Source organism: Paraburkholderia rhizosphaerae (assembly GCF_004366595.1).
Lineage (GTDB): Bacteria > Pseudomonadota > Gammaproteobacteria > Burkholderiales > Burkholderiaceae > Paraburkholderia > Paraburkholderia rhizosphaerae.
In genome coordinates this window covers 114,675-230,017 of sequence record NZ_SORE01000003.1, presented here as the reverse complement: position 1 = coordinate 230,017, position 115,343 = coordinate 114,675, and the positions used below count along the sequence as shown (strand labels likewise).

Here is a 115,343-nt window from a genome sequence, read left to right as displayed (position 1 = left end):
CAGTCCCAGTGCGGCGATTGCGAAGACCTGGTGGCCAGCGACGGGAAGTCGGTGAAAATCGGCGAGCGGAATGAACGCAAGCGTGCCGATCGCCATATGGCACACCGCGATCACTTCAGGGCGCAGCGTCGTGGCAAGCGATTTGGTCAGCAGTGTCGTTGTCGCGTAAAGCGCGGCTGCCGCCAATGCGCTGCCGATACCCAACAGGTAAGCCGGCGACGGGTGCGCTGTGGCTGGCTGCGCAAGAATTACGACGCCGCAAAACGCAACGACTAGCCAGAACAGCGCAGCACGGGCGGGGCGTTCTTTGCGGATCAGCATGCCCGCCACCACCAGCAGAAAGGGCTGGACGTTATAGACGACCGTGGTGATGCCGATCGACGTCAGGCCGTAAGCGGTAAACAGAAAGTACCAGTTGAAGATCAGCGTCAGCGCACCGAGTGTGAGGTTCAGCAGTTGCCCGCAATCGATACGCAAGCCACGGAAAAACCCCTTGTGCCAGCAGTATGCGGCAAGGCCGAGCATGCCGATTGCGCAACGGAAGAACACCACATTGAATGGGTGTTGTCCGGAAAGCACCACGAAATAGCCTATGGTCCCGGCAATTACCATCGCGCCGAACATATATGCCTGACCCATACGCTCATCGGCCGCTGCTGTAGCGGCCGCGCGCTTCATACCATTCGCCGTCATTTCTGTTGAACCTCTGCTTCCACGTTGATCAGCATGACGTCCCGGTATGCAATGCCATGCGATGATCCGAGCGGCGTGACTGCATGCTTCCTGGTTTTGTCGACGATCAATGTATCGAAAGGCGCAACAAGCCTCAGCACGTTGGTCGGGTGGCCAGTCATGCCGGAGATCACACTGTCAGCGCCGATCGCGTTAGGCGTCAACCGGATCAGATGGATGAACACCAGAGGCTCGTCGTCGACATGCAGCCAGACCGGTGAGCTATATGACGCCCCACCCATCTCCGCCTTGTATCGGATGAAGTGAACGCTGATATTAAGCGTAGCCTTGCCGACTCTGTCGCAATATCGATCGATGAAGCTTGCATCCTCTTTTAGAACGTGCAGAAAAACGTCGTCATCGATCAACTCGTCGTCGATCGGCGGAAACACGCGAACGCGGCCGCCGTCAACTTCATTGGCCGAGTACGACTGGAAGTAGCTCTGGTTGTCGTTTTTCCGGATGCGGCGAGTCGCGCGGTCGTACACGATCTTGATCATGCCGCGGTCGCGCACGGTCGCGTAAGGGTCCGGCTTGACCTGATGGTCGAAGAAATCGACAAAGCGCGTGTGATCCTGCGCGCGCAGGCCATTCATGTAAGTCGCTCCGGATACGAACCGGAATCCGTCCACTATGTTCATGACGTCGTTTTCCCTTGCTTGTTTCTGGATGGAAGCTCGACTCAGTTGAGCCGGTAGCGAAGGCGTTCGGTTGCTTCTGGCGCCGGTGCGTCGCTAATTCGCTGCAGCACTTCGTGCAACGCGTGGTGGACGCCCCATATGTCTCGATACGTGCATGCGCCGTTTGCTAACTCTTTTTGCACATCGGCTTCACGCTGTTGGATCGCATTTGGCCAGCGTCGGTCGGCGCCGGAGCGATGGTGCCAATCGTGGGCGATCAGTGAGCCCTGTACGATCAACAGACGCGCCGGCAAATGAATGAGCAGGTGTTCGAGCGTCCAGGTGGTCCACGCGTACAGCGAGGCGGCGGCCGTCAACTGCGGCGATGGCAGCATGCGACCGCAAAACCGCGCGTGGCTGTTGTCGATATGCGAGTCGCGCACGCTCTGTCCGGCGACGCGCAGTACCCAGGCATGCTCTGTAATGAGGTGAAGCAGCGAGCAAATCTGATAGAGCGTCGTAAGTGGAAGGGCGATCGACACGGCGAAGACTGGCCAGCTCAAAGCGTTGGCAAGTGCGATCAATGCAGCAAACCACACGACCGTCATCGCGACGCGATAGGCCGGCGCCGAAAGCAGATTGCACTTGACCCGTCCCCACAGGAAGCGCACGTGAAAGAGCGGACTGATGCACTGCCAGGCCAGCCGCAGTTTCAGCGTCGCAACCGGCGTGCCGGGCGTCAAACCCAACGTGTAAATAGCGGCAAGATCCTGATCGTCCATCGTGGAGAAGGCTCTGCCGTGGTGCTCGTGCACGTGAAACTTCCGATACGAATCGAACGGCTGGACAATCAACACCGTCGACAGGATCTCGCACATGATCTGGTTCGCACGCCTCGAGCGAAACACAGCATGGTGAACGCCGTGATGAATGATCGTGGCGACGATATATCGGGCACCGGAAACGGTCGAAGTGATGGTGACGACCAGCCAGCCGATGTGCAGCGAGCAACTGAGCACAAGGACGGAACCGCACACGCCCGCGAGCAGCAAAGCCAGCGAGCAAACCACGGGTTCGAGCGTGCTGATCGAACGGGTCGACGTTACCCCTGCAAGTTCTTTACCGGTGAACCAGCTCCAGAAGCGCTGAAAAGGCAGGCGTCGATATGATTCGCGTGTGCATGCCGAAATATAAGAGTCGTGTTTAAGATTCATCGATATCAGATTCGAACATTCTTAAAGAATATGCGGCGCGAACGGGATGGGATGGGGCGCTAAGGCGTGGATGTTCACTCTCGAGAGTATTCGCATGCGTCTCGTTCGCCATGTAGACTCAAGGCCGAGACAGCCGCTGCACAAAAGCTGAGCGGGATTTCAGCGGATCTTGCGAGGTATACACACTGCATACCTGGTTAGGTTGACTGATTATTAAAGCGATGAAAGTGAAATTGAGACGAATGCAGAAGTACGTCGAGACGTCACCTTCTTCGTTCAATCTGGCGGGTACGGGAGCGGATTCGTACAGGCTGAGTTGATGCGACTGCAGCGGGTGGCGGCGCAAGCGCGCTTGGTTCCGGTGCGGCGTCGGATCGGAAATTGCCTGCGGGATTTCAGACGGCGCAGCTAACGTTTCGCACGCGCCGCGCTGCTATGTTGGGCTGACCGTGTAGCGGCAACGCGGGGGTGTCCCCATGCACGTATCGATGGAGCGCGCATAACCGGGCCTTCCTCGCGCGGACCGGAAAACGCAATTGCGAAAGCACGGCGAGATTACTGCCGAGCGGTACGCAGATTGTCAGGCATCGGCAGATTGAAATTCGTGCGGAACGGGTTGATATCGAGTCCGCCGCGCCGCGTATAGCGTGCGTAAATCGCGAGCTTTACAGGCTGGCACGCGTCCAGCAAATCGACGAACATCTTTTCGACGCACTGCTCGTGAAACCCGGTGTGCGTCCGGTAAGAAATGATGTAACGCAACAGCGACGCCTGATCGATTTGCGGCCCGACATAGTGAATCTGCACGCTGCCCCAATCGGGCTGGCCGGTGACCGGGCAATTCGACTTCAGCAGGTTCGAATAAAGCGTTTCTTCGACCGGTGCTTCGTCGAGCGCTGCCTTCAGCAGCGACGCGTCCGGTTGATAGACCTCAGTATCGAGATCGAGCCGGTCGAGCGACAGCCCGTCGAGCTCATCGAGCTTGAGCTTGCCGAATTCCGCCGGCCCGTACAGATGCAGCGAAACCGTTGCGCCACAGCACGCGGAAACATCGCGCCTGATCGTATCCCGCACGATGTCGGCTGAGTCGAACTTCGTTTGCGCGAACGAACCGAGATAAAGCTTGAACGACTTCGATTCGACGATATTCGGCGAATCCGCCGGCACATAAAACGTCGCGACCGCAATTTGCGGCTTGCCACGCGCATTGAGCCATGACAGTTCGTACGCGTTCCAGATATCGGTGCCGAAAAACGGCAGCCGCGCGCCGATGCCGATCTGCTCACGCGCATTGCTTCGCGCAATCGGAAAGAGCAACGATGCGTCGTACTGTTCGAGATACGCGGCGGGTTTGCCGAGCGGGGATTGGTCGGGTGTCATGATGCATTCACGATGCCGCTGACGACGTGCCCGGTCGCGGTCACGCCGCGGGCCCGGGCTGCTTCGCAGTGGCCAATTTGATCGTCGAAGAAGAAGTCGGGCTCGAATTCGCGCAAGAACGCGCCTTTTTCGAGGCCGCCGAGGAACATCGCTTCGTCGATTTCGATATTCCACGCCATCAGCGTACGGATCGCCCGCTCATGCGCGGGCGCCGAGCGCGCGGTGACGAGCGCGGTGCGGATCTGCATCGGCGCGGCGTCGTCCGCGAGTTTTTGCAGCCGGTGCAGTGCTTCGAGCAGCGGCTTGAGCGGGCCGTCGGCAAGCGGCAACGTGCGGTTGTCGGTCTCGTGACCGACGAACGCTTGCAGCCCATCCCGTTGAAACACGCGTTCTGCTTCGTCGGAGAACAGCACCGCGTCGCCGTCGAATGCGATGCGGATTTCGTTCGGATACTTGCTCGCCATGCGTGCCGACTCCGGCAGCACACGCGCGGCGGGAAACCCGGCCGCTAGCGCGTCGCGCACGTCGTCCTGGTTCGCGGACAGAAACAGCGACGCGTTTAGCGGATGCAGATAGCCGAACGGCGCGCGGCCGCGCGTGAACACGCCGCGCTCGATCGCGAGACCGTGCTCGCGCGCCGAACTGAACGCGCGCAAACCGCTGATCGGATCGCTGCGCGACAAAATCACCACTTCGACGCGCCGCGTGCCGGTGTTCAGCGCGAGCAGCTTGCGCATCAGCGGAAATGCGACGCCCGGCTTCGCGGGCACATCGAGACGTTCACGCTGCAACGCTTCATACGCGCGCAAGTCGCCATCTTCGTACACGCGGTTTTCTTCTTCGAAGTCGAACAGCGCGCGCGACGAGATCGCGACCACCAGTTTGTCTTCGAGCGTGAAGGCCATAGTGAAGTCGATTGCTTCGGGTTGCGTTGCCGCCACTTACGCGAGGAACAGCCGATAAACCGGGTTCGCGGATTCTTCCCAGTGCGGATAACCGAGCGTCGACAGAAAGCGCGCGAATTCGCTGTCTTCGCTCGCGGGCACCTGGATGCCGACGAGGATCGAACTGTAGTCCGCACCCTGATTCCGGTAGTGGAACAGGCTGATATTCCAGTTCGGCGCCATCGACGACAAAAACTTCATCAGCGCGCCCGGCCGCTCCGGAAACTCGAAGCGGAACAGACGCTCATGGTGAGCGAGCGGCGAGCGGCCGCCGACCATATAGCGGATGTGTTGCTTCGACAGTTCGTCGCCGGTCAGATCGACGGTCGCGAAACCATGCGCGTCGAGCGAAGCCGCGATGCGCGCGGACTCGTCGCGGCTCCTGATCTGCACGCCGACGAAGATATGCGCGGACTTCGCATCGGCGATCCGGTAATTGAACTCGGTGACGCTGCGCGTGCCGATCAGCTCGCAAAAGCGCTTGAAGCTGCCGCGCTCTTCCGGAATCGTGACTGCGAACACCGCTTCGCGCGCTTCACCGACTTCCGCACGTTCGGCAACGAAACGCATCCGGTCGAAGTTCATATTCGCGCCGGAGGTGACCGCGATCAGCGTCTGGTTCTCGATGCCTTCACGCTCCGCATATTGCTTCGCGCCCGCAACCGAAAGCGAGCCGGCCGGTTCGAGCACGCTGCGCGTGTCCTGGAACACGTCCTTGATGGCTGCGCACAATGCGTCGGTATCGACAGTCAGCACTTCATCGAGATACTTCTGACAGAGACGGAACGTCTCTTCACCGACCAGCTTCACTGCGGTGCCGTCCGAAAAGAGGCCGACTTCGTTCAGCGTCACGCGCTCGCCCGCGGCGATCGACTGCGCCATCGCGCAGGAGTCTTCGGTCTGCACGCCGATCACCTTGATCTCCGGGCGCACCTCTTTCACGTACGCAGCGATGCCGGCCGCGAGACCCCCGCCGCCGATCGGGACGAAGATCGCGTGAATCGGGCCTTGATGCTGGCTCAGCACTTCCATCGCGACCGTGCCCTGGCCGGCTATCACATACGGATCGTCGAACGGATGAACGAAGGTCAGCCCTTGCTCTTCCTGCACGCGCGTCGCATGCGCATAAGCGTCGCTATACGATTCGCCCGCCTGCACGACTTCGACGGTCGGACCGCCGTGCGCGCGCACCGCGTCGACTTTCACCTGCGGCGTCGTGACCGGCACGACGATGATTGCTTTCACGCCAAGGCGCGCCGCCGACAGCGCGACGCCTTGCGCGTGATTGCCCGCCGACGCGGTAATCACGCCGCGCGACAACGCCTCGGCCGGAATATGCGCCATCTTGTTGTAGGCGCCGCGGACCTTGAACGAGAACACCGGCTGGTTGTCTTCGCGCTTCAGGTAAACCGGATTACGCAGCCGGGCGGACAGGTTCCGCGCGAGCTCGAGCTCGGTCTCCCGGGCGACGTCATACACGCGCGCGGTCAGGATTTTCTTTAGATAGTCGTTGGAAGCCATGCGATTCACGGCGCAAAGCGCGGCGTAGGACGGTAAAAGGTCAATGATAGCGCCATCCGCGCACGCTCTGGCCCGTAGGCAATGCCGGAAGATTCGCGCAACGCACACGGCATGCGTACAGAAGGTGCACGTTTGGCATGCGCCGTCGTCTGCAAAGCCGACCGTTCGGTCGGCAAATCCAGCGCTCCGGCGGGCGTCTGACGTGCCGCAAATGCCCATGGCGTCGTCACGGAGGCGTCAACGCGCCCAAGGATGATGCGGTAGAATCGACTTTTGGAACAAGGATCGGAAGATGCACTGGCAGCCTCGGATCGCCCATCTGGTGCCCGTCCCGCGCGAGTCTCGGCCCGCGGCACAGCGGCACGCGCGGCATGCACGATCGTGTAGCGGTATCTGAGCCTGCGAAGCAGTCTGTGAAGCGGCCAGCGTGAGTGATTCCGCCGGCGCGCAAGTCGCGATAGAGCTTCGCTCAAGAGAAGAATTCCCAGCATTGCGCCCCACGCGCATCGTCAGCCGATGCCGTCGCCTAAAGAGACCCGCGACGGCAATCCGGGCCTGACTCACCGAGTCGTCCAACCATGAACGCACCTCAAGTATTCGATCCGCACGGCGCCGCCCACGCAGTGGCCGTCGATCCCGCCCCGCGCCTGCGCGAAATTCCCTATAACTACACGTCGTTTTCCGATCGCGAAATCGTCATCCGGTTGCTCGGCCACGACGCGTGGGCCGCGCTCGACGAATTGCGCAGCGAGCGCCGCACCGGCCGTTCGGCGCGGATGCTGTACGAGGTGCTCGGCGACATCTGGGTCGTGCGCCGCAACCCGTATCTGCAGGACGACCTGCTCGACAATCCGAAGCGTCGCAAGCTGCTGATCGAAGCGCTGCATCACCGCCTCGCGGAAATCGAAAAGCGCCGCCGCGCGGACCTCACCGAGCATCATGACGACGCCGGCGTCGATCGCGCCGCGCGTGTCGAGACGCTGGTCGCCGCGGCACGGCGCGCGGTCGAAGCGTTCGCGAACGAGTTCGAGCAAAGCGCCGATCTGCGCCGCCGCGCGCTGCGCGAACTGGGCCGCCGCACGCAGAAGGACAACATTCGTTTCGACGGGCTGTCGCGCGTATCGCATGTGACCGATGCGACCGACTGGCGCGTCGAGTATCCGTTTGTCGTGCTGACGCCGGATAGCGAAGACGAAATCGCGGGCCTCGTGAAAGCGTGCTTCGAGCTCGGGCTGACGGTGATCCCGCGTGGCGGCGGTACCGGCTACACCGGTGGCGCGGTGCCGCTGACGCCGTTTTCCGCGGTGATCAATACCGAGAAGCTCGAAAAGCTCGGCGCGGTCGAGTTGGCCGATCTGCCGGGCGTCGAGCGCAAGGTGCCGACCATTTACTCCGGCGCGGGCGTCGTCACGCGCCGCGTGACCGAAGCGGCCGAGCAGGCGGGCTACGTGTTCGCGGTCGACCCGACGTCGCTCGACGCATCGTGCATCGGCGGCAATATCGCGATGAACGCGGGCGGCAAGAAGGCGGTGCTATGGGGCACCGCGCTCGACAATCTCGCGTGGTGGCGGATGGTCGATCCGGAAGGCAACTGGCTCGAAGTCACGCGGCTCGATCACAACCTCGGCAAGATTCACGATATTCCGGTTGCGCGCTTCGAACTGAAGTGGTTCGACGGCGAATATGCGCCGGGCGAAAAGCTGCTGCGCACCGAGTTGCTCGACATCGAAGGGCGGCGCTTCCGGAAGGAAGGCCTCGGCAAGGACGTCACCGACAAATTCCTCGCCGGCCTGCCGGGCGTGCAGAAGGAAGGTTGCGATGGGCTCATCACGTCCGCGCGCTGGGTGCTGCACAAGATGCCCGCGCATACGCGCACCGTCTGCCTCGAGTTTTTCGGCCAGGCGCGCGAGGCGATTCCGAGCATCGTCGAGATCAAGGACTACCTGTTCGAAACGTCGCGTGAGGGCGGCGCGATTCTCGCGGGCCTCGAGCATCTGGACGAGCGCTATCTGCGCGCGGTCGGCTATGCGACGAAGAGCAAGCGCAATGCGTTTCCGAAGATGGTGCTGATCGGCGATATCGTCGGCGACGATGCGGACAAAGTCGCGGCCGCGACCTCCGAAGTCGTGCGGATGGCGAACGGCAAAAGCGGCGAAGGCTTCGTCGCGGTCAGCGCGGAGGCGCGCAAGCGCTTCTGGCTCGACCGCAGCCGGACCGCGGCGATCGCGAAGCACACCAACGCGTTCAAGATCAACGAAGACGTCGTGATTCCGTTGAACCGGATGGGCGAGTACACCGACGGCATCGAACGCATCAACATCGAGCTGTCGATCAAGAACAAGCTGCAACTGGTCGATGCGCTCGAAGCGTTCTTCAAGGCCGGCAAGCTTCCGCTCGGCAAGACCGATGACGCGAACGAGATTCCGAGCGCCGAACTGCTCGAAGATCGCGTGCAGCATGCGCTCGAGTTGCTGAATCAGGTGCGCGCGCGCTGGACCTTCCTGCGCGACAAGCTCGATCTGTCGCTGCGCGAAGCGCAGCACTATCTGGTCGGGCTCGGCTATGCACCGCTCGCGGAAAAATTCGCGGACCGGGTCGACGCACAGCCGGGCGTCACCGTGTTCGACGTCACGCAGGACCGCACGATACGCGTATCGTGGAAGCAGGAAATTCGCGCGGAATTGCGGCAGATTTTCAACGGCGGCGAGTTCAAGCCGATCCTCGACGAAGCGCAGGCCATTCACAAGCAGGTGCTGCGCGGCCGGGTGTTCGTCGCGCTGCACATGCACGCGGGCGACGGCAACGTTCATACGAACATCCCCGTCAACTCCGACAACTACGAGATGCTGCAGGACGCGCATACGGCGGTCGCGCGCATCATGAAGCTCGCGCGCTCGCTTGACGGCGTGATTTCCGGCGAGCACGGCATCGGTATCACGAAGCTCGAATTCCTCACCGACGACGAAATCGCCGAATTCCGCGCGTACAAGCAGCGCGTCGATCCGCGCGGACGCTTTAACGCCGGCAAGCTGCTCGAGGGCGCGGACCTGCGCAACGCGTACACGCCGAGCTTCGGCCTGATGGGTTACGAGTCGCTGATCATGCAGCAGTCCGATATTGGCGCGATCGCCGACTCGGTGAAGGACTGCCTGCGCTGCGGGAAATGCAAGCCGGTGTGCGCGACGCACGTGCCGCGCGCGAACCTGCTGTACAGCCCGCGCAACAAGATTCTCGCGACGTCGCTGCTGGTCGAAGCGTTCCTGTACGAGGAGCAGACGCGCCGCGGCGTGTCGATCAAGCATTGGGACGAGTTCAACGACGTCGCCGATCACTGCACGGTCTGTCACAAATGCGCGACGCCGTGTCCGGTGAAGATCGACTTCGGCGATGTGACGATGAACATGCGCAACCTGCTGCGCAAGATGGGCAAGAAGAAGTTCAACCCGGGCAATGCGGCGGGCATGTTCTTCCTGAACGCGACCAATCCACAGACCATCAATCTCGCGCGTACCGCGATGATGGGCGTCGGCTACAAGGCGCAACGGCTGGGCAACGACGTGCTGAAGAAGTTCGCGAAGAAGCAGACCGCGCATCCGCCAGCAACCACGGGCAAGCCGCCGGTTGTCGAGCAGGTCATTCACTTCATGAACAAGAAGATGCCGGGCAATCTGCCGAAGAAGACGGCGCGCGCGCTGCTCGACATCGAAGACAACAAGATCGTGCCGATCATCCGCAACCCGAAGGCGACCACCGTCGATTCGGAAGCGGTGTTCTACTTTCCGGGCTGCGGCTCCGAGCGCCTGTTCTCGCAGGTCGGCCTCGCGACGCAGGCGATGCTTTGGGAAGCGGGTGTGCAAACGGTATTGCCGCCTGGCTATCTGTGCTGTGGTTACCCGCAGCGCGGCTCGGGTCAGTACGACAAGGCCGAGCAGATCGTCACCGATAACCGCGTGCTGTTCCATCGCGTCGCGAACACGCTGAACTACCTGGACATCAAAACGGTCGTCGTGTCGTGCGGCACCTGCTACGACCAGCTCGCCGGTTACGAATTCGACAAGATCTTCCCGGGCTGCCGGATTATCGACATCCACGAATTCCTGCTGGAAAAGGGCATCAAGCTCGATGGCGTAAAGGGGACCCGCTACATGTATCACGACCCTTGCCATACGCCGATCAAGACGATCGACCCGGTCAAGCTCGTCAACCAGTTGATGGGCTCGGAGCACGACGGTTACAAGATCGAAAAGAACGACCGCTGCTGCGGTGAATCCGGCACGCTGGCGGTGACGCGTCCGGACGTGTCGACGCAAGTGCGTTTTCGCAAGGAAGAGGAAATCCGCAAGGGCGCGGCGAAGCTGCGCGGCATTGCGCTCGTCGCCGAGGCCGGCTCGAATGCGATCAATATGGCCAATGCAGCGGCCGGTGCTGCCGGCGCGGCGTCCGGCTCGGTGCTGAAGGCCGGCGACGGACCGCAACCCGGCGCGGCGGCGGCTGGCGCAAAGGCGGCAAATGGTGGCGCGACGGACGTGAAAATCCTGACCAGCTGCCCGTCATGTTTGCAAGGCCTGTCGCGCTACAACGAAGACGCGAACATCGAAGCGGACTATATCGTGGTGGAAATTGCACGCCACGTGCTCGGCGAGAACTGGATGGCCGACTACGTTCAGCGCGCGAATAATGGCGGAATCGAACGCGTGCTGGTCTAATGCACGCATGACGTTAGGCGCTCGAGGGCGACGATGGATTGTATTTTCTGCCGCGAAGACGGCGGCGATATCTTGTGGCAGGACGACACGCTGCGTGTCGTTCTTGCCGACGAACCGGATTACCCGGGGTTCTGCCGGGTAATCTGGACTCAGCACGTGGCCGAGTTTTCCGACCTGGCCGATGCGGAGCGCGACCGCGTAATGCGCACCGTGAATGCGGTCGAACGCGCGATGCGGCGCATTCTGAAACCGGTGAAGATCAACCTGGCGAGCCTTGGCAACCAGGTGCCGCACGTGCACTGGCATGTAATTCCGCGCTTTTCGAACGACGCGCACTTCCCGTTGCCGATCTGGGCGCCGCGTCAGCGGACCGTGTCGGAAGCGATGCTGTCGCAGCGTCGTGCGCAGGCCACGCTACTGCGCGACGCAGTGCGTGGCGAGATCGAACAGGCTCTCGCTTGAGGTGACCATGAGTGGACTGACTTCCGACACGCCGGTGCCGACCGGGGTTGTCGTGCACGCGGTGTCGCGTGTGCTGGAACTGCAATATGCAAATGGCGTGTCGTACCGGGTGGCGTTCGAGCTGCTGCGCGTGTACTCGCCTTCGGCCGAGGTGCGCGGCCACGGGCCCGGCCAGGAGACACTGCAAACGGGCAAGCGCGACGTGACCATCACCGCGCTCGAAGGCGTCGGCAACTATGCGATTCAGCCGACCTTCTCGGACGGCCATTCGACTGGCATCTATTCATGGGACCTGCTGTGGGATCTCGCGACTCGCCAGGACGAACTGTGGCGCGAGTATCTCGACTCTCTCGCGGCTGCAGGCGTCGACCGTGACGCGCCGATGGCCGCCGCGCAGGCGCCGCACGGGCACGGCCACTGCCACTGACGCGGGCTGGTACCATTCGCCCGCGCGCCGCTTCGATGCGGCGCAACAATCGTCAAAAAACGCGAAAGGACAAGCGCGATGAGCAAAACCCACTTCGGCTATCAGACGGTCGACGAACAGGACAAAGCGAAGAAGGTGGCGGGCGTATTCCACTCGGTCGCCTCGAACTATGACCTGATGAACGACCTGATGTCGGGCGGGCTGCATCGCGCTTGGAAGGCTTTCACGATCTCGCAGGCGAACGTGCGGACGGGCTTCAAGGTGCTCGACCTCGCGGGCGGCACCGGCGACCTGTCGAAGGCCTTCGCGAAGCAGGCCGGGCCCACCGGCGAGGTCTGGCATACCGACATCAACGAATCGATGTTGCGCGTGGGCCGCGACCGGCTGCTGGACAAGGGCGTGGTGACGCCTGCGCTGCTCTGCGACGCGGAGCAGATTCCGTTTCCGGACAATTACTTCGACGTGGTCACAGTGGCATTCGGCTTGCGCAACATGACGCACAAGGATGCCGCGTTGGCCGAAATGCGCCGTGTGCTGAAACCGGGCGGGCGCGTGCTCGTGCTCGAGTTCTCAAAAGTGTGGGACCCGCTGAAGAAGGCGTACGACGTCTATTCTTTCAAGGTGTTGCCGTGGCTTGGCGAGCGTTTCGCCAAAGACGCGGAGAGTTATCGCTACCTGGCCGAATCGATCCGGATGCACCCGGACCAGGAAACTTTAAAAACGATGATGGAACAAGCTGGCATCGACGGCGTCAAATATTACAATTTGTCAGCTGGCGTGGTAGCCTTGCATACCGGGACAAAGTATTAGCGTCCCTAACCTCTCGTTTCTTAAAGGAATTTGCAGAAATGTCCGATTCGAATCTGTTATCTCATCGTAAGGTTGTGGGGCCATGGGCGAGGAGAATCGGGCTGCTCGCGATGGTCGGTCTGCTCACCGTCGGCACGCTGGCTTCGCTTGATGCTGAAGCGCGACGCATGGGCGGCGGGCGCAGTTTCGGCCGGCAGTCGAACGAGTCGTCGATGATGCAGCGGCAAACCACGCCGCCGTCGCAGCCCACGCAGCCAGGCCAGGGCGCGCAGACGCAGCGCGCGCAGCCGGCGCCGGCTCCCGCGCCTGCAATGCAGCCTAACCGCTCGCGCTGGCTCGGTCCGATCGCGGGTCTCGCCGCCGGTCTCGGTATCGCGGCGCTGTTGTCGCACTTCGGGCTTGGCGAGGCGTTCGCAGGCGCAATGGCCAACTTCATCGTTATCGCGCTGATCGCGTTCGTTGCGATCTGGCTGATCCGCAAATTCTTCGGCCGCAAGCGCGACGCGAACGCGCCGGCGTACGCGGGCGGCTCGCCGACGCTCAACGCGGGTGGCACCGGCTACTCGCAGGAGCCGCGCTATACCGCGCCGCCTAGCGGTTCGTACCTCGAGCCGCAAGGCAATCCGTTGAACACGCCGCGTGTCGAGACTGCCGCGGCGCTGCCCGCGAACTTCGACTCGGAAGCGTTCCTGCGCAATGCGAAGGTGTATTTCGTGCGACTGCAGGCAGCATGGGATACCGGCAACATGGCCGACATCCGCGAGTTCACGACGCCCGAGATGTTCGCGGAGGTCAAGATCGATCTCGATTCGCGCGGTCAGGAGCGCAACCAGACGGACGTCGTGCAACTGAATGCGGAATTGCTCGGCATCGAAGACCGCGCCGACGAATACCTCGCGAGCGTGCGCTTTTCCGGGCTGATTCGCGAGACGGTTGGAGGCGCGGCCGAGCCTTTCGCCGAGATCTGGAATCTGTCGAAATCGACGAAGAGCGGCGAAGGCTGGTTGCTGGCCGGCATTCAGCAGGTTACGCATCACTGACTTCGCCGCCGCGGTGAACAGACCGCGGTGAGGAGTCAATAGCCCGTTCGGCAGAGGAGGCCGGAAAGAGAACGGACGCTACAATAGGAACCCGCGCAGGCAAGCCGCTTGCGCGGGTTTTTTCATTCCAACACCCGATGACTCTTGCCGCCAAGCCCTTTGCCGCTGCCGTCAACCATCTGCTCGCCCGCGAATCGTGGGCTCGCGAGCGCCTCGCTCCTTATGCCGGGAAGATTGCCCGGCTGTCGTGTTCTCCGGTCGTCATGATGCTGTTGGTGCAGCCGGAAGGCTATGTCGCCGCCGTCGACGAAAGCGCGGCGCCGCAGGTGGATGTCACGGTGTCGGTGCCCGCCGATGCGCTGCCGGTGTTTCTGCAAGGCGGCCAGGCGGCGGTGATGAAGCATGTAAAGATCGAAGGGGATGCGGAGTTCGCCACGTTGATCGCGAAGCTCGCCGAGCATCTGCGCTGGGAGCCGGAGGAAGATCTCGCGCGGTTTATCGGCGATGGGCCCGCATGGCGAATCGCGTCGTTTGCGCGCTCGGTCGGCGAGCATGCGCGCCGCACCGGGCGCAATCTGCTCGACTCGGTCGCCGAATATCTGCTCGATGAAAACCCGCAGCTCGTGCGCCGCGCCGCGCTAGACGGCTTCAACGCCGAACTCGCGCGCGCCCGCGATACGCTTGCGCGCGTCGAAAAGCGCATCGAGCGCGTCGAACAGAAGGTCGAAGCCCGCGGCAATGCTGCGCCGGGTGCCGCCGCCAACGCGCGCGGCACGCGCTAGTCACCGGGCTCAACCATGCGTTTTCTGCGCTTTCTCAAGATTTTCTTTACGGTCATCCGGTTCGGTCTCGACGAGATGATGCTGAGCCGCATCAACGATCGTCGCGTGCGCCTGTTACTGCGCATCACCACGATCGGGCGCAAGTTCGAGGACCCGCCCGGGTTGCGCTTGCGTCTTGCGCTCGAGAGTCTCGGGCCAATTTTCGTGAAGTTCGGCCAGGTGCTGTCGACGCGGCGCGACCTGCTGCGCCCCGACATCGCGATCGAGCTTGCGAAGCTGCAGGATCAGGTGCCGCCGTTCGACTCCGATGTCGCGATCTCGATCATCGAGAAGGCGCTGGGCGCGCCGGTCAGTGTGCTGTTCGACGATTTCGAGCGCGTGCCGGTCGCGAGCGCATCGATCGCGCAGGTGCACTTCGCGACGGTGAAGGCCGGTCAGCATGCGGGCAAGTCGGTCGCGGTGAAGGTGCTGCGCCCGAACATGCTTCCGGTGATCGACTCGGACCTCGCGCTGCTGCGCGATATCGCCGTATGGGCCGAACGGCTGTGGGCGGACGGCAAGCGGCTCAAACCGCGGGAGGTGGTCGGCGAGTTCGACAAGTATCTGCACGACGAGCTCGACCTGATGCGCGAAGCCGCGAACGGCAGCCAGCTGCGGCGCAACTTCGCCGGACTCGATCTGCTGCTCGTGCCCGAGATGTACTGGGAGTTCTGCACGCCGAACGTGCTCGTGATGGAGCGCATGGTGGGCGTGCCGATTAGCCAGGTGGAAACACTGCGCGCGGCTGGCGTCGATATTCCGAAGCTCGCGCGCGAAGGGGTCGAGATTTTCTTCACGCAGGTGTTTCGCGACGGCTTCTTTCACGCGGACATGCACCCGGGCAATATCCAGGTGAGTCTCGATCCGACGCATTTCGGACGCTATATCGCGCTCGACTTCGGGATCGTCGGCGCGCTGTCGGATTTCGACAAGAACTATCTCGCACAGAACTTTCTCGCGTTCTTCAAGCGCGATTACCACCGCGTCGCGACGCTGCACCTCGAGTCGGGCTGGGTGCCGCCGAACACGCGTGTCGAGGAACTGGAAAGCGCGATTCGCGCGGTGTGCGAGCCTTATTTCGATCGCGCGCTGAAAGACATCTCACTCGGCCAGGTGCTGATGCGGCTTTTCTCGACGTCGCGCCGCTTCAACGTTGAGATCCAGCCGCAGCTGGTGCTGCTGCAAAAGACGATGCTCAACGTCGAAGGCCTCGGCCGCTCGCTCGATCCTGAGCTGGACCTGTGGAAGACGGCGAAGCCTTACCTCGAACGCTGGATGAACGAGCAGATCGGCATGCGCGGCTGGTACGAGCGGCTGAAGATAGAAGCGCCACAGTGGAGCAAAACGTTGCCGCAATTGCCGCGGCTCGTGCACCAGGCGCTAGCGCTTCGGCACGACGCGCAGCGTGGCGTCAATGACGAAACGATCCGTCAGATTCTGCTCGAACAGAAGCGCACCAACCGGCTGCTGCAAGGCTTGTTGATGTTCGGCGTCGCGGTCGGCGTCGGCGCGGTGCTCGCGCGTGCGTGGATCGCATTCGCTTACGGCGGGTGAGTGGCTGGAGATGGCAATCGAGCGGCCTACAATCGATACAGGGCGGCAATCGAGCGGCGCACAGCGACAACCCGTTCACGCCGGCGCCGCAGTATTTCCTGAGGAAAGTCGATGACGAAACCTCAACAACCGCCGGTACCTCCCGGCTCCGGCCCGCAAAATCCAGCAGCGGCACCCGAATTTTCGACCCGCGATCCGAACGCCGCGGACTTCTGGGACGAGCGTTTCGCACAAGGCTTCACGCCTTGGGACCAGGCCGGCGTGCCGGCTGCATTCAAGACCTTCGCCGCGCGCCACGCGCCGATGCCGGTGCTGATTCCCGGCTGCGGCAGCGCGTGGGAAGCGCGCTGGCTTGCCGAACGCGGCTGGCCAGTGCGCGCGATCGATTTCGCGTCGCAAGCGGTTGAGCGTGCGCGAACGCAGATGGGGGCGCACGCGGCATTCGTGGAGCAGGCGGATTTCTTCGCTTATCAGCCGCCGACCACGCCTTGCTGGATCTATGAACGCGCGTTCCTGTGCGCGTTGCCGCCCGCGCGGCGCGACGCTTACGCAAAACAGGTCGCGTCGTTGCTTCGCGAAGGCGGATTGCTCGCCGGATTCTTTTTCATCGCGACCACCGGGAAAGGACCGCCGTTCGGCATCGATCGAGCGGAACTCGATGCGCTGCTCGCAGCCTCATTCGAACTGCTCGAAGACGAACCCGTCGCCGATTCGATCGACGTCTTCGCGGGCCGCGAGCGCTGGTTGACCTGGCGTCGACGCGCGCCATCGCACGCTTCGCGCACTTGATTCTCGCGCCCGCCGCCCTCAGCTAACGGGTTCGCCTTCCGGCGTTACCGCAAGCTACCCACGCGCTGACGTCAAAAACCGGCCTCGCGGTCCGGTTACCGGCGAACAATCTCCGTGCCCGCCGATACCCGATTTCCGGGAGTCGACACCGTTTGCGGCTATAATTCAAGGCTTTGCAAGCGCTTCCAAGATTTCTGTAGGGACAAAGGTCATGCCGATCTACTCATACCGTTGCGAGTCGTGCGGCTTCGGGAAAGACGTGCTTCAGAAGCTGAGCGACGCGCCGTTGACGCGCTGCCCGGAGTGCGGAGCCGAAACGTTCCGCAAGCAGGTCACCGCCGCGGGCTTTCAGCTGAAAGGCTCGGGCTGGTACGTTACCGATTTCCGCGGCGGCAACTCCAACGCGCCGAATGCGTCGAACGCATCCGGTAAGAACGGCAATGGCGACAGTAGCAGCGCAGGCGCATCGACCGAAGGCGGCACGTCCGCGCCGGCCGATAACGCGTCGTCGGGCAGCGCTGAAGCCAAGTCCTCTACACCGTCTACGCCGGCCCCCGCGCCGGCCTCATCGGGCGGCGCAAGCAACAGTTAGGCAGTACACAAGCGGTCGAGCCGCCCTTGTGGCGGCGGCCACGCCGCGCGAGGCAACGTCCGCGCGGATTTCTGGCGAAGCCAATGACGACGAAAAAGACGACGCTCAAATCGGTATTCCTGACCGGCCTGCTGGTGCTGGTGCCTCTTGCCATCACGCTGTGGGTGCTCGGCCTCATCATCGGCACGATGGATCAGACGCTGCTGTTGTTGCCGCGTGCGTGGCGCCCCGAAAATCTGTTCGGCTTCCGCCTGCCTGGTCTGGGCGCGGTGCTGACGCTTGCTTTCATCTTTATCGTCGGCTTGTTGACGCAGAACTTCATTGGGCAGAAGCTCGTCGGCTGGTGGGAGCTGATCGTCGCGCGCATTCCGATGGTCGGTCCGCTGTACACCAGCGTGAAGCAGGTGTCGGACACACTGTTCTCGTCGAGCGGCAACGCGTTTCGCAAGGCGCTGCTGATCGAATACCCGCGCCGCGGCGCATATACGATCGCGTTCCTGACCGGTACGCCCGGCGGCGACGTGCTCAATCACCTGAAGGAAGACTGCGTCAGCGTGTACGTGCCGACCACGCCGAACCCGACGTCCGGTTTCTTCCTGATGGTGCCGAAAAGCGACGTCGTCGAACTCGATATGTCGGTCGACGCGGCGCTCAAGTACATCGTCTCGATGGGCGTCGTCGCGCCGCCCGCGCCGCCGGTGGTGCCGGCGCGCCGCACACCCGTCGAGCCACCCATGTAATGCCGGTGCATGGCGCGACAGGCGCCGCGCACCGTTCACTCACGCAAAACGAAAGACAAACATCATGTCGATGAGATCTGAATACTGCGGTCTGGTGACCGAACACCTGCTCGGCCAAAGCGTGTCGTTGTGCGGCTGGGTGCAACGGCGCCGCGACCACGGCGGCGTCATCTTCATCGACCTGCGCGACCGTGAAGGCCTCGTTCAGGTCGTGTGTGACCCGGACCGCGCGGAGATGTTCAAGACCGCCGAAGGCGTGCGCAACGAGTTCTGCGTGCAGATCAAGGGCGTCGTGCGCAACCGTCCGGAAGGCACCGCCAATGCCGGGCTGAAGAGCGGCAAGATCGAAGTGCTGTGCCACGAGCTGACCGTGCTGAACGCGTCGGTCACGCCGCCGTTCCAGCTCGACGACGATAACCTCTCCGAAACCACGCGCCTTACGCACCGTGTGCTCGATCTGCGTCGTCCGCAGATGCAGCACAACCTGCGTTTGCGTTATCGCGTCGCGATGGAAGTGCGCAAGTACCTCGACGAGCAAGGCTTTATCGATATCGAAACGCCGATGCTCACGAAGAGTACGCCGGAAGGCGCGCGCGACTATCTGGTGCCGTCCCGCGTGAACGCAGGCCAGTTTTTCGCGCTGCCGCAGTCGCCACAGCTATTCAAGCAACTGCTGATGGTCGCGAACTTCGACCGCTACTACCAGATTACCAAGTGCTTCCGCGACGAAGACCTGCGCGCGGACCGTCAGCCGGAATTCACGCAGATCGACTGCGAGACGTCGTTCCTGCGCGAGCAGGAAATCCGCGATCTGTTCGAGGCGATGATCCGCCACGTGTTCAAGGAAACGATCGGCGTCGAGCTCGCCGCGCCGTTCCCGGTCATGCAGTACTCGGAAGCGATGCGCCGCTTCGGTTCGGACAAGCCGGACCTGCGCGTGAAGCTTGAGTTCACCGACCTTACCGACGCGGTGAAGGACGTCGACTTCAAGGTATTCAGCGCGCCGGCCAACACGAAAGATGGCCGCGTCGCGGCGCTGCGCGTGCCGAAGGGCGGCGAGTTGTCGCGCGGCGATATCGATAGCTATACCGAGTTCGTACGCATTTACGGCGCGAAGGGCCTCGCGTGGATCAAGGTCAACGAAGTCGCGAAGGGCCGTGACGGTCTGCAAAGCCCGATCGTCAAGAACCTGCACGACGCGGCGGTGGCGGCGATCATTGAGCGCACCGGTGCGCAGGACGGCGACATCATCTTCTTCGCGGCCGATCGCGCGAAAGTCGTCAACGACAGTCTCGGTGCACTGCGCCTGAAGATCGGCCACTCGGAGTTCGGCAAGGCGAATGGCCTCGTTCAGACCGGCTGGCAGCCGCTGTGGGTGATCGACTTCCCGATGTTCGAGTATGACGAGGAAGAGAACCGCTACGTCGCCGCACACCATCCGTTCACGAGCCCGAAGGATGAACATCTCGAGTACCTCGAAACGGATCCGGGCCGCTGCCTCGCAAAGGCCTACGACATGGTGCTGAATGGCTGGGAAATCGGTGGCGGCTCGGTGCGTATCTATCAGGAAGACGTACAAAGCAAGGTGTTCCGCGCATTGAAGATCAACGCGGAAGAAGCGCGTCTGAAGTTCGGCTTCCTGCTCGACGCGTTGCAGTACGGTGCGCCGCCGCACGGCGGTATCGCGTTCGGCCTCGACCGGATCGTCACGATGATGGCCGGCGCCGACTCGATTCGCGATGTGATCGCGTTCCCGAAGACGCAGCGCGCGCAAGACCTGTTGACGCAGGCGCCGAGCGAAGTCGACGAACGGCAGTTGCGCGAGCTGCATATCCGTCTGCGTCAGGCCGAGCAGAAGGCGCAATGAGGCTCATTGACCGCTGATTGGCCACTCAGTGGCCAACCAGTGACCACTCATTGACGGCTTGATGAGGTCGCAACGAACGCGGAACATCAGGCGGCGACCGTTCGCTGAACCGTTCCGCGAAGTGGCCGATGCCACGCACGAAAAAGGCGCTTGATAGCGCCTTTTTCGTTTTTTGCGTTACATTCGCGGTGAACCCCCACCGATCGACCTGCGTCGCCGACGCCTTCCGACAGACGACTCATGCCGAAACCGCCGAAGATTCCCGAATCCGTGCTTGTCGTGATTTACACGCCCGAGCTCGATGTGCTGTTGATCGAGCGAGCCGATCGGCCGGCGCTGTGGCAATCGGTGACCGGCGCGCGCAACTACCCGGACGAGCCGTTCGCGGAAACGGCGGCGCGCGAAGTGGCCGAGGAAACTGGCATCGCGGTTGGCACGGAAATGGTGCCGCGCGACGCGTTGATCGACTGGCATCACCACATCCAGTTCGAGATATTCCCCGAGTGGCGGCATCGCTATGCCGAAGGCGTGACGGTCAACACCGAACACTGGTTCAGCCTGCAAGTGCCGCGCCGCGTCGAAGTCACGCTCGCGCCGCGCGAGCACACCGCGCATCTGTGGCTGCCGTACGAAGAAGCGGCGGCGAAATGTTTTTCGTGGTCCAACCGCGACGCGATCCTGCAGTTGCCCGCGCGCGTGAGCACGCGCGACAAGGGGCGTCCCGCATGAGTGGCGGCCGCCGTCTAGCCAACTTCGGACAGAGGCTGATTGGCCGTCGCTACTGGTCGCGCTACCGCTTCAGGACCGGCAACGATGTGCGGCTCTTCAGTTCCGGCGACGCTTATTTCGCTGCGCTGATCGAGCGTATTGACGCGGCCACCCGCATCGTCACGCTGGAAACCTACATCTTTGCGGACGACGAAGCCGGTCATGACGTATCCGCCGCGTTGCTACGCGCTGTCGCGCGCGGCGTGCGCGTACGCGTGATTACCGACGGCATCGGCACCGCGCGCCTGCCGATGTTCGGCGACTGGCAGGCCGCGGGCATCGAACATCGGGTCTACAACCCGCATCTGTTTGGCCGCTTCGGTTTCTCCCGAACGCACCGCAAGCTCGCCGTCGTCGATGACACGTATGCGTACTGCGGCGGCATCAATATCGTCGACGACTACGACCACAACGGCACGCGGCTGCACTATCCGCGCTGGGATTTCGCGGTCGAGCTGCGCGGTCCGGTGGTCGCGGACGTGCGTGTCGCGTTCGATCTGCAGTGGCGCCGCATCCGTCTTGGACATCGCCCGAAGCCGACGCCCGAGACGGAAGCCACCGATGCGCAAGGTGTCACCGACGAGTTCGTGCGCGCGCGGCGCCGCGTGCGCAGCGGTGACGTTCGCGCGGCGGGCGAGCCGTCCGTCGCGTTCGTCGCGCGTGACAACATCGTCAACCGTCGCGCGATCGAAAAGGCGTACCTGACCGCGATCGGCCAGGCGCGCTCCGAGGTGCTGCTCGCGAACCCATACTTCATGCCGGGCCGCAAGTTGCGGCGTGCGTTGACATTGGCCGCGCGGCGCGGTGTCGACGTGCGGCTCGTGATCGGCAGGAAGGAGTTCCCGATACTCGACTACGCGGTGCCATTCCTGTACCGCTCATTGCTGCGCGCCGGCGTAAAGATCGCCGAGTATGAGAAGACGATGCTGCACGGCAAGGTCGCGGTGGTCGATTCCAACTGGGGCACAGTCGGGTCGTCGAACCTCGACGCGTTAAGCCTCGTGCTCAATAACGAAGCCAACGTCGTGCTCGTGCTGGATCGCGAGCTTGACCAGCTGCGCGGCGCAATTCTTGCCGCGTTTGCCGAGTCCCGAAGCATCGACGCGGCGCATTATGAGGCGCGCCCACTCTCCGAGCAATTCGTCAACTGGTTCATGTACCAGGGCTACCGCGCGCTGATGAAGCTGATCACCGTCGGCGGTTACGACTAGAAGACTGGAGCGCATGGCGCCGGCCGCTGCGTTCGGAATCCGATCGAAAGCCATGTACACGACAACCGACAATGCAGACAAATAACTCTAAAAAATTGGCATTGCGCCGAAGACGAATGACGCAAAATTGAAAACCTGGTTAGAAACCCGTTTCTAATAAAGTCCTTGTTTCGCGGACGGCCGCCAACAATAATAGTACGGCCGTTCGATTTTCGTTTCACTCCATCTGACGGTAAAAGCTATGCGAAAAGGCGAACAGACGCGGGCCGCAATTCTCGATGCAGCGCTGGACCTTGCAAGCCGTGATGGACTCGAAGGTCTGACGATCGGTTTGCTGGCCGAGCGCATGCAGATGAGCAAGAGTGGCGTGTTTGCGCACTTCGGATCGCGCGAGGACCTGCAGGTCGAAGTCGTGCGCGAATACCACCGTCGCTTCGAAGACGAGGTGTTCTTTCCGAGCTTGCGCGAACCGCGCGGCCTGCCGCGTTTGCGCTCGATGATCTCCCGCTGGATCGACAAACGCATCCAGGAAGTCACGACCGGCTGCATTTATATCAGCGGTGCGGTCGAGTACGACGACCGTCCGGATAACCCGGTGCGCGAACAGCTGGTCGCGAGCGTGACGATGTGGCGGGCGGCGCTTACACGCGCCATTTCGCAGGCGATCGACGAAGGACATCTGCGCCCGGATACCGATCCGCAGCTGATGTTGTTCGAACTGTATAGCTTCACACTGGGTCTGCATCATGACGCTCGGTTTCTGCATCTGCCCGATGCCGTGCGTCTGACGTGGGCTGCGCTGGAAAAGCTGATCGTTTCATACCAAAGCAGCGAGGGCGCGAACCGTTAGCGGTGCGCGTTGCGACATCGGCGGCGCTCTCGGGCCAACATTCTCGATTGGAGAGACACATGGGACAGTACGCCGCGCCGTTGCGCGACATGCAATTCGTGCTGCACGAGTTGCTGAATGTTGAGGCAGAGGCGAAACAGATGCCGAAGCACGCTGACCTCGACGCCGACACGATCAACCAGGTGCTCGAAGAGGCCGGCAAGTTCTGTTCTGAAGTGCTGTTTCCGCTGAACCATAGCGGCGACCAGGAAGGCTGCACGTACGACGGCGACGGCGTCGTGACCACGCCGAAAGGTTTCAGGCAAGCGTATCAACAGTATGTCGAAGCGGGCTGGCCCGCGCTCGCGTGCGATCCTTCGTATGGCGGACAGGGGCTACCGCAGTTCGTCAACAACGCGCTTTACGAAATGATGAACTCGGCAAATCAGGCGTGGGCGATGTACCCGGGCCTGTCGCACGGCGCGTACGAGTGCCTGCATGCGCATGGCACGCCCGAGTTGCAGCAGACGTATCTTCCGAAGCTCGTGTCCGGCGTGTGGACCGGCACGATGTGTCTGACCGAAGCGCATTGCGGCACTGACCTCGGGATTCTGCGGACGAAAGCCGAACCGAATGGCGATGGTTCGTATGCGATCACCGGCACCAAGATTTTCATTTCGAGCGGTGAACACGATCTTGCCGAAAACATCGTGCATCTGGTGCTCGCGCGGTTACCCGATGCGCCGTCCGGCACGAAAGGCATTTCCCTCTTCGTCGTGCCGAAGTTTCTGCCGAACGAAGCCGGCGAGCCGGGCCAGCGCAATACGGTGAAGTGCGGTTCGATCGAGCACAAGATGGGCATTCACGCGAATGCGACCTGCGTGATCAATCTCGACAACGCGAAAGGATGGCTGGTCGGCGAGCCGAACAAAGGGCTCAACGCGATGTTCGTGATGATGAACGCGGCACGTCTGGGCGTCGGCATGCAGAGCCTGGGTTTGACGGAAGTCGCGTACCAGAACGCGCTCGTGTACGCGAAAGACCGTCTGCAGATGCGCGCGCTGAGCGGCCCAAAAGCGCCTGAGAAGGCGGCCGATCCGATCATCGTCCACCCGGACGTGCGCCGCATGCTGCTCACGCAGAAGGCGTATGCGGAAGGCGCGCGCGCATTTTCATACTGGGCCGCGCTGCAGATCGACAAGGAGCTGTCGCATGGCGATGACGCGGTCCGCTCGGAATCCGCCGATCTCGTCGCACTGCTCACGCCGATCCTGAAAGCGTTCCTGTCCGACAACGCATTCGAAGGCACGAATCTCGCGCTGCAGGTATACGGCGGCCACGGCTTCATCGCCGAGTGGGGGATGGAGCAATACGTGCGCGATGCACGGATCAACATGATTTACGAAGGCACCAACGCGATCCAGTCGCTCGATCTGCTGGGCCGTAAGGTGCTGGGCGATATGGGCGCGAAGCTGAAGAAGTTCGGCAAGCTCGTCACCGATTTCATCGAAGAAGAGGGCGTAAAGCCCGAGATGCAGGAGTTCGTCAATCCGCTCGCGGATATCGGCGACAAGGTGCAGAAGCTGACGATGGAAATCGGCATGAAGGCGATGCAGAACCCGGACGAGGTCGGCGCGGCTGCGGTGCCGTATCTGCGCACGGTCGGGCATCTGGTGTTCTCGTACTTCTGGGCGCGCATGGCGCGCGTCGCGCTCGACAACGAAGCCTCCGGCGATCCTTTCTACAAGGCGAAACTCGCCACCGCACGCTTCTACTTCGCGAAACTCCTGCCTGAAACCGCGTCGACGATCCGCGCGGCGCGCGCGGGCGCCAAGACGCTGATGGAAATCGACGAAGCGCTGTTCTGACGAACAACCCGCGCGGGGGGCGCCGCGAATGTCTCGCACGGCCGCCCCGCGCAACATTGCATGACTCCCCGGAGAAACGACGTGAGCAATCTGATCATTCGCAAGGTGGCCGTGCTCGGCGCCGGCGTGATGGGCGCGCAGATCGCCGCGCACCTCGTCAACGCGAAGGTGCCGGTGCTGCTGTTCGACTTGCCGGCCAAGGAAGGTCCGAAGAACGGCATCGTATTGAAGGCGATCGACAACCTGAAGAAGCTATCGCCGGCGCCGTTCGGCGTGAAGGACGACGCGCAGTTTATCCAGCCCGCGAACTACGACGACGATATTGCGAAGCTCGCCGAATGCGACGTCGTGATCGAGGCGATCGCCGAGCGGATGGACTGGAAGCACGATCTGTACAAGAAGGTATCGCCGCATCTCGCGCCGCACGCGATCTTCGCGTCCAACACGTCGGGCCTGTCGATCACCGAATTGTCACAGGGCTTTGCCGACGAATTGAAATCGCGATTTTGCGGCGTGCACTTCTTCAATCCGCCGCGCTACATGCATCTGGTCGAACTGATTCCGACCGCGCACACGCGGCCCGAGATTCTCGACCAGCTCGAAACGTTCCTGACCAGCGTCGTCGGCAAAGGCGCGGTGCGCGCGAAAGACACGCCGAATTTCATCGCGAACCGCGTCGGCATCTTTTCGATTCTCGCGACGATCGCCGAGGCTGCGAAGTTCGGCCTGCGCTATGACGAAGTCGACGACTTGACCGGCAGCCGCCTTGGCCGCGCGAAGTCGGCGACGTTCCGCACCGCGGACGTGGTCGGCCTCGACACGATGGCGCACGTGATCAAAACGATGCAGGACAACCTCGCCGACGATCCGTTCTTCCCGGTCTACGAGACCCCCGCGGTGCTCGCGGAACTGGTGAAGAAGGGTGCGCTGGGCCAGAAGAGCGGCGCGGGGTTCTATCGCAAGGATGGCAAGGCGATCAAGGTGCTCGACCCGAAGGCGGGCGATTACGTCGAAGGCGGCGCAAAGGCCGACGAACTGGTCGGTCGCATCCTGAAGCGGCCACCGGCCGAGCGCCTGAAGCTGCTGCGTGAATCGGACCACAAGCAGGCGCAATTCCTGTGGGCGATTTTCCGCGACGTGTTCCACTACATCGCGGTGCATCTCGAATCGATTGCGGATAACGCGCGCGATCTCGACTTTGCAGTGCGCTGGGGTTTCGGCTGGAACGAAGGCCCGTTCGAAGCGTGGCAGACGGCCGGCTGGAAGCAGGTTGCCGAATGGGTGCGCGACGACATTGCCGCGGGCCGCGCGTTGTCGCATGCACCGCTGCCCGCGTGGGTGTTCGACGGCCCGGTCGCGGAACAAGGCGGCGTGCATACCGTAGAAGGTTCTTGGTCGCCCGCGGCGAAACGCTTTGTGCCGCGCTCATCGCTGCCGGTTTACGAAAAGCAGGTGTTTCGTGCGCCGCTCGCGGGCGAAGCCGCGAGCGACCCTAAAACCTACGGCAAAACGCTGCTCGAAACTGAAGGTCTGCGCGCATGGGTCGACGACCGCGCGGGCGAAAACGACGTCGTGATCGTGTCGTTCAAGAGCAAGATGAACACGATGGGCCCGGCGCTGCTCGACAGCCTCGCGCAGGCTATCGAACTCGCGGAGAAGGACTACAAGGGCATGGTGATCTGGCAGCCGACGTCGCTGAAGCTCGGCACGCCGGGCGGCCCGTTCTCCGCGGGCGCCAATCTCGAAGAAGCGCTGCCCGCGTTCATGAAGGGCGGTGCGAAGGGCATCGAGCCGTTCGTGCAGAAGTTCCAGCAGACGATGCTGCGCGTCAAATACGCAAACGTGCCGGTCGTGACGGCGGTGTCGGGTATCGCGCTTGGCGGCGGTTGCGAGCTGATGCTGCAAAGCGCGAAGCGCGTTGCGCACGTCGAAAGCTATATCGGTCTCGTCGAAGTCGGCGTCGGTCTGCTGCCGGCCGGCGGCGGCCTGAAAGAGGCCGCGCTGCGTGCGGCCGAAACCGCGAGCGTGGTCGGCGCAAGCGCGGGCGATCTGCTGAAGTTCCTGCAGAAGTCGTTCGAAAACGCGGCGAGCGCAAAGGTATCCGGCTCCGCGCTCGACGCACGCGCGATGGGTTACCTGAAGCCGACAGACACGATCGTATTCAACGTGTTCGAACTGCTCGACGTCGCGAAGAAAGAAGTGCGCGCATTGTCCGCGGCCGGCTATCGACCGCCACTGCGCGTCACGCAAGTGCCGGTCGCGGGCCGCTCGGCGATCTCGACGATCAAGGCGCAGCTCGTCAATCTGCGCGACGGCCGCTTTATCAGCGAGCACGACTACCTGATCGCAAGCCGCATCGCCGAAACGATCTGCGGCGGCGACGTCGAAGCGGGCAGCATGGTCGACGAGGAATGGCTGCTGACGCTCGAGCGCCGCGCGTTTATCGAACTGCTCGGCACGCAGAAGACGCAGGAACGGATCATGGGCATGCTGCAAACCGGCAAGCCGGTGCGCAACTGAGCGGCGGACCAAGGAGCAATCACATGAGCAACAAGCAATTGCAGGACGCATATATCGTCGCCGCCGCACGCACGCCGATCGGCAAGGCGCCGCGCGGCATGTTCAAAAACACGCGCCCCGACGAGCTGCTGGTGCACGCGATCCGCTCGGCGGTCGCGCAGGTGCCGGGGCTCGACACGAGCGTGATCGAAGATGCGATCGTCGGTTGTGCGATTCCGGAAGCCGAGCAGGGGCTGAACGTCGCGCGCATGGGCGCGCTGCTGTCGGGCTTGCCGAACACGGTCGGCGGTGTGACGGTCAACCGCTTCTGCGCGTCGGGTCTCACTGCGCTGGCGATGGCCGCGGACCGCATTCGCGTCGGCGAATCGGACGCGATGATCGCGGGCGGTTGCGAGTCGATGACGATGGTGCCCATGATGGGCAACAAGCCGTCGCTGTCGCCGCATATCTTCGATCGCGGCGAGGATGTCGGCATCGCGTACGGCATGGGGTTGACCGCCGAGCGCGTCGCCGAGCGCTGGAAAGTGAGCCGCGAAGCACAAGACCAGTTCGCGTTGCAGTCGCATCAGCGGGCGCTTGCGGGCCAGCAGGCCGGCGAGTTCAAGGATGAGATCGCGCCGTACACGATCGTCGAGCGCTTCCCGGATCTCGCGACCGGCGAAGTGCGCGTGAAGACGCGCGAAGTGTCGCTCGACGAAGGTCCGCGCGCGGACACGTCGATCGAAGGGCTCGCGAAGCTGCGCGCGGTGTTCGCGAACAAGGGCACGGTCACGGCCGGCAACAGCTCGCAGACGTCGGATGGCGCGGGCGCGCTGATCGTCGTGTCGGAGAAGGTGCTCAAGCAGTTCAACCTGACGCCGCTCGCGCGCTTCGTCAGCTTCGCGGTGCGCGGTGTGCCGCCGGAAATCATGGGCATCGGGCCGAAGGAAGCGATTCCGGCCGCGCTGAAGGCTGCGGGCCTCAAGCAGGACGACATCGACTGGATCGAGCTGAACGAAGCGTTTGCCGCGCAATCGCTGGCGGTGATCCAGGACCTCGGGCTCGATCCGGCGAAGGTGAACCCCATTGGCGGCGCGATTGCGCTTGGCCATCCGCTGGGTGCAACCGGCGCGATCCGTGCTTCGACGGTCGTGCATGCGCTGCGCCGCCGCAATCTGAAGTACGGGATGGTGACGATGTGCGTCGGCACCGGTATGGGCGCGGCGGGGATTATCGAGCGGTTGTAATCACAACGCGACGGTGAGCCGCTGAACGGCTGGCCGTCGCGGTTACCGCAACGCAATGCAGCACAACGCAACGCAACGCCAGGCAACGCAGCAGTCACGAGCAACGCGAAGCAAAGAGCAACGCAACGGAGAGCGCATGGACATTCTGGTGGAACGCACCGACGGCGTGATGACGATTGTCATCAACCGGCCCGGCAGGAAGAACGCGATCACCGCCGCGATGTATCAGGCGATGGCGGACGCGCTCGCCGAAGCGCAGGCCGACGCGGCCGTACACGCGGTTCTGCTGCGCGGCAGCGCAGGCGTCTTCAGCGCGGGCAACGATCTCGAAGATTTCCTGAAGACGCCGCCGGTCGGCGAAGACGCACCGGTGTTCCGCTTCCTGCGCGCGATCAGTTCGGCGGAAAAGCCGCTCGTTGCGGCGGTGGCGGGCGCGGCGGTCGGTATCGGTACGACGATGCTGTTGCATTGCGATCTGGTCTATGCAGCCGATACCGCGACCTTCGCGTTGCCGTTCAGCCAGCTCGGCCTGTGTCCCGAAGCGGCATCATCGTTGCTGGTGCAACGGGTGGCCGGCTATCAGGCCGCAGCCGAAAAGCTGCTGCTCGGCGAAGCGTTCGACGCGCGCGAAGCGCAGCGGATGGGTTTTGTGAACCGGCTGCTGCCGGCTGGTGAAGTCGACGCATTCGCATTGCAGCAGGCGCGCAAGCTTGCGGCGCTGCCGGCTTCATCGCTGCGCGTGACCAAGGCGCTGATGAAGCGGGCGAGCCAGCACGAGGTGCAAACACAAATGGCCGAGGAGGCGCTGCACTTCGCGAAGATGCTGCTTGCGCCGGCGGCGCGCGAAGCGTTCAACGCGTTCTTCGAGAAGCGCAAGCCGGACTTTCGTTCGATCTCGTAACGCCGGCGGGGGAAGATGCGTCGAGAGGCGCGCACGCCAGCGGCCACAGCGGGCACAGCGGGCACAGCGGGCACAGCGGGCACAGCGGGCACAAGGGGCCACCGCGCCGCCGTGACGATTGGCCACACCCGATCGCCTCCGGGTCACACGCCTTCACACCGTGTCGTAATCGACATAGCTGTTTTCGCGGCAAAAACTGACAAGCCGCACACCCGCTTCCCGCGCGATCGCAATCGCGAGCGACGACGGCGCCGAGATCGTCGCGACCATCGGCACGCCGACCCGGGCCGCCTTGCGCACCAATTCATAGCTCGCGCGGCTCGACAGAAACACGAAGCCTTCCCGGGTATCCGCGCGATCGAGCACCAGCTGACCAATCAGCTTATCGAGCGCGTTGTGGCGGCCGACATCCTCGAACGCATACCGAATCGCGCCGGTGGCATCGCACCACGCAGCGGCGTGCAACCCGCCAGTCAGGCGCGTCAACGCCTGATGCGCGGGCAGTTCGCGAGCCGCACGCGCGATCGCGTCAGGCGCGAGACGCTGCAGAAAACCGGTGTCGGGCACGCGCTCCGGCTGCAAATCGAGCAGGTCGATACTCTCGATTCCGCACACGCCGCAGCCACTGCGGCCGGCGAGCGCGCGGCGCTTCTCCTTCAGTGCGACAAACGCCTGCTGCACGACGGTCAACTGCACTTCCGCGTACGGCAGCTTGCTGTCCGCGTTGCCGTTTTCGTGCAGTTCAACCTCGATGTCCTGAATGTCGGCATTGCGATCGACGATCCCTTCCGACACCGCAAAACCGACCGCAAACGCTTCCAGGTCGCGCGGCGTGCACATCATCACCGCGTGCGAAATGCCATTGAATACGAGTGCCACCGGCCATTCCTGGCCGACGTGGTCGTCGATGGTGTCGATCGCGCTGCCGCGGTGCCGGCGTACCGGCTGTTCGATCGTGCCGGGCTGTCCGGCGGTTTCCAGTGGGTTCAAGCGCTGCTCCTTCGGGTGGCCTGTCGCTGGTTTGTGGCCAATTAGGTTCTAAAATACCTCAAGCCGGGTTTGCCTGCGCCGCGTCCGCATCTGCGTCCACATTCGGCCGGGCGCATCGCGCAGCGCATTTCTCCGTTTGCGATCCGTCACTTCCGGCCCCCCACTTCCGAGGATTCGCCATGGGACTGAACGAAGCGCCGTTGCTGTTTCACTTCGAAGTCGAGTCTTCGGAGAATCTGACCTTCATACCGATGTGCGTACGCTTCAATCTCGATCGTTTCGGGTTGCGCATTTCGCTCGCGCAATGGCAGTTGCTGCCGCACGAAGATCGCACGCTGCTCGCGCGCTTTCCGGTCGAAGACGACATTGCGATCGAGCCAAACTTCGATCACGCGCTGTTCGAGATGATGCGCACCCACGCGAATGTCGAGCCGGACTGGTTCACGCCGGAAGACACGCCGGCATGGCGCATCGTCGACGCGGTGCCGGACGGCGTGCTGCATCAGGCAAACGTTGCACAGCTTGTCGCGCCGAGCACCGAGCAATGGGCTCGGCTCGAGCCGTTCAAGCGGTACGTACTCGCGAAGTTGTCCCGCAAGCCGGAAGGGAATCACGATTTCGTGCCCGCAATGAAGGAATTCGGCCTCGCGCACTGATTCTGCGGCATTTTTTCTGCTTTTCGCTGTTGCGCCCTCAACTCGTTCCGAACGCTGCCGTTATCCATGGGTTGGCGCGTGAAGGCGCGCGTCAGGCGTCGCATCGGATGCCGTGATCGATGCGCGTGGATGCTCGAAAAAAATAATCGATTGGCCGACGCGTGTCGCCCGCAGGACGAACGATCTTCGGAACCCATGAATCCAATTCTCTCGAAGCGGCGGCTCCTGATCAACCTTGCGATCGTCGCATCGGCGGTCGGCGCGAATGCATTTATTGCGTACACGCAGATCCGCGCGCAGCGCGACGTCGACGCCCGTACGATCCGTGCGACGAGCATCCGGCAGAACCTCGACGCGTATCGCGCGAAGATCGAAGATGGCCTTGCGCTGCTCGGGCGCTACCAGACGGCCGGCGTCGCGGTGCCGGACGGCGCGGCGAGCGCGATGATCGCATCGATGTCGCGGCTCGAAGACACGCTGCGCAGCCAACTCTCCGATGATCCGTCGATGCTCGCGATGTTCGGCACGCTAAGCGCCGATAGCCACGTGTTACAAAAGAGCATCGAGGACGCGCTGTTCGTCGCGCGACAACGCGCGACGATGGCAGTTCCGGACGATCAGCGCGCATGGGCCGCGACCGCGTACACGCGACTGGGCATGGATGTGGACCGGCTCGAATCGGGGCTGGCCGCGTTGCGGCGTCGCGAAGATCTCGCGCTCGATGCGACGCTCGCGAAGTCGGCCCGCGATACGCAGCGCGCGACGCTGCTGCTGGTGGTCACGATGCTGGCCGGTGGCGCGCTTCTGATCTACACGTTCGGCGCGCGCGAAAGCAAGGAGCGCGAGCGCCTGCGCGTGGTGCGGGCGCTGCGGCGCCACGACGAACGCTTTCGCGGCCTGTTCGACGAGCATCCGGTGCCGATGTACATCTTCGATCGTGAGTCATTGCGTTTTCTCGCGGTGAACGCGGCGGCGGTCCATCAATATGGCTACTCGGAAGAAGAGTTTCTCGAGATGACGATTCGCGCGATTCGTCCGTCGACTGAAGTCGCGCGCCTCGAATCGCATCTGCAGCGCAGCGAAGCCGCGCCGCGCACCGGCCGCACGGTAGCCGGCATCTGGCATCACCGTCGCAAGGACGGCTCGCTGATCAACGCGGACATTTCGTATCACCCGCTCACGTTTATGAGCCGCTCGGCGATGTTCGTACTGGCCGCCGACGTGACCGACCAGATCAACGCGGAAGCCGAAGCGCAGCGCTCGAACCAGATGCTTGAGACGGTGATCGACAATATCCCGCAGCGCGTGTTCTGGAAGGATCGCGAATCCCGTTATCTGGGTTGCAATATGGCGTTCGCGCGTGACGCGGGCCTCGCTTACCCGGAGCAGGTGGTCGGCAAGACCGACGCCGATTTGCCATGGCGCGAGTTCGCCGACGATGTGCGTCTGCACGATGCCGAAGTGATCGAATCCGGCGTGCCGAGGATGAATTACGAGTTCGATATGGTGGTCGATGGCGAATACCGCACGACGATTACCAGCAAGCTGCCCTTTACCGACAGCGACGGCCGGGTAATCGGCGTGCTCGGCTCGTACACCGACATCACGCAGCGCAAGCGCGCCGATCTCGCGCTGCGGCTGCAAAGCCGCGCGCTCGACGCGAGCGTGAACGCGATTCTGATCACGGGGCCGGCCGAAGGCGGCAACCTGATCGAATATGTGAACCCCGCGTTCAAGCGGATCACCGGCTACGATCCAGCCGAAGTGATCGGCCAGGACTGCCGGCTGCTACAGCGCGACGACCGCGACCAGGAAGGCGTTGCGGCGATCCGTCAGGCGCTGGTCGCGAATCGTGAGGTCAGTGCGGTGCTGCGCAACTACCGGAAGGACGGCGCGCTGTTCTGGAATCAGCTATATATCGCGCCGGTGCCGAATACCGATGGTGAGCCGACGCACCATATCGGCGTGATCAACGACGTGACCGCGCTGATCCGCTATCAGGAACAGCTTGAATATCAGGCGAACTACGACGGCCTCACGCGCCTGCCGAACCGCAACCTGCTGCGCGACCGGTTGCAGCATGCGCTGGTGGTCGGGCAGCGGCATCACACCGGCGTGGCGGTCGTGTTTATCGATCTCGACGGTTTTAAAAACGTCAACGACAGCCTCGGGCACAGCGTCGGCGACCGGCTGCTCGCGGTGGTCGCGGACCGCCTCGCGCGCTGCGCGCGAGCGACCGACACCGTTGCGCGTCACGGCGGCGACGAGTTCGTCGTGGTGCTGTCCGACACGACCGACGAAGCATCGCTGATCGCATGGATGGAGCGCGTGCGCGCGAGCATCTCGGAGCCGGTATGGCTCGACGGCACCGAGTTGTACGTCGGCTGCAGCATGGGCGCGAGCCTCTTCCCGCAGGACGGAGACGACGCCGAAACGCTGATGAAGAAAGCCGACCTCGCGATGTATCGCGCGAAGGACATGGGCCGCAACACGTTCCAGTTCTATCAGCCGGAAATGAACGCGAGCGCGGGCGCGCGGTTAAACCTCGAACGGCGGCTGCGCCGCGCGCTGCGCGACAACGAGTTCCTGCTGCACTATCAGCCGCAGGTCGATATCAATACCGGGCAGATCGTCGGTGTCGAGGCGCTGATTCGCTGGCGCGACCCCGAGGTCGGTCTCGTGCCGCCGTCGTCGTTTATTCCGGTCGCGGAAGAAAGCGGCCTGATCGGACCGTTGTCCGAATGGGTGCTGCGCGAGGCATGCCGGCAGAACAAGGCGTGGCAGGACGAAGGGCTGCCGCCCGCGCGCGTGTCGGTGAATCTGTCGGCGAGGCACTTCCAGCAGCGCAATGTCGCGAAGCTCGTCAAGCAGGTACTCGCGGAAACCGGCCTCGAGCCGCAGTACCTGGAGCTCGAATTGACCGAGAGCACGATCATGCGCAACGCGGAAGAAGCAGTGACGATGCTGAACGAACTGCACGCGCTCGGCATCGGTCTGGCCATCGACGATTTCGGCACCGGCTATTCGAGCCTCAGCTATCTGAAGCGTTTCCCGGTCGACCGGCTGAAGATTGACCGCTCATTTGTGTCCGATATCGGCGTGTCGAACGACGACGAGACGATCACGTCGGCGATTATCGCGCTCGCGCACTCGCTGAAGATGCAGGTGATCGCGGAAGGGGTGGAAACGTCCGCGCAGCTCGATTTTCTGAAAGAGCGTGCGTGCGATGAAATGCAGGGCTTTTTCTTCGCGAAGCCGATGCCGCGCGACGCGATTCCGCAAATGTTGCAGCAGGCCGCGGGCGCCGCGCCGGTCGACGCATGATCAATCGAGCGCCGGCAATGCGCGCGGCCGGCGGTCGCTGTCGGTCGCGACATAGGTGAGCGTGGCTTCGGTCACTTTCACCACTTCCTGCGCGAAACTCATCCGCTGCGCGTACACCTCGACCTCAATCGTCACCGATGTGTTGCCGGTCTTCACGATGTCCGCGTAGAAGCTCAGCAGATCGCCGACAAACACCGGTTGCTTGAACACGAATGAATTGACCGCGACCGTCGCGACCCGTCCGTTTGCGCGCCGGCTCGCCGGTATCGAGCCCGCGATATCGACCTGCGCCATGATCCAGCCACCGAACACATCGCCATGCACGTTCGCATCGGAGGGCTGCGGCACCACGCGCAATGCGCAGGACTTCTGCGGGAGTTGGGTGATTTCGGTCATCGGGGTGTCCATCGGAAGAGTGGGCCGGTATCGGTAAATCCACGCGCAGCGCGGCATTCCGGCTTCTGCGACAATACTGGGATCACGAATTGTACGGGAAAGCGCACGCGCGGGTCAGGCGTGCCGCGCAAGCGGCGCGCCGGTGCGGCCGCTGTATTGCCGGTCCGCATGGGCCAGCCGGTCGTTCAACCGGTCCGCGTTTTCCACCCGTTTTCCCCATAACGTCAATGCGCCGTCTCGCCCCACTCCGAGAGCCCGCGCCGATCTCGAACCAGCCGCGCAACGACTGGCAGACGATCGTGTCGCTGCTGCCCTATCTCGCCACCTACAAATGGCGCGTCGTGTTCGCGCTCAGCTGTCTGATCGGCGCTAAGGTCGCGAACCTCGGTGTGCCGGTCGTGATGAAGCGCATCGTCGACAACCTCGCATCCGTTCAGCATCTGACCACGCTCGGGCGCGCCGAACACGCGCCGGGCATCGTGCTGTTGAGCGGCGTCGGGCTGCTCGTGGTTGCGTACGCGGTGGTGCGGCTTTCCACGTCGCTCTTCACCGAATTGCGTGAAATGCTCTTTTCGAAAGTCACCGAAAGCGCGGTACGGCAACTCGCGCTGAAAGTGTTTCGCCACCTGCATTCGCTATCGCTGCGGTTTCATCTCGAGCGGCAGACGGGTGGCATGTCGCGCGATATCGAACGTGGCACGCGCGGCATCACACAACTGATTTCGTACTCGCTGTACAGCATCCTGCCAACGCTCGTCGAAGTCGGGCTCGTGCTCGGGTTCTTTGTCGTGCGTTACGAGGCGTACTACGCGATCGTTACGTTGATCGCGCTCGCCGCGTATGTGACGTACACGGTGAAGGTGACCGAGTGGCGCACGCATTACCGCCGCACGATGAACGAGCTCGATTCGCGCGCGAACTCGCGTGCGATCGATTCGCTGCTGAACTTCGAGACCGTCAAGTATTTCGGCAACGAGGCGTGGGAAGCGGAACGCTACGACGAGAACCTGAAGCGCTTCAGGGCGGCGGCGATCAAATCGCAGAAATCGCTGTCCGCGCTTAACTTCGGGCAGCAGGCCATTATTGGCCTCGGCCTCGTGTTCATTCTGTGGCGGGCGACGCAGGGTGTGATGGCGGGCCGGCTCACGCTGGGCGACCTCGTGCTGATCAACACGTTCATGCTGCAGTTGTACATTCCGCTGAATTTTCTCGGCGTCGTGTATCGCGAACTGAAGCAGAGCCTCACCGATATGGACCGGATGTTCACGCTGCTCGCCGCCCCGCGCGAAGTGGCCGATGCGCCGCAGGCGCCGGCGCTCCGGGTGGGCGGCGCTGAAGTGCGCTTTAGCAATGTGAATTTTTGCTACGAAGCGGCGCGTCCGATTTTGCACAACGTGAGCTTCACGATTCCCGCGGGTACGACGACAGCGGTGGTCGGCCACAGCGGCTCGGGCAAATCGACGCTCGCGCGGCTGCTGTTCCGCTTTTACGATCTGGATCGCGCAGAGGGCGGCGCGATTACGATCGATGGGCAGGACATTCGTGACGTGACGCAGGATTCGCTGCGCGCGTCGATCGGCATCGTGCCGCAGGATACGGTGCTGTTCAACGACACGATTTACTACAACATCGCGTACGGCAGACCAGCGGCGAGCCACGACGAAGTGATCGCGGCGGCGCGCGCCGCGCATATTCACGACTTCATCGAAAGTCTGCCGCGCGGGTACGACACGCCGGTCGGCGAGCGCGGTCTGAAGCTGTCGGGCGGGGAGAAGCAGCGTGTCGCGATCGCGCGCACGCTGCTGAAAAACCCGCCGGTGCTGCTGTTCGACGAAGCGACTTCGGCGCTCGATTCACGCTCCGAGCGTGCGATTCAGCACGAGCTCGATCAGATCGCGCGTGAGCGCACCACGCTGATCATCGCGCATCGGCTGTCGACGGTCGTGCACGCGCAGCAGATCATCGTGATGGACCGTGGACGGATCGTCGAACGCGGCACGTATGCGGAACTGATCCGGATGGGCGGGCTGTTTGCGCAGATGTGGGCGTTGCAGCAGCAGCGGGCGGAGCAGGCGCAAAAAATCAATGCCGACGAGCAGGACGGGGATGAGCGCGCTGGTGCGCAGCCCGTCGATGAAGGGCGCGCCGTTGAGGATCGCGCGGGTGAAGAGCATGTCGGTGAAGGCACACGCCGGTGAGAACCGCGTCCGCGCGCCAGGCCCGATGTACTGGCAGCAGAAGTCAACGCGCGTTTTTCGCGCCTGTCGCGTCTATCTCTGCCGCCTTACCCCGCCTCGCCCGCGCGCAGCGCGCGATCGAGCGCCTGCAACTGCGCGGGCGTACCGACGTTCTCCCAACGCCCTTCATATAGCTCGCCGCTTGCGCGGCCTTGCGCGATCGTTTCGCGATAATAGGGTGTCAGCGCGCGCCGCGTGCCGCGTGGCAGATCGCGGAACATCCGCGTGTCGTACAGGCCGATGCTGCCGAAGGTAAGACGCGCTACGCCATCGAGCGACAGCATGCCGTCGCGCAGCGCGAAATCGCCGTCAGGATGAAACACCGGGTTCGGCACCATCACAAGGTGCATGCCGGGCGCGGGCAACGCCGCGAGCCGCGCCGCATGCTCATGCAGCATCCGGTAGTCGAAATCCGCATAGACATCGCCAGCTACGCCGACGAACACTTCCGCGCGCCCGGCAGGTTCGAGCAACGGCAACGCTTGTGCGATCCCGCCTGCCGTCTCCAGCGCCTCGCCTTCAGCCGAATAGCGCAACTGCACGCCCCAGCGCGAGCCATCGCCGAGCATCGTCTCGATCCGCTCGCCAAGCCACGCATGATTGATCACGATCGTGCGTATGTCCGCGGCCGCGAGCCGTTCGATCTGCCAGACGATCAGCGGCTTGCCGCCCGCTTCGAGCAGCGGCTTCGGGCAGAGGTCCGTGAGCGGTCGCATCCGCTCGCCGCGGCCCGCGGCGAAAATCATCGCGGTAGTCGGCAGGGTGGGGGTGGCCGGTGTCGTCATCGGTCAGAACGTGTAGCCGACTTCGGCGGCGCGGCCTTCGAGATCGTCGAGCAGCTTCGCGAACGGCGCGAGCGGTGCATAGCGTTGCGCGACCTTGCGCCCGTATTCGATAAAGCGCGGCAGGTCTTTCAGATAGTGCGGCTTGCCGTCGCGATAGTGGATCCGGCAGAACAGTCCCAGCACCTTGATATGCCGCTGCAGGCCCATCCATTCGAGCTGCCGGTAGAACTCGCCGAAATCCGGATCGACCGGCAAGCCGGCCTTTTTCGCGTGCTCCCAGTAGTACGCGAAGCAGTCGAGCTCGAATGCCTCGTCCCAGCTGAGAAACGCGTCGCGCAGCAGCGACGCGACATCGTAGGTGATCGGTCCGGTCACCGCGTCCTGGAAATCGAGCACACCGGGATTTGGGCTCGCGATCATCAGGTTGCGCGGCATGAAATCACGCAGCATGAAGACTTGCGGCTGCGTCCGCGCGCTCGCGATGAGCAGCGCGAAGGTCCGATCGAGCACGCCGCGCGTCGCTGCGTCGACTTCGCGGCCAAGGTGGCGTGTGATGAACCATTCGGGCATCAACTCCATCTCGCGGTGCATGAACGCGTCGTCGAACGCAGGCAGCACGTGTTCGCGCGAGCTCGATTGCCAGCGGATCAGCGCGTCGAGTGCATCGCGCATCAGGCGGCGGGCGTTGTTTTCGTTCAGCGCGGTCAGATACGGTTCGGTCCCCAGATCGGTGACGAGCATGAAGCCCGCGTCGAAATCCGCTTCGAGTATGCGCGGCACGTGCACGCCCGCCGCCTCGAGCAACCCGGCAACCTGCACAAACTCGCGGCATTTCTCCGGCGGCGGCGCATCGACCGCGATCACCGTCCGGGCGGCGTCCGTCCCAGGCGCCGCGGCCGGCGCCGCGCGGCGGGCGAGCCGGAAGTAGCGGCGAAAGCTGGCGTCGGCGGAAGCGGGAGCGAGGGTCGCGAGATCGAGGCCGTAGCGCTCGGCGTGCGTGCGAAGCCAGGCGGTCAGTAACTCGAGGCGTTGGGAAGGGGAGGCGGAACCTGAAGTGGAACCTGAGGCGGAAGCAGGAGCGGAGCTCGGCGTCATGAAAACCTGGGCCAAAAACGGGATTAAGAACGTCTTGCCATATAATACCCCACGACTTTTTTGACGCGGCTCGCGCCAGCCTTCGCATATCTCGTTTGACCGCCCGCCTCACCGCTGGAATAGATCGAACAATTTGCGCAAATCCGACTTCGGCAATCCGACTGCGCTGGGTCGCTTGTGCAGGCGGTAATTGTGACTGCATGAGCTGATGGTCGGGCCGATTCGCCAAACGAATACATGCCGCCTAGACAGCTTTTCCGAATCCACTCATCTTGCGACGGCTTGCCGCGCACAAGGCGGCTTGTCGCGGCACTGGTTGCCGTGCCCGGGCTCTTTCCCGCGCTTGCGCACGCGCAGCTCGTGGGCCAGGCGGCGCAGGCGCAGCGGCTCGACTCGCCGTGGGATTTGCAGCTCGCCCCGCAGCTCGAAGACCACACCGTGCCGACCGGCGAGCGTGCCGCCACCTTCGTGCTCAGCGATTCGACGACCGGCACGGCGGATCGCGACGTTGCGGCGAAAGGTTCGGCCGAGGTGCGCCAGGCGACGTCGGTGATCAAGGCGGACGCGCTGCACTACGATCAGGATACCGACATGGCCGACGCGTTCGGCAACGTGCGCCTGAGCGGCAATGGTGCACTGTTCGTCGGTCCCGAGGCGCACCTGAAGATCGAGTCGAACGAAGGTTTCATGACCGCGCCGAAGTACCGCTTCACGGTGACCGGCGGCTCGGGCAGTGCGCAGCGCGTCGATCTGCTCGACAGCGAGCGCTCGGTTTTTTCTCATGCCACGTACACCGCGTGCCAGTGCGAGACCAATCCGGCGTGGTACATCAAGGGCACCGAGTTCGACTTTGACACCGGTGCCGATGAAGGTGTCGCGCACAATGGCGTACTGTTTTTCCAGGGCGTGCCGATCTTCGCGAGCCCGTGGATGTCGTTTCCGCTGTCCGGCGATCGCAAAAGCGGCATCTTGCCGCCGACTTTCGCGCTGAGCTCGAATAACGGTTTCGAGCTGTCGCTGCCGTACTACTTCAACATCGCGCCGAACCGCGACCTGACGTTGACGCCGCGCATCATCTCGCGGCGCGGCGTGCTGACCGACGTGAACTACCGGTATCTGTCGCCGACATACAGCGGCACGTTCACCGGCCAGTTCCTGCCGGACGATGCGATCACGAAGACCAACCGCTACGCGATCTACTTCCAGCACAACCAGAACTTCGGTAACGGGTTCGGCGGCTACGTCTACTACAACAAGGTCTCGGACAATACGTATCCGGAAGACCTGTCGTCGACGACAAACCAGTTCCTGAACGGCACGCAGCTGCTGTACCAGCAGGAAGCCGGCCTCACGTATAACAACGGTCCGTGGTCCGTGCTCGCGCGCGAGCAGCACTGGCAGACGCTGCAGGGCTCGCTACCGCCGTACGGTCGCGAACCGCAGTTGAATGTGAAGTACACGAAGTTCAACGTGAACGGCTTCGACTATGGAGCCGAAGCGGATTACACGCGCTTCCGGATCACCGCGGACAACATGACCGAAGGTCAGCGGGTCCTGTTCAATCCGTATCTGTCGTACTCGGTGGTCGGGCCGGGTTACTTCGTGACGCCGAAGATCCAGTATCACTTCGCGTCGTACGACCTGAGCAACCTCGGCACGAATTCGGTCCCGGGGCAGCCGAAGAACTTCACCGAATCGATTCCGACCTTCACGTTCGATACCGGGCTGATCTTCGACCGCTCGGTGCGCGTGTTCGGGCAGGACTATATCCAGACGCTCGAACCGCGGCTGTACTACGTGTACACACCGTTCCGCAATCAGGACGATGCGCCGCTCTTCGATACGGCAGACTCCGACTTCGGTCTGGCCGAGATCTTCACGCCGAACACGTTCGTCGGTAACGACCGGATCGCCGATGCGAACCGGCTGACCGCCGCGCTGACATCGCGCTTTATCAACGCGGCGAGCGGCGACGAACGCGCGCGTTTCGTAATCGCGCAGCAGTACTACTTCACCGATCAGCGCGTCACGCTGTTTCCCGGCCAGTCGCAAACCACCGCGCGCCATTCGGACCTGATCGTCGGCGCATCGCTGAAGCTCGGTCCGGGTTTCGCGTCGGAAACTGCGTTCCAATATAATGCTGACAACAATCAGCTGGTGAAATCCAGCGTCGGTTTCGGGTTCAGTCCCGAAACGGGCAAGGTGATCAACCTCGGCTACCGCTACACGCGCGCGAACACGACGCTCGACAACCAGCCGATCAACCAGATCCTTGTCTCGGGGCAATGGCCGCTGTCGCACCGGGTGTTCGTGGTGGGGCGCGTCAATTACGACATGCAAGGTCACCGGCTGGTCGACGGCCTGTTCGGCATGCAGTACGACGCCGACTGCTGGACGCTTGGCGTCGGCGTGCAAAAGTACGCGAACGGGGTCAACACATCGGGTCTCGCGACTTCCGCGACGCGGTTCCTTGCGCAGCTGACGCTCAAGGGCCTGTCGAGCGTCGACAACGGGCTCGTAACCGCGTTCCGCGCGAGTGTCGCCGGTTATACGCCGCCGCCGCCACCGCCGCCGCCCGAATCCCGGTTCAACAATTTCGAGTGACGGTTTCGGCCGCTAATAAAATGGCGAAGAGACGGGCTGCGAACAGGCATCATCGGCCCGACATCATTGGAGTATCTGTGGGAATCATGAAAAAGCTTCGTTTGGCAACCTTCGCGACCGGGGTCGCGGCTGCCGCGTTCCTCCTGTCGACGGCGCCCGCGCAAGCCCAGGCGCTCAACAACGGCAGTGGCCAGACGGTCGATACGATCGCCGCCGTGGTGAACAACGGCGTGATCACGCAGCGCGAGCTCGACGAGCGCATGGGACTGATCACGCGCCGGCTGAATCAGCAGCACGCACCCATTCCGCCCGCGGATCAGTTGCGCCAGCAGGTGCTGAACCAGATGGTGCTCGAACGCATTCAGCTGCAGAAGGCGCGCGAAGACAACATCACAGTCGATGACGCAACCGTGCAACGCACGCTCGAGCGTCTCGCGCAGGCGAACAACATGACGCTCGCGGTGTACCGCGCGCGCATCGAGGCTGAAGGCGTGCCCTGGTCGACCTTTACCGGCGACGCGAAAACCGAACTGGTCCTGTCGCGGCTGCGCGAAAAGGAAGTGGATAGCAAGATCACCGTGTCGGACGCGGAAGTCGCGAACTACATTGCCAGCCAGCGCGGACCGAGCGCCGGCATGACGAGCGACCTGCGCTTCGAGCATATCTTCATCGCGGCGCCACTGAACGCGTCGCAAACCGACATCGAAGCCGCACAGAAAAAAGCTGACGATCTGCTGAAACAGGCAATGAGTGGCAGCGGCGATGATTTCGAAAAGCTTGCAAAGTCGAACTCGCAGGCGAAGGACGCGAGCAAGGGCGGCGATATGGGCTTTCTGTCGCCGTCGAAGCTGCCGCCGGAATTCGTCACGGCTGCGTCGACGCTGCGCGCGGGGCAGGTGAATCCGACGGTGATCCGCACCAGCGACGGCTTCGAGATCGTACGTCTCGTCGATCGCCGCACGGGCCAGGGCATGACCGGCGATGCGGCCAAGCTCGTGCAAACGCACGTGCGGCACATTCTGTTGCGTGTCGGCGACGGGCAGTCGGAGCCGCAAGCGCGTGAAAAGCTGCTCGAAATCAAGCAGCAAATCCAGCAGGGCGGCGGCGACTTCGACAAGTTCGCACGCACCTATTCGCAGGACGGCTCGGCGTCGCAAGGCGGCGACCTTGGCTGGGTCAGCCCCGGCGAGACGGTGCCGGAATTCGAGCGGGCCATGAACAGCCTGCAGGATGGCCAGATCAGCGACCCGGTGCGGACCGAATACGGTTACCACCTGATCCAGGTGCTGGGCCGCCGCGAGGCGGAAGGCTCGGTTGCGCAGCAGATGGATCTGGCGCGCCAGGCAATCGGCCAGCGCAAGGCCGAGCAGGCGTACGCGGACTGGCTGCGTGAACTGCGCGATACTGCGTATGTCGACTACAAAGCCGCGCCCGGTACGTTGCAATAACGTTCGATCATGACGTCCGCCATTTCATCTTCGGCACCATTGAGTATCGCCATCACGACGGGTGAGCCGGCGGGTGTGGGTCCGGAGTTGACCGCGCAGGCGCTCGCGGCGGCGGGCGCCCATTGGCCGGACGCGCGTTTCACCGTGCTTGGCGATGCGGCGCTGCTCGCCGGGCGCGCACAGGCGGTTGGCATCGACTGGAGCGCGTTGCAAGGGCGCGTCGAGGTCCGGCACCATCCGCTTGGCGCGCCGTCGCAACCGGGCAAGCTCGATGCGGCCAACGGCCGCTATGTGCTGGCGCTGCTCGACGCCGCAATCGACGGCGCGCTGGCGGGCAGCTTCGATGCGATCGTCACTGCGCCGCTGCAAAAAAGCACGATCAACGATGCCGGTGTGCCATTCACCGGCCACACCGAATATCTCGCCGAACGCACGCAAACACCGCATGTCGTAATGATGCTCGCCGGCACGGGGCCGCGTCCGCTGCGCGTCGCGCTCGCGACCACGCATCTGCCGTTGAAGGATGTGGCGGCCGCGCTGAGCATCGCGGGCATCGTCGATACGCTGCGCATCATCGATCATGATTTACGGCATCACTTTGGCCTGCCGGCGCCGCGCATTCTGGTGACCGGCCTCAATCCGCATGCGGGCGAGAACGGTTATCTCGGCCGCGAGGAAATCGACGTGATCGCGCCGGCGCTGAAGCAGGCGAACGCGATGGGCATCGATGCGCGCGGACCGTATCCGGCCGATACGCTGTTCCAGCCGCGCTATCTGACCGAAGCCGATTGCGTGCTCGCGATGTTCCATGACCAGGGCTTGCCGGTGCTGAAGTACGCGACGTTCGGTGAAGGCATCAACGTGACACTCGGTTTGCCGATCATCCGCACGTCGGTCGATCATGGCACCGCGCTCGATCTAGCCGGCACCGGCCGCGCGCACGCCGGCAGCCTGATCGCCGCGATCGATACCGCGGTCTCGATGGCGCGTCATCGGCGCGCCGCCTGATTTCTCCCGATTCATTTTCAATGTCATCCAGCAGACCGAACCCTAGCCGGCAGCACCAGGGCCATTTCGCGCGCAAACGGTTCGGGCAGAACTTTCTCGTCGACCTCGGTGTGATCGATTCGATCGTCGACCTGATTCGCCCTCAGCGCGGCGAGCGGATGGTCGAAATCGGTCCGGGTCTCGGCGCGCTCACTGAGCCGCTAATCGAAAGGCTCGCGACACCGGACTCGCCGTTGCACGCGGTCGAACTGGATCGCGATCTGATCGAGCGGCTCAAGAACAGATTCGGCGAGCGGCTGCAGTTGCATGAAGGCGACGCGCTCGCGTTCGATTTCAGCACGCTAGCAGCGGTGACCAGTGAGTCGGCTATGCCGGCTCATAAACCGTCGCTGCGCATCGTCGGCAATCTGCCGTACAACATCTCGAGTCCGCTGCTGTTTCACCTCGCGACGTTTGCGCGGTGTGTGATCGATCAACACTTCATGCTGCAAAACGAAGTGGTCGAGCGAATGGTCGCGGAGCCGGGCAGCAAGGCATTCGGCCGCCTGTCCGTGATGCTGCAGTACCGGTATGTGATCGACAAGCTGCTCGATGTGCCGCCCGAGTCGTTCCAGCCACCACCCAAAGTCGATTCCGCGATCGTGCGGATGATCCCCTACGCACCGCACGAGTTGCCGCGGGTCGACGAAGCCGTGCTCGGCGAAGTCGTGACCGCGGCGTTTTCGCAGCGTCGCAAGATGTTGCGCAATACGTTGTCCGCGTATCGCGACGCCGTCGATTTCGATGCGCTCGGCTTCGACCTCGCACGACGTGCGGAAGATGTGCCAGTCGACGAATACGTGCGCGTCGCACAGACGGTATCGCGCGGTTAAGTGAAGTCACAAGCTTGCGTGGGCTTCGCCGGGGCGCTCATTTCTTATCCTGTTCGCGTTGCATTCCTAACGAACTGTACGTGCGTGGTTTTCGGACTCGTCCTATAAGGGCATCGGTCGTCGGGTTTCTATACTTCAGCGCACTGTTACCCCAGTTCTGTTCGCAACGTATCTGATCGGAAAAATCCTGCCGGATGGTTCCGTTCAAATTATTTAGGATAAGAAAATGAATAAGAATCACCGGACCGAAAGAGTTGGGCCGAAGCCGACGCCCATTCACGTAGCGGCAATAGAAATCGGTGAAGATCGGACCGACCAATCGCGGTCACGCACGACGGTCACGGCTAGCATCGCGATGATCGCGTTGAGCCTCGCGGGTCTGTCCGCGCCGGCGACATCGTTGGCAAGCGCGATCACGATTGCGGACACGGATAAGGCAACGGGGCAAAACTGTACGACGAGCAACGCCGGCAGCGGCACCTGGTCGGTCGTCGGTGGTTGCTTTGCGAATGCGGGCGTCAAAGACGCTGCGCACAATCTCGCGGAGACGGTGGTCGGCGCATATGGCTATGTGCCGGCAAACGTGAGCTTTGCGTCGGGCTTCGGCTTTAGCAACCAGACCTACGCATACTTCGGCAGCTCAATCGGCGCGGCGGCGTATGTCGCAAGCGGCGCGAAGAACAGCGTCGCGCTCGGCACCGGCTCGGTCGCGACCGAAGCGAACACGGTCTCGCTCGGCCGCGTCGGCGACAATCCGCTGAAGGGAGCCTATGGCGACAGTGGCGACGGCAACTCATCGGATACGGCCGCGCTCAATCAGAATCTCACCGGCACGCTGACGCGGCGGTTGACGAACATGTCGGCGGGCATCAACAACACCGACGCGGTGAATGTCGGGCAGTTGAAGGCAGCAGGTCTTGCAATCGATACGTCGGGCAATCCGACCAACGCGTTCGTCGCGTATGACGACACCACGAAGGCGCGCGTCACGCTAGCCGGTGGCACGGCAGGCACGACTATCACGAACCTGGCGCCGGGTGTGGTCAGCGCGGGCAGCAGGGATGCGATCAATGGCTCGCAACTGTACAACTCGGCGTCCAGCATCGCGTCGGCGCTCGGTGGCGGCTCGATCGTCAATGGCGAAGGCGGCATTACGATGCCCAGATACAACGTGGGTGGCGATACGGTGATCGGCGTCGATGGCGCGGTCGATGCGCTCGACCAGCGCATCACCGACGCATCGTCGGCGGCGGCCGATATTTCGTCGAAGCTGAAGTACATCAAGTTCGGCGAAACGACCGCGCAGGATGCGACCGCGTCGGGTGTCAATGCAGTGGCAATTGGCGGTTTTGCTCAGGCAACTGGCGACAACTCGCTGGCAATCGGTGCGAATGCGCGTGCGACGGGCGTCAATTCGATCGCGATCGGCGCGGGCTCGTCGACGAATCTGAACAACACGTTCGCAGTGGGCTCGAATACGGCGAAGCGGCGCATCGTCAACGTCGCGGACGCGGTGAACTACAGCGACGCGGTGACGCTCGGCCAGATGAACGCGGCGATCGCGGCCGCTATTCCGACGTCGGGCGGCGACGTCAGCAACGGCACGCTGCTGCGCGCATCGGCCGTGAGAGCCAGCGCCGGTGCGGCGCCGCAAGCGGCTCTCTCCGACTCACTCGCTTACGACAGCGAAGCGCATGATCGGGTGACGCTCGGCGGCGTGGGCAGCAACGGACATGTGCGGCTGACCAATCTGCAGGACGCGGATCTGACGGCTACCAGTACCGATGCGGTCACGGGCGAGCAACTCTTCGCGACGAACCAGCAGGTCGCGGCGCTCGGTCAGGCGGTGCAGAATTTTGGCGCGAACGGCACGACCTATATTTCCGCGAGTACGGTGAGCGGCGCCGCGACAGCCGCGGGTTCGAACTCGCTGGCAGTCGGAGGGGGCGCGAAAGCGTCCGGCAACGACTCAACCGCGCTCGGTGACCGCGCGCAGGCGGCCGGTTCCGCGTCGGTTGCGCTCGGTTCTCAGGCGAGCGCGACCGCGAACAATTCGGTTGCATTAGGTGCGAACTCGGTAGCGAGCCGCGACAACACCGTGTCCGTAGGCGCGCCCGGCGCGGAGCGCCAGATCGTCAACATTGCGGCAGGCGTGCAGGGCAGCGATGCGGTGAACGTCAATCAGCTGAACGCGGCGGTCGCGCATACGAACCAGCAAATTTCCGGTTTGCAAGGCCAGATCAATGACGTCGCGAAAGGCGCAAACGCGGGCACCGCAGCCGCGATGGCGGTCGCGGGCTTGCCGCAGCCGACACAGCCCGGCAAGGCGATGGTTGCGTTCGCGGGCGCGCGCTACGGCGGGCAGTCGGGCGCCGCATTCGGCGCATCGTACGTGACGCAGAACAACAAGTTTGTGGTGAAGCTGTCGGGCAACACCAGCACGAACGGTAATGTCGGCGTGGTAGCGGGCGCGGGTTTCCAGTGGTGATGCCTGCGTTGTGACAGGGGCGCGCGGCGATGGAAGGCCGCGCGGTCCGTTGTTTCCTCGAGCGCGTGCGTCGATCGTCTGACGCGCGCGCTTCGCTTTGCTCGCATCTCTCATCCCGCATTCACTTCACCGTGTGACATTCCGTCACTCACTCCGCGCAGCATCGGACAGCCGTCCCGGCTGCAACCGCCTGGCCGCGTCGCGCGCCTTTCATTTTTCGCACATTCCGCCTTACGTCAGGCATTATTCTGCGGACTCCGCAGTTTGCCTCGACGTTTTCCCGCATACAGAACGCATTCAGCCCGCATAAGCACGTCCCGCACCAAAAAGGAGACGGCATCGTGAAGGACCGCAGGTGGACAGTCATGCTGTCGCTGGCGTCGACGCTATCGGTATTGTCGTCGCTGGCGAGTTCGCCATCGCATGCGCAGTCGAGCGTCACGCTGTACGGTATCGTCGATGAAAGCGTCCGCTATCTGACGCATACCAGCAAAGCCGGCGCATCGACCATCGGGCTCGGTAACGGTGGGATGAGCGAGAGCCGCTGGGGCCTCCGGGGCATTGACGATCTCGGTGGCGGTTGGACCGCTTTCTTCAGGCTCGAGAACCGCTTCTACATCAACAGCGGGCAAAGCGACACGACATTGCCATTCTTCAACGAAGCGCAAGTGGGCGTGCAGTCGTCATCGTATGGAAAGCTTATCTTCGGCCGGCAGCCTAACGTGCTGATCGAGGGCATCACGATAGGCGGCTATGGCAGTAATCCGTGGATTCCCTACGACTTCAGTTTCCAGCCCGAAGTGACGATGTCCGGTGGCATCTGGACCAGCAACCAGGTGCAGTATCAGGCGCGCTTTGCCGGCGTGACGTTCGCCGCCGCGTATGCGTTTGGCGGCGTCGCGGGCCACATGTCATACGGCTCGCAATACGGCGCCGCTGCCGCGTGGTCGCCGAAAGGCGGCCCGGTGAACCTCGGCGGCGCGTATGAAGAAACGCGCGATTCGCTCAACGGCAGTACCGCGAAAGCCTGGACGTTCGGCGGCGCGTTCGTGTGGGACGGCACGCGCGCGGCACTCGGCTATATCGTCAATCGCAACGACCCCGGCTTTTCGAACTTCGCGAACGGGCCGTTCACCGCGCCGGTGCTCGCCGCGCTCAAGTACACCGATTTCTCGCGGCGTCAGATGATATTCGGCGGCATCACGCAGGCCCTCGGCGGTGCGTGGCATGTCGCGCTGAACGTATGGCGCACGCTGCAGGACGGCAAAACCGATGCGCAGGACGGCTCCGCATGGCAGTATCAGATCGTCGCTGACTATAGCCTTTCGAAGCGCACCGACGTGTATGTCGAAGCGGACTACGCGCTCTATCGGGGCGACCTGATCGGCGCGCAGCTACAGGGCGTCAACAGCGTCGGGCTCGCGCAGAAGAGCACGCAGATCGGCCTGATGGCGGGTTTGCGGCACCTGTTCTGAGTCTGATCGGGTTGCCGAGGCGTCAGCGAGCGCGCGACTTTTTCGGTACATTTACGTCCTCGACATCACGCAATCAGGAGTTCACGATGCGCTTTCTCCACACGATGCTTCGCGTCGGCAACCTGGACCGCTCGATCAAGTTCTACACCGAGCTTCTCGGCATGAAAGTGCTGCGCCGCCAGGACTATCCGGATGGAAAATTCACGCTGGCGTTCGTCGGTTACACCGATGAACGCGACGGCACGGTCATCGAGCTGACGCACAACTGGGATACTGAATCGTACGATCTGGGTACGGCGTTCGGCCACCTCGCGATCGAAGTCGAAGACGCGTACGCCGCGTGCGAAAAGATCAAGGCACAGGGCGGCACCGTGGTGCGCGAAGCCGGCCCGATGAAACATGGCACGACAGTGATCGCGTTTATCACCGACCCGGATGGCTACAAGATCGAGTTCATTCAGAAGAAGTCTTGATCGCGAGGCGCGTTGCATCACTTTGCACCGCGTCGCACTGCGGCAAGCGGTAGCACGCGGCTGCTTCCGCTCACGCTCGAACGCACGCAGGCGCGTTACGCGCCCGCGTGCGCTACCGCGCGGCGCGATGGCCGCCGCGTATCAGGCATCGCTCTACAACGCCGGCAGCAACTCCGGCGGATGATGCTTGAGCGTCTGCCGCGCTTCGCGGAATTCGGGGAAAATCGATTCGACGGTTTGCCAGAAGCGCGGGCTATGGTTCATCTCACGCAAGTGCGCAAGTTCATGCGCGACGACATAGTCGATGATCGACACCGGGAAGTGAATCAGCCGCCAGTTCAGGCGAATCTTGCCGTCGCTCGAACAGCTTCCCCAGCGCGTCGCCGCCGACGATAGCGCATACGCGCGGTAGTTCACACCCAGTTTTTCCGCGTAAATATCGAGGCGTTCGCCGAACAGCCGCTTCGCCTCGCTCTGCAGCCAGCCTTGCACGCGGTCCTTGATCTGCTGCGGGTCCGCCTGCATCGGCAACGGCAGCGCAAGCGACGCCTGCTGCGCATCGAATAGCAGCGTGCCATGCGGCGCACCAAGCGTCACGCTTACCGGATGCCCCAGATAAGGCACCTGCGCGCCATCTTTCCAGTCGACGCGCGGCAACGCACGCTGCTCGACGCGCGTCTGCCATTCGGTGAGCTTCGTGAAAATCCAGCGCTGTTTTTCCGTGATCGCGGTTTCGATATCGGTCAGCGTGACCCAACGCGGCGCGGTGATGGTGAGACCGCTGCCATCGATCGCAAAGCCGATCGAGCGGCGCGACGAGCGCTTCAGGTAGTAGTACAGCGAACGTGCGCCCAGCGTAATGTGGCGCAGCTTCGTGCCATCGGGCGCAAGAGGCACCGCCGGCGACGGCTGCGGCGGTGAGTCGGGCTTGCCGGGCGCTTCGAAGAGCGGCAGATCGAGTTGCCGGCTATCGAGCGCCGCAGCGGGTTGCGGCTTGGAAGACTTCTGCATCGGACTCGCTTCACGCTAATACGCCGTCTCGATGATGAAGAGGCGGCGTGCACGCGTCAGATTTGCGCGGCGGCAGGCGCATTGTGCCCGGCGCCATAAGCGGCAGGATCGATGCGGCGCATCTCGGCTTCGATCCATGTTTCGACGCGCATGTTCACTTCATCGGGCGTGAGCCCGCGCGTGTCGATCGGCTTGCCAATCGACACCGTGACTATACCCGGATATTTGATAAACGAGTTGCGAGGCCACACACGTCCCGCGTTATGGGCGATCGGCACGACCGGCGCGCCCGCTGCGACTGCGAAACGCGCGCCGCCGGTTTTGTACTTGCCTTGCTTGCCGGTCGGCGTGCGCGTGCCTTCGGGAAACATGATGACCCACGCGCCTTCTTCCATCCGGTGCTTGCCCTGCTTCGTCACCGATACGAAAGCATGCTTTCCTTCCTTGCGATTGATGTGGACCATCTTCAGCATGCCAAGCGCCCAGCCGAAGAACGGCACGTACAGCAATTCGCGCTTGAACACATAGCACAGCGGCCGCGGCATCAGCGCGGGAAACGCGATGGTTTCCCACGCGGACTGATGCTTCGACAGCAGCACCGCGGGGCCGTCCGGCAGGTTCTCCCTGCCTTGCACCGTATAGCGGATGCCGCCGACGCCGCGCAGCACCGCGACCACCGTGCGGCACCAGCCGACCGCCATCCAGTAGCGCCGGTCCGCATGCATGAACGGAAACGCGATGAAGCACGCGGTCGCGTACGGCGCCGTGAAGACGATGAAGAAGACGAACAGCAACAAAGAGCGTATAAAGCGCATCGGTCAATTCAACGAGTATGGATGATGCGCCGTGTGCGCATCACTCCTGTTCTTCGGCAAGGTAGTCGAGGGCGAACGCGCGCAGGTCGTCGTGCACGCGCGTGCCTTCGGGAAGGCCGCCCGCGGCCAAGGTGTCGCGGCCTTTACCGGTCAGCACGAGATGCGGCGTAAAACCGAGCGCGGCGGCCGCTTGCAGGTCGCGCAGCGAATCGCCGACCGCGGGCGTGCCCTTCGGCTCGACGTCGTAGCGCTCGGCGATCATCTTCAGCATGCCGGGCTTCGGTTTGCGGCATTCGCATTGATCTTCGGCCGTATGCGGACAGAAGAAGATCGTGTCGATGCGCGCGCCGACCGTCGCGGCCATCCGGTGCATCTTCTCGTGCATCGCGTTGAGTGCGGCCATGTCGAACAGACCGCGCCCGATACCGGACTGGTTCGTCGCGATCGCGACGCGGTAGCCGGCCTGATTGAGTCGTGCGATCGCCTCGAGACTGCCGGGCAGCGCGACCCATTCATCCGGCGACTTGATAAACGCGTCTGAATCGACGTTGATCACGCCGTCGCGGTCCAGCACCACCAGTTTCTTTGCGCTAGCCATGGCGTGGGCGCTCAGGCGGCGAGCCGCGAAATGTCGGCGACGCAGTTCATCTGCTGATGCAGCGCGCCGAGCAGAGCCAGACGGTTTGCTCGCAATGCAGGATCTTCCGCGTTGACCATCACGTCGTTGAAGAATGTGTCGACCGGTTCGCGCAGCGCCGCAAGTGCGGACAGCGCACCTGTGTACTTGCGCTGCGCGAGCTGCGACTGCACGCGCGGCGTAACCTGTTCGAGCTGCGCGTGCAGCGCCTTTTCAGCGCTTTCGACCAGCAGCGCCGCTTGCACGACCGCGTCGGCGCCGTTGGCCGCGATGCCCTCGGATTTTTTCAGGATGTTCGAGATCCGCTTGTTGGCCGCGGCCAGCGATGCTGCTTCAGCCAGCGCCGCGAATTCACGCACCGCATCGAGACGGGCGACGATGTCGTCAAGGCGCGTGGGACCGAGCGCGAGCACCGCATCGATCTCACCGATGCCGTAGCCGCGCTCGCGCAGCAGGCCGCGCAAGCGGTCCATAAAGAACTCGTACAGCGCGGCCGTCGAATCGGCGACGTTCGGGATCGCGGCGAACTGTCTGTACGCGGCGCGCAGCAATTCGACCAGATCGACCGGCAACTGCTTTTCAATCAGAATGCGCAGTACGCCCAGCGCATGGCGACGCAGTGCGAACGGGTCTTTCTCTCCGGTCGGGTGCAGCCCGATGCCCCAGATGCCGACTAGCGTTTCGAGCTTGTCCGCGAGGGCAACCGTCGTGCCGGTCGCGGTCGCGGGCAGCGCGTCGCCTGAGAAGCGCGGCTGGTAGTGCTCGGAACACGCGAGCGCGACATCTTCGGGCTCGCCGTCGTGGCGCGCATAGTAGGTGCCCATCGTGCCCTGCAGCTCGGGGAACTCGCCGACCATGTCAGTGAGCAGGTCGGCTTTCGCGAGGCGCGCGGCGCGCTTCGCGAGCGCGACGTCGCCGCCCGTCAGCGCGGCGATCTCACCGGCGAGTGCTTCGATGCGCTCAACCCGCTGCAGCGCGCTGCCGAGCTTGTTGTGATACACGACGTTCGCCAGCAGAGGCACGCGGTCCGCGAGCGGCTTTTTCTTGTCCTGTTCGAAAAAGAACTTCGCGTCAGCCAGACGCGGGCGCACCACGCGCTCATTGCCTTCGATAATGTCGTCCGGCGTGTCGGTCTCGATGTTCGAGACAATCAGAAAGCGCGAGCGCAGCTTGCCGTTGGCATCGGTGAGCGCGAAATACTTCTGGTTCGTTTGCATCGTGAGGATCAGGCATTCCTGCGGCACCTGCAGGAATTCATCCTCGAAGCGGCATGCATAGACAACCGGCCATTCGACCAGCGACGTCACTTCGTCGAGCAGCGCATCGGGCATCACCACCTGGTCGCCGTTCGCGTGCGCGAGCAGATGCGAGCGAATCACGTTCTTGCGGTCCGCGAAGTGCGCGATCACATGGCCCCTGTCGCGCAGGGTTTGCGCATACGCGTCCGCATGCTGGATCTGTACGAAGCCTTCGGACAGGAATCGATGGCCGAGCGTGGTGTCGTCCGCATCGATGCCGAATGCGCTGACCGGCACGATCTGGTCTTCGTGCAGCACCGTGAGCCGATGCACGGGGCGCACGAACTGCACGTTGGTGCCGTCCGGGCGCTGATAGGTCATCACCTTCGGAATGGGCAGCTTCGCCAGCGTTTCGTCGAGCGCGGTCTGCAGGCCTTCGGCGAGCGTCGCGCCGGGCGCTGCATAACGCAGGAAGAACGCCTCGGCCTTGCCGTCCGATGCGCGTTCAAGATTGCTCACGGAGAAGTCCGGGAAGCCGAGCGCGGCGAGCTTCTTCGCCAGCGGCGCGGTGGGCTGGCCGTTCGCATCGAGCGCGACCGACACCGGCAGCACTTTTTCGCGCACGTGTTTTTCCGGCGCGACCGCGCGCACGTTGTTGATGGTGACCGCGAGGCGCCGTGGCGTCGCATGGCGTTCGAACGACAGTTCGCCGTCGATCAGATCGCGCGCCGCGAGGCGCTGCGCAATGCCTTCGGCGAAGGCATCGCCGAGGCGCGCGAGCGCTTTCGGCGGGAGCTCTTCGGTGAGCAACTCGACGAGCAGGGTGGCGTGATGGGAGTGCGTCATGTGTTCTTGTCTCGTCATTCTTTGTCGAAGCTCGGCTCGATTTTCAGCGGCGGCGCCCATGCGGGCTTCGCGGCTTCCTGTTCGTCGGTTTCGAGACCGGGTACCGCGTGCACTGGATCGCCGAGCATCGGGAAACCGAGCTTCTCGCGCGATTCGTAGTAAGCCTGCGCGACGAAGCGCGACAGATTGCGGATGCGACCGATATACGCCGCGCGCTCGGTGACCGAGATCGCGCCGCGCGCATCGAGCAGGTTGAACGTATGCGCGGCCTTCAGCACCAGTTCGTACGCGGGCAGCGGCACCTGCGCTTCGATCATCCGCTTCGCTTCGCTTTCGTAGCTGTTGAAGAACGTGAACAGCAGTTCGACGTTCGCGTGTTCGAAGTTATACGTCGACTGTTCGACTTCGTTCTGGTGATACACGTCGCCATAGGTGAGGCGACGCAGTGCCGGGCCGTTCGGACCTTGTTCTTCCCACTCGGTCCAGGTCAGGTCGTAGACGTTCTCGACCTTTTGCAGATACATCGCGAGACGCTCGAGCCCGTAGGTGATTTCGCCGAGCACCGGTTTGCAGTCGAGGCCGCCAACCTGCTGGAAGTACGTGAACTGCGTGACTTCCATGCCGTTTAACCACACTTCCCAGCCGAGACCCCATGCGCCTAACGTCGGATTCTCCCAGTCGTCCTCGACGAAGCGCACATCGTTTTGCTTCAGATCGAAGCCGAGTGCTTCGAGCGAGCCGAGGTAAAGATCGAGGATGTCTTCGGGTGCCGGCTTCAACACGACCTGGTACTGGTAGTAGTGCTGCAGGCGGTTCGGGTTCTCGCCATAGCGGCCGTCCTTCGGGCGGCGCGACGGCTGCACATAGGCGGCCCGCCACGGCTCTGGGCCGATTGCGCGAAGGAACGTATGGACGTGCGAGGTGCCCGCGCCGACTTCCATGTCGATCGGCTGGAGCAGCGCGCAACCCTGCTTGTCCCAGTAGGACTGCAGCGTCAGGATGATTTGCTGAAACGTGAGCATGAAGTGCCTTTCCGGCGGGAAGTGCGGCGCGCGTGTGAATCGCCGCGGGACGACCGCTGCATCGCGCCGGTCGGGGCGGTGGGTCGTCGCGCGGCCCGGTGCTAAAAGCGTGAATTTTACCGGATTGCGGTTGGGTTGAGAGGTTCGGCGGGGCTCGCGGAGGCGGCTATGCGGTTTGTGTCCGGTTCATGCGCTGCCGGTCGCACCGGTTGGTGTTCGGTTCTCCGCGCAGATCGCGCTTATTTCACCACGCAGCTCACCGTTTGGTTCGGGCTCAGTTCACCGCTAGCTCACCGTTCATCGCACCGAGTCGCCGTTGCTATTCTGATCGGCGTGCTTCGCGTCCCCGGCTGCTTTCCTGCCGTTCCGGTCCACGCGCGACGGACCAAACGCAAAGCCGAACGCGAGCAGCAACAGCGACACCGCAAGCACAGTGTTATTGCCGCTCGTCACGTACGGCGTGTTGCCCGTCGTGCCCTGGATCGTTACATCGAGCGAGCCTTGTGTGAACGGCGGCAGCCGCGCGATCACATTGCCGCGTGCATCAATCGCGGCCGTCGTGCCGGTGTTGGTCGCGCGCAGCATCGGCCGGCCGGTTTCGAGCGAACGCATCCGCGCGATCTGCAGATGCTGGTCGAGCGCAATCGTATTGCCGAACCACGCGAGGTTGGTCGAGTTGATCAGCACGCCGGCCGGCGTTGCGTTCTCGCGTACCGTGCGCGCGATCTCTTCGCCGAAGATGTCTTCGTAGCAGATATCGACCGACACCGGCTGGTTATGCACGGTAAATGGCTTTTGCACCGGCGCACCTCGCGCAAAGTCGCCAAGTGGAATGCTCATCAAATTGACGAACCAGCGAAAGCCCCATGGCACGAATTCGCCGAACGGCACCAGATGATGTTTGTCGTAGCGATACACGTTGTTCGTATTCGGCGTGATGCCGAACAGGCTATTCGTATAGTTGACGACGCGGCCTTCCGGCGTGATCTCACCGCCGATCGCACCAAACAGGATCGACGTGCCGGTCGAATCGGCGAACTGACGAATCGCGACTGCGAACGCGTTCGGCACGTCCTGCGCGAGCACCGGAATCGCGGTTTCCGGCGTGACGATCAGATCCGCGGGCTTTGCGGTGATCATTTGCTGATACTCGTTGATCGCCGCGTTCACCCCCGCCTGTTCGAATTTCATCTCCTGCTTCACGTTGCCTTGCAGCAGCCGGACATTGAGCGTGGCGTTCGCAGGCTGCGTCCACGACACAAGCGGCAGCAGCAGGCCTGCGGCGATCAGCGCAACGGCGATGATGGCCGGCGCCGCGCTGCGGGCAATGCTCGACTGACGGGTTCCGCGTGCGCCGCTGGCACCGCCGGCGGCCGTCGCACTGCTTTTGCCGAACGCACGCAGCAACGCCTGCGCGATCAGCGCGGCCGTCAGTGCGAGCACCCAGCCGACGCCGTACACACCCGCAAGCGGCGCAAAGCCGGCAAACGGCCCGTCCACTTGCGCATACCCGCTCGCAAGCCACGGAAAGCCGGTGAATACGGTGCCGCGCAGCCATTCGCCGAGCGCCCATGCGCTGGCGAATGCGAATGCGCCGTGCCAGGTCGGCGAGAATGGCGTGTCGTCGGCTTTGCCGTTGCGCGCATGTCCCGCGCAAAACGACCACACGCCGGCCGCGAAGGCCGGATACAACGCGAGATACATCGAGAACAACACAAGCGCGGCACCCGCGAGCGGCGCGGGCATGCCGCCGTAGTCGTGCATGCTCACATACAACCACCAGACACCCGTCACGAAGTTGCCGAAGCCGAATGCGAAGCCAGTCAGCGCGGCGCTCTTCCAGCCGGTCGCGCGCGTGAGCCAGGCATAGAAAAAAACGAAGATCGCGAGACCGAGCCAGCCGCCATGCGGCGTCGGCGCAAACGACAGCGTATTGAACGCCCCCGCGGCGAGCGCCGCAAGATAGTGCCAACGTGGTAATGTGCGGCCGCCCGCTGCGGCTTCGTCGGGCGTCACGCCGCGGCGCAGACGGGAAGAAATCGGGTCGGCCATCGTTCTACTTTCGTTCGGTTCTTTGCGTTCGGCTGCGGTTGAATGGCGCGCGCGGTTGCGTGGGGTTGCGTAGGTTGCGTTCGACAGGCAAAGCGAACGGGACAATCAGGTCTGCACGTGCTGGGCGTCGCGTTCGCGCTGGCCCGCGAGCGGGTCCTTGCGCACCAGCAGCATGTGGATTTGCCGCGCGTCGGCGCGCAGCACTTCGAAGATCAGGTCGCCGAGGCGCACTTTCTCGCCGCGATGCGGCACACGCCCGAAGTGGTGCGTGACGAGGCCGCCGATCGTATCGACTTCTTCGTCGGAAAAATGCGTGTCGAATTCTTCGTTGAACTGCTCGATCTCGGTAAGCGCGCGCACGCGGTAGCGACCATCCGGCGATGCGATGATATTGCCGCTTTCCTCGTCGAAGTCGTATTCGTCTTCGATGTCGCCGACGATCTGCTCGAGCACGTCTTCAATCGTAATCAGCCCGGCGACACCACCGTACTCGTCGACGACGATCGCAATGTGATTGCGGTTCACGCGAAAGTCATGCAGCAGCACGTTCAGGCGCTTCGACTCCGGAATGAACACCGCGGGCCGCAGCATGCCGCGCACGTCGAATTCTTCCTCCGCGTAGTAGCGCAGCAGGTCTTTCGCGAGCAGCACGCCGATCACGTTGTCGCGGTTGCCTTCGTAGACCGGATAGCGCGAGTGCGCTTTTTCCAGCATGAACGGGATGAAATCAGCGGGCGTGTCCGCGATATTGATCGCGTCCATTTGCGCGCGGGGCACCATGATGTCGCGCGCACTGAGTTCGGACACCTGGAACACGCCTTCGATCATCGACAGCGAATCGGCGTCGATCAGGTTGCGCTCGTGCGCGTCCTGCAGGATTTCGAGGAGTTCGCCGCGGGAGTCAGGCTCGGGCGAGATGAAGTCGGTCAATCGCTCGAGCAGCGAGCGTTTTTCGGCGGGTTTGTCGCTGGTGGATCGTCGACTGGGATACGTGTCGTTCATGGTGGTGCGCCCGGCTGGGCCCGGCGCGCTGTTGCAGAGTGTTAAGGATACACCACGCGCATGGCAGGTCCGTGTCCCGCCGTGCATGCGCTCGCGGCAGGCGGTTGCGGGTTTGTGCACGGACGTTCGCAGTTGCCTGCGGTGTCCGACCGGCGGCGAAGCCTGGAGCGGTGTGCGCGTGGCGATGCATTCGACGGTTTCATCGTAACGGATAAATGCGATGCGTGAAGGGTAAGAGCAGCCAAAAGCGGGGTAAAAGCGGGACAGCAGGGAATATTTAATGTGACGTAAGGGGACGTTGCGGCGCAGTCGGTGCGTGTCAGGTGGTGGCTGTCACCGGCCGGTGCCTGTCTTGTGCGCCGGTTCGATGGTTTCCCCGCCGGTTGTGCCGCGTGCGTCGGGCTGGCGCGCGGCTGGCGTTGCCTCGCGCTTGCAGCGCGCAAGCAAGGCTTCGAGCGAGCGGTCGGGCATGCCGCTGTTGCGCAGCGCGTCGACCGTGCGGCTCACATAGTCGAGCGTCGTGCCGTACCGGCCACACGCGCAGTCGAACACGGCGCGGACCACGTCGTCCGACAGCTTGCCGGTGTAACTCGGCACGTCGCGCCGCATCACGAACGCGAGCGCGTCGACGCGCCGGCCATCGGCGAGCACGCACGGCAGCCACGCTGGCCGGTACGAGCCCAGCGCCATTTCACGGCGCCATAGCGCCTCGAGGTGCGGTTGCGCGCCTTCGGCGGCGAGGCGAAACGCGATGCCGCTGCACGAGCCGCCGCGGTCGAGCGCGAGCACGAGACCCGGCTGCTCAGGCGTGCCGCGGTTCACGCGCGACCACAGGTAAAGGCCGCGGTGGTAGCCGTGCACACGCGAGCGAATCGCTTCCGCGGTCGGCAGACCGGGGTTCCAGATCAGCGAGCCATAGCCGAACAGCCACAGATCGGTCGCGCGATCCCATCGGGCCAACGTGTCATCGATCGATGCGCGCAATTCGTCATCCGACAGCAGCCGCGATTCGCCGAGCGCCGGCGGATAGCTGGGGCGGTCATGCGTGCTGGGCGGTGCGGAGTCGGGATGACGGACAGTCACGGTCGGTGGCAGGTTAGGCGGCGCGTCGGGTATCGGATAAGCGGCGGCTCGCTGCGGTTGGACAGTTCATCACGGCATTGACGGCAACGGGCGGTATTTGCTTTACCGGTAGGGATCAGGAAAACCAAGGCCGGCCAGCACCTGCGTTTCGATGGCTTCCATTTCCTGCGCATCCGCGTCGTTCTCGTGATCGTAGCCCTGAGCATGCAGGGTACCGTGAACCAAAAGATGCGCATAGTGCGCGGCGAGCGGTTTGCGCTGCTCGGCCGCTTCCTTTTCGACGACCGGACAGCACAGGATCAGATCGCCGCTGACTGGATCGTCCTCCGATTCCGCATACGCAAAAGTCAGCACGTTGGTCGCGTAGTCCTTGCCGCGGTACGTGCGGTTCAGCGTGCGGCCTTCGTCCGCATCGACGAAGCGCACGGTCAGTTGCGCGTCGGCGAAAAGCGCGGCCTTGATCCAGCTTGCGACACTCGCGCGCGGCAGCAGGGCCTTGTGTTCGGGCCATGCCTTCGCGGCGGGGAATTGCAGATTCAACGACAGTTTTGGCGCGCGGTTCATGCGGGCGAGCGGCGAGAAGCGTTGGCGTCCGCTGCGCTGTCCTCCTGCTTCGAGTGCGCGTCGTAGGCTTCGACAATCCGCGCAACCAGCGGATGACGCACGACGTCCGCGCTGGTAAAACGCGTGAGCGCAATACCGCGCACATTCGACAGCACCTGCTGCGCTTCGATCAGCCCGCTTTTCTGGCCGCGCGGCAAGTCGATCTGCGTCGTATCGCCGGTCACCACCGCCTTCGAGCCGAAGCCGATCCGCGTGAGGAACATCTTCATCTGCTCGGGCGTCGTGTTCTGCGCTTCGTCGAGGATGATGAACGCATGGTTCAGCGTGCGGCCGCGCATATAGGCAAGCGGCGCGATCTCGATCATCTGCCGTTCGAACATCTTCGCAGTCTTGTCGAAGCCGAGCAGGTCGTACAGCGCGTCGTACAGCGGCCGCAAATACGGGTCCACCTTCTGCGCGAGGTCGCCCGGCAGGAAGCCGAGCCGCTCGCCGGCTTCGACCGCGGGCCGCGTCAGCACGATGCGCTTCACCTGGTCGCGCTCGAGCGCGTCGACTGCGCACGCGACCGCGAGATACGTCTTGCCGGTGCCGGCAGGTCCGACGCCGAAGGTCACATCGTGCGAGACGATCTGCTTCAGATATTCGCGCTGCGCGGGCGTGCGGCCGCGCAGGTCGGCGCGCCGCGTGTACAGCTTCGGACCATGCTCTTCGATCTCTTCCTCCGCGCCATCATGCGCGGGTTCGTCGAACGGATGGTCCGGATCGCCGCGAAAGCGCGGGTCCAGTTCGTCGTCGCCGTTCGGGGAGCGGATCGGGCGGGTGCCATTGCCCGGATGACGCGATTCGACGAGCGCAAGCTGGATATCGTCGACCGACAGCGGGTCGCGCGCATTGTTGTAGAAGTTTTCGAGCGCGGTGAGCGCCACCTTCGCGCCGCGCCCGCGGATGCTGATCCGATGGCCGCGGCGTTGCAGCGTCACATCGAGTGCCTGTTCGATCTGCCGCAAGTTTTCGTCGAGCGGACCGCAGAGGTTGGCGAGCCGCGCATTGTCGTCGCGCGGTGCAGTGAATTCCAGTTGTTGCTGAGTGGTCTTCAAGGCGATGGTTCGATCCTGTCGGTGCGCGACGTGCGTTTCGTGTGCCGTCGCTCAGTGAGTGGTCTCGGGGACGTCCTCGTGCGTGAGCACGAGTTCGCCACGCAACGAATGTGGGTACGCGCGGACGATTTTCACGTCGATCATCTGGCCGATCAGCCGCGCATGCGATTCGAGCGGCGCCGGGAAGTTCACGACGCGATTGTTCGCCGTGCGGCCCGCGAGCTCGGTGGTCGGGTCCTTGCGCGCTGGCCGTTCGACCAGAATGCGCTCGACGTTGCCGACCATCGCGTCGCTGATGCGCGCCACATTCGCTTCGATGGTCGCCTGCAAATGTTGCAGCCGTTGCAGCTTCACTTCACGCGGCGTGTCGTCGTGCAGATTCGCGGCCGGCGTGCCGGGGCGCGGGCTGTAAATAAACGAGAAGCTGGTGTCGTAGCTCATCTCGTGCACGAGCGCCATCGTCTTCGCGAAATCGTCTTCCGTCTCGCCGGGGAAGCCGACGATGATGTCGGTCGACAGCGACAGGTCCGGACGGATCGCGCGCAGCCGGCGAATCACCGACTTGTACTCGAGCACCGTGTAGCCGCGCTTCATTGCCATCAGGATGCGGTCGGAGCCATGCTGCACCGGCAGATGCAGGTGGCTGACGAGTTTCGGTACCTTCGCGTAGGTATCGATCAGCCTCTGCGTGAATTCCTTCGGATGCGAAGTGGTGTAGCGGATGCGCTCGATGCCCGGCACGTCGGCGACGTATTCGATCAGCGTCGCGAAGTCCGCGATGTCGGATGCGCCGGCGGTCAGCGCGCCGCGGTAGGCGTTCACGTTCTGGCCGAGCAGCGTCACTTCGCGCACGCCCTGGTCGGCGAGGCCCGCGATTTCGGTCAGCACGTCGTCGAGCGGACGCGATACTTCTTCGCCGCGTGTGTAGGGCACCACGCAGTAGCTGCAGTACTTGCTGCAGCCTTCCATGATCGACACGAACGCGCTCGGCCCATCGACGCGCGCCGGCGGCAGATGGTCGAACTTTTCGATTTCGGGGAACGTGATATCGACTTGCGGACGGCCACTCGCGCGGCGTGCGTCGATCATCTGCGGCAGGCGGTGCAGCGTCTGCGGCCCGAACACCAGATCGACATACGGCGCGCGCGACACGATCGACGCGCCTTCCTGGCTCGCGACGCAGCCGCCGACGCCGATCAGCAGATTCGGGTTCGCTTCTTTCAGTTCGCGCACGCGGCCGAGGTCGGAGAAGACCTTTTCCTGCGCCTTTTCGCGCACCGAGCAGGTATTGAACAGAATGACGTCCGCGTCTTCCGGCGTGTCGGTTTTCACGAGGCCCTCAGCGGCGCCGAGCACGTCGACCATCTTGTCGGAGTCGTACTCGTTCATCTGGCAGCCGAAGGTCTTTACATAAACTTTCTTGGTCATCTAGGTTCGCCGTTCGCAGTGGTTGACCTGGGGGCGTCATTCAATTCGATGTGGGGCGCAAACAATAAACGCGGCCAGCGTCGCCAACGTGACCCGTTGCAGCGGTCGGCTTCGGTGGCCAGATGCGGTGGCCAGAAACGGTAGCCGATCGGGTCATACGCGCCCAAATGCATGCGGCCGCGCGCGGGCGGCCATTCGGGTACGCATCTGGGTGCGCGCGTTTGGGCGCAGCTTGGGGCTGTTTGCGGTGTAGTCCGATATTATAGCCTTTCACCGCGCGTCTTTTCTGACGTCGCCCGTGACCGGGGCGATCTCCGGATATCCGCAGCGGGCTTCGAGTTCGGCCAGCGTGCGCGTAAAGCGCTCAGCGAGAAAATCGAGCAGTACCCGAACTCGCGGCGCCATAAAGCGGTTCCGGTGGTAGAGCGCGTGCAGCGGCGCATCCGGGTAGCGCCAGCCGGGCAGCAGCACGCGCAGGCCGTCCGAGCGGAGGTCTGCCTCCACATCCCACATCGATTTCACGACAATCCCGTAGCCGCGCAGCGCCCATTCGCGCGCCACCGCGCCATCGTTGGTCTCGCGCGCGGTATCGAGCGGCACCGTGTACACCTCGAGTTCATTGCCGCGCGTAAAGCGCCATTCGTTGACCGGGCCGGACGCAGTGGACAGCACGATGCAGTGAAAGCGCGCAAGGTCGCGCGGATGCTCGGGCAGGCCGTGCCGCCCGATGTATTCAGGGGACGCGCAAACCACGCGCGGATTCGGCGCGAGCGGCCGCGCGACGAACGAACTGTCGGCTGGCACGCCGAAGCGGATCGCCAGATCGATTTCATCCAGCACCAGATTCGACAGCGCATCGGACAGCGTCAGGCCGAACGTCACTTCCGGATACAGCGCATTGAATTCGTCGAGCCAGTGCATTAGCAGGTTGCGGCCGAAATCCGATGTCGCCGAAATGCGCACCTTGCCGCGCACCGTGTTCTGCCCCGCTTGCAGCGCGGTTTGCGCATCGTCGAGTGCGCTCAGCGCCTGGCGGCTGCCCTGCAGGAATACGCGGCCTTCTTCTGTGAGGCGCAACTGGCGAGTCGTGCGTTCGAACAGGCGCGCTTTCAGACCACTTTCGAGTTTCGCGAGGCGCGCGCTGGCCGCCGCCGGCGTCAGGCCCAGCTTGCGGCCCGCTGCGGACAGGCTGCCGAGTTGAGCGGCCTCGACGAAGAGCCGGATATCACCGAGATTGTCCATTGCTGTCACTTTCAAAAAACGCTTGAAAATCCTTCAAATGCTACGTCAATTCTCAAAACTCCGCTCTCCGGTGAGAATGCGCGCATTGGTGAAAACCCTGGAGGCGGCAATGCATCTCGACCACGCAACCATCGTCACGCCGGACCTCGACGCGGCGCGCCGCTTTTTCGTCGACATCGCAGGCCTCGCTGATGGCGCGCGGCCGCCGTTTCGGGTCGGCGGTGCGTGGCTGTATGCGCAAGGGCGGGCGGTGATCCATCTGGTCGACGCGACTTTCCCAGGCGTTGCGGCAAACGACGCCTCGCCCGGCCGGGTCGCGCCGCGCATCGACCATATTGCGTTGCGCGTCGACAGCGGCGACGCGTGGCGCGCGCTGATCGCGCGCATGGACGCGGCCGGCGTCGGCTATCAATGCGCCGATGTGCCGCTGACTCGCGAAGTCCAACTGTTTGTCGCGCTTGCCCCGGGCGTCGTCATCGAATTCGTAACGGCCGCGGAGAACGCGTCTTCGTGACGCGTCACACGGTTCTGCCTGCATCAATTTCTGGAGCAACCCGAAATGCCTATTCCACTGTTGGCGCTGGCGATCAGCGCATTTGCGATCGGCACGACCGAGTTCGTGATCATGGGGCTGCTGCCCGAAGTCGCGAACGACCTCGCGGTGTCGCTGCCGTCCGCCGGTTTGCTGGTGAGCGGCTATGCGCTGGGCGTCGCGGTCGGCGCGCCGCTGCTCGCGGTCCTCACTAGCCGCATGCCGCGCAAGCTCGCATTGCAACTGCTGATGGCCGTATTTATCGTCGGCAACGTGCTGTGCGCGGTCGCGCCCAGCTACGGTCTGCTGATGGTTGCGCGCGTGGTTACGTCGTTCGCGCATGGATCGTTCTTCGGCATCGGCGCGGTGGTGGCCGCGTCGCTGGTGCCGCAGGAAAAGCGCGCAAGCGCAATCGCGCTGATGTTCACCGGTCTGACGCTCGCCAATGTGCTCGGCGTGCCGTTCGGTACGTTCATCGGCCAACAGTTCGGATGGCGCGTCGCGTTCTGGATCGTCAGTGGTCTCGGTGTGTTGTCGCTCGCGGGTGTTAGCGCGCTGGTGCCCAATCGCCACGACATCGCGCCGGCCAGTCTCGGTCATGAAGTGCGAGTGCTGCGAGAGCCGCAAGTGTGGCTTGCGCTCGCGATGACCGTACTCGGCTTTGGCGGTGTGTTCGTCGTGTTCACGTATATCGCGCCGATTCTCGAGCAGGTGAGCGGCTTCACTCCGCATGGCGTGACGCTGATGCTCGTGTTGTTCGGCGTTGGCTTGACGGTCGGCAACATGATCGGCGGCAAGCTCGCGGATCGGTCGCTTATGCCGTCGCTGATGGGCATTCTCGTGGTGCTGGCAGTCGTGATGGCGGTGTTCGCGCACACCAGTCACTCGCAGATCGCCGCCGCGGTGACCGTGTTCGTGTGGGGTATCGCCGCCTTTGCGACGGTGCCGCCGCTGCAGATGCGCGTCGTTGAAAAAGCGGCGGCCGCGCCGAATCTCGCGTCGACGCTGAATATCGGCGCATTCAATGTCGGTAATGCGATGGGTGCGTGGCTCGGTGGACTGACGATCGGTCACGGGTTCGGACTCGATGCGTTGCCGTGGGTTGCGGCGGTGGTCGCGGTGGCGGCGCTGGTGCTGACGTGGGTCGCGGCGCGCATCGATGCGCCTGCAACCATCGTGCAGCAGCGGGTGAAAGCGGGCTAACGGCAGCAGTAGGAGCGGCGGGCGAATACGCGCGGCCGCAATCGTGATATCGGTGTGACGATATCTTCGTTGGGCCGCGCGCGAGCCGATGCTAGTCTTGCCTCCACTCAGGCTTGCGCCGTTCTGTGCGGTTGTCGCGGCGGCGCGCAAGGAGGCCCATCATGCATTCCCCGCTCGCGCTGGTGCGCGATCCGGACACGGACGAAGCCGCTGTCGATGGATATGTCGCGTCCGACACAGTCGATGCGCTCGAGCAACTGGTCGGCGTGAATCTCGCGCGGTTGCGCGCAGAACGACAGTTGTCGCTCGACGCGCTGTCGCGATTGTCGGGCGTATCGCGCGCGATGCTCGCGCAGATCGAATCGGCACGCAGCGTGCCGTCAATCAAGGTGCTATGCAAGATTGCGGGCGCGCTGAAGGTGTCGGTGTCGGCGTTCTTGCGGCGTCACGCGCTGCACGGTTTCGAGCATTTGCCGGCCGAGCGCGCAGCGCGCTTGCTGACGTCGAATGGGCGCTTTGCAACACGTGCGCTCTACCCCGACGCCGAACCGGCTGCCGCCGAGTTTCACGAGTTGCGGATTGCGCCGCTTCATACCGAGCAAGGTGCGCGTCGCTTGCCGGGCACGACCGCGAACCTCGTGGTCAGCGAAGGGACGCTCGAAATCATCGTGCATGGGCGGCGCCAATTGCTTGCGACCGGCGACGCGATCATGTTCGATGCGGATCAGCCCCATACGCTGCGCAATCCTGGCGATACGGAGGCGCGTGCGTTTCGCGTGATCGTGAATCCGGAGACGCCGCCGCGCTGGGCTCTGGCTGCCCCGGCGGGGTCTGCTGCCGCGGTTCGGTCGCAGTAATCCGCGAGGTCGATCGCGCGGTTGCTGGAATAAACCGCCGAGCGAAATATCGATCGTTGTTGTATGCTTTGCCCGCCGGAAATTTCGTTCCGGCAATCAGTACGTCTTCAGGGCGGGGTGAAATTCCCCACCGGCGGTATGCAGCGGCGGCGCGCGATCAACTGTGCAAGTGCGTGTCGGCCTGCGAGCCCGCGAGCGCTCGCGCGCAGGTGCGTTCGGTTGTTCGAACCACGCGCGAGGTCAGCAGATCTGGTGCGATGCCAGAGCCGACGGTCATAGTCCGGATGGAAGAAGATGTGCAGATAGTCATCTGTTCGTCCTTGCCGCGCCGCTCGTCATGATGCGGGGCGCGCCCGTTGCGGCGCGCCGCGGGATGCGTTTGTCTGTTTGCAATGCCCTGAAACGTTTTTCGCCCAACTTTTGCGAGGAGCGTTTCATATGTCCTTCACTGCTGCTGTCACGCCTGCTGTTTCCCCGTCTGCCTTCGTTGCACGCTTTCCCGAGCCCACGGTTCGCGCGGACGATGCGCTCGCCGATCTTCCGCTGCCCGACGCCGACGCGATTCCGCCGCGCATCGCCGCCGCGCTGCAGGCGCTGCGCGATGGCCGCGCGGTCGTGCTGCAGGACGATCACGACCGCGAGAACGAAGCCGATCTGATCGTCTCCGCCGAGCGCCTGACCGAAGCGATGATGGCGCTGCTGATTCGCGAATGCAGCGGCATTGTGTGCCTGTGTCTGCCCGACGAGCGGATTCGCGCGCTCGAACTGCCGCCGATGACGTCGAACAACGAAAGCCGCAACGGCACCGCGTTTACCGTGTCGATCGAAGCACGCGATGGCGTGTCGACGGGCGTATCGGCAGCCGACCGGTTGACGACGATTCGCGCGGCGATCGCCGATCATGCGAAGCCCGCCGATATCGTGCGACCGGGCCATGTGTTCCCGCTGCGTGCGATGCCGGGCGGCGTGCTTGCGCGGCGCGGCCATACCGAAGGTACGGTCGATCTGGTGACGCTCGCGGGCCTCAAGCCGGCCGGCGTGCTGTGCGAACTGATGAATCCGGACGGCACGATGATGCGTGGCGCCGACGTCGAGCGGTTTGCCGCTCAGCACGCGATGCCGATGCTGACGATTGCCGAACTGGTCGAGTTTCGCGCGGCGCTTGCGGCGGCTCGCGAATTGTCTACGGAAGCGGCGTAGCGGGTGGCGCGCGGCGGTTGTGCCGAGCCGCGCGTTACGACTGCACGTCGCCGAATGCGCCTTGCGTGCCGGCTTCGACGAGCGCCGGCAACTCGCTCATGTGCTGCATGATCCGGGTGATACCCATATTGCGCAGAACGTCCGCGTAGCCGTCCGGGATATGGCTCGCACCGACGAACGCGATGGTCTTCATGCCGGCCGCGCGTGCCGCGTTGAGGCCCGACACGCTATCTTCGATCACGATGCAGCGTGCGGGCTCCACGCCGAGTTGCTGCGCTGCGAACAGGTAGACGTCCGGAAACGGCTTGGGCCGCGCGACCTGTTCAGCGCTAAATACCCGGTCCGCGAAGACTTCGGTGAGGCCCGCGCGCTGCAGCGATGCGCTGACCCGTGCGAGCCGGCTATTCGACACCACCGCCGCCGGCAGCGTCACGCGGTGCAGCGCATCGCGCACGCCGCTGATCGCAGCAAGCGAGCTCGCCAATTCCGCTTCGACATTGCGATCGACGGTCTGCACGAAGTTCGGCGGCAACCTGATGCCGAAGGTCGTCTCGACGCTTTCGAGAAAACGCGACGTCTTTTGACCGAATGCGGTTTTCATGATCGCGTCGAACGAAAGGTCCGGATACATCCCGGAGAGCGTACTGTGCATCACCCGATCGGCGATGACTTCGCTGTCGACGAGCACGCCGTCGCAGTCACAGATGAGGTGGTCGATCATAGGGAACACTGAGGAGCGGGGACTGGCGCGTGCATACAGCTTCGAACGCTGGCGGAAAGCGACATGATACGCGGTGCGGCGGCGTCACGAGTTGATGGCGCTGCCGCGCTTGCGGCGCGAAGGCTTCGCGCGAACCGCGCGCCTGGCGAACGCGCGTGTTGCTCGCGGTGACGCGCACGCACCCGGTGTGCGTCAGTGCGTATCGTCTGCCCACGCCTTTGCGGCACGTACCGCGCGCTGCCAGCCGGCGAGACACTGATCGACCTGCTGTCGCGCCATCGTCGGCGAAAAGCGGTGCTCGAGCTGCCACTGGCTTTGCAGCGCATCGATGTCCTTCCAGTAACCGACTGCCAGTCCGGCCAGATACGCGGCGCCGAGCGCCGTCGTTTCGCTGACGCGCGGGCGCACCGCATCGACGCCGACCAGATCGGCCTGAAACTGCATCAGCAGATTGTTCGCGCATGCGCCACCGTCGACTCGCAGTTCGTGCACGCGCATGCCGGAGTCGGCTTCCATCGCTTTCAGCACATCGAGCGATTGATACGCGATCGCATCGAGTGCGGCGCGCGCGATATGCGCGGACGTCGTGCCGCGCGTGACGCCGAACAGCGTGCCGCGTGCACGCGCGTTCCAGTGCGGCGCGCCGAGCCCGGCGAACGCGGGCACCAGGTAGACGCCGTCGCTATGCGCGACCGTGCGCGCAAGCGCCTCGATTTCCGCCGCGCTGCGAATCAGGCCGAGTCCGTCGCGCAGCCATTGCACGACCGCGCCCGCGATAAAGATGCTGCCTTCGAGCGCATAGTCGATGCGATTGCCGATCTGCCACGCGATGGTCGTGACGAGGTTGTTCTTCGATTCGATCGGTTGGTTGCCGGTGTTCATCACAAGAAAGCAGCCGGTGCCATAGGTGTTCTTCACCATCCCCGATTGCGTGCAGAGCTGGCCGAAGAGCGCCGCGTGCTGATCGCCGGCGATACCGGCGAGCGGAATGTTCGAGGCGAATACGGTGGATTGCGCGGGCCCGTACACGTCCGACGACGGGCGCACTTCAGGCAGCATGCTGCGCGGAATATCGAGTGCCGCGAGGAGTTCGTCGTCCCATTGCAGCGTATGGATGTTGAACAGCATCGTGCGCGACGCGTTCGTCACGTCGGTGATATGCAGGCTGCCCTTTGTGAAGTTCCACACGAGCCAGCTATCGACGGTGCCGAACGCGAGCTTGCCTTGCCGCGCCTTTTCGCGCGCGCCTTCGACGTTATCGAGAATCCAGCGGATTTTCGTCGCGGAGAAATATGAATCGATCGGCAAGCCGGTTTTCGCGCGTACGGTTTCTTCAAGCCGTTGCGCTTTCAACTGGTCGCAGAAATCGGCGGTACGGCGGTCCTGCCAGACGATCGCGTTGTACACCGGCTGGCCCGTGTCACGGTCCCAGACAACCGTCGTTTCGCGCTGGTTCGTGATGCCGATCGCCGCGATCGATGAGCTACCGATGCCCGCACGCGTCACCGCTTCGGCGGCGACGCCCGCCTGGGTCGACCAGATCTCGTGCGGATCATGCTCGACCCAGCCCGGCTGTGGATAAATCTGCTCGAATTCTTTTTGCGCGCTCGACACGACATTGCCATTGCGGTCGAACAGCATCGCGCGTGAGCTCGTCGTTCCCTGATCGAGCGCAAGGATGTATTGATCCGGCATGGGTGTCTGCTCCGTGTCTTTGTAGGTGTCGGCGATCGCGGCCGCGCGGTTCGCGGATTCGCGCGCCTGATTGTTGCACGCGTGCCGTCTACTGTGGCGCGCTTATATCTGTTGTGCGGGCGTCTTGCGCGCAAACCACGCGTCGATGTCGCGTGAGACGGTATCGAGCGTGCCCGGTTCGACATGCAGGCCGAGCTTTGTGCGGCGCCACAGCACATCGTAGGCGCTACGCGCCCATTCGACCTCGCGTAGATAACGAAGCTCGGCTTCGTAGAGGTCAGGCGTGAATGCGTGCCCGAGCTCCGCGAGCGAACGCGCTTCACCAACCACACGCGCGGCCCGTGTGCCGTATGCGCGCGCGTACCGACGCGCGAGCCGAGCGGGCAGCCACGGGTGTTGCTGTTCGAACTGCGCGGCAAAGGCCGCGAAATCGGCATGCGCGATATTGCCGCCCGGCAGCGGTGCACCGGCTGTCCACGCCGGCACCGGCGCACCCAGTGCGCGCGTGATTTTGTCGAGCGCTTCTTCGGCAAGCTTGCGAAACGTCGTGATCTTGCCGCCGAACACCGATAGCAGCGGCGCTGCGCCGTCGGGGTGGTCCAGTTCGAGCCGGTAGTCGCGTGTCACCGCCGAAGGGTTATCCGCGTTTTCGTCTTCGAGCAAGGGCCGTACACCCGAGTATGACCACACCACGTCGCGCGGCGAGATCGGCTGCTTGAAATAGCGGTTGATCGAGTCGCACAGGTATTGCGTTTCTTCCGCGGTAATCGTGACGCGAGACGGATCGCCGTGGTATTCGATATCGGTTGTGCCGATCAGCGTGAAATCGCGCTCGTACGGGATCGCGAAGATGATCCGCTTGTCGGGATTCTGAAAAATATACGCGTGGTCGTGCTCGAACAGGCGCCGCGTGACGATATGACTGCCTTTGACGAGCCGCACCGCGTAGCTCGGCTTGTGGTTCGCGCTGTCGTTCGGATGGTTCGACGGATCGTCTCGTTGAGCGTCGTGCATTGCCTGGGTCGTATTCGACCCGATCGCATCGCGCAATAGCTCGCCGACCCATGGCCCCGCTGCATTCGCCATCGCGCGCGCGTGCACGTCGAACGCTGTGCCGTCCGCCTGTATCAACCGCGCGCGCCAAAGACCGTTCGCGCGCGTCGCGCTGGCGAGCTTCGTGCGGGTCATCACGCGAGCGCCATGCTCGCTTGCGTCGAGCGCATTAAGCACGACTAGCCTCGCGTCGTCGACCCAGCCATCGGAATAGACAAAGCCGCGGGTGATCGACGAGACGAGCGGCGCGCCAGCCGAATGCGTGTGCAGATCGATGCCACGCGAACCAGGCAGCAACTCGCGACGTGCGAGGTGATCGTACAGAAACAGTCCGGCGCGGATCAGCCATGCGGGCCGCAGGTTCGGCATATGCGGCATTACGAAGCGCAGCGGCCACATGATGTGCGGCGCGGCGCGCAACAGCGTTTCTCGTTCCTGTAACGCCTTGCGTACGAGTGAGAACTCGCGGTACTCGAGATAGCGCAAGCCGCCGTGGATCAGCTTGGTGCTGGCCGATGACGTATGCGCGGCGAGATCGTGCTGTTCGCACAGCAGCACCGACAGCCCGCGTCCGGCCGCGTCGCGTGCAATGCCCGCGCCGTTGATGCCGCCGCCCACGACGAGCAGATCGAAAGGGGAGTCTTGCGCCACCGTGAGCCCTCGTTCTTGTGAAATGAACCCGCCCGGAGAAAGCTTCCCGAAAACTTGGTGTTCGTTTTCGAACTTTAACGAGCGAATTCGAAAAAGTAAAGTTCGAACGGCGTCAGGCGTGGGCGATGCGATGCGATAGGGGCGAGGCCGTATTTACTGCGCATCGGACAGCAGTTGCCGTGCAGTGGCTGCACGCTTGCCGCGCATTTGCCGGACTGGTGGCGCGCTGCGCCGCACCGGACGATACTCATGTCACCAGCCATTTCGAGGTGAACAGAACATGCGTGGAATCTGGATGATCGGGGCCGCGACACTCGTCGCGGGTTGTGTGAGCACGCCCAGCCTGACCGGCACCAGGGGTGCGCCGTCGTTCGAAGCGTTGCAGCAGATGTGCGGTCCGCAAACGGTCGACTACGGGCAGGACGCGCAGTCGGTCTACGTGGCGTTTTTTGACGCGTTTGTCGCGTATCGGCGCGGCCGGCTGACGCAGGACAATTTCTGCGGATTTCAGCAGTCGATCGCGAAGCAGTACACCCAATACGGTACGAGTAGCGACCCGGAATTGCGCAATCGCTGGGTAGCGTTTTTCAACGAACAGCGGGCGCTAGCGATTACCTGGCGTTCGGCAGTCGATCCGACGCTGCGCAGCGGCTAAGCCAGGCGGGATCGTCGGGTTCGACAGAAGAACAGGCATAAGAAAACGGTCAGGCGAGCAGACCGGAAACCCGGCGCCGCGTGACCGTCCGCGAACCCGTGCGCTCGCATGTCCGTTGCGGACACGCTCACCGATTCAATACGTGATGCCCGGCAATGCATGCCGGGCAGGGGTGAATTACGACAATCGCTTGATGGCTCTGAGTGCGGAATCGCCGCTCTCGGTGACGCGCCATTGCTGCCGGCCCGACGCGAGTCGTTCGAGTTGGACGAGCTGCCGTTCGAGCAGCGCGTCAAGCTCCTGGCGCTGCATGTCGACCTGGTTCGGTGCGTCCTTCACGAGCAACAATGTGGCGAATTCATGCGGACTCAGCATCGTTTCTCTCCATTCCACGCATACTCGGGCTGCCTTCGCGCGATTCTGTCAGGCGGTGCTGACAGCGGGGCGATCCTTATGGGATCAGGCATGAGGTTCAGCTTTCGTCGCCGTCGCGCTCGATAAGCACGTCGGGGAACTGGAGTTTAGTCAACTACCGCACGAACGCCAAATCGGCCCCAGTAAATTTTCCATTTGACAGCGGCGAGCCCTCCAGGCGGTCTGAGCCAGCCGTCGACTTCACGACTTCACTGCAGGTTTCGCGTGCATCGCAGCATGCTTCGATGTGCGGCGCAATATGCGGCCCCGTTAAATTTTGCTTTCGTCCGCTTTCACTTCGACGCACGCGCGTTACTCGGCGATGAACACCTGCGTGCCGGATGTGGCAATCGTTTCGGCCATTCCGGCGGGGGGCGGCGCATCGGTAAAGAGCGAATCGATCTGGTTCAGATGGCCTTGACGTACGAGAGCCGGCCGGCCGAACTTCGAGTGATCGGCAGCGAGAAACACGGTGCGCGAATGCTCGATGATCGCTTCGGCGACGCGCACTTCGCGCGTATCGAAGTCGCGTAGCGTGCCGTCGGTCTCGATGCTCGACGTGCCGATGATCGCGAAGTCCACCTTGAACTGCCGGATAAAGTCGATCGCCAGTTCGCCGACGATGCCCTTATCCCACGGTCGCACGATGCCGCCCGTCACCAGCACCTCGCAATCCGGATAGCCGCTCATCATGCTCGCGACATTCAGATTGTTGGTGATCACATGCAGCCCGCGATGGCGGTTCAATGCGCGCGCAACTTCCTCGGTGGTCGTGCCCAGGTTGATGAAGAGCGACGCCTGATCGGGGATATGTGTCGCGACGAGTGCTGCGATGCGGCGCTTCTCGTCATGGAACATCCGTTGTCGTGCGCTGTACGACACATTCTCGGAACTGGTGGGCAGGCTCGCGCCGCCGTGATAGCGGCGCAGCAAATTGATGTCGGCGAGCCAGTTGACGTCGCGCCGGATGGTTTGCGGCGTCACGTCGAAGTGGGCGGCAAGATCGTCCACCGTCACGAAGCCGTCGCGCTGCACCCATTCGAGTAGTTCCTGTTGGCGTGCGTTCAGCGTGAGGCGCGGGTCTCGGGTCATGGCTTGGCGGTCGGTCCGCGCGGTGGCGCGCGGCGGGCAAGGGTTGGCTTGCGCGTATTGTAAGGCGTCCGCTCGATGAGCCCTGCGAGGCGCCCGTCAACGCGCATACGAATGTCAATCCGCATGGGCTTGCGAGGTCTTCATACACGCGCTGTCTCTTACCGCCTGTTACATCGCTGACCCGCGTCCAGCAAGCATGCGCGTTGCACATCGCGCGCATGGCATCGCGCCTTGCCCGATCGCGTCATTTGTCACAGGAACCTGGGATAGCTCGGCATGGTCTGTGCTCGGGTGTTCCTGCACTTTTGCGAATCAGCGGCTAAGATGAAAGGTAAAGACCAATTCGTTAACATCGGGCTGTCGTGCATTTTGGGAGAAAAGCGCGAGATTACCGGTCAGAGCGCTCGGGTTTTGGGCATGCTTCGTTCAACGAGCCGATCCAGTTTTGGGAGCACTACACATGCACACTAAAGCGATCCACGAAATGCCCTGGCGAATCGAAGATATCGATCTGAGCCGAATCGACCGTCCGCGCGCTGTCGCCAACGAGGATCTGCTGCTGTTGTTGTGCGCGTCTTCTTTTATTGAAAGCGGTACAGACCTCTATACAAGGAACCTCAGCACGTTTTTTAACGACGACCCTGAGGTGTCCGCATGGCTCAACACCGAATGGGAGCCGGAGGAACTGCAGCATGGGCGCGCGCTAAAAACCTACATCGCGCACGTGTGGCCCGAGTTCGACTGGGACACCGCGTTTCACAATTTCTTCGATGAATATTCGAAGACCTGCAGCGTCGAGGAGTTCGAGAAAACGCGTGCGCTCGAGATGGTCGCGCGCTGCGTGGTCGAGACCGGCACGGCGACGCTTTATCGGGCGATCAGCACCTGTTCGGACGAACCGGTGCTCAAGCAGATCACCGACAACATCCGTACCGACGAGGTTCGGCACTACAAGCACTTTTTCAAATTCTTTAAAAAGTACAACAGGATCGAAGGCAATGGCCGGCTCGCGGTGCTCGGCGCATTGCTGCGCCGGGTCATGGAGATCAAGAACGAAGACTCTGAAATTGCGCTGCGGCATGTGTTTGCGATCCGCTATCCGGAGCGGGTCGCGGACCCGGCCTATAACAAGGAGCTCTCCGCGCGCGTGAACAAGCTCGTGCGTCGCAACCTGTCAGCGGAAATGTGTGTGAAGATGCTGCTGAAGCCACTCGATCTGCCGGCGAAAATTCAGCCCGGTGTGCACTATCCGCTCGAGAAAATCGCGCAGCATGTGTTCTTTCGATAAGCGCCGCGGACAGACTTTTTGACGTTTTGCTGCGTCGTAGGGTGACTGTGACCGTGACTGCGCTCGTGCGTCACGCACTGTATCGGTAAGCGATCGATAAGCGCCCATGTGCTACCGGACAGATCAGAATGGCCCGCATCTGGCGGGCCATTTGCTTATGTGGCGACCCTGAATCGTACGCATCCGATGTGGCGCAGCGGCCGCATCGACCATCGATGGAGATATTTAATGACCGATTCCGCGGCCGGCAAACCCACGCTTGAACAGCAGTTATTCGATCAATGGCCCGACGGCCTGCGCGCGCTATTCGACGGTACGTCGCTCGTGTCCAAAATCGGTTTCACGGCTTCGCTGCTGACGACCGACACGATTGGCCATCTGCGAACGTCTCTGCTCGGAATCGGCGAGCTTTACGCGCCGGATTCGCGAAGTCTTTGCATCGCGCTGTGGCCACAAGCCCGTTGCGCACGAGCGCTAGCGCAGAACCGGCGTGCCGCGCTTACGTTCGTATTCGACGATGCGTTCTATCAGGTGCAGCTGGAATTCGTGCCGCTGCCTGTTGATGATGACGCTCGCGACGCGTCGGCCGGGCTTGTATGTTTCCGTGGTTCGATCGATATGGGCGAAGCGCAGCGGGTGCGCTACGCGCGGCTCACGAGTGGCATTACGTTCGCACTCGAAGAAGGAAAGGACGCGACGCTCGAACGCTGGATGCAGCAGATCGACTATCTGAAGAGGGCGGCTGGGCGTTCGTCGTGAAGAGGGCAACCGGACGTTTCGTAGCAGTGATGCCCGGCGTCGTAGCCAATTTCGCGCGCTTCTAACCCTTCAGTCACCCTTCGGTGCCCTTCAAGTGCTTCTGGCGCGCTTCAGTCGCCACCCTCAGTTGCCCTTTAGTCGCCGCGCCGCGTATCGCGCGGCGGGTTCGGCCGCTTCGGCGCGTCGCTGCGCGGCTTGTTGCCGCCGAGCAGGGCGCCCGGATTGTTACCCGGCTTGCGCTGCGCATGCGCGGCGCCGTGATCGTGAGTACTCGAGCGCGGCTTCTCATGCGCGCGCGCTGCGTCGTGGCGCGGGCTGTCCTTGCGCGCTTGACCTTGCGCATTCGCGGGCCTTGCGCCTTGCGGTTTGGCCGGTTGCTGAGCATGCGTCTTGCCGCCGCCCGCGTGTTGCTGATTGCGCGGCTGACCCTGCTGCTGCTTTTGTTGCTGCTTCGGCTTCGCGCTTGCCTGCGAATTCGCCGCCGGTTTGCCCGATCGCGGCTGCTGTGGCCGCTGTTTCGAAGCCGCAGCGCTGTCGCGCTTCGGCGCGCCTTGCCGCTGACCCGCGTCGCGTGCTTCGCGCGGCTGACGCGCACCGCCACCCTGACCGCGTCGCTGAATCGGCTCGGGTCGTGCGTTCGGATCGGGCTCGAAGCCGGCAATCACTTCTTGCGGCACCGCGCGCTTGATCAGCTTCTCAATGTCCTTGAGCAATTGCAGCTCGTCGACGCAGACCAGCGACACCGCCTCACCGGTCGCGCCCGCGCGGCCGGTACGGCCAATCCGGTGCACGTAGTCTTCGGGCACGTTCGGCAAATCGAAATTGACCACATGCGGCAGCTGATCAATATCGATGCCGCGCGCGGCGATATCGGTCGCGACCAGCACCTGCAGCGTGCCTTCCTTGAACTCGCTGAGTGCGCGCGTGCGCGCCGACTGGCTCTTGTTCCCGTGAATGGCTAATGCGCTGATGCCGTCCTTCGTCAGCTGTTCGGCAAGGCGGTTCGCGCCATGCTTGGTGCGCGTGAACACCAGCACCTGGAACCAGTTGTGCTGCCGGATCAGATGCGTGAGCAGTTCGCGCTTGCGGTCGCGATCGACCGGGTACACCTTCTGCGCGACGGTTTCGGCCGTCGTGTTGCGCCGCGCGACTTCGATCAATGCGGGCGAGTTGAGCAGGCTGTCAGCGAGCGCCTTGATTTCATCGGAAAAGGTCGCGGAGAACAGCAGGTTCTGCCGCTTCGGCGGCAGCTTCGCGAGCACGCGCTTGATGTCGTGAATGAAGCCCATATCGAGCATGCGGTCCGCTTCATCGAGCACGAGTATCTCGATACGCGACAGATCGATGGTCTTCTGCTGCATGTGATCGAGCAGGCGCCCCGGCGTCGCGACGACGATATCGACGCCGCGCTTTAACGCATCGATTTGCGGATTGATGCCGACCCCGCCGAACATCACGGTCGACTTCACCGTCACATACCTGCTGTAAGCGCGAACGCTTTCCTCGACCTGCGCGGCGAGCTCGCGCGTCGGCGTGAGGATCAGCGCGCGAACCACGCGCTTCGCGTTCGCGGCAGACGACGCGTTGGTCGACAGCCGTTGCAGGATAGGCAGCGTGAAGCCGGCGGTCTTGCCGGTGCCGGTCTGCGCGCCGGCGAGCAGATCGCCGCCGTTCAGCACCGCGGGAATGGCTTGCAGCTGGATCGGAGTAGGAGACGTATAGCCGAGTTCGTGAACGGCGCGGACCAACGGTTCGGACAAGCCGAGAGAATCAAAAGACATAAGCTCTTCGTAATGCGGATGTGGCGAACGGGGGGACATACATTGGCCGGCTCATCCAGCGAGGCTCATCTTGCTGCCTCGCCGACGCCGTTCGCGTAAAAAATCGGCGGCACGCACGTTGCATGCCGAATGCTTCAACGCGCTAAGCAGACACGTCGACTGGCGTTAAGTTGCATTTATTGCAAGGGGTCATCATGCGACATAGCGCGCGACAGTGACGAACTGGCACAAACTGCCAGCGAGCACGAACAGGTGCCAGATACCATGTCCGTGCCGGATGCGCTCGTCGTTGATGAAGAAATAGATGCCAGCGCTGTAAATGATGCCGCCGGCGACGAGCCATACTGTGCCCGCTGCCGGCAATGCTTCGACCAGCGGACGGATGGCGACGAGCGCAAGCCATCCCATCAACACATACAGCACCATCGATACGCTGCGGGTGCGCCGCCCGAGCGTGAGTTCCTGCATGATGCCAAGCGCGGCCAAGCCCCAGCTGACGCCAAATAGCGACCAGCCCCACGGACCGCGCAACGTGACCAGCGTGAATGGCGTATAACTGCCCGCGATCATCAGGTAGATCGCCGCATGATCACACTTCTGCAGCACGCTCTTGACTCGCGGAGCACGCACGCTGTGATAGAGCGTCGAGATTGCGTACAACACGAACAGCATTGCGCCATAAACGCTAAGGCTGACCACCTTGTACGCATCGCCGTCGACGGCGCCGAGCGTCACGAGCGTCGCCAGCCCTGCCGCCGATAACAACGCGCCGACAAGGTGGGTGATGCAGTTCAGACGCTCGCCGATTGGCACGGCGTTCCTCCCCGAACACTCAAATGCAAACTGCTCGTTATGAGCTACCCAGCACGCGGCGGGCCAGCCCTTTATGGTTTAACGAAAACCAAAAACAAAGGGCGCGGCCCGCGAACTGGCCGCGCCCTGCTTGCATCGGGTACCGCTTAGTCGAGCGGCGCCGAACGCAGTTCGCTGACCTGTTGCGGCGACACCGGCGTACCGTGGTTACCCCACGACATCCGGATGTACGTCACGACCGCAGCCACCTCCTGATTCGACAGCGATTGTGCGAACGGCGGCATACCGTACGGCTTCGGATTGCCGCCCGTGCTCGGCGGATAACCGCCATTGAGCACCATACGGATCGGGTTGACCGCGGACGGCATCTGAATGGACTGGTTGTTCGCGAGCGGCGGGAACGACGGCGGCATGCCGAGGCCGTTTTCCGCGTGGCACTTCGCGCAGTTATCAGCGTAGATCTTCTGGCCTTGCTTCAACAGTTCGCTGCCGAACTGTTCGCTGGTTTCCAGTTGCAGATGCTCCGGCGCTTCGTCTTTCTGCGGGATCGTCTTCAGGTACGTCGACATCGCGTGGATGTCATCGTCGGACATGTACTGCAAGCTGTTGTGCACGACTTCGGCCATCGGGCCGAACACCGCGCCGCGCTCCGACACGCCGGTCTTCAGAAGATCGGAGATGTCCTTGATGTCCCAGTCGCCGAGACCGGCTTCCTTGTTCGATGTCAGCGACGGTGCGTACCAGTTCTGCAGTGGGATCAGACCGCCTGCGAACGCCGCCGAATTCACCGGGCCGCCCATCGCGTTGATCGACGTGTGGCACATGCCGCAGTGACCGAGGCCTTCGATCAGGTACGCGCCGCGGTTCCACTCGACCGACTTCGTCGGATCCGGCTTGTACTCGCCTTCACGGAAAAACAGCGTGCGCCAGCCGATCAGCAGGTTACGGTTGTTGAACGGGAACTTCAGTTCATGCGGGCGGCTCGGCACATGCACCGGCGGCACCGAGCGCAGGTACGCGTAAATCGCGTCCGCGTCGGCGCGCGTGACCTTCGTGTAGCTCGTGAACGGGAAGGCCGGGTACAGCAGGCTGCCGTCCTTCGAGCGGCCCGTGTGCATCGCGCGGTAGAAGTCATCCGACGACCACTTGCCGATACCGAATTCGTCATCCGGTGTGATGTTCGGCGTGAACAGCGTGCCGAACGGCGTGGCCATCGGCAGGCCGCCGGCGAATTCCTTGCCGCCGCGCACCGTGTGACACGCGATGCAGTCGCCGGCGCGCGCGAGGTACTCACCCCGCTTGATCAGCGCGGCCTGGTCGGCCGGTGTGGCCGCCATCGCGGAGCCGTTGTGCAGGTTGTCGCTACCCGACCAGAGGACCGGAACGAGCGCGGCGGCCGCAACGACGATGACAGCCGAAAGAGCGAACAGGGACTTGCGTTTCATTTGATGGTCTCTCCCGATGCCTTATTGCGGTTCGCTGCCGCAGGCAAGCGGAGTCTTCAACGAATTGGCCGGTGCCGGCACAGGGTTTTGCGGAGCCTGCTGCGTGGAGAGCCACGCGGCAACGGCGTTCACGTCGTCGTCGGACAGACGCGTTGCGATGGTGTGCATGCAGTCAGGTTCGATCGCGTGGCGTGTGCCCGAGCGCCATGCGCCGAGCTGCGCGCTGATGTAGTCCGAATGCAGGCCGACCAGACCCGGGATAGCCGGTTCCATGCCGGTCAGTGCCTTGCCGTGGCACGCCGCGCAGGCCGGAATCTGTTTGGTCGAATCGCCGTTCAGCACGAGCTCGCGGCCACGCGCGAGCGTCGACTCGGAGACGTTCGGCTTCGTCGGCGGCGGATAGGGCGGGCGCTGCTGCGAGAAGTACGTGGCGATCTGATGCAGGTAGTCGTCCGACAGGTACGTGACGAGGTAATTCATCGGCGGGTACTTGCGGCGCCCTTCGCGGAAGTTCTTCAGCTGGTTGTACAGGTAATCCGCCGGCTTGCCTGCGAGACGCGGGAAGTAATCGTTGTCGGTGCCCTGGCCATGGGTTCCGTGGCACGCGGTACAGCCTTGCACGCGTGATTCCATCGTATCCGGTGCTTTGGGCTGCGTTTGCGCTTTCGCAGCGCTATAGACGCCTGCACTGCCGATCAACAGAAGGGCGAGCAGCGGGCGGAAAATGCGTCTTGAAGACACGCGTAACTCCATGAAATCGGGGACCTGACCGAGCTTCGAGCTGGCTCGGTATGCGACGAAAAAACGACGAGCAACGGCAGCGGGCGCTGCGGCGACGCAGCATTCTATCATCGATGACTGATGGTGACTATTTGCCACACGCCGCGAAGTTCAGGCCTGACGCGGGTGTGCGACAGTTTGACGCAACGATGGCTGACAGGGATTGTCCACTGCCTGCGACCGGGCCGTGCGGTATACGCGCAAAGCCTTTGTAGTCAAGCCTCGGCAGCGCTGCGCGCTTCCTTTAAGATGTCGCCTTCGCGCTGTGCGCTCAGGCGGTGCTCTCCGGCAGTGATCCTACCTGGTCGCGGTGAATCGCGCAGTGAACGGGTAGCGAAGCCTACCGCACGGCCGCATTCCTCGTGACCTTTCAATCAGCCCCTGATGAAGCTATCCAACGTTGCCTGTGTGTTTTCCCCGTGCGCTATCGCCGCGCCCATTGTCCGTTCTGCGAGCCTGCCATGACCTTCGGTGGACTCTGGATCGGGCAGGTTGCGATGGGCGCGCTGATGAACATCGCATTCGCATTCGCGGTTGGCGCCGCGCTACTCGCCGCGTGGCTTGCAAAGGATGCGCAGGCGAAGGTCGCGCCCGCGCGGCCCGCGTGGTTGCGTGCGCAACGGTCGATGCAGACCTCGGCGATCGTGTTGGTGCTCGCCGATCTCGTCTGGCTGCTATACGCAGCCGCGTCGATGGGCGGCGTCAGCTTGCCCGCCGCGCTCGGCGTCGTGCCGACCGTGCTCGTGCAGACGCACGTCGGCTATGCGTGGTCGCTCGCGTTCGGCGGCGCGGTGCTGTTGCTGCTGACGTCGCTCGCGAGCCATACCGGCATGTTGCGCAATGCATTATTGTGGCTCGCGGTGATCGCGGTGGCAGCCGGCAAGGCGTCGCTGGGTCACGCGGCCGATGCGGGGGCCGCGTCGCCGGCGGTCGGCCTGCAGACGCTGCATGTGTTGACCGCGTCGGTATGGGGCGGCCTCGTGCTTGCATCGGGTTTCGCGGTGCTGCCGGCGCTCGGCGCGTCGGTCGCGCGCGGCGTGCTGATCCGTACGGCCGCGCAGGTGTCGAGTGTGTCGCTGGTCGCGTTGGTGTTCGTGTTGCTGAGCGGCGTGCTCAATGCGGTGCGGGGTTCAGGCGGATCGTTTGCCGCGATCGACCAGACCACGTGGGGGCATCTGCTGATTCTGAAGCTCGCGCTGGTGGCGCTCGCGGTTGTGCTGGGCGGGCTGAACCGCTTTTCCGCATTGCCGAGACTGCGCCGCACCGCGTCGACGATGGACGCGCACACGTTTGCGAATCTGCTTTATCTGGAAGCGATGGCGATGATCGGCGTGTTCGCCGCAGCCGCTGTGCTGGCCGATAGCGTGCCCGGGTTCGTGGCGGCCGGCTAGGCGCGGCAGGCCAGGCAAGGCGGCTATGCGCATCGGCACAACCATCGCGGGCGGCCATTGCGGGCGGCCATTGCGTGCCGCTCGCGGGTCAGGCGTGCGCGACCGGCGCGAGCGTCGCCGCGTCGAACATGCCTTGCTGAATCTCGCCCGCGTCGTCCAGCCATTCGCAAATCAGCCAGATGCCCGGCGCAAAGGCGACCGGGCCGACCCATGTGGCGGTCATCGGCCGGCCGCCCGACTTCAGCGTGAAAACCTCTCCGGTTCGGTAGGGGATCGCGTGCGGCACATTACCTCCGTATTTTTCTTCGTATGGAGTGTTTGTTATCGCTCAACTGTCTCTCAGTCGCCGCGGCGCGCGCCGGTACGTCACTCGAAACCCAACCGATGGCTGAGAATCGGCGCGCATATCAGCGCGATCGCGCAGCCCGCGAATTTGCCTTCCAGTTCGGCGGACGCGGCATGAGCGTTATACACGTATGTGAACAGATCGAATAGCTGCGGTACGCAATAGAGCACCGCGGCTGCCACAAAGCAACGTTCCACAAATGCAATGCGCCAGCCGCGTTCGTACGCGATCGCCGCGACAATCACGCGCAGCACACCGAACACGACAAGCGCGCCAACGGCCGCCTGCTGGCGAATCAGATAGTCGGGGATGAATTCGGTCATGGCGCACGGTTTGCGAAAAGGTCGTGTTACTAACCATTCAGCAAGGAGTGAGCCAATCACTGCCGATTTTCTGCGAGCGCACCGCGAAGCGTTGTGCAGCAATGATTGTGTGCAAGGAGGCGTGCGTCGCGCCGGACACGGTAGCGCGCGCGCCACGCGATTCGCGCCGAAAACGTAGCGTCGATGAAACGTCGCGCGGAGATTCGCGCATTTCGCGTTGCGCAAATGAAAACGCCGCCCGCGGGCGGCGTTACATCGTCGGTCAGATCACATCACCACGCTTACCATTCGGCGACGCTACCGTCTGTGTGACGCCACACAGGGTTACGCCAACGGTGGCCGACCTTCGCCATTTCGCGCACCTTGTCTTCGTTCACTTCGATGCCGAGGCCCGGGCCCTGCGGAATCGACACATAACCGCCTTCGTATTTGAAGACTTCCGGGTTCTTGATGTAATCGAGCAGGTCATTGCCCTGGTTGTAGTGAATGCCGAGGCTCTGTTCCTGGATAAACGCGTTGTAGCTGACGGCGTCGATCTGCAGGCACGTCGCGAGCGCGATCGGCCCAAGCGGACAGTGCAATGCGACCGCGACGTCATACGCTTCGGCCATCGATGCGATCTTCCGGCATTCGGTGATACCGCCTGCGTGCGACGCGTCGGGCTGCAGGATGTCGACATAACCGCCCGCGAGGATGTGCTTGAAGTCCCAGCGCGAATACAGACGCTCACCAAGCGCGATCGGCGTGCTGGTCTGGTTGACGATGTCGCGCAACGCCTCGGCGTTTTCGGACAGCACCGGCTCTTCGATAAACATCAGCTTGTACGGGTCGAGCTCTTTTGCGAGCACCTTCGCCATCGGCTTGTGCACGCGGCCGTGGAAGTCGACGCCGATGCCGACGTTCGGGCCCACTGCTTCGCGCACCGCGGCGACGTTGTCGATCACGCCTTTAACTTTGTCAAATGTGTCGATGATCTGCAGCTCTTCAGAGCCGTTCATCTTGATCGCCTTGAAGCCGCGTTCGACGACTGCGCGCGCGTTGTTAGCGACATCGCTCGGCCGGTCGCCGCCGATCCACGAATACACCTTGATCTTGTCGCGCACCTGGCCGCCGAGCAGCGCGTGCACCGGCACACCATGAAACTTGCCCTTGATATCCCACAGCGCCTGGTCGACGCCGGCGATCGCGCTCATCGAGATCGGGCCGCCGCGATAGAAACCGGCGCGGTACATCACCTGCCAGTGGTCTTCGATCAGCCGCGGGTCCTTGCCGATCAGATAGTCGGACAGCTCGTCGACGGCGGCTGCGACCGTATGCGCGCGCCCTTCGACGACCGGCTCACCCCAGCCGACGATGCCTTCGTCGGTTTCGACCTTCACGAAGCACCAGCGTGGCGGGACGATGAAGGTTTCGATGCGGGTGATTTTCATGGCGCGTCTCCTTTGATGTGCGGCCGAATGTCGGGGTTTTGCGATGGACGGCTGGGAGTCCAGGGAGCCACATGCTACAACAAAATCGCGTTTAAATACTATTAATAGTATTATTTGGGACGTTTGCGTTCGAGAAAGAGCCATCCGGCTCGCCGGACATCAGGAGAATCGTCATTCAGCGAGATCTGCACGGCCGCGTCACGCATCAGCTGGCGACCGCCATTCTGCGCGGCGACTATGCGCCGGAATCGATCCTGCCGCGCGAGGCGGAATTAATGGAAACGTTCGGCGTCAGCCGCACCGTGTTGCGCGAAGCGTTGCGCACGCTGACATCGAAAGGGCTGATCGAATCGCGGCCGCGCGTCGGCACGCGGGTGCGGCACAAGGGCGCGTGGAATCTGCTCGATGTCGACGTGCTCGACTGGTATTCGCGGGTCGCGCCGCCGATGGACTTTGCGCTGAAGCTGCAGGAAATGCGCGAGATGATCGAACCGTATGCGGCGGGGCTCGCGGCCGCGTCGCGCAGCGATGCAGCGTTTATCGCGCTCGACGCCGCGCATGCGGCGATGGTCGCCGCCCGCACTGTCGACGAATGGGTACGCGCGGATCTCGAATTCCATCTGAGCGTGCTTGCCGCGTGCAGCAACGAGCTGCTGATTCCGCTCGGCACGCTGATCGAACGCACGCTCGAAGCGCAACTCCGGCTGAACGCGAAACGCGCGGATGTGTTCAATGCATCGCTGGGTGAACATACGGCGGTGTTCGAAGCGATCCGCGACCGCGATGCGACGCGCGCACGCGCTGCGATGGCGTCGTTGCTTGGCGTAACGCGCGCGCGTATCGAAGCATGACGCGAAGGTGCGCATGAACGCGTGCGACGTTACGCGCGCAGCTCCGCCGCCAGAAATTCGACGAACACCCGCACACGCGCGGACATCTGATGCTGCGGCGAGTAGACCGCGAAGATATCCGCATCCGGCGTTCGATACTCGGGCAGCACATGCACCAGCGCGCCGCTACGTAAATACTCGGCGATGTCCCACTCCGCGCGCATCAGGATGCCATGGCCGGCCAGCGCCCATTTCACTGCGATCTCACCATCGTTGGTGGTCAGATTGCCGCGCACACGGACCGTGGTGGTCTTTTGCGTGCTGCCGCGGCCGCTCGTCAATCGCCAGATGCCATAACCGTCGTCGCCCTGGCGAATGCCGATGCAGTTGTGATGCACCAGGTCGGCGGGCGTCTTCGGCGTCTTGTGCCGCTTGAAGTACGCGGGCGCCGCGCACAACAGCCGACGGTTCGGCGCAATGCGCTTCGCGATTACGCGCGCATCGGGCGGCTCGCCAAAACGGATGCAGACATCGAACGCGTCGCTGCTGAGCGGCGGCGGGTCCACCGACAACTGCAATTGCACGTCGACTTCCGGATAGCGCTGCACGAAGCGCGAGATGACCGGCGCGACATGACTGCGGCCAAAGCCAAGCGTTGCGTTGACGCGCAATAGTCCTTTCGGCGCCGCGCGCGCGCCACCTAACAGCTGTGCAAGTTCATCCATCTCGCCGAGAATGCGGCGCGCGTGCGTCAGGTAGATCTCACCTTCGGCGGTGAGGCTCATGCGGCGCGTCGTGCGATTGACGAGCGCGACGCCCGCGCGCGCCTCCATCTGCGCGAGATGCTTGCTGACCGCCGCGGTGGTGACCCCCAGTTCGCGCGCGGTTGCGGTCAGACTGCCGCGCCCCGCAAGCACGGAGAAAAACGCGAGGTCTTCCGGTTGAACCGATCCGCTCATTTTTGTGCCGGATTGTTAACCTGGGGTTAAAGGTGGTTTAAGTCTAGCAGCGCGCACGGCACGCGTCGATTCCCTACGATGCCGTTATCCCGTCATCAGACTCGCGCCTGAAGGCACGCAGCGCTTCATTCCCCAGGAGACACCTCAGCATGAAGACCTATCGCATTGCGACGATTCCCGGCGACGGCATCGGCAAGGAAGTCGTGCCCGCGGGCCAGCAAGTACTCGAAGCGCTGGCCGCGCGCAGCGACACGTTTCGCTTCGAGTTCGAAAACTTCGACTGGGGTGGCGACTACTACCGCAGGCATGGCGTGATGATGCCCGCCGATGGCCTCGACGCATTGCGCGATAAGGACGCGATCCTGTTCGGCTCAGCGGGCGATCCGCATATTCCCGACCACATCACGCTGTGGGGCCTGCGTCTGAAAATCTGCCAGGGCTTCGACCAGTACGCGAACGTGCGGCCGACGCGCATCCTGCCGGGTATCGATGCGCCGCTCAAGCGCTGCAAGCCCGCCGATCTCGACTGGGTGATCGTGCGCGAAAACTCCGAAGGCGAATACGCCGGCATTGGCGGCCGCGCGCACCAGGGCCATCCGATCGAAGTCGCAACCGACGTTTCGATCATGACGCGCGCGGGTGTCGAACGCGTGTTGCGCTTCGCGTTCCGGCTCGCGCAATCGCGCCCCCGCAAGCTGTTGACCGTGATCACGAAGAGCAACGCGCAACGTCACGCGATGGTGATGTGGGACGAGATCGCGGTACAGGTTTCCCGCGAGTTTCCGGATGTGAAGTGGGACAAGGAACTGGTCGACGCAGCGACGGCGCGCATGGTAAACCGTCCCGCGTCGCTCGACACGATCGTCGCGACGAATCTGCATGCGGACATTCTGAGCGACCTCGCCGCCGCGCTGGCGGGCAGCCTCGGCATTGCGCCGACCGCCAACCTCGATCCGGAGCGCCGTTATCCGTCGATGTTCGAGCCGATTCACGGTTCCGCGTTCGACATCATGGGCAAAGGTCTCGCGAATCCGGTCGGCACGTTCTGGTCGGTGGTGATGATGCTCGACCATCTCGGCGAAGCGGATGCGGCAAAAAGCGTGATGAGCGCGATCGAGCAGGTGACTGCGAATCCGTCGCTGCATACCGGCGATCTGGGCGGCACCGCGACCACGACGCAGGTGACCGATGCGGTGTGCAAGTCCATTGCCGCGCATTCGCGCTCCACGCTCGCGACGTGAGCGTTTGCGCCTGCAAGTGCGTGCCGCTGTTTCGTTGTTACGGCTGTTTGCGCAAGCGCGCTGCCTGCATCTGCTCGAACGCATCGACGATCCGCTCGACATGCGCATTCTTGTGCGCGAACACGCCGTCGGTCACTTCGCGATGGACGAGCATCGTCGCGTTCGCTTCGAATACCAGCACGCGTCCGTCGTCGAGCAGTGTGAAATCGATGCCTGCGTAATCCAGATCGAGCCGCTCGCCAATTGCTGCAAGCGCGCGCGTCGCGCGTTCACCGAGCGCGGTCCGCGGATCGTCGAGAAAGCGCCGCTCCTCGTCGAGCTTCCACGGATGTGCGGTCATATCCGCGGAGAAATAGTGAACCATCCATTGTGAAGCGATCGCGAGATGGTAAGGAAACGGCCGGCGATCGACGAAGATGCTACGGTACTTCCGGAAATAGCCATCCGCACCGCAGGTGTTGCGGAACATCGTCAGATAACACGGCGCGTTGAGTGCTTGAACCGCGGGCCACAGCGTATCGAGCGACTGATGCAGCGACACGCCTTCGCCGCCATGTTTCGCGAGCGGCCTGAGCAGCAGCGGAAAGCCAATGCGGCCTTCGTCGAGCTGCGCGGCAAGCTCGTCGCGCGATAGCAGCGCGCGATCGATACGCATGCAAGGTGGAATCAGCACATCGTCGATATCGGCCAACAACGCCGGCAACCGATTGCGCTGCGTCTGCATGATCGCGGCCGGACGGTTCAGCAGCGGACGGCCGCTGCGCCGCGCGAACATTTCGACGCGATTGAGCAGCGGCTGCGCGACATCGGGCTCGCCGATCGCATTGAACACGAGGTCATAACACGGCAGTTGAAGGTCCTCCACCTCGCTCGCGCAATCAATCGCGTATTTGATCCGGTAGCTCCGGCTTGCCGGCAGCAACGTGTCGAATGGCACGTTGCCCGACGTGCGGCCCGCGCACAGGATCAGCACGCGATGGGTCGCATGCTCCGCTGCTTCGACGAATACGCGCTGCAACGAGTAGGCGCGGCTACGGTGCTGTTGGGCGTCGTCGGGGCGCTCCAGCATATCGAGCACGGCGGCGAAGTTCTGATGCGCGATCGCGAGGTCCGGTTCGATCGCGAGCGTGTGTTCGAACCAGCGCGCCGCCGACGGGTAGTTTCCGCGGATATAGAACGCGGTCGCCAGATTGAAAAGCGGTAGTGCCGAGCGAATCTCCGCAATCGCTTCGACGCTTGCGCCGGCGTCAGCCGCCGTCGCGCTAATCAGGTTGGCGGTCTCCACGGCGATGCGGTGCGCGAGATAGCCAGCTTCGTCACCCGCATCGCGCAACACGTCGGCGAGCGCCGCATGCAGACCGTTGTTCAGCGGATCCGTATCGAGTGCGTCCGTGAGTATCGCGATAGTCTTCTGCGTGCCGTGGACGTCGACGGCCGACGATTGAGATGGGCCGCCGCCGGCAGCTTGCGCGTCAGGCGCCATATCGATCCTTCTGTCATTCAGTTTAAACACCGGTTACATCCGCGGTTGCAATGGTTGCATTCTCAACCGGAGGCGGTCGTTCGAAACCGCATTCGAAATCTTGACACATGCGATCCAAACGAAAGGCGAGTGCAAGGTAAAACGTGCACCACGATGCATGACCTTATGGCCTGCCGATGCGGCCAGCTTGCGCGAACAGGCGGGATTTCGGCCCTTTGTTCTCGCCTTTGCATCGTGCCCGGGCTTGATACCGTTGTCACTGTCTGATGGCTCGACATCGCTCCGAATGGCGTGCCGAATCGGGCTCGCGTTGCGTCACCAACTGATCGCACACGCTGCATGCCCGCAGGATCGAACATGAAATCCAACGCTCTTAATTTTTCCGGTGGCCCCGGCGCGCTGCCCGAAACCGTGCTTGCGCAAACACGCGATGCGATCGTCGCGCTTCCGGACACCGGTATGTCCGTGCTCGGCATGAGCCACCGCTCCGAATGGTTCCGCTCGGTGCTCGAAGAAGCCGAGATGAACCTGCGGCATTTGCTCGGTATTTCGAATGACTACGCGATTACGTTTTTGCAAGGCGGCAGCAGTCTGCTGTTCGCGACCATCCCGATGAACTTCGCCGCGCGCGCGGCCGCGGTGCCCGAGTATGTGACGTCCGGCTACTGGAGCGCAAAGGCGACCGTTGAAGCCGCGAAGGTGACGAAGTGCAACGTCGCGTGGGACGGCAAGGCGACCGGTTACACCCGGTTGCCGGACCTGCGCGCGCTCGATATCCCAGCGTCGGCGGCTTATCTGCACTACGTGTCGAACGAAACGGTCGAGGGCTTGCAGTTCCCCGCATGCGATACCGGTGAAATCGCGGCGCCGCTAATCGCCGACATGTCGTCCGACTTCCTGTCGAAGCCGATCCGCCCCGACGCGTACTCGATGATCTACGCGCATGCGCAGAAGAACCTCGGGCCGGCGGGCGTCACCGTCGCGGTTATCGAGCGTGCGTTGCTCGACCGGATTCCCGATGGTCTACCCGCGATTCTCGATTTGCGCACTCATGTTCTGCACGGTTCGAACTACAACACGCCGCCGGTGTTTGCGATTTATGTGCTGATGCTGGTGACGCGCTGGCTGCGTTTCGACGTCGGCGGCCTGCAGGCGATGCAGCGCACCAATGAAACCAAGTCGAAGCGGCTTTATGCGACGCTCGACGCGCTTGGCGATGCGGTCACGCTTCACGCGGACACGCGCTGGCGCTCGCAGATGAACGTGTCCTTCACATTCGGTGACAAACGGCTCGATCAGGCGTTCATTGCGGCCGCGCACGACCAGGGCATCGTCGGCCTCGAAGGCCACCGCTCGGTCGGCGGGTTGCGTGCGTCGCTCTATAACGCGGTCACCGAGCAGGCGGTCGATGCACTGTGCAATGTGTTGAATGAGTTCACCGTACAGCACGTTTGAACGATTTTCGCGCATGCGGCGCAAGCTTTCGTCACGCGACGTTTGCTAGCTGCGCTTTGATGAGCGATACGCACGTATTGACTCGACCCTGAATCGTGCGGTCGCTGTACATGTTCGTTCATATCGATCCCTCTTCGGGTCCGACAAGGCGGCCGAAGTTTCCCAATGGTAATTGTCCGGATGCCCAGCTGAGCGGCGCGCGCTGGACGCTTGTCGCGCGTGCCCTTACGATCACATATCATGGTCGGCGATACATACTGCGCCGACCACCAGAATAGAGGACGCAACACGCATGGAACCGGACGACTTCACCGCTTTCGAACTTAAAGGCTGGGAGCAGATTGCAACCGCCTATAAACCGCGTTTCGGTGAAGTGACGAAGCAGTCCAACGGCGCATTGCTCGACGCGCTCGATGTTCGCGCGGGCACGCGCTTTCTCGATGTCGCTACCGGGCCCGGGTACGTCGCCGGTGTTGCGGCGAGCCGTGGCGCACAGACGGTCGGCGTCGACTTCGCGCAAGCGATGATCGACGAGGCGACGCTCGCGTATCCCGGTGTGGAGTTCCGTCGCGGCAGCGCGGACGCGTTGCCGTTTGCCGATCGCAGTTTCGACGCCGTCGGCATCAGCTTTGGCCTTTTGCATTTCGCGGATCCGGACAAAGCGCTCGCCGAAGCGTTTCGCGTGCTATGTAGCGGCGGCAAGATCGGCTTCACGGTCTGGTCAACGCCGGACCGCGCGGTCGGCTTCGGTTTCGTTTTGAAGGCAGTCGAAACATATGGACGTCTGGATGTGCCGCTGCCGCCGGGGCCGCCATTCGCGCGTTTTAGTGACTGGGCCGAGTGTGAGCGGACGCTGCGTGCGGTCGGATTTATCGACCCGCAAATCAGTGAAGTGAGTCAGACGCTGCAAACGCGCGCGCCCGAGACCGCGTTTCACATGATGCTGCACGGCGGCGTGCGGATGGGCGCGATGCTGAAAGCGCAGACGGCGCAAGCACTCGCATCGATCGAAAAGTCCGTGCTGGAACAATGCGCGCCGTATCGAAACGGCGACGACATTCGCGTGCCGATGCCCTGTGTGCTGGCGTGCGCGACGAAGCCCTGAACTGCTGTGGAGCGAACGTATGAAGCGTATGCACATTCACGTTTCAGTCGAAGACCTGGCCGAGAGCATCCGCTTTTATAGCGCGATGTTCGGCGGCATCGAGCCGACCGTGCGCAAGCACAACTATTGCAAGTGGGAACTGACCGACCCCGCGGTGAACTTTGCGATCTCGCAGCGTCTTGCGCGCTCGGGCATCGATCATTTCGGCATTCAGGTCGAAACGGAAGAAGAGCTCACCGAAATGCGCAACCGTTTCGCGCTGGCGGAAACTGCCGCGGAAGACGAGGCGGCCGCGCAATGCGGCTACGCGGTGTCGGATAAATCGTGGACGGTCGATCCGCAAGGCGTCGCGTGGGAAACGTTCCGCACGCGCGAACAGGCGTGGCATGACGGCGTCGTCGACGCCGATGACGAGCCGCCGTCGCCGAACAAGCCCCGCCATGCGGCACCGCAGTCGGCGGTCACGCTCGCGTTCAGACGCCGTCGCTGATCGCGGCGGCGGGTACCAGGACCCCACCTTCCATCAGTCGCCGCGCACTGCGGCTCATCACGACCTTCGTCACGGTCCAGACGCCGTCCTTCTGCGCCGCTTGCGCGCCTACTGCGAGACTGCCCGAAGGATGGCCGAAGCGCACCGAACCACCCGCGCCACGCGCGAGCCGGTGGACGAGCGTACCCGGAATTGCCGCTGCAACTGCGATCGCGATGGCGCCGGTGCCCGTCATCGCGTGGTGCAGTTTGCCCATCGAAAAGATGCGTGCGTTCAGATCGAGTGTCGCAGCGTCGACGGGCTTGCCGCTCGATGCGACATAGCTCGCGGGCGACGCGACGAACGCGAGCTTCGGCGTGTGCGGACGCTGTGTCGTCGCTTGTTCGGTGGTTTGCGCAAGGCCCATGCGTACCGCTGCATGCGCGCGGATGGTTTCAGCTTTCTCAAGTAGCGCGGCGTTGCTATTCACATCGCGCTGCAATTCGGTGCCGGTCAGGCCGAGCGCCGCGGCATCGATAAAGATCGCCGGATTACCCGCATTGATCATCGTCATCTCGAGCGCGCCGATGCCGGGCACGTCGAGCGTGTCGAGCGCGTTGCCGGTCGGGAACATGCCGGTGTCCGGCGTGTCCGGGTCCGCGTCGCCGGCCGGGTCGAGGAATTCGATCTTGATCTCGGCAGCCGGGAAGGTGACGCCGTCCAGTTCGAAATCGCCTTCTTCGACAACCTCGCCGTTGCGCATCGGTACATGCGCGATGATTTTCGCGTGGATATTCGCCTGCCAGATGCGCACGATGGCGATGCCGTCGCGCGGTGCGTCGACCAGGCCCTGCGCGATCGCAAACGGGCCGACCGCCGACGTCAGATTGCCGCAGTTGCCGGACCAGTCGATGACCGGCCTGTCGATGGCGACCTGCCCGAAGCGATAGTCGACGTCGCAGTCCGCGCGCGACGCTGGGCCGACGATCACGACCTTACTGGTGCTGGACGTTGCACCGCCCATGCCGTCGATATGCTGGCCGTAAGGATCGGGGCTGCCGATCACGCGCAGCAGAATGCGGTCGCGTTGCGCGGCGTCGGCGGGCAGCCAGTCCGCGCGGAAGAACACGCCTTTGCTGGTGCCGCCGCGCATGTAGACAGCCTGGATCTTCGATTGCGGCAAGGTAGCCTCCTGAATCCCGGTGTGAATGGCGGGGGCGCAATGCATTGAGGTACGCATTCGCGCACATTCCGCGCTTTGTCACCGATGATAGGCGAAGTGCGCAGGCACGCGCAGCGCCGTGGGCAGCGCGAGCGCGAGCCGTCGCACCAGCAGGCAAGCAGCTTTCGAAGCTTACGCGGCGAGGCGCGAGTGGTGACGCGCGTCCAGTTCGGCTTCGTCGTTCAACGCCTTTTTCACCGACAGTCTTGCTTCGATGCGCTCGACATATGCGAGCAGGTTCTTCAGATGACCGATCTGCGCGCCCGAGCGTTCATGCCACATCGTGGCCCACACATACGCATCGGCAACGGTGAATCGCGGACGGTTTGTCGCGTGCATGCGCGCGTCGGCAGTGCCAGGCGCGCGGCGCGTTCATTCAATGCGACATCAGCACCGGCACCGTCATCGATTCGAGCATCGTGCGGGTCACGCCGCCAAGCACGCGTTCCTGTGCGTGCGGATGGCCGAACGCGCCCATCACGAGCAGGTCCGCGTGCAGATCGGCGATATGGTTCAGCAGCGTCGCGCCGGTGCTCACGCCGGCGACGGCAGGCGTGGTCGAAAACGACGCCTGGATGCCGTGGCGCTCGAGGAACGTAGACACGTCGATTGCGGTGGGCGGTGCATCGCGGCCGTGCCGTCCGACCGATACGATCGTCACGAAACGCGCGCGTCCGATCAGCGCGAGCGAGTCGGTCAGTGCGCGCGCCGCTTCAACGCTGCCATCCCACGCGACCACGACGTTCTCGCCGAGTGTCTCGACTTTGCCCGCATACGGCAGAACGAGCGCCGGGCGGCCGCATTCCATCAGCACGTCTTCGATGAAATGGCGCGCAACATACGACGCCGGATCCTCCGGATCGCGCTGACCGAGCACGACCAGATCCGCATGGCGGGCATGCAGCGCGACCGTTTCGACCGCGGGTCCGGGCGGCGCGCGCCATTCGACGCTACACCCCGCGCGTTGCGCGGCGTCGACAAACGCGGCGTGTGCTTGCGACTGCCGCAGTGCGTGCTGTTCCTCCAGTGTGGAAAGTCTCAGGCTGTCGTCCAGCTTGAAGAGCGGCTGGAACAGATCCTGACTGACCACATAGAGGCCGATCAGATGTGCGTCGAAGCGCAGCGCGAGATCGAGCGCGACGGCAACACGCGCCGCGCTGTGACGGCTGTCGTCGATATGAACCAGCAGGGTTTTGTAGCTCATCGCAGTTCCTTTTCCGCGGGATCGGAGTTGGTTTCACCAGAAGAACGTTGCGAGCGCAATGGAACTAGCAGGACCGGGCAGGTTGCGCCGCGCACGACCTGTTCCGCGACACTGCCGAGCACGAGGCGCTGAAAGCCGCGCCGGCCGTGCGTGCCCATCACGATCAGATCGGCGTGGCATTCGTGCGCCGCATGCTGGATGCGTTGTGCGATACCCTCGGCGGGCGACACAGTGTCGATCACACGCGGGGTGCCGTCGACACGCATCGCGGTCATGCGGTCGCTCGCGACGGCGATCACGCGCTCGCCGTCGTTGCGCAGCGCCTCGCGTACCGGCGCCGGGTTGAACCCGGGTGTGCCGAATGCGATGCTCGGCATATCGACGACATACACCGGATGAAGCAGCGCGCCGCTGATGCAGGCGACGCGCAGTGCGGTTTCGAGCGCTTGCTGCGATGTTTCGCTGCCGTCGAGTGCAACAAGAATATTGGTGTACATCGCATCTCCTCTATCAGGTGCCGATCTGGCCGTATCCGTTTGCCGTGTGCGCCGCCTGAAACGCGTCTAATGCGACATCAGCACGGGCATGGTCATCGATCGCAGGATGGTCCGCGTCGCGCCGCCCATCACCAGTTCGCGCCAGCGAGCGTGTCCGTATCCGCCCATTACGATCATGTCGCAGCCCTGATCGTGTGCAGTCGACAGCAGCACGTCGCCGATCGGTGCGTCTTTGGCTGTGTCGACTTCGATCACGTCGACCGATGCGTCGTGGCGCGCGAGCGTCAACGCGATGTCGGCACCCGCGAATCGCTCGCCTGGCGGTTCGCCGGCCGTCCCGCGCACGGTCACGACGATGCACTTCTTCGCGTGCGTGAGAAAAGGCACGGCGTCGTATGCGGCGCGCGCGGCTTCGCGGCTGCTGTCCCAGGCGATCAGAATCCGTTCGCCGAGCCTCGGGAACGTGCCGGCATACGGAAGCAGCAGCACGGGCCGACCCGCCGTCATCATCACGTATTCGACGAAGTTGTCGTCGATGTAGGACTCGGGGTCGCCCGGGTCGGTCTGACCGACGATCACGAGGTCCGCGTAACGTGCATGCTGGGGCACGCTCGAATTCGCTGGACCGTTTGAACGGACGAAACGGACGTCGACGTTTGCTCGCAGCGATTCCGCATGAAAGAGTCGCTCGAGCGCACCAAGTTGCTGTTCGCGCCGCTGCCGGTGCGCCTGGTAATAGTTGGCTGTGCCGGCCATTACGTAGAACGCGCGGGAGTCGGGTTCGAAGGTCGCAAACAGGCCCGTCAGATGCGCGCCGAAGCGCCGCGCAAGCTGTAGCGCCGCGTCGAGCCGCTGCGGCGCACGTTCGCTGGTGTCCAGATGGACGAGAAGACTTTTGTAGGTCATTGCAGTCGCTCCGTGACGAGCGGCGGGCGAATGAGCCGCCGGCCTGGCTTTAAGTCTAGGAGACGTGGCGCGTGCTGCATTGATGCGAATCAACCTGGCACGCCGCGCGCACTCGATGACGAGCGCATAGCGATGGGCCCAAACGCCACGAGGTCCTGGCTGCAGGCGTCGCACGCGATGCCATGCGTTGAGCGTTCGCTAGCGGACGCGTTTGTCGCAAGTCAACGTGAATGCGCGAAGCGCGACCTACACTCGGTGAGGCAGTATCAACCGTTAGCGGACGGAGGAACAGGTATGAAAGCAATCGTTTATCACGGACCAGGCAACAAGTCGCTCGACGACCGACCGATGCCGGAACTCAAGGCGCCGACCGATGCGGTGGTTAAGGTCACGCGCACGACGATCTGCGGAACCGATCTGCATATTCTGAAGGGCGATGTGCCGACCTGCGAGCCGGGCCGCATATTGGGCCATGAGGGCGTCGGTATCGTGGATAGCGTCGGGTCCGCGGTGCAAGGGTTGACGGTCGGCGACCATGTGCTGATTTCATGCATTTCGTCATGCGGGCAATGCGACTATTGCCGCCGTGGCATGTATTCGCATTGCGCGACCGGTGGCTGGATTCTCGGTAACCGGATTGACGGCACGCAAGCGGAGTACGTGCGCATTCCGCACGCTCAGACCAGCCTGTATCGCATTCCGCCGGGGCTCGACGAGGAAGCGCTGGTGATGCTGTCGGATATTCTGCCGACCGGATTCGAATGTGGCGTGCTTAACGGCAAGGTGCAGCCGGGTAGTACGGTGGCGATTGTCGGCGCGGGTCCGATCGGCCTTGCGTCGTTGTTGACCGCGCAGTTCTATTCACCTTCGCAGATTGTGATGATCGATCGTGATCCGAATCGTCTGGAGGTCGCCCGGCAATTCGGTGCGACAGCGTGCGTCGATGCGGGCGGCCAGGACCCGGAGGCCGAGGTGATGCGGCTCACTGATGGAGTCGGCGTCGATTGTGCGATCGAGGCGGTCGGCGTGCCGGCTACGTTCGAACTGTGCACGTCGCTGGTTGCGCCAGGCGGCATCGTCGCGAACGTCGGTGTGCATGGTGTGAAAGCGGATCTGCATCTCGAGAAGCTGTGGGACCGCAATGTCGCGATCACGACGCGACTCGTCGATACGGTCAGCACGCCGATGCTGCTGAAAACCGTGCGCGCGGGACGCCTTCACCCGGAGCAACTGATCACGCATCGCTTCTCGCTGAGCAATGCGCTTGACGCGTATGACACGTTCAGTCGCGCGGCTGATACGCATGCGTTGAAGGTGGTGATCGAAGTCAGCTAGTGGGAGTGGTTGAGGCTCCGCGTTCGTTTGCAGGCACGATTCGTCGGCTTTGCCGCATTGGCACAGCAGATTGAGTCGTAGGCATTCTGTCATTCATCCGGTGGCGTTACCCTCAGTTACACAACTGAATGTTCAGTCGCACCTGCTACTTCCTGTCGCTTCTAGAATGCAACGTCATCTGAACTGCATAGCAGCCGATCAAAACGTCCGGTGACGTGGGTGTCCAACCGGCACGCAACGCGGCTGCACAACACGGAGGACAGGATGCCTGAGCCAATGTCCGTTACTGCAAGCAAGACCGTTAACGGAGAAACGGTCAACGCGGAGTTTCTGTGCGATACCGGCCGTTTGCGGATTGTAGGAGGGGACCAGCTCAGGCTCGAGTGGTTTCCCCCTCATTCGTGGATCGCAATCGCGACCGTTTCCGGACATAGCCGCTGGGGGACGCGGCCCGATGAAGAAGATCTGCTTTTGCTGATCGACAATATTGCAGGTTCACCGGCGTAGCGGCGTCCAGACGGGTTCTGGCGCCGTCGTCGGTTTTCATGAGGCGGCCATGCTCCACTGCAATGGACCTAAGCGCACGGTATGCTAGGCAGCGCAAATAGATTTGCGATGACAGCGGGCGATGGGCCCCGACATCGTCCGATACAGTGCGTTGTTGTATGTCTTCCATGGAGCAACGTCATGACTTCACACGGCGAGCAAGCGGTACGCGAAACGATCGAACAGTTCTATCAAGCGTTCTCGACCAAAGACGTTGGGCTGTTGCGTCAGGTAGTCACGTCCGACTGGGAATACATTCCTGAGCCTCCGGGCGCCGCTCCCGGTCCTGAGCAGATGAGCAAGATTTTCGCCGATATCTCGATTGCGCTGCCGGATATGGAGGTTCACATCCTCGACATGCTCATCCATGGGGACCGTGTCGGGGTTCGCGCTCAGGTGACGGGCACGCAAACGGGGAATTTGCTTGGCATTGAAGCGACGTCGAAGCAGGTTCGTTTCGCGATTCACTCGTTTCATCAGATGCGTGATGGGCGGGTCGCCAAGACGTGGCATCTGGAAGATTGGCTGACGGTGTTCCGGCAGTTGGGTGAGTTGCCGGAGAGTGTCGAGCTCTGTGATCGGTTGGGCAGGTTATGACTTGAGTAGCGAGGGTGGGGTTGTGCTGCGCCGCTTGTGTCGCCGCAACTCCCCGATTTCCGCGCTAAACAAAAAAGCCCGCAACTCATAAGAGTGCGGGCTTTTGTGCAATTTGGTGGCGAATCAGGGATTCGAACCCCGGACCTGCGGATTATGATTCCGTCGCTCTAACCGACTGAGCTAATTCGCCAAAGAGGGTGAATTATAGGGAAGCTGGCGGAGGCCGTCAACCCCCGCCGTTTCCCTTATTAGGACACTCGATCTAGATCACATGATGAACGAAAGCAGCGGGCAGGGCGGCAAGCAGCGCCCGACCCGCCGCGCCATCAATCCTGCGCGTAGATATTCGAGTCCTTGGTCTCCCGCACAAAAAGCACGCCGATCACGAACGTCATCATCGCGATCACGATCGGATACCACAGCCCGGAATAAAGGTTGCCGTTCGCCGCCACAATCGCGAACGCGGTTGCCGGCAGAAACCCGCCGAACCAGCCATTGCCTATGTGGTACGGCAACGACATCGACGTGTACCGGATCCTCGTTGGGAACATCTCCACCAGCATCGCCGCGATGGGTCCGTACACCATCGTCACGTAGATCACCAGGATGGTCAGGATCACCACGGTCATCGGCCAGTTGATTTGCGCGGGGTCGGCCTTCGGTGGATACCCGTCGGCCTTCAGCGTCGAACTCAGCTTGGCTTCAAACGCCTTGCCCAGATCCTTCGCGTTCGCAGCCTTGCCGTCAAACGAGTTGATCACCACGTCGCCGACCTTGATCTGCGCGACCGATCCCGGCGGCGCCGCGACGTTCTGATAGTTCAGGCCCGCCTTCGAAAGCGCGCTTTTCACGATGTCGCACGACGACGTGAACTTCGACGTGCCCACCGGGTTGAACTGGAACGAGCACTCGTTCGGGTCCGCGATCACGACGATCGGCGAGCGTTGCTGCGCCGCTTCCAGCGCCGGGTTCGCATAGTGCGTCAGCGCCTTGAACAGCGGGAAATACGTCAGCGCCGCGATCAGGCAGCCCGCCATGATGATCGGCTTGCGGCCGATGCGATCCGACAGCGAACCGAAGAACACGAAGAACGGCGTGCCGATCAGCAGTGCAAGCGCAATCAGAATGTTCGCGCTGGTGCCGTCCACCTTCAGCGTCTGCGTCATGAAGAACAGCGCGTAGAACTGGCCCGTGTACCACACCACCGCCTGACCGGCGGTCAGACCGAACAGCGCGAGCAGCACGATTTTCAGGTTTTTCCATTGACCGAACGCTTCGGTCAGCGGTGCCTTCGACGTCTTGCCTTCCGCCTTGATCCGCATGAAGGCCGGCGATTCATTCAACTGCAACCGGATCCATACCGATACGCCAAGCAGAATCAGCGATGCGATAAACGGAATCCGCCAGCCCCATGCGCCGAATGCGTCTTCGCCCATCGCCGTGCGCACGCCGAGAATCACCAGCAGCGACAGGAACAGGCCCAACGTCGCCGTCGTCTGGATCCACGATGTGTAGAAGCCGCGACGATTCGCCGGCGCATGCTCGGCCACATAAGTGGCCGCGCCGCCGTACTCGCCGCCCAGCGCGAGACCCTGCAGCAACCGCATCGCGATAAAAATTATCGGCGCGGCAATGCCGATCGACGCATATCCCGGCAGGAAGCCGACCACGCAAGTCGACAAGCCCATGATCACGATCGTGATCAGGAACGTGTACTTGCGGCCGACCAGGTCGCCCAGCCGCCCGAACACCAGCGCACCGAACGGACGCACCGCGAAGCCCGCCGCAAAGCCGAGCAGCGTGAAGATAAAGCCCGCGGTCGGATTGACGCCGGAAAAGAAGCTCTTGCTGATGAAGACCGCAAGCGAGCCGGCCAGATAAAAGTCGTACCACTCGAATACCGTGCCCAGCGACGATGCGAAGATCACCCGCTTCTCATCGGCTGTCATCGGCGCGTGCGAGACCTGCCCGCTTACGGTAGCCATATGTCGTCTCCACTAATAATTTATGCACGCGGTCGCCCGGATAGGCGGGTCCGTGCCCCCGATTATTGGAGCGGAAACTTACGGCCTACTGACTCGGAATTGTCTGATTGCGGTGTGCGTTGTTTTTATGAAAACCGCGAATCTTCCGAAAAGTGCTGTGCATCATGCATGCAACTGCTGTCAACCTGTCGACTTGATCGGATGGCGCCGACCCGCGTTTCCTGACGGTTAGGGTAAGTCCCGGGCACGTCCGCGCGCCCGCAGGCTGACACGCACGAGCGTGCCGGCGAGGCGCGGCGAATCCTGATAGACGTTGTCGTCGATTGCCAGCGTGCCGCCGTGCATCGTCGCGATCTCGCGGACGATCGCGAGCCCCAGGCCGCTGCCATCGCCTTCGCGGCCAAGAATCCGGTAGAAGCGCTCGACCACGCGCTCGCGCTCGGCGGCCGGTATGCCGAGTCCCGTGTCTTCGACTTCGAGGTGTACCCAATGCGGCGCGTCGTGCGGCGGTTCTTCGCGCACGCGCACCGTCACGCGTCCGCCAGGCGGCGTATAGCGGATTGCGTTGTCGATCAGATTCGACAGCATCTCGCGCAGCATCACCGGATTGCCGTCCACTTCGACCGGCGCATCCGGGCCTTCGTAGCCGAGGTCCATCCGCTTCACAAGCGCCGCCTGCACCCAGTCGCGCACCGCATGACGCGCGACATCGGTGATTTCGACGGGTGTGAAGACGTGGCCGGACATCCGGTTCTCCGCGCGCGCTAACGCAAGCAGCTGCGTGACGAGCCGCGCCGCGTGCTCCGAACTGGTCGCGATCTGCTGCAGCGAGCGCTGCACTTCCGCCGATACGTCCTGCCGAAGCGCCAGTTCCGCCTGCGTGCGCAGACCGGCGAGCGGCGTCTTCATCTGATGCGCGGCGTCGGCGATAAAGCGCTTTTGCAGTTCCATGTTCTGTTCGAGGCGCGTCAGCAGATCGTTGAACGACGTGACGAGCGGTTCGATTTCCGGCGGCGCGCGGCGGGCTTCGAGCGGCGACAGGTCATCCGGACGCCGCGCGCGGATATGCGCTTGCAGTGCGTGCAACGGCGCGAGACCGCGCGACAGCCCGAACCAGACCAGCACGATCGCGAGCGGCAAGATCACGAACTGCGGCAGGATCACGCCTTTGATGATGTCGTTGGCGAGCGCGCTGCGTTTGTCGAGCGTCTCCGCGACCTGCACGAGCACCGGTTGCGCGCCTTGCGTCTGCGGAAATTCGACGGTCGTGTACGCGACGCGGATGTCGTTGCCGTGCAGCACGTCGTCGCGGAATTCAACGATGCCCGGCTGCGGCCGGTCGTCTTCGTGCGGCAAAGGCATATCGCGCTCGCCGCCAACCAGTTCGCCGCGCGTGCCCAGCACCTGGTAAAACACGCTATCTATATTGTCGGCGCGCAGGAAATCGCTGGTCGAAGCGGGTAGCCGCAGTTCGGCGACGCCGTTGACCGGCTGGATCTGGCGCGCGAGCACATACGCGTCGGTTTCGAGTGCGCGGTCGAACGGGCCGTTTGCAATCGACTTCGCAACCAGATAAGTCACCGCAATGCTCATTGGCCACAGCAGCAACAGCGGCGCGAGCATCCAGTCGAGAATCTCGCCGAACAGCGAGCGCGGACGCGTGTCGGCCGCCGCTTCGGTTTCGTCAGGGGGTGCGAACGGGTTTTCGTAGCGGACGTCGCGCTCTTCGTCGAGGTTCGCCGCGTGCGCCGGAGCAGCCGTGGCGCGATCTGCGCGAGCGGACATGGCGCTGGGTCGGCTTATTTGGAGGGATGGCTCGCCGGCATCAGCGTCGATGCAACGGGCTCGGGCGTTTGCGCGGGTGCCGCGGCGGCTTGCGGGGCAGGCGCCGGCGTGGCTTTCTCGAGACAGTAGCCGAGCCCGCGCACCGTGATGATGCGCACGCCGCTCGGCTCGATCTTTTTGCGTAGCCGGTGCACGTAGACCTCGATCGCGTTATTGCTGACCTCTTCGCCCCATTCGCATAAGTGGTCGACCAGTTGCTCCTTCGACACGAGCCGGCCGATCCGCTGCAGCAGCACTTCGAGCAAGCCGAGTTCGCGCGCGGACAGGTCGATCACCTGATCGTTCACGTACGCGATGCGCCCGACCTGATCGAACGACAGCGACCCATGCCGCACGACCGTCGGACCGCCGCCCGCGCCGCGGCGCGTGAGCGCCCGCACGCGCGCTTCGAGTTCGTTTAGCGCGAACGGCTTGGCCATATAGTCGTCGGCGCCGAGGTCAAGGCCTTTCACGCGCTCGTCGACGCTATCGGCGGCCGTCAGAATCAACACCGGCAGGTTCGAATTGCGTGCGCGCAGGCGGCGCAGCACCTCGAGTCCGGACATGCGCGGCAGGCCGAGATCGAGAATCAACAGGTCGAAAGTCTGCATCGACAGCGCGGTATCCGCTTCGACGCCGTTCTTCACGTGATCTACGGCATAGGCCGATTGGCGGAGTGATCGAATCAGACCATCCGCGAGTATGCTGTCGTCTTCGGCAATGAGAATTCGCATGGTGCGCTGACAGGCGTGCCGGCACCGGCGTGTCCGGCGCGCAGCGTCTTCCGAAACTTTATTGTGGTGGGGTTGGCATCTGATTGGCCATGCGTGTTTACACATGCTGTACACGCGCGAATTGGCCTTAATTGGACTTGCCAAAACTACTGTTTTTTTATACAGTGTCTGCGACTGCCGTGCTGCCCGGGTTGTGATGTAACGGGAGGGGCATGCACAGCCTGCACAGGCGCCGTTCATCATAGCAAAGGACGATTCATGGAAGAAAGCAAGAAAGGCTCGGCTGGACTGACGGCTGAAAAGAGCAAGGCGCTGGCCGCCGCGCTCGCGCAGATCGAAAAGCAGTTCGGCAAAGGGTCGGTCATGCGGCTCGGCGCAGGTGAGGCGGTCGAAGACATTCAGGTGGTGTCCACCGGGTCGCTCGGTCTCGATATCGCATTGGGTGTCGGTGGTTTGCCGCGTGGCCGGGTCGTCGAAATCTACGGGCCGGAATCGTCGGGTAAGACCACGCTGACGCTGCAAGTCGTCGCTGAAATGCAGAAGCTCGGCGGCACCGCGGCGTTTATCGATGCGGAGCATGCGCTGGACATCCAGTACGCGGCGAAGCTCGGTGTGAACGTGTCGGACCTGCTGGTTTCTCAGCCGGACACCGGCGAACAGGCGCTCGAAATCGCGGACGCACTGGTGCGTTCGGGCTCGATCGACATGATCGTGATCGACTCGGTCGCGGCGCTTGTGCCGAAGGCCGAAATCGAAGGCGAAATGGGCGATTCGCTGCCGGGGCTGCAGGCGCGACTGATGTCGCAGGCGCTGCGCAAGCTCACCGGTACGATCAAGCGCACGAATTGCCTCGTTATCTTCATTAACCAGATCCGCATGAAGATCGGCGTGATGTTCGGCAATCCGGAAACTACCACCGGCGGTAATGCGCTGAAGTTCTACGCGTCGGTGCGTCTGGATATCCGCCGGATCGGCTCGATCAAGAAAAACGACGAAGTGATCGGCAATGAAACGCGTGTGAAGGTGGTGAAGAACAAGGTGTCGCCACCGTTCCGTGAAGCGATTTTCGACATCCTGTACGGCGAAGGTATTTCGCGTCAGGGTGAAATCATCGACTTGGGCGTGCAGGCGAAGATCGTCGACAAGGCGGGCGCCTGGTACAGCTACAACGGCGAGAGGATCGGTCAGGGCAAGGACAATGCGCGCGAATTCCTGCGCGAGAATGCCGATATCGCACGTGAAATCGAAAATCGCATCCGCGAGTCGGTGGGTGTGAACGCGATGCCGGCCGATGCGGTGGGCGCAGACTCGGAAGACGCGGAAGTCGCGGGCGAAGAGTAAGTATCGCGTGATGCGCAAGGGCCAACCGGTGTCTGTGTCTCGACCTGACGCGGGTGGCCCGCGCGACGAGGGCGAAGGCGGTCAAGCGACCTCCGTCGCCAATTCCTTCGATCGCTTCGATCCTTTCGAATCGTTCGATGAGCATGACCGGGCGGCGGGTCGTGGACCTTCAGCCCTATCCGGTTCCAGTTCAGATTCCCGTTTGGGCCTGGACCCTTCCTCTGCCGCTAACGCAGACGCAGACGCGCTCAGCGAAACCACTTACACCCGTTCACGCCGCCAACCTGGTTCAACGGATTCAGCTTCCTCCGCGTCACGACGCCAACGTCCGAGCCGCTCGCTGAAAAGCCGTGCGATCGCTTACCTGTCGCGGCGCGAATACAGCCGCACCGAACTCTCCCGCAAACTGCAGCCGTTCGTCGAAGAAGGCAATTCGCTCGACTCGCTGCTCGACACGCTCGAGCAGGAAGGCTGGCTGTCCGATTCACGCTTCACCGAAAGCCTCGTCCACCGGCGCGCATCGCGGCTCGGCGCGAACCGCATCGTCGGCGAACTGAAGCGGCAAGGCGTCGGGTCCTCGCTGATCGAAGAAACCGCCGCGCAATTGCGCGAAACGGAACTCGCGCGTGCGCAAGCCGTATGGCGCAAGAAATACGGTCAACTTCCCGAAACACCCGCGGAACGCGCAAAGCAGGCACGCTTTCTCGTTGCGCGAGGATTTTCGCAACCAGTGGTCTCCCGAATCCTCAAGGGCATCGACGAAGACTGGGCAGCCGACGAAGGCGCCGATTAGGTCGCGCCGAATTCTTCACCGTACCGCACCGCTGCCGCGCCCGAAATCCCAACGCCAACGCTATCCGGTTCGCACGGACCAAGCCGGGACGTAGATACCCGGTATGCTAAAATCCAACGGTTTTCCAATCCGGCCTCCTTCCTTTCGCATGCCGCTTTCCCCGCCTGAGCCCCGTCAATTGCGCCATAGCCGCGCAATCCGAGCGGATGCCTATGAGCGTGCGGACGGGCTGTGGGATATCGAGGCGTGCGTCACCGACGTCAAGCCGCGCGATACCGCGCTCGCGTCGGGTGTCCGGCCCAATGGCCTGCCGATCCATGAACTCTGGCTTCGCATCACCATCGATCGCAAGCTCAATGTCGTCGACGCCGAAGCGTCGTCGGCCTGGGTTCCGTATCCGGGCCTTTGCGAAGCGTCCAATTCCGCTTATCGTGCCCTTATCGGGCTCAACCTCCTCGATAACTTCCGCCGTCACGCCACGCGTTTGCTTGGCGGCACCGTCGGCTGCACGCATCTCACCGAGCTTTGCGCGGTGCTGCCGAGCGCCGCGATACAAGCCTTTGCCGGCGAAGTGTGGAACACGGCGCAGGGAAGCCCCGGCGAGATCGGCAATCACGCCGCAGCGGACGTGCGGGCAGGAGCCGGCACGCACTCGAACGAAAGTTCACGCGAAAATACAAACGATAAACCGCCATTCCAGCTGGGTCGCTGCCATACGCTGCGATTCGATGGCGAGGCGGTACGGCAGTTCTATCCGCGCTGGTACGGTCACGCACCGCGCTCGCTGCAACCTCGCGAGGTGTCGCGCGCCAGCGCGTCGGCTGCGCACGCAGCCGCTGAGGAGACAGCCGGAAAAGAAGTTCTATCCAACTCTCAAGACTGAAGGGAATCACGCATGAAGATTCACGAGTACCAGGGTAAGGAAATCCTGCGGAAATTCGGAGTCGCGGTACCGCGCGGCAAACCGGTGTTCTCGGTGGACGACGCGGTCAAGGCCGCTGAAGAGCTGGGCGGCCCGGTGTGGGTCGTGAAGGCTCAGATCCACGCGGGTGGCCGAGGCAAGGGCGGCGGCGTGAAAGTCGCGAAGTCGCTCGACCAGGTGCGCGAGTATTCGAATCAGATTCTCGGCATGCAGCTCGTCACGCACCAGACCGGTCCGGAAGGCCAGAAGGTGAATCGCCTGCTGATCGAAGAAGGCGCTGACATCAAGAAGGAACTGTATGTCGGTCTGGTGATCGATCGCGTATCGCAGAAGGTCGTCGTGATGGCGTCGAGCGAAGGCGGGATGGACATCGAAGAAGTCGCCGAGAAGCACCCCGATGCGATCCACAAGGTCGCGGTCGATCCGTCGAAGGGTCTGCAGGATGCCGAAGCCGACGGTCTCGCGAAGAAGATCGGCGTGCCGGACGCTTCGGTGCCGCAAGCGCGCGCGATTCTGCAGGGTCTCTACAAGGCGTTCTGGGAAACGGACGCATCGCTTGCCGAAATCAACCCGCTGATTCTGACCGGTGACGGCAAGGTGATCGCGCTCGACGCGAAGTTCAACTTCGATTCGAACGCGCTGTTCCGTCATCCGGAAATCGTCGCGTACCGCGATATCGACGAAGAAGATCCGGCTGAAGTCGAAGCGTCGAAGTTCGACCTCGCGTATATCTCGCTCGACGGCAACATCGGCTGTCTGGTGAACGGCGCAGGCCTCGCGATGGCGACGATGGACACCATCAAGCTGTTCGGCGGCGAGCCGGCGAACTTCCTCGACGTCGGCGGAGGAGCGACGACCGAGAAGGTCACCGAAGCGTTCAAGATCATGCTGAAGAACCCGAACCTGACGGCGATTCTCGTCAACATCTTCGGCGGCATCATGCGCTGCGACGTGATCGCGGAAGGCGTGATCGCGGCGTCGAAGGCCGTGTCGCTGAAGGTGCCGCTCGTGGTCCGCATGAAGGGCACGAACGAAGACCTCGGCAAGAAGATGCTTGCCGAATCGGGCCTGCCGATCATCTCGGCGGACAGCATGGAAGAGGCTGCGCAGAAGGTTGTCGCGGCGGCGTCGGGCAAGAAGGCTTAAGGCCAGCGCTAATCACCGGATACGAATGGCGGCGCGAGCGCGCGGCAGACACGCATGCGGAACTTCGCAACACGCGTGACGGGCGCCGGCGACGCGAAGCCAAACGAACAGAGGTCAATACATGTCGATTCTGATCAACAAAGACACGAAGGTCATCACGCAGGGCATCACCGGCAAGACCGGTCAGTTCCATACGCGCGCATGCCGTGAATACGCAAACGGCCGCGAAGCATTCGTCGCGGGTGTGAACCCGAAGAAAGCCGGCGAAGATTTCGAAGGCATTCCGATCTACGCAAGCGTCAAGGAAGCGAAGGCCGAAACCGGCGCGACCGTGTCGGTCATCTACGTGCCGCCGGCAGGTGCCGCGGCCGCGATCTGGGAAGCGGTCGAAGCCGATCTCGATCTCGCGATCTGCATCACCGAAGGCATTCCGGTGCGCGACATGATCGAAATCAAGGACCGCATGCGCCGCGAAAACCGCAAGACGCTGCTGCTCGGACCGAACTGCCCCGGCACGATCACGCCGGACGAACTGAAGATCGGCATCATGCCGGGCCACATTCACCGCAAGGGCCGTATCGGCGTCGTGTCGCGTTCGGGCACGCTGACGTACGAAGCAGTGGGTCAGCTGACCGCGCTCGGTCTGGGCCAGTCGTCGGCAGTCGGCATCGGCGGGGACCCGATCAACGGTCTGAAGCACATCGACGTGATGAAGATGTTCAACGACGATCCGGATACTGACGCCGTCATCATGATTGGTGAGATCGGCGGTCCGGACGAGGCGAACGCCGCGCACTGGATCAAGGACAACATGAAGAAGCCGGTGGTCGGCTTTATCGCGGGTGTGACGGCGCCTCCGGGCAAGCGCATGGGCCACGCCGGCGCGCTGATCTCCGGCGGTGCGGACACCGCTGAAGCGAAGCTCGAGATCATGGATGGCTGCGGCATCAAGGTCACGAAGAACCCGTCGGAAATGGCGCGTCTGCTGAAGTCGGTGCTGTAAAGCCGTTCAGTCAGCGTCAACGATACCCATACGCCGGCGTACTTTCAGGTACGCCGGCGTATTTTTTTGATACTCTTACGGAATTCTTTCGTAAGACGCCGAATCTGTTAAATGAAGCGAGAGAGCGACCCTCTCTCGCTTTTTTTTGCCTGTCTTTCCGCCAGCCTTTTATCCTGCTTTCATGATCGAATTCTTCGCGACGCTGCATTGGGCCGCCGTCTTTCAGATCATCGTGATCGACATCCTGCTGGGTGGCGATAACGCGGTCGTGATCGCGCTCGCGTGTCGCAATCTGCCGGATGATCAGCGAACGCGCGGGATCGTTTGGGGGACGCTCGGCGCGATTGTGCTGCGCGTCGCGCTGATCGTATTCGCGGTCGCGCTGCTCGACGTGCCGCTGCTCAAATTCACCGGCGGCCTGCTTTTGCTGTGGATCGGCGTGCGTCTGCTCGCCCCTTCGCCGGACGTGCACGCGAATATCAAGCCTGCCGACAAGCTGATTAGCGCGATCAAGACGATCATCATCGCGGACGCAGTGATGAGCCTCGACAATGTGATCGCGATTGCCGGTGCCGCCGAGCAGGCGGACCCGCAACACCGTATCGCGCTCGTTATCTTCGGCCTCGCGGTCAGCATTCCGCTGATCGTCTGGGGCAGCCAGCTGGTGCTGCGGCTGCTGGACCGTTTTCCGATCGTCGTGTCGTTCGGTGCGGCGCTGCTCGGCTGGATTGCAGGTGGGCTGATCATCAACGACCCGGCCGGCGACCGCTGGCCGATTCTCGACACGCCGGCAGCCGAGTACGGCATGAGCATCGCCTGTGCGCTGTTCGTGCTGATCGCCGGCCACCTGCTGAAGCGGCGCAATGCGCGACTGGCGGGTCACTCCACGCATTAGCGTGCGCTTCACGTTCACGGCCGCCACTCTACGGCACTCTACGCGCCGCGAACATATGCCATTCGGCTGACTGGGTAAGCCCGGCGAAGCTCGCTACGATCGCAACGCCTGTCCTGATGTGCGGGACAGGCGTTTCGTTCGAGGAGTTTTGCTGATGATCCCATCTGTCGCCGTGTTTTTACTGTCTTCATTTTTTTCGCGCCGCCGTTTCAGTCCGCCGGACGGTCGCTGGCAATGGCCGCTCGGGCTCGCGCGAGTCTGTTACGCCGCCTATGGCTTTACGCTGATCGAGTTGATGATCGTGCTCGCGATCGTCGGCGTGATCGCGTCATACGCGATCCCCGCATATCAGGACTATCTGGCGCGTAGCCGGGTCGGCGAAGGTTTGTCGCTTGCTGCGTCCGCGCGGCTCACGGTCGCGGAAAACGCGGCGAGCGGGAATGCGCTGGGCGGCGGCTACGCGTCGCCGCCGGGTACACGCAACGTGAAGTCGATCCATGTCGATGACGATAGCGGGCAGATCACCGTCGCGTTCACCACGCGCGTCGCGCCAGCGGAAACGAACACGCTGGTGCTGGTGCCGTCGGTGCCGGACAACCCTGACGCGCCTACCGCGCGTGTCGGCCTCGCGAAAGGTGTGTCGCAGCCCGGTGTCGTCACGTGGGAATGCTTCGCGGGCGGTAAGAATGCATCGTCGTTGCCCGCGCCGGGTGCGGGACCGCTGCCCGCCGATAGCGCGACATTGCCGTCGAATATGGCGCCGCCGGAGTGCCGCGCGTGACGCACGGTTCTTGCGATAGCGCCACGGTTATCTGACCCATCGGCGTATTTCGGCACAGCCGGCGCACAGCAGGATAATTCTTTTGTATAGTGCGCCGGTTGCCGACGTCTCCCATTGCTCATGCCCACGACTTTTGCACGTTATCTATCGCTTTTTCTGCTGGTCTGCGCGTTGATTCTTCCGTATGCGGTCGTCAACCATACCTATCCGATCCCGACGTTCTACTCGGAGTTCACCGCGCTCGCGCTATATGTGCTGACCGCAGCCGCGGTCGCGCTGATGGTTTGGACGTCGCAGCCGCGCATCGCGTTCGGCGCGCCGGTGGTCGCACTCGTGCCGCTTGCGTTCGGTATCTTGCTGATCGCGCAAACCTTCGTGTTGCCGCTCGCGCAGCCGTCGATGAACTGGCTGGGTGCCGGCTTCCTGCTTGCCGCGCTGATGGCGGTCTATACCGGCTACGGTTTCAACCGCGCGCAGATGACGGAGACGGTGCTGCGCGTCGGAGCCGGTGCGATGATCATCGGCGCGCTGTTTGCGGTGTTCAGCCAGGTGATCCAGCTGTTTCACCTCGAAACGAAGGTCGCGCCACTGGTCGTCGCGTACAACATCATGGTCGACCGCCGGCCGTTCGGGAACATGGCGCAGGCGAATCACCTCGCAACCGTCATCGCGTTCGGGGTCGCGGGCGCGATGTTCCTCGTGCAGACACGGCGGCTGAATGTGATCGTCTGGGCACTGCTGTCAGCCATTTTGTCGGTGGGTCTTGCGCTTACCGTGTCGCGCGGCCCGTGGCTGCAAACGGGCGTGATCGTCGTCGCGGGCTGGTGGATGGCGTTCGCCGAGAAGCGGCGCGACCCGCATCGTCGCCGCGGTGATCGTGAATGGCTGGTGCCGTTCGCGCTCGCGCTGCTGTTTGTGCTGGTCAACGTCGTGGTGCGCTGGGCTAATGTCCGCTACCACCTTGAACTGGCGGTGTCGGCCGCCGATCGCTTCCGCGAGGCCGGCCAAATCGCGCCGCGGCTCGCGCTGTGGAAATACGGCATGACGATGTTCCACGCACATCCGTTGCTGGGCGTCGGCTGGGGCGAGTTCCCGCGTTATCAGTTCGATCTGGTCAGGCAGTTGGGCCATGTCGAGATCGCAAACAACGCGCACGATATTTTTATCGACCTGCTCGCGAAGACCGGTGTGATCGGTCTGGGTATCGTGCTGCTCGGCTTGCTGATGTGGTTTGCCCGCGTCGTACGCGTGCCGCATACCGCCGCGCGGGTGTTCGGGCTTGCGCTGATCGGCGTGCTGGTGATGCACGCGCTCGTCGAGTATCCGCAGCAGTACATGTTCTTTTTGTTGCCTGCGATGTTCATCTTCGGACTGCTCGACACGAAGCCTCTGCGCTGGGTACCGGCCGGCGTATCGCTGAGCGCGTATTCGGTCATCGTGTTCTTCGGGCTTGCGGCGTTGTATCCGGTGCTGCGCGACTACAACCGCGCGGAAGTGCTGTACTACGGCTCGCGTCCCGGTGAGGAATACGAGGCGAATCCGTCGTTCCTGTTCGGTGCCTGGGGTGAGTATGGAATGGCGACGCTACTGCCAATCAACAGCCAGCATCTGCCGTACAAGCTCGAGATGCATAAGCAGGCCATCGCGTTGCTGCCGGGCGAAACGGTATTGCGCCGTTACGCGGTGCTCCAGGCGCTGGACGGCGACATGCACGGCGCGTTCGATACTGTCGAACGCCTGAAGCTTTTCGCGGAGGAGTTGAACGATTGGCCGTCCCAATTGGCGTATCTGTATGCCCTTTGCGACGAGCAAACGGCGCTCGCGGGCTTCAAAGCCGAACTGGTGAAGAAATACGGAACGCCGCCGAAGGACATCAATCAGGACGAAGAGGAAGACGACTGATCAGACCTACAACGGCGCTACCCAGTCCCCCGACTTGCCGCCATGCTTCTCGAGCACGCGGACGTCGGTGATGGTCATCCCGCGGTCCACCGCCTTGCACATATCGTAGACCGTCAGCAACCCGACCTGCACGGCGGTCAACGCTTCCATCTCGACGCCGGTGCGGCCGCGGGTTTCCACCTGTGCGGTGCAATGGACGCCCGGCAGCGTGTCGTCAAGTTCGAAATCGACGGTTACCCGCGTGAGCGCCAGGGGGTGACACAGCGGAATCAGATCGGCGGTGCGCTTCGCGCCCTGTATCGCAGCAATCCGCGCGATGCCGATCACATCGCCTTTCTTCGCATTGCCACTGCGGATCAACGCGAACGTATCCGGCAGCATCCGGATCGACCCGCGCGCGATCGCGATGCGTTGGGTCTCCTCTTTACCGCCGACATCGACCATATGCGCCTGGCCGGCCGCGTCAAAGTGGGTGAGTTCAGGCATTGTTGTGCTCCTGTTACGCTTTAATATCGCTATGACTGGTTGGCGCTGACTGACTGAGGCGATGGCCTTTCTTTGCGCCGTCCGCTGAATTCCGCCCGCGCGCCGCGCGCTAGAATTTGACCATATGCCGCTTGTCTTCGCACGGTCGTCACAGGGTGCACGACTGGTTACAATCGTGCGAGACCATCCAGAATGAACTGCCGCGGGCCACGATAATCGTCCCGGAATTTCAACCACGCGAACAGCGCACCACGCAATGCGTTCGAACCGGTTCCTTGCCGTGTTGTTGTCCGTTGCGCTTGCCGCACCGCAGCCTTTACTTGCGCAAGCCGCGAACCGCATTTTGCCTGGCGCTTCGTCTCCCGCTGCTTCCGGTATTTCGTCCAGCAGTTCGTCCTACGGTTCATCGAGCAGTGCACCGATCGGCTTGCCGCTCGAATCCGGCCCGCTCGACCAATACGCGGCTCCCGATCTGCCGCCCGATATCGCACAGGGCATATTCGGCACGTACGGCGGCGCACAGTCGCGCTTCTCGGGCAACGCAGGCGGCAATGCGAGCCTGCGCGCGCCCGTGTCGACGCAGCAACTACCCGATCTCGGCGATGGCTCCGGCGGCACACTGACGCCGCAGGCCGAGCGCAAGCTCGGTGAACGCGTGATGCGCGAGGTGCGGCGCGACCCCGACTATATCGGCGACTGGCTGGTCCGCGACTATCTGAACTCGGTATCGGCGAAGCTCGCGGCGGCCGCGAGCGCGCAATACATCGGCGGATATCGGCCGGACTTCGATCTGTTTGCGATGCGCGATCCGCAAATCAATGCGTTTTCGCTGCCTGGCGGCTTTATCGGCGTGAATACCGGGTTGATCGTCGCGACGCAGACCGAATCCGAACTCGCATCGGTGATCGGCCACGAAATGGGTCACGTCTTGCAGCGGCATATCGCGCGGATGATCAGCGCGAGCGAGAAGAGCGGCTATGCGGCGCTCGCCGGTGCTCTGTTTGGCGTGCTAGCGGGCGTGCTCGCGCACAGCGGCGATCTCGGCACCGCGATCGCGCTCGGTGGTCAGGCGTACGCGGTCGACAATCAGCTGCGCTTTTCGCGTTCGGCCGAGCACGAAGCGGACCGCGTCGGCTTCCAGCTGATGTCAGGCGCAGGCTACGATCCGTACGGGATGGTGGCGTTCTTCGAACGGCTCGATCGCGCCGCGATGAGCGACGCGGGTGCGCCTGCTTACGCGCGCACCCACCCGTTAACCGGTGAGCGCATCGCCGACATGTCCGACCGCGCGCGCCGCTCGCCGTACCGGCAGCCGCACCAGGCGTCCGAATATGGTTTCGTGCGTGCGCGAGCGCGCGTGCTGCAGGACCGTTCGCGCAGCGAGTACGCCGATGAAATCACGCGGATGCGCTCGGAGATCGAAGACAAGACCGCGCTGAACGTCGCCGCGAACTGGTACGGCATCGCGTACGCGCAGATGCTGCTCGATCGCTACGACGACGCGGCGGCGTCGCTCGCGACCGCGCGTCAGGCGTTTGATGCGAATGCACGCAGGGAAGGCGATGCGACGCGCGGCTCGCCGAGCCTTGACGTACTAGCGGCCGATATCGCGCGGCGTGCCGGTCACGACGACGATGCGCTACGGCTCGCGCAAATCGCGCAGACGCGCTGGCCGCAATCGCATGCGGCGATCGAAATGCATTTGCGCACGCTGCTCACCGCGCGGCGCTACAAGGACGCGCAAGCGCAAGCGCAGCGGGAGACCGAGGCGGAGCCGCAGCAGCCGGCCTGGTGGCTTTATCTTGCACAGGCGAGCGCCGGCAGCGGCGACGCGCTGACACAGCATCGGGCGCTTGCCGAGCAATTCGCACTCGAAGGCGCGTGGCCATCGGCGATCCGGCAGTTGAAGGAAGCGCGCGATATCAAAACGGCGGGGTACTACGATCTGTCGACGATCGATGCGCGCCTGCACGAGTTCGAGGCGCGCTATAAGGAAGAGCGGCAGGAGGAGAAGGACAATAGTTGAAAGCGGTGAGCAGCGCGCCGAAGCTAGACTTCCTGGCCGCCCGGCGCCGTCCCAGCCATTGCCCGCGCTGCCGGACTCGCGACGAACCCGAAGCGTCCCGCGACTTCCGCTCGCGATATCGACTGAAGCGGCAACGCGTGTCCATCGCGCCAGTCGAACCGGCCGTTCGCAGCATCCGCGGATAGTTCGGCATGCTCGGAAAAGAGATCGAGATCGTGATCGTGCAACGCCGCGATGCGCACCGGCGACGCATTATCGGAAAACAGCACGCCGCCTTCATCGTCCACGAAGACCGCAGCCGGCTCGAACGGTTGACCGGCATGGTCGGTGAGAGCGAGCGCGCCGCTCGTATCATCGGCGGCCAGCCGCACGATCCACGGCGTATAGACCAGCTCGACGTACACGCGCTGCGGTCCATTCTGAAAGAACCACTGGCCTTGCGCGTCGCATTCGTAATTGCGGTTGATAAAGCCGATCAGCGCGGTATGCCGGATCGGCTCGCCGAGCGCGCCGCGCGCCTGCGCCGCGTCGTCGCGCATCCGCCATGTGCCGCGCCGGTCGAGCAGCAGCCAGCCGGTGCAATGCGGCACGTTCGGCCATTTGGCGAGCGCCTGTTTGACGATCTCATCCATGCTCGGTGAAAGGTTCGAAGTAACCGAAGACCCGCCGCGACAGCCAGTCGATCCTGCCGGGAAACGGTCCGGTCATGAAGCCGACATGTCCGCCGTCGGTCGGCTGATCGAGTTCGACCGCGGCCGATACCTGATGCGGCGACGGCAATACCGTCCCGGGCAAAAATGGATCGTTGCGCGCGTTCAGCACCAGCGTCGGCACCCTGATTTCCGGTAACCACGGGCGCGTCGCGGCGCGCGTCCAGTAATCGTCGGCATTGCGGAAGCCGTGCAGCGGTGCGGTGACGACGTCGTCGAACTCGAACATCGTGCGGCTTGACAGCATCGTGTCCAGATCGAAAAGTCCCGGGTATTGCGTGAGCTTGCGTTGCGCTTTCTTCTTCAGCGTTTTCAGGAAGCTGCGCGTGTAGACCATGCCGAAGCCCTGCGATAGCGCGCGTCCGCCCGCGTGCACGTCGAGCGGCGCGGAAATGGCCGCCGCTGCCGCGACGAACGAGGCATCTTCGCGCCGCTCGCCGAGCCAGCGCAGCAGCACGCTGCCGCCCAGCGACACGCCGGCCACGACGAGCGGCCCGCGATGCGCGTCGCGCAGCCGCCGCAGTACCCAGTCGACTTCGTCGCTATCGACGAGGTGATAAAAGCGCGGCAGCAGGTTCAGCGGTCCGCTGCAACTGCGAAAGTGCGGTACTACCGCATGCCAGCCGCGGCGATGCGCGGCATCCACCAGCGCGAGCGCGTAGTGCGACGTCGAACTGCCCTCGAGCCCATGGAACAGCACGAACAGCGGCGCGCCCTCGGGCGTCCGCCCGGTCGGCGCGTATTGCGGCTCGTGAACCAGCCAGTCGAGATCGATAAAGTCGCCGTCCGGCGTGTCCCAGCGCTCGCGTCGATAGTTCACCGTGGGACGGCGCCCGAACAGCGCCGGTACGATGGTCTGAGCGTGGTTGTTCGGCAGCCAGAGCGGCGCGCGGTAGAGCATGTCGACCGTTGCCTCGACCGCCGCCGCAGCGCGGTGTCGCGTGGAGGAAACGGGTTTGTCGCGCGTCGTGCTCATTGCAGTACCGGTCGAATCAGCGAGGCATCTTGCCGTCGCTCAATGCAGTGGCCCCTGGCCGTGCCTCATTTTGGCAGCGAATTGCGACGCGGTTTCGTTCGGCATCGCACT

General features: G+C 63.1%; 101 protein-coding genes, 1 tRNA gene and 1 riboswitch (2 of these 103 cut by a window edge). Of the genes, 53 read left to right on the top strand and 49 right to left on the bottom strand.

The features are described from left to right. The 6 genes from BX592_RS05065 to ilvA all read right to left on the bottom strand — a co-directional run. On the bottom strand, positions 1-693 hold the 5' portion of the coding sequence (locus tag BX592_RS05065; protein ID WP_134190570.1) for a DMT family transporter. 267 nt of this gene lie to the left of the window's left edge; the window shows 693 of its 960 coding nt (coding positions 1-693); the start codon lies at positions 691-693; the stop codon falls past the left edge of the window. Next, a complete protein-coding gene (locus BX592_RS05060; RefSeq protein ID WP_134190569.1) occupies positions 690-1,373 on the bottom strand; it encodes a 2OG-Fe dioxygenase family protein in 684 nt (227 codons plus the stop codon). The genes BX592_RS05065 and BX592_RS05060 overlap by 4 nt, the downstream gene beginning before the upstream one ends. A 41-nt stretch (positions 1,374-1,414) precedes the next feature. Beyond that, positions 1,415-2,404 (bottom strand): fatty acid desaturase, encoded by a 990-nt coding sequence (locus BX592_RS05055; protein ID WP_243849319.1) that lies wholly within the window; start codon positions 2,402-2,404, stop codon positions 1,415-1,417. A 717-nt stretch (positions 2,405-3,121) separates the two neighbouring features. Then, on the bottom strand, positions 3,122-3,946 hold the full coding sequence (queF, locus tag BX592_RS05050; RefSeq protein ID WP_134190568.1) for an NADPH-dependent 7-cyano-7-deazaguanine reductase QueF: 825 nt from the start codon (positions 3,944-3,946) through the stop codon (positions 3,122-3,124). Beyond that, complete coding sequence (locus BX592_RS05045) at positions 3,943-4,851, bottom strand: 5'-nucleotidase (protein WP_134190567.1); 909 nt, start codon at positions 4,849-4,851, stop codon at positions 3,943-3,945. The genes queF and BX592_RS05045 overlap by 4 nt, the downstream gene beginning before the upstream one ends. Positions 4,852-4,887: 36 nt before the next feature. Next, complete coding sequence (ilvA, locus tag BX592_RS05040; RefSeq protein WP_134190566.1) at positions 4,888-6,411, bottom strand: threonine ammonia-lyase, biosynthetic; 1,524 nt, start codon at positions 6,409-6,411, stop codon at positions 4,888-4,890. A gap of 578 nt (positions 6,412-6,989) precedes the next feature. Here ilvA and BX592_RS05035 point away from each other — a divergent pair. The 18 genes from BX592_RS05035 (at position 6,990) to BX592_RS04950 (ending at position 29,542) form a co-directional block, all read left to right on the top strand. Beyond that, positions 6,990-11,117, top strand: a complete 4,128-nt coding sequence (locus BX592_RS05035; RefSeq protein WP_134190565.1) for a DUF3683 domain-containing protein — start codon at positions 6,990-6,992, stop codon at positions 11,115-11,117. Positions 11,118-11,150: 33 nt separating this feature from the next. Further along, positions 11,151-11,579, top strand: coding sequence for an HIT family protein (locus BX592_RS05030; protein WP_134190564.1), 429 nt, complete (start codon positions 11,151-11,153; stop codon positions 11,577-11,579). Positions 11,580-11,586: 7 nt separating this feature from the next. Continuing rightward, positions 11,587-12,006, top strand: coding sequence for a gamma-butyrobetaine hydroxylase family protein (locus tag BX592_RS05025; protein ID WP_134190563.1), 420 nt, complete (start codon positions 11,587-11,589; stop codon positions 12,004-12,006). Positions 12,007-12,084: 78 nt separating this feature from the next. Next, positions 12,085-12,816: a bifunctional demethylmenaquinone methyltransferase/2-methoxy-6-polyprenyl-1,4-benzoquinol methylase UbiE gene (gene ubiE, locus BX592_RS05020; protein WP_134190562.1), complete on the top strand. Its 732-nt coding sequence runs from the start codon at positions 12,085-12,087 to the stop codon at positions 12,814-12,816. Positions 12,817-12,854: 38 nt separating this feature from the next. Next, positions 12,855-13,856: a Tim44 domain-containing protein gene (locus tag BX592_RS05015; RefSeq protein WP_134190561.1), complete on the top strand. Its 1,002-nt coding sequence runs from the start codon at positions 12,855-12,857 to the stop codon at positions 13,854-13,856. Positions 13,857-13,993: 137 nt separating this feature from the next. After that, the gene (locus BX592_RS05010; protein ID WP_134190560.1) at positions 13,994-14,638 is read left to right on the top strand and encodes a ubiquinone biosynthesis accessory factor UbiJ; all 645 of its coding nucleotides are present in this window, start codon (positions 13,994-13,996) and stop codon (positions 14,636-14,638) included. A 15-nt stretch (positions 14,639-14,653) separates the two neighbouring features. Beyond that, positions 14,654-16,231 carry a ubiquinone biosynthesis regulatory protein kinase UbiB gene (ubiB, locus tag BX592_RS05005; RefSeq protein WP_134190559.1) on the top strand — a complete coding sequence of 526 codons (1,578 nt, stop codon included), beginning with the start codon at positions 14,654-14,656 and terminating at the stop codon, positions 16,229-16,231. Positions 16,232-16,342: 111 nt separating this feature from the next. Further along, entirely contained in the window at positions 16,343-17,020 is a 678-nt protein-coding gene (locus BX592_RS05000; protein WP_134190558.1) for a methyltransferase domain-containing protein, read from the top strand. 211 nt (positions 17,021-17,231) lie between these two features. Then, complete coding sequence (locus BX592_RS04995; protein ID WP_134190557.1) at positions 17,232-17,612, top strand: FmdB family zinc ribbon protein; 381 nt, start codon at positions 17,232-17,234, stop codon at positions 17,610-17,612. A gap of 83 nt (positions 17,613-17,695) precedes the next feature. After that, positions 17,696-18,352: a DUF502 domain-containing protein gene (locus BX592_RS04990; RefSeq protein ID WP_134190556.1), complete on the top strand. Its 657-nt coding sequence runs from the start codon at positions 17,696-17,698 to the stop codon at positions 18,350-18,352. 64 nt (positions 18,353-18,416) lie between these two features. Then, entirely contained in the window at positions 18,417-20,219 is a 1,803-nt protein-coding gene (gene aspS / locus BX592_RS04985; protein ID WP_134190555.1) for an aspartate--tRNA ligase, read from the top strand. 240 nt (positions 20,220-20,459) lie between these two features. Continuing rightward, positions 20,460-20,948 (top strand): dihydroneopterin triphosphate diphosphatase, encoded by a 489-nt coding sequence (gene nudB, locus BX592_RS04980; RefSeq protein ID WP_134190554.1) that lies wholly within the window; start codon positions 20,460-20,462, stop codon positions 20,946-20,948. Beyond that, complete coding sequence (gene clsB, locus BX592_RS04975; RefSeq protein ID WP_134190553.1) at positions 20,945-22,198, top strand: cardiolipin synthase ClsB; 1,254 nt, start codon at positions 20,945-20,947, stop codon at positions 22,196-22,198. Before nudB ends, clsB begins: the two co-directional genes overlap by 4 nt. Before the next feature lie 241 nt (positions 22,199-22,439). Continuing rightward, a complete protein-coding gene (locus BX592_RS04970; RefSeq protein WP_134190552.1) occupies positions 22,440-23,048 on the top strand; it encodes a TetR/AcrR family transcriptional regulator in 609 nt (202 codons plus the stop codon). A 59-nt stretch (positions 23,049-23,107) separates the two neighbouring features. Beyond that, entirely contained in the window at positions 23,108-24,895 is a 1,788-nt protein-coding gene (locus BX592_RS04965) for an acyl-CoA dehydrogenase C-terminal domain-containing protein (protein ID WP_134190551.1), read from the top strand. A gap of 81 nt (positions 24,896-24,976) precedes the next feature. Then, entirely contained in the window at positions 24,977-27,415 is a 2,439-nt protein-coding gene (locus BX592_RS04960; RefSeq protein WP_134190550.1) for a 3-hydroxyacyl-CoA dehydrogenase/enoyl-CoA hydratase family protein, read from the top strand. Positions 27,416-27,438: 23 nt separating this feature from the next. Further along, on the top strand, positions 27,439-28,641 hold the full coding sequence (locus tag BX592_RS04955; RefSeq protein ID WP_134190549.1) for an acetyl-CoA C-acyltransferase: 1,203 nt from the start codon (positions 27,439-27,441) through the stop codon (positions 28,639-28,641). Positions 28,642-28,777: 136 nt separating this feature from the next. Further along, positions 28,778-29,542, top strand: coding sequence for an enoyl-CoA hydratase (locus tag BX592_RS04950; protein ID WP_134190548.1), 765 nt, complete (start codon positions 28,778-28,780; stop codon positions 29,540-29,542). A gap of 153 nt (positions 29,543-29,695) precedes the next feature. Here the strand turns inward: BX592_RS04950 and fdhD are convergent, their stop codons facing one another. Continuing rightward, positions 29,696-30,532, bottom strand: coding sequence for a formate dehydrogenase accessory sulfurtransferase FdhD (fdhD, locus tag BX592_RS04945; protein ID WP_134190547.1), 837 nt, complete (start codon positions 30,530-30,532; stop codon positions 29,696-29,698). Positions 30,533-30,711: 179 nt separating this feature from the next. Between fdhD and BX592_RS04940 the strand changes: the two genes are divergently transcribed. Then, on the top strand, positions 30,712-31,188 hold the full coding sequence (locus BX592_RS04940) for a nitrate reductase associated protein (RefSeq protein ID WP_134190546.1): 477 nt from the start codon (positions 30,712-30,714) through the stop codon (positions 31,186-31,188). 195 nt (positions 31,189-31,383) lie between these two features. After that, a complete protein-coding gene (locus BX592_RS04935; protein WP_134190545.1) occupies positions 31,384-34,512 on the top strand; it encodes a sensor domain-containing protein in 3,129 nt (1,042 codons plus the stop codon). Here the strand turns inward: BX592_RS04935 and BX592_RS04930 are convergent, their stop codons facing one another. Then, positions 34,513-34,908 carry an acyl-CoA thioesterase gene (locus BX592_RS04930; protein WP_134190544.1) on the bottom strand — a complete coding sequence of 132 codons (396 nt, stop codon included), beginning with the start codon at positions 34,906-34,908 and terminating at the stop codon, positions 34,513-34,515. Between the two features lie 227 nt (positions 34,909-35,135). Here BX592_RS04930 and BX592_RS04925 point away from each other — a divergent pair, with 227 nt between their 5' ends. Continuing rightward, positions 35,136-37,106 carry an ABCB family ABC transporter ATP-binding protein/permease gene (locus tag BX592_RS04925; protein ID WP_134190543.1) on the top strand — a complete coding sequence of 657 codons (1,971 nt, stop codon included), beginning with the start codon at positions 35,136-35,138 and terminating at the stop codon, positions 37,104-37,106. Positions 37,107-37,192: 86 nt separating this feature from the next. Here BX592_RS04925 and murU read toward each other — a convergent pair whose 3' ends face one another. Together murU and BX592_RS04915 are read right to left on the bottom strand one after the other, a co-directional pair. After that, positions 37,193-37,891, bottom strand: coding sequence for an N-acetylmuramate alpha-1-phosphate uridylyltransferase MurU (murU, locus tag BX592_RS04920; protein ID WP_134190750.1), 699 nt, complete (start codon positions 37,889-37,891; stop codon positions 37,193-37,195). 42 nt (positions 37,892-37,933) lie between these two features. Then, positions 37,934-39,025: an aminoglycoside phosphotransferase family protein gene (locus BX592_RS04915; RefSeq protein WP_134190542.1), complete on the bottom strand. Its 1,092-nt coding sequence runs from the start codon at positions 39,023-39,025 to the stop codon at positions 37,934-37,936. Between the two features lie 237 nt (positions 39,026-39,262). On the opposite strand from BX592_RS04915, the gene BX592_RS04910 reads away from it, so the two are divergent. The 7 genes from BX592_RS04910 (at position 39,263) to gloA (ending at position 49,393) form a co-directional block, all read left to right on the top strand. Next, a complete protein-coding gene (locus tag BX592_RS04910; RefSeq protein ID WP_134190541.1) occupies positions 39,263-41,629 on the top strand; it encodes an LPS-assembly protein LptD in 2,367 nt (788 codons plus the stop codon). A gap of 77 nt (positions 41,630-41,706) precedes the next feature. Next, complete coding sequence (locus BX592_RS04905) at positions 41,707-43,077, top strand: peptidylprolyl isomerase (protein WP_208327850.1); 1,371 nt, start codon at positions 41,707-41,709, stop codon at positions 43,075-43,077. Between the two features lie 9 nt (positions 43,078-43,086). Beyond that, positions 43,087-44,085, top strand: coding sequence for a 4-hydroxythreonine-4-phosphate dehydrogenase PdxA (pdxA, locus tag BX592_RS04900; RefSeq protein WP_134190539.1), 999 nt, complete (start codon positions 43,087-43,089; stop codon positions 44,083-44,085). 20 nt (positions 44,086-44,105) lie between these two features. Beyond that, positions 44,106-44,957: a 16S rRNA (adenine(1518)-N(6)/adenine(1519)-N(6))-dimethyltransferase RsmA gene (gene rsmA / locus BX592_RS04895; RefSeq protein ID WP_134190538.1), complete on the top strand. Its 852-nt coding sequence runs from the start codon at positions 44,106-44,108 to the stop codon at positions 44,955-44,957. Between the two features lie 226 nt (positions 44,958-45,183). Further along, positions 45,184-47,445: a YadA family autotransporter adhesin gene (locus tag BX592_RS04890; protein WP_134190537.1), complete on the top strand. Its 2,262-nt coding sequence runs from the start codon at positions 45,184-45,186 to the stop codon at positions 47,443-47,445. Between the two features lie 365 nt (positions 47,446-47,810). Continuing rightward, the gene (locus BX592_RS04885) at positions 47,811-48,920 is read left to right on the top strand and encodes a porin (protein ID WP_134190749.1); all 1,110 of its coding nucleotides are present in this window, start codon (positions 47,811-47,813) and stop codon (positions 48,918-48,920) included. A gap of 86 nt (positions 48,921-49,006) precedes the next feature. Continuing rightward, the gene (gene gloA / locus BX592_RS04880; RefSeq protein WP_134190536.1) at positions 49,007-49,393 is read left to right on the top strand and encodes a lactoylglutathione lyase; all 387 of its coding nucleotides are present in this window, start codon (positions 49,007-49,009) and stop codon (positions 49,391-49,393) included. A gap of 153 nt (positions 49,394-49,546) precedes the next feature. Here the strand turns inward: gloA and BX592_RS04875 are convergent, their stop codons facing one another. From BX592_RS04875 to BX592_RS04820, 12 genes are all read right to left on the bottom strand, one after another. Then, positions 49,547-50,404 carry a M48 family metallopeptidase gene (locus BX592_RS04875; RefSeq protein ID WP_134190535.1) on the bottom strand — a complete coding sequence of 286 codons (858 nt, stop codon included), beginning with the start codon at positions 50,402-50,404 and terminating at the stop codon, positions 49,547-49,549. 56 nt (positions 50,405-50,460) lie between these two features. Beyond that, positions 50,461-51,219: a lysophospholipid acyltransferase family protein gene (locus BX592_RS04870; RefSeq protein ID WP_134190534.1), complete on the bottom strand. Its 759-nt coding sequence runs from the start codon at positions 51,217-51,219 to the stop codon at positions 50,461-50,463. Positions 51,220-51,259: 40 nt separating this feature from the next. Further along, on the bottom strand, positions 51,260-51,817 hold the full coding sequence (gmhB, locus tag BX592_RS04865; protein WP_134190533.1) for a D-glycero-beta-D-manno-heptose 1,7-bisphosphate 7-phosphatase: 558 nt from the start codon (positions 51,815-51,817) through the stop codon (positions 51,260-51,262). An 11-nt stretch (positions 51,818-51,828) separates the two neighbouring features. Then, a complete protein-coding gene (gene glyS, locus BX592_RS04860) occupies positions 51,829-53,940 on the bottom strand; it encodes a glycine--tRNA ligase subunit beta (RefSeq protein WP_134190532.1) in 2,112 nt (703 codons plus the stop codon). Positions 53,941-53,954: 14 nt separating this feature from the next. Further along, complete coding sequence (gene glyQ, locus BX592_RS04855) at positions 53,955-54,962, bottom strand: glycine--tRNA ligase subunit alpha (protein WP_134190531.1); 1,008 nt, start codon at positions 54,960-54,962, stop codon at positions 53,955-53,957. A gap of 297 nt (positions 54,963-55,259) precedes the next feature. Next, a complete protein-coding gene (lnt, locus tag BX592_RS04850) occupies positions 55,260-57,014 on the bottom strand; it encodes an apolipoprotein N-acyltransferase (protein WP_134190530.1) in 1,755 nt (584 codons plus the stop codon). A 105-nt stretch (positions 57,015-57,119) separates the two neighbouring features. Beyond that, entirely contained in the window at positions 57,120-58,016 is an 897-nt protein-coding gene (locus tag BX592_RS04845; RefSeq protein WP_134190529.1) for an HlyC/CorC family transporter, read from the bottom strand. A 333-nt stretch (positions 58,017-58,349) separates the two neighbouring features. Continuing rightward, positions 58,350-59,099: a gamma-glutamylcyclotransferase gene (locus BX592_RS04840; RefSeq protein ID WP_134190528.1), complete on the bottom strand. Its 750-nt coding sequence runs from the start codon at positions 59,097-59,099 to the stop codon at positions 58,350-58,352. 102 nt (positions 59,100-59,201) lie between these two features. Further along, the gene (gene ybeY / locus BX592_RS04835; protein ID WP_134190527.1) at positions 59,202-59,663 is read right to left on the bottom strand and encodes an rRNA maturation RNase YbeY; all 462 of its coding nucleotides are present in this window, start codon (positions 59,661-59,663) and stop codon (positions 59,202-59,204) included. After that, entirely contained in the window at positions 59,660-60,760 is a 1,101-nt protein-coding gene (locus tag BX592_RS04830) for a PhoH family protein (RefSeq protein WP_134190526.1), read from the bottom strand. The genes ybeY and BX592_RS04830 overlap by 4 nt, the downstream gene beginning before the upstream one ends. 51 nt (positions 60,761-60,811) lie before the next feature. Further along, positions 60,812-62,188 (bottom strand): tRNA (N6-isopentenyl adenosine(37)-C2)-methylthiotransferase MiaB, encoded by a 1,377-nt coding sequence (gene miaB, locus BX592_RS04825; protein ID WP_134190525.1) that lies wholly within the window; start codon positions 62,186-62,188, stop codon positions 60,812-60,814. Positions 62,189-62,458: 270 nt separating this feature from the next. Beyond that, on the bottom strand, positions 62,459-63,430 hold the full coding sequence (locus tag BX592_RS04820) for a LysR family transcriptional regulator (RefSeq protein ID WP_134190524.1): 972 nt from the start codon (positions 63,428-63,430) through the stop codon (positions 62,459-62,461). 109 nt (positions 63,431-63,539) lie between these two features. On the opposite strand from BX592_RS04820, the gene BX592_RS04815 reads away from it, so the two are divergent. The 4 genes from BX592_RS04815 to ribB all read left to right on the top strand — a co-directional run bounded on the left by BX592_RS04815 (position 63,540) and on the right by ribB (position 67,222). Next, positions 63,540-63,944, top strand: coding sequence for a VOC family protein (locus BX592_RS04815; RefSeq protein ID WP_134190523.1), 405 nt, complete (start codon positions 63,540-63,542; stop codon positions 63,942-63,944). Between the two features lie 45 nt (positions 63,945-63,989). Beyond that, positions 63,990-65,165 (top strand): MFS transporter, encoded by a 1,176-nt coding sequence (locus BX592_RS04810; RefSeq protein WP_134190522.1) that lies wholly within the window; start codon positions 63,990-63,992, stop codon positions 65,163-65,165. 161 nt (positions 65,166-65,326) lie between these two features. Continuing rightward, positions 65,327-66,022 (top strand): helix-turn-helix domain-containing protein, encoded by a 696-nt coding sequence (locus BX592_RS04805; protein WP_134190521.1) that lies wholly within the window; start codon positions 65,327-65,329, stop codon positions 66,020-66,022. Between the two features lie 99 nt (positions 66,023-66,121). Next, a riboswitch (FMN riboswitch) is annotated at positions 66,122-66,322 on the top strand. Between the two features lie 138 nt (positions 66,323-66,460). Further along, on the top strand, positions 66,461-67,222 hold the full coding sequence (gene ribB / locus BX592_RS04800) for a 3,4-dihydroxy-2-butanone-4-phosphate synthase (protein ID WP_134190520.1): 762 nt from the start codon (positions 66,461-66,463) through the stop codon (positions 67,220-67,222). A 34-nt stretch (positions 67,223-67,256) separates the two neighbouring features. On the opposite strand, the gene BX592_RS04795 is transcribed toward ribB, so the two are convergent. The 3 genes from BX592_RS04795 to glpD form a co-directional block, all read right to left on the bottom strand. Further along, the gene (locus BX592_RS04795) at positions 67,257-67,943 is read right to left on the bottom strand and encodes an HAD family hydrolase (RefSeq protein WP_134190519.1); all 687 of its coding nucleotides are present in this window, start codon (positions 67,941-67,943) and stop codon (positions 67,257-67,259) included. 192 nt (positions 67,944-68,135) lie between these two features. Next, positions 68,136-69,638 (bottom strand): glycerol kinase GlpK, encoded by a 1,503-nt coding sequence (glpK, locus tag BX592_RS04790; RefSeq protein WP_134190518.1) that lies wholly within the window; start codon positions 69,636-69,638, stop codon positions 68,136-68,138. Between the two features lie 102 nt (positions 69,639-69,740). Then, the gene (gene glpD / locus BX592_RS04785) at positions 69,741-71,309 is read right to left on the bottom strand and encodes a glycerol-3-phosphate dehydrogenase (RefSeq protein ID WP_425021305.1); all 1,569 of its coding nucleotides are present in this window, start codon (positions 71,307-71,309) and stop codon (positions 69,741-69,743) included. Between the two features lie 313 nt (positions 71,310-71,622). On the opposite strand from glpD, the gene BX592_RS04780 reads away from it, so the two are divergent. After that, a complete protein-coding gene (locus BX592_RS04780) occupies positions 71,623-71,997 on the top strand; it encodes a hypothetical protein (RefSeq protein WP_208327849.1) in 375 nt (124 codons plus the stop codon). 177 nt (positions 71,998-72,174) lie between these two features. Here the strand turns inward: BX592_RS04780 and BX592_RS04775 are convergent, their stop codons facing one another. Further along, complete coding sequence (locus BX592_RS04775) at positions 72,175-72,372, bottom strand: hypothetical protein (RefSeq protein WP_134190516.1); 198 nt, start codon at positions 72,370-72,372, stop codon at positions 72,175-72,177. A gap of 351 nt (positions 72,373-72,723) precedes the next feature. Further along, positions 72,724-73,503, bottom strand: coding sequence for a DeoR/GlpR family DNA-binding transcription regulator (locus BX592_RS04770; RefSeq protein WP_134190515.1), 780 nt, complete (start codon positions 73,501-73,503; stop codon positions 72,724-72,726). Positions 73,504-73,963: 460 nt separating this feature from the next. Between BX592_RS04770 and BX592_RS04765 the strand changes: the two genes are divergently transcribed. Further along, entirely contained in the window at positions 73,964-74,791 is an 828-nt protein-coding gene (locus BX592_RS04765) for a ferritin-like domain-containing protein (protein WP_134190514.1), read from the top strand. A 228-nt stretch (positions 74,792-75,019) separates the two neighbouring features. Beyond that, positions 75,020-75,550: a hypothetical protein gene (locus BX592_RS04760; protein WP_134190513.1), complete on the top strand. Its 531-nt coding sequence runs from the start codon at positions 75,020-75,022 to the stop codon at positions 75,548-75,550. 134 nt (positions 75,551-75,684) lie between these two features. Here the strand turns inward: BX592_RS04760 and BX592_RS04755 are convergent, their stop codons facing one another. The 4 genes from BX592_RS04755 to BX592_RS04740 form a co-directional block, all read right to left on the bottom strand. After that, positions 75,685-77,331, bottom strand: coding sequence for a DEAD/DEAH box helicase (locus tag BX592_RS04755; protein WP_134190512.1), 1,647 nt, complete (start codon positions 77,329-77,331; stop codon positions 75,685-75,687). A 192-nt stretch (positions 77,332-77,523) separates the two neighbouring features. Next, positions 77,524-78,144 (bottom strand): PAQR family membrane homeostasis protein TrhA, encoded by a 621-nt coding sequence (trhA, locus tag BX592_RS04750; RefSeq protein WP_134190511.1) that lies wholly within the window; start codon positions 78,142-78,144, stop codon positions 77,524-77,526. Positions 78,145-78,290: 146 nt separating this feature from the next. Further along, positions 78,291-79,589: a c-type cytochrome gene (locus BX592_RS04745; RefSeq protein ID WP_134190510.1), complete on the bottom strand. Its 1,299-nt coding sequence runs from the start codon at positions 79,587-79,589 to the stop codon at positions 78,291-78,293. Positions 79,590-79,610: 21 nt separating this feature from the next. Beyond that, on the bottom strand, positions 79,611-80,342 hold the full coding sequence (locus BX592_RS04740; RefSeq protein ID WP_134190509.1) for a c-type cytochrome: 732 nt from the start codon (positions 80,340-80,342) through the stop codon (positions 79,611-79,613). A 488-nt stretch (positions 80,343-80,830) separates the two neighbouring features. Between BX592_RS04740 and BX592_RS04735 the strand changes: the two genes are divergently transcribed. Continuing rightward, positions 80,831-81,760, top strand: coding sequence for a CopD family protein (locus BX592_RS04735; protein WP_134190508.1), 930 nt, complete (start codon positions 80,831-80,833; stop codon positions 81,758-81,760). 88 nt (positions 81,761-81,848) lie between these two features. Here the strand turns inward: BX592_RS04735 and BX592_RS04730 are convergent, their stop codons facing one another. The 3 genes from BX592_RS04730 to dgoD form a co-directional block, all read right to left on the bottom strand. Continuing rightward, positions 81,849-82,046 carry a YodC family protein gene (locus tag BX592_RS04730; protein ID WP_134190507.1) on the bottom strand — a complete coding sequence of 66 codons (198 nt, stop codon included), beginning with the start codon at positions 82,044-82,046 and terminating at the stop codon, positions 81,849-81,851. 80 nt (positions 82,047-82,126) lie between these two features. Next, on the bottom strand, positions 82,127-82,429 hold the full coding sequence (locus BX592_RS04725; protein WP_134190506.1) for a hypothetical protein: 303 nt from the start codon (positions 82,427-82,429) through the stop codon (positions 82,127-82,129). 281 nt (positions 82,430-82,710) lie between these two features. Continuing rightward, a complete protein-coding gene (dgoD, locus tag BX592_RS04720) occupies positions 82,711-83,859 on the bottom strand; it encodes a galactonate dehydratase (protein ID WP_134190505.1) in 1,149 nt (382 codons plus the stop codon). Between the two features lie 158 nt (positions 83,860-84,017). Between dgoD and BX592_RS04715 the strand changes: the two genes are divergently transcribed. Continuing rightward, positions 84,018-84,710 carry a FadR/GntR family transcriptional regulator gene (locus BX592_RS04715; RefSeq protein ID WP_134190504.1) on the top strand — a complete coding sequence of 231 codons (693 nt, stop codon included), beginning with the start codon at positions 84,018-84,020 and terminating at the stop codon, positions 84,708-84,710. 29 nt (positions 84,711-84,739) lie between these two features. On the opposite strand, the gene BX592_RS04710 is transcribed toward BX592_RS04715, so the two are convergent. Further along, the gene (locus BX592_RS04710; RefSeq protein WP_134190503.1) at positions 84,740-85,648 is read right to left on the bottom strand and encodes a LysR family transcriptional regulator; all 909 of its coding nucleotides are present in this window, start codon (positions 85,646-85,648) and stop codon (positions 84,740-84,742) included. A gap of 149 nt (positions 85,649-85,797) precedes the next feature. Here BX592_RS04710 and BX592_RS04705 point away from each other — a divergent pair, with 149 nt between their 5' ends. Next, entirely contained in the window at positions 85,798-86,889 is a 1,092-nt protein-coding gene (locus tag BX592_RS04705) for a tartrate dehydrogenase (RefSeq protein WP_134190502.1), read from the top strand. 37 nt (positions 86,890-86,926) lie between these two features. Here the strand turns inward: BX592_RS04705 and BX592_RS04700 are convergent, their stop codons facing one another. Next, on the bottom strand, positions 86,927-88,402 hold the full coding sequence (locus BX592_RS04700) for an ATP-grasp domain-containing protein (RefSeq protein ID WP_134190501.1): 1,476 nt from the start codon (positions 88,400-88,402) through the stop codon (positions 86,927-86,929). Between the two features lie 327 nt (positions 88,403-88,729). On the opposite strand from BX592_RS04700, the gene serC reads away from it, so the two are divergent. The 3 genes from serC to BX592_RS04685 all read left to right on the top strand — a co-directional run bounded on the left by serC (position 88,730) and on the right by BX592_RS04685 (position 91,422). Beyond that, positions 88,730-89,827, top strand: coding sequence for a 3-phosphoserine/phosphohydroxythreonine transaminase (serC, locus tag BX592_RS04695; protein WP_134190500.1), 1,098 nt, complete (start codon positions 88,730-88,732; stop codon positions 89,825-89,827). Between the two features lie 292 nt (positions 89,828-90,119). Then, on the top strand, positions 90,120-90,932 hold the full coding sequence (locus tag BX592_RS04690) for a class I SAM-dependent methyltransferase (protein ID WP_134190499.1): 813 nt from the start codon (positions 90,120-90,122) through the stop codon (positions 90,930-90,932). A 19-nt stretch (positions 90,933-90,951) separates the two neighbouring features. Then, the gene (locus BX592_RS04685) at positions 90,952-91,422 is read left to right on the top strand and encodes a VOC family protein (RefSeq protein WP_208327848.1); all 471 of its coding nucleotides are present in this window, start codon (positions 90,952-90,954) and stop codon (positions 91,420-91,422) included. On the opposite strand, the gene prpF is transcribed toward BX592_RS04685, so the two are convergent. The 5 genes from prpF to BX592_RS04660 form a co-directional block, all read right to left on the bottom strand. Beyond that, on the bottom strand, positions 91,406-92,629 hold the full coding sequence (gene prpF, locus BX592_RS04680; RefSeq protein ID WP_208327854.1) for a 2-methylaconitate cis-trans isomerase PrpF: 1,224 nt from the start codon (positions 92,627-92,629) through the stop codon (positions 91,406-91,408). The two genes, BX592_RS04685 and prpF, sit on opposite strands and share 17 nt — an antisense overlap. 126 nt (positions 92,630-92,755) lie before the next feature. Next, a complete protein-coding gene (locus BX592_RS04675; protein ID WP_243849317.1) occupies positions 92,756-92,962 on the bottom strand; it encodes a glutathione S-transferase family protein in 207 nt (68 codons plus the stop codon). Between the two features lie 37 nt (positions 92,963-92,999). Next, positions 93,000-93,827 carry a universal stress protein gene (locus BX592_RS04670; RefSeq protein WP_134190497.1) on the bottom strand — a complete coding sequence of 276 codons (828 nt, stop codon included), beginning with the start codon at positions 93,825-93,827 and terminating at the stop codon, positions 93,000-93,002. Then, positions 93,824-94,324, bottom strand: coding sequence for a universal stress protein (locus tag BX592_RS04665; RefSeq protein ID WP_134190496.1), 501 nt, complete (start codon positions 94,322-94,324; stop codon positions 93,824-93,826). Before BX592_RS04665 ends, BX592_RS04670 begins: the two co-directional genes overlap by 4 nt. A gap of 66 nt (positions 94,325-94,390) precedes the next feature. Continuing rightward, positions 94,391-95,230: a universal stress protein gene (locus tag BX592_RS04660; protein WP_134190495.1), complete on the bottom strand. Its 840-nt coding sequence runs from the start codon at positions 95,228-95,230 to the stop codon at positions 94,391-94,393. 294 nt (positions 95,231-95,524) lie between these two features. Between BX592_RS04660 and BX592_RS04655 the strand changes: the two genes are divergently transcribed. The 3 genes from BX592_RS04655 (at position 95,525) to BX592_RS04645 (ending at position 97,708) form a co-directional block, all read left to right on the top strand. Continuing rightward, a complete protein-coding gene (locus tag BX592_RS04655) occupies positions 95,525-96,565 on the top strand; it encodes a zinc-dependent alcohol dehydrogenase family protein (RefSeq protein ID WP_134190494.1) in 1,041 nt (346 codons plus the stop codon). 276 nt (positions 96,566-96,841) lie between these two features. Further along, a complete protein-coding gene (locus BX592_RS04650) occupies positions 96,842-97,072 on the top strand; it encodes a hypothetical protein (protein WP_243849316.1) in 231 nt (76 codons plus the stop codon). Between the two features lie 180 nt (positions 97,073-97,252). After that, positions 97,253-97,708 carry an ester cyclase gene (locus tag BX592_RS04645; RefSeq protein WP_134190492.1) on the top strand — a complete coding sequence of 152 codons (456 nt, stop codon included), beginning with the start codon at positions 97,253-97,255 and terminating at the stop codon, positions 97,706-97,708. Between the two features lie 113 nt (positions 97,709-97,821). Here BX592_RS04645 and BX592_RS04640 read toward each other — a convergent pair. The 4 genes from BX592_RS04640 to BX592_RS04625 form a co-directional block, all read right to left on the bottom strand. Beyond that, positions 97,822-97,898: transfer RNA gene (locus tag BX592_RS04640), tRNA-Met, on the bottom strand. A 136-nt stretch (positions 97,899-98,034) separates the two neighbouring features. After that, on the bottom strand, positions 98,035-99,693 hold the full coding sequence (locus BX592_RS04635) for an MFS transporter (RefSeq protein WP_134190491.1): 1,659 nt from the start codon (positions 99,691-99,693) through the stop codon (positions 98,035-98,037). A 228-nt stretch (positions 99,694-99,921) separates the two neighbouring features. Beyond that, positions 99,922-101,478 (bottom strand): sensor histidine kinase, encoded by a 1,557-nt coding sequence (locus BX592_RS04630; protein ID WP_134190490.1) that lies wholly within the window; start codon positions 101,476-101,478, stop codon positions 99,922-99,924. A gap of 14 nt (positions 101,479-101,492) precedes the next feature. Continuing rightward, the gene (locus BX592_RS04625; RefSeq protein ID WP_134190489.1) at positions 101,493-102,251 is read right to left on the bottom strand and encodes a response regulator transcription factor; all 759 of its coding nucleotides are present in this window, start codon (positions 102,249-102,251) and stop codon (positions 101,493-101,495) included. Between the two features lie 258 nt (positions 102,252-102,509). Here BX592_RS04625 and recA point away from each other — a divergent pair, with 258 nt between their 5' ends. The 8 genes from recA to BX592_RS04585 all read left to right on the top strand — a co-directional run bounded on the left by recA (position 102,510) and on the right by BX592_RS04585 (position 111,034). Next, positions 102,510-103,592 carry a recombinase RecA gene (gene recA, locus BX592_RS04620; protein ID WP_134190488.1) on the top strand — a complete coding sequence of 361 codons (1,083 nt, stop codon included), beginning with the start codon at positions 102,510-102,512 and terminating at the stop codon, positions 103,590-103,592. A gap of 7 nt (positions 103,593-103,599) precedes the next feature. Continuing rightward, on the top strand, positions 103,600-104,385 hold the full coding sequence (recX, locus tag BX592_RS04615; RefSeq protein ID WP_243849315.1) for a recombination regulator RecX: 786 nt from the start codon (positions 103,600-103,602) through the stop codon (positions 104,383-104,385). A 148-nt stretch (positions 104,386-104,533) separates the two neighbouring features. Beyond that, positions 104,534-105,268 (top strand): DUF2889 domain-containing protein, encoded by a 735-nt coding sequence (locus BX592_RS04610; RefSeq protein WP_134190486.1) that lies wholly within the window; start codon positions 104,534-104,536, stop codon positions 105,266-105,268. A gap of 12 nt (positions 105,269-105,280) precedes the next feature. Beyond that, positions 105,281-106,453 (top strand): ADP-forming succinate--CoA ligase subunit beta, encoded by a 1,173-nt coding sequence (gene sucC, locus BX592_RS04605; protein ID WP_134190485.1) that lies wholly within the window; start codon positions 105,281-105,283, stop codon positions 106,451-106,453. A gap of 121 nt (positions 106,454-106,574) precedes the next feature. After that, the gene (gene sucD / locus BX592_RS04600) at positions 106,575-107,456 is read left to right on the top strand and encodes a succinate--CoA ligase subunit alpha (protein WP_134190484.1); all 882 of its coding nucleotides are present in this window, start codon (positions 106,575-106,577) and stop codon (positions 107,454-107,456) included. A gap of 181 nt (positions 107,457-107,637) precedes the next feature. Next, the gene (locus tag BX592_RS04595) at positions 107,638-108,351 is read left to right on the top strand and encodes a TerC family protein (protein ID WP_134190483.1); all 714 of its coding nucleotides are present in this window, start codon (positions 107,638-107,640) and stop codon (positions 108,349-108,351) included. 154 nt (positions 108,352-108,505) lie between these two features. Then, on the top strand, positions 108,506-109,132 hold the full coding sequence (locus BX592_RS04590) for a pilin (RefSeq protein WP_134190482.1): 627 nt from the start codon (positions 108,506-108,508) through the stop codon (positions 109,130-109,132). A 120-nt stretch (positions 109,133-109,252) separates the two neighbouring features. After that, the gene (locus BX592_RS04585; protein WP_134190481.1) at positions 109,253-111,034 is read left to right on the top strand and encodes a PglL family O-oligosaccharyltransferase; all 1,782 of its coding nucleotides are present in this window, start codon (positions 109,253-109,255) and stop codon (positions 111,032-111,034) included. Between the two features lie 6 nt (positions 111,035-111,040). On the opposite strand, the gene moaC is transcribed toward BX592_RS04585, so the two are convergent. Continuing rightward, the gene (gene moaC, locus BX592_RS04580; protein ID WP_134190480.1) at positions 111,041-111,520 is read right to left on the bottom strand and encodes a cyclic pyranopterin monophosphate synthase MoaC; all 480 of its coding nucleotides are present in this window, start codon (positions 111,518-111,520) and stop codon (positions 111,041-111,043) included. Between the two features lie 256 nt (positions 111,521-111,776). On the opposite strand from moaC, the gene BX592_RS04575 reads away from it, so the two are divergent. Continuing rightward, a complete protein-coding gene (locus tag BX592_RS04575; protein WP_134190479.1) occupies positions 111,777-113,546 on the top strand; it encodes a M48 family metalloprotease in 1,770 nt (589 codons plus the stop codon). A 23-nt stretch (positions 113,547-113,569) separates the two neighbouring features. Here BX592_RS04575 and BX592_RS04570 read toward each other — a convergent pair whose 3' ends face one another. The 3 genes in view from BX592_RS04570 to BX592_RS04560 are tightly spaced (at most 39 nt apart) and all read right to left on the bottom strand, a layout consistent with a single transcriptional unit that may run on beyond the window. Next, a complete protein-coding gene (locus BX592_RS04570; protein WP_134190478.1) occupies positions 113,570-114,178 on the bottom strand; it encodes a DUF2946 family protein in 609 nt (202 codons plus the stop codon). Then, on the bottom strand, positions 114,171-115,232 hold the full coding sequence (locus BX592_RS04565) for a hydrolase (RefSeq protein WP_134190477.1): 1,062 nt from the start codon (positions 115,230-115,232) through the stop codon (positions 114,171-114,173). The genes BX592_RS04570 and BX592_RS04565 overlap by 8 nt, the downstream gene beginning before the upstream one ends. Before the next feature lie 39 nt (positions 115,233-115,271). Next, positions 115,272-115,343 carry the 3' end of a nuclear transport factor 2 family protein gene (locus BX592_RS04560; RefSeq protein ID WP_134190476.1) on the bottom strand. 375 nt of this gene lie beyond the right edge of the window, so only the last 72 of its 447 coding nucleotides appear in the window; its start codon lies off the right edge, out of view; it ends in the stop codon at positions 115,272-115,274.

Bases quoted from the DNA above. Each gene is read 5' to 3' on its own strand.
- BX592_RS05060 (WP_134190569.1), bottom strand. From the start codon at position 1,373: ATGAACATAGTGGACGGATTCCGGTTCGTATCCGGAGCGACTTACATG.
- queF (WP_134190568.1), bottom strand. From the start codon at position 3,946: ATGACACCCGACCAATCCCCGCTCGGCAAACCCGCCGCGTATCTCGAA.
- BX592_RS05045 (WP_134190567.1), bottom strand. From the start codon at position 4,851: ATGGCCTTCACGCTCGAAGACAAACTGGTGGTCGCGATCTCGTCGCGC.
- ilvA (WP_134190566.1), bottom strand. From the start codon at position 6,411: ATGGCTTCCAACGACTATCTAAAGAAAATCCTGACCGCGCGCGTGTAT.
- BX592_RS05035 (WP_134190565.1), top strand. From the start codon at position 6,990: ATGAACGCACCTCAAGTATTCGATCCGCACGGCGCCGCCCACGCAGTG.
- BX592_RS05030 (WP_134190564.1), top strand. From the start codon at position 11,151: ATGGATTGTATTTTCTGCCGCGAAGACGGCGGCGATATCTTGTGGCAG.
- BX592_RS05025 (WP_134190563.1), top strand. From the start codon at position 11,587: ATGAGTGGACTGACTTCCGACACGCCGGTGCCGACCGGGGTTGTCGTG.
- ubiE (WP_134190562.1), top strand. From the start codon at position 12,085: ATGAGCAAAACCCACTTCGGCTATCAGACGGTCGACGAACAGGACAAA.
- BX592_RS05015 (WP_134190561.1), top strand. From the start codon at position 12,855: ATGTCCGATTCGAATCTGTTATCTCATCGTAAGGTTGTGGGGCCATGG.
- BX592_RS05010 (WP_134190560.1), top strand. From the start codon at position 13,994: ATGACTCTTGCCGCCAAGCCCTTTGCCGCTGCCGTCAACCATCTGCTC.
- ubiB (WP_134190559.1), top strand. From the start codon at position 14,654: ATGCGTTTTCTGCGCTTTCTCAAGATTTTCTTTACGGTCATCCGGTTC.
- BX592_RS05000 (WP_134190558.1), top strand. From the start codon at position 16,343: ATGACGAAACCTCAACAACCGCCGGTACCTCCCGGCTCCGGCCCGCAA.
- BX592_RS04995 (WP_134190557.1), top strand. From the start codon at position 17,232: ATGCCGATCTACTCATACCGTTGCGAGTCGTGCGGCTTCGGGAAAGAC.
- BX592_RS04990 (WP_134190556.1), top strand. From the start codon at position 17,696: ATGACGACGAAAAAGACGACGCTCAAATCGGTATTCCTGACCGGCCTG.
- aspS (WP_134190555.1), top strand. From the start codon at position 18,417: ATGTCGATGAGATCTGAATACTGCGGTCTGGTGACCGAACACCTGCTC.
- nudB (WP_134190554.1), top strand. From the start codon at position 20,460: ATGCCGAAACCGCCGAAGATTCCCGAATCCGTGCTTGTCGTGATTTAC.
- clsB (WP_134190553.1), top strand. From the start codon at position 20,945: ATGAGTGGCGGCCGCCGTCTAGCCAACTTCGGACAGAGGCTGATTGGC.
- BX592_RS04970 (WP_134190552.1), top strand. From the start codon at position 22,440: ATGCGAAAAGGCGAACAGACGCGGGCCGCAATTCTCGATGCAGCGCTG.
- BX592_RS04965 (WP_134190551.1), top strand. From the start codon at position 23,108: ATGGGACAGTACGCCGCGCCGTTGCGCGACATGCAATTCGTGCTGCAC.
- BX592_RS04955 (WP_134190549.1), top strand. From the start codon at position 27,439: ATGAGCAACAAGCAATTGCAGGACGCATATATCGTCGCCGCCGCACGC.
- BX592_RS04950 (WP_134190548.1), top strand. From the start codon at position 28,778: ATGGACATTCTGGTGGAACGCACCGACGGCGTGATGACGATTGTCATC.
- BX592_RS04940 (WP_134190546.1), top strand. From the start codon at position 30,712: ATGGGACTGAACGAAGCGCCGTTGCTGTTTCACTTCGAAGTCGAGTCT.
- BX592_RS04935 (WP_134190545.1), top strand. From the start codon at position 31,384: ATGAATCCAATTCTCTCGAAGCGGCGGCTCCTGATCAACCTTGCGATC.
- BX592_RS04930 (WP_134190544.1), bottom strand. From the start codon at position 34,908: ATGACCGAAATCACCCAACTCCCGCAGAAGTCCTGCGCATTGCGCGTG.
- BX592_RS04925 (WP_134190543.1), top strand. From the start codon at position 35,136: ATGCGCCGTCTCGCCCCACTCCGAGAGCCCGCGCCGATCTCGAACCAG.
- murU (WP_134190750.1), bottom strand. From the start codon at position 37,891: ATGATTTTCGCCGCGGGCCGCGGCGAGCGGATGCGACCGCTCACGGAC.
- BX592_RS04915 (WP_134190542.1), bottom strand. From the start codon at position 39,025: ATGACGCCGAGCTCCGCTCCTGCTTCCGCCTCAGGTTCCACTTCAGGT.
- BX592_RS04910 (WP_134190541.1), top strand. From the start codon at position 39,263: ATGCCGCCTAGACAGCTTTTCCGAATCCACTCATCTTGCGACGGCTTG.
- pdxA (WP_134190539.1), top strand. From the start codon at position 43,087: ATGACGTCCGCCATTTCATCTTCGGCACCATTGAGTATCGCCATCACG.
- rsmA (WP_134190538.1), top strand. From the start codon at position 44,106: ATGTCATCCAGCAGACCGAACCCTAGCCGGCAGCACCAGGGCCATTTC.
- BX592_RS04890 (WP_134190537.1), top strand. From the start codon at position 45,184: ATGAATAAGAATCACCGGACCGAAAGAGTTGGGCCGAAGCCGACGCCC.
- BX592_RS04885 (WP_134190749.1), top strand. From the start codon at position 47,811: ATGCTGTCGCTGGCGTCGACGCTATCGGTATTGTCGTCGCTGGCGAGT.
- gloA (WP_134190536.1), top strand. From the start codon at position 49,007: ATGCGCTTTCTCCACACGATGCTTCGCGTCGGCAACCTGGACCGCTCG.
- BX592_RS04875 (WP_134190535.1), bottom strand. From the start codon at position 50,404: ATGCAGAAGTCTTCCAAGCCGCAACCCGCTGCGGCGCTCGATAGCCGG.
- BX592_RS04870 (WP_134190534.1), bottom strand. From the start codon at position 51,219: ATGCGCTTTATACGCTCTTTGTTGCTGTTCGTCTTCTTCATCGTCTTC.
- gmhB (WP_134190533.1), bottom strand. From the start codon at position 51,817: ATGGCTAGCGCAAAGAAACTGGTGGTGCTGGACCGCGACGGCGTGATC.
- glyS (WP_134190532.1), bottom strand. From the start codon at position 53,940: ATGACGCACTCCCATCACGCCACCCTGCTCGTCGAGTTGCTCACCGAA.
- glyQ (WP_134190531.1), bottom strand. From the start codon at position 54,962: ATGCTCACGTTTCAGCAAATCATCCTGACGCTGCAGTCCTACTGGGAC.
- lnt (WP_134190530.1), bottom strand. From the start codon at position 57,014: ATGGCCGACCCGATTTCTTCCCGTCTGCGCCGCGGCGTGACGCCCGAC.
- BX592_RS04845 (WP_134190529.1), bottom strand. From the start codon at position 58,016: ATGAACGACACGTATCCCAGTCGACGATCCACCAGCGACAAACCCGCC.
- ybeY (WP_134190527.1), bottom strand. From the start codon at position 59,663: ATGAACCGCGCGCCAAAACTGTCGTTGAATCTGCAATTCCCCGCCGCG.
- miaB (WP_134190525.1), bottom strand. From the start codon at position 62,188: ATGACCAAGAAAGTTTATGTAAAGACCTTCGGCTGCCAGATGAACGAG.
- BX592_RS04820 (WP_134190524.1), bottom strand. From the start codon at position 63,430: ATGGACAATCTCGGTGATATCCGGCTCTTCGTCGAGGCCGCTCAACTC.
- BX592_RS04815 (WP_134190523.1), top strand. From the start codon at position 63,540: ATGCATCTCGACCACGCAACCATCGTCACGCCGGACCTCGACGCGGCG.
- BX592_RS04810 (WP_134190522.1), top strand. From the start codon at position 63,990: ATGCCTATTCCACTGTTGGCGCTGGCGATCAGCGCATTTGCGATCGGC.
- BX592_RS04805 (WP_134190521.1), top strand. From the start codon at position 65,327: ATGCATTCCCCGCTCGCGCTGGTGCGCGATCCGGACACGGACGAAGCC.
- ribB (WP_134190520.1), top strand. From the start codon at position 66,461: ATGTCCTTCACTGCTGCTGTCACGCCTGCTGTTTCCCCGTCTGCCTTC.
- BX592_RS04795 (WP_134190519.1), bottom strand. From the start codon at position 67,943: ATGATCGACCACCTCATCTGTGACTGCGACGGCGTGCTCGTCGACAGC.
- glpK (WP_134190518.1), bottom strand. From the start codon at position 69,638: ATGCCGGATCAATACATCCTTGCGCTCGATCAGGGAACGACGAGCTCA.
- BX592_RS04780 (WP_208327849.1), top strand. From the start codon at position 71,623: ATGCGTGGAATCTGGATGATCGGGGCCGCGACACTCGTCGCGGGTTGT.
- BX592_RS04775 (WP_134190516.1), bottom strand. From the start codon at position 72,372: ATGCTGAGTCCGCATGAATTCGCCACATTGTTGCTCGTGAAGGACGCA.
- BX592_RS04770 (WP_134190515.1), bottom strand. From the start codon at position 73,503: ATGACCCGAGACCCGCGCCTCACGCTGAACGCACGCCAACAGGAACTA.
- BX592_RS04765 (WP_134190514.1), top strand. From the start codon at position 73,964: ATGCACACTAAAGCGATCCACGAAATGCCCTGGCGAATCGAAGATATC.
- BX592_RS04760 (WP_134190513.1), top strand. From the start codon at position 75,020: ATGACCGATTCCGCGGCCGGCAAACCCACGCTTGAACAGCAGTTATTC.
- BX592_RS04755 (WP_134190512.1), bottom strand. From the start codon at position 77,331: ATGTCTTTTGATTCTCTCGGCTTGTCCGAACCGTTGGTCCGCGCCGTT.
- BX592_RS04745 (WP_134190510.1), bottom strand. From the start codon at position 79,589: ATGAAACGCAAGTCCCTGTTCGCTCTTTCGGCTGTCATCGTCGTTGCG.
- BX592_RS04740 (WP_134190509.1), bottom strand. From the start codon at position 80,342: ATGGAGTTACGCGTGTCTTCAAGACGCATTTTCCGCCCGCTGCTCGCC.
- BX592_RS04735 (WP_134190508.1), top strand. From the start codon at position 80,831: ATGACCTTCGGTGGACTCTGGATCGGGCAGGTTGCGATGGGCGCGCTG.
- BX592_RS04725 (WP_134190506.1), bottom strand. From the start codon at position 82,429: ATGACCGAATTCATCCCCGACTATCTGATTCGCCAGCAGGCGGCCGTT.
- dgoD (WP_134190505.1), bottom strand. From the start codon at position 83,859: ATGAAAATCACCCGCATCGAAACCTTCATCGTCCCGCCACGCTGGTGC.
- BX592_RS04710 (WP_134190503.1), bottom strand. From the start codon at position 85,648: ATGAGCGGATCGGTTCAACCGGAAGACCTCGCGTTTTTCTCCGTGCTT.
- BX592_RS04705 (WP_134190502.1), top strand. From the start codon at position 85,798: ATGAAGACCTATCGCATTGCGACGATTCCCGGCGACGGCATCGGCAAG.
- serC (WP_134190500.1), top strand. From the start codon at position 88,730: ATGAAATCCAACGCTCTTAATTTTTCCGGTGGCCCCGGCGCGCTGCCC.
- BX592_RS04690 (WP_134190499.1), top strand. From the start codon at position 90,120: ATGGAACCGGACGACTTCACCGCTTTCGAACTTAAAGGCTGGGAGCAG.
- BX592_RS04685 (WP_208327848.1), top strand. From the start codon at position 90,952: ATGAAGCGTATGCACATTCACGTTTCAGTCGAAGACCTGGCCGAGAGC.
- prpF (WP_208327854.1), bottom strand. From the start codon at position 92,629: ATGCATTGCGCCCCCGCCATTCACACCGGGATTCAGGAGGCTACCTTG.
- BX592_RS04675 (WP_243849317.1), bottom strand. From the start codon at position 92,962: ATGCACGCGACAAACCGTCCGCGATTCACCGTTGCCGATGCGTATGTG.
- BX592_RS04670 (WP_134190497.1), bottom strand. From the start codon at position 93,827: ATGAGCTACAAAACCCTGCTGGTTCATATCGACGACAGCCGTCACAGC.
- BX592_RS04665 (WP_134190496.1), bottom strand. From the start codon at position 94,324: ATGTACACCAATATTCTTGTTGCACTCGACGGCAGCGAAACATCGCAG.
- BX592_RS04660 (WP_134190495.1), bottom strand. From the start codon at position 95,230: ATGACCTACAAAAGTCTTCTCGTCCATCTGGACACCAGCGAACGTGCG.
- BX592_RS04655 (WP_134190494.1), top strand. From the start codon at position 95,525: ATGAAAGCAATCGTTTATCACGGACCAGGCAACAAGTCGCTCGACGAC.
- BX592_RS04650 (WP_243849316.1), top strand. From the start codon at position 96,842: ATGTCCGTTACTGCAAGCAAGACCGTTAACGGAGAAACGGTCAACGCG.
- BX592_RS04645 (WP_134190492.1), top strand. From the start codon at position 97,253: ATGACTTCACACGGCGAGCAAGCGGTACGCGAAACGATCGAACAGTTC.
- BX592_RS04635 (WP_134190491.1), bottom strand. From the start codon at position 99,693: ATGGCTACCGTAAGCGGGCAGGTCTCGCACGCGCCGATGACAGCCGAT.
- BX592_RS04630 (WP_134190490.1), bottom strand. From the start codon at position 101,478: ATGTCCGCTCGCGCAGATCGCGCCACGGCTGCTCCGGCGCACGCGGCG.
- BX592_RS04625 (WP_134190489.1), bottom strand. From the start codon at position 102,251: ATGCGAATTCTCATTGCCGAAGACGACAGCATACTCGCGGATGGTCTG.
- recA (WP_134190488.1), top strand. From the start codon at position 102,510: ATGGAAGAAAGCAAGAAAGGCTCGGCTGGACTGACGGCTGAAAAGAGC.
- BX592_RS04610 (WP_134190486.1), top strand. From the start codon at position 104,534: ATGCCGCTTTCCCCGCCTGAGCCCCGTCAATTGCGCCATAGCCGCGCA.
- sucC (WP_134190485.1), top strand. From the start codon at position 105,281: ATGAAGATTCACGAGTACCAGGGTAAGGAAATCCTGCGGAAATTCGGA.
- sucD (WP_134190484.1), top strand. From the start codon at position 106,575: ATGTCGATTCTGATCAACAAAGACACGAAGGTCATCACGCAGGGCATC.
- BX592_RS04595 (WP_134190483.1), top strand. From the start codon at position 107,638: ATGATCGAATTCTTCGCGACGCTGCATTGGGCCGCCGTCTTTCAGATC.
- BX592_RS04590 (WP_134190482.1), top strand. From the start codon at position 108,506: ATGATCCCATCTGTCGCCGTGTTTTTACTGTCTTCATTTTTTTCGCGC.
- BX592_RS04585 (WP_134190481.1), top strand. From the start codon at position 109,253: ATGCCCACGACTTTTGCACGTTATCTATCGCTTTTTCTGCTGGTCTGC.
- moaC (WP_134190480.1), bottom strand. From the start codon at position 111,520: ATGCCTGAACTCACCCACTTTGACGCGGCCGGCCAGGCGCATATGGTC.
- BX592_RS04575 (WP_134190479.1), top strand. From the start codon at position 111,777: ATGCGTTCGAACCGGTTCCTTGCCGTGTTGTTGTCCGTTGCGCTTGCC.
- BX592_RS04570 (WP_134190478.1), bottom strand. From the start codon at position 114,178: ATGGATGAGATCGTCAAACAGGCGCTCGCCAAATGGCCGAACGTGCCG.
- BX592_RS04565 (WP_134190477.1), bottom strand. From the start codon at position 115,232: ATGAGCACGACGCGCGACAAACCCGTTTCCTCCACGCGACACCGCGCT.